General features: G+C 74.8%; 109 protein-coding genes, 1 pseudogene and 1 riboswitch (2 of these 111 cut by a window edge). Of the genes and pseudogenes, 55 read left to right on the top strand and 55 right to left on the bottom strand.

What is annotated here, in order from left to right; genetic code table 11:
• A protein-coding gene (locus ABD644_RS06685) for a CaiB/BaiF CoA transferase family protein (RefSeq protein WP_344687913.1) crosses the window boundary here: on the bottom strand, positions 1 to 1199 show its 5' portion. 16 nt of this gene lie to the left of the window's left edge; only the first 1199 of its 1215 coding nucleotides appear in the window; it begins with the start codon at positions 1197 to 1199; its stop codon lies beyond the left edge, outside the window.
• 233 nt (positions 1200 to 1432) lie between these two features.
• Between ABD644_RS06685 and ABD644_RS06680 the strand changes: the two genes are divergently transcribed.
• Genes ABD644_RS06680 through pdxY form a run of 3 tightly spaced genes read left to right on the top strand, consistent with a single transcriptional unit; the run spans position 1433 to position 4651 of the window.
• Entirely contained in the window at positions 1433 to 2917 is a 1485-nt protein-coding gene (locus ABD644_RS06680; protein ID WP_344687912.1) for an amidohydrolase family protein, read from the top strand.
• A 32-nt stretch (positions 2918 to 2949) separates the two neighbouring features.
• The gene (locus ABD644_RS06675; protein WP_344687911.1) at positions 2950 to 3777 is read left to right on the top strand and encodes an IclR family transcriptional regulator domain-containing protein; all 828 of its coding nucleotides are present in this window, start codon (positions 2950 to 2952) and stop codon (positions 3775 to 3777) included.
• 22 nt (positions 3778 to 3799) lie between these two features.
• Positions 3800 to 4651: a pyridoxal kinase PdxY gene (pdxY, locus tag ABD644_RS06670; RefSeq protein ID WP_344687909.1), complete on the top strand. Its 852-nt coding sequence runs from the start codon at positions 3800 to 3802 to the stop codon at positions 4649 to 4651.
• Positions 4652 to 4703: 52 nt separating this feature from the next.
• On the opposite strand, the gene ABD644_RS06665 is transcribed toward pdxY, so the two are convergent.
• Both ABD644_RS06665 and ABD644_RS06660 read right to left on the bottom strand, forming a co-directional pair.
• The gene (locus ABD644_RS06665) at positions 4704 to 6050 is read right to left on the bottom strand and encodes an MFS transporter (protein WP_344687907.1); all 1347 of its coding nucleotides are present in this window, start codon (positions 6048 to 6050) and stop codon (positions 4704 to 4706) included.
• Positions 6051 to 6326: 276 nt separating this feature from the next.
• Entirely contained in the window at positions 6327 to 6974 is a 648-nt protein-coding gene (locus ABD644_RS06660) for a TetR/AcrR family transcriptional regulator (protein ID WP_344687906.1), read from the bottom strand.
• An 86-nt stretch (positions 6975 to 7060) separates the two neighbouring features.
• Between ABD644_RS06660 and ABD644_RS06655 the strand changes: the two genes are divergently transcribed.
• Together ABD644_RS06655 and ABD644_RS06650 are read left to right on the top strand one after the other, a co-directional pair.
• Positions 7061 to 7954: a shikimate dehydrogenase gene (locus tag ABD644_RS06655; RefSeq protein WP_344687905.1), complete on the top strand. Its 894-nt coding sequence runs from the start codon at positions 7061 to 7063 to the stop codon at positions 7952 to 7954.
• A complete protein-coding gene (locus ABD644_RS06650; protein WP_344687904.1) occupies positions 7951 to 9789 on the top strand; it encodes a bifunctional sugar phosphate isomerase/epimerase/4-hydroxyphenylpyruvate dioxygenase family protein in 1839 nt (612 codons plus the stop codon). Before ABD644_RS06655 ends, ABD644_RS06650 begins: the two co-directional genes overlap by 4 nt.
• Positions 9790 to 9796: 7 nt before the next feature.
• On the opposite strand, the gene ABD644_RS06645 is transcribed toward ABD644_RS06650, so the two are convergent.
• Both ABD644_RS06645 and ABD644_RS06640 read right to left on the bottom strand, forming a co-directional pair.
• Positions 9797 to 10444: a class I SAM-dependent methyltransferase gene (locus tag ABD644_RS06645; RefSeq protein WP_344687903.1), complete on the bottom strand. Its 648-nt coding sequence runs from the start codon at positions 10442 to 10444 to the stop codon at positions 9797 to 9799.
• 6 nt (positions 10445 to 10450) lie between these two features.
• Entirely contained in the window at positions 10451 to 10897 is a 447-nt protein-coding gene (locus ABD644_RS06640; protein ID WP_344687902.1) for a DUF5709 domain-containing protein, read from the bottom strand.
• A gap of 215 nt (positions 10898 to 11112) precedes the next feature.
• Here ABD644_RS06640 and ABD644_RS06635 point away from each other — a divergent pair, with 215 nt between their 5' ends.
• Positions 11113 to 11880 (top strand): CoA transferase subunit A, encoded by a 768-nt coding sequence (locus tag ABD644_RS06635; RefSeq protein WP_344687900.1) that lies wholly within the window; start codon positions 11113 to 11115, stop codon positions 11878 to 11880.
• Positions 11880 to 12548: a 3-oxoacid CoA-transferase subunit B gene (locus tag ABD644_RS06630; protein ID WP_344687899.1), complete on the top strand. Its 669-nt coding sequence runs from the start codon at positions 11880 to 11882 to the stop codon at positions 12546 to 12548. The genes ABD644_RS06635 and ABD644_RS06630 overlap by 1 nt, the downstream gene beginning before the upstream one ends.
• Positions 12549 to 12622: 74 nt before the next feature.
• On the opposite strand, the gene ABD644_RS06625 is transcribed toward ABD644_RS06630, so the two are convergent.
• From ABD644_RS06625 to ABD644_RS06590, 8 genes and pseudogenes are all read right to left on the bottom strand, one after another.
• Positions 12623 to 14083: a benzaldehyde dehydrogenase gene (locus tag ABD644_RS06625; RefSeq protein WP_344687897.1), complete on the bottom strand. Its 1461-nt coding sequence runs from the start codon at positions 14081 to 14083 to the stop codon at positions 12623 to 12625.
• Positions 14084 to 14133: 50 nt separating this feature from the next.
• On the bottom strand, positions 14134 to 15033 hold the full coding sequence (locus ABD644_RS06620) for an IclR family transcriptional regulator (protein ID WP_344687896.1): 900 nt from the start codon (positions 15031 to 15033) through the stop codon (positions 14134 to 14136).
• Positions 15006 to 15980: pseudogene (locus ABD644_RS06615) on the bottom strand (PDR/VanB family oxidoreductase); the annotation flags it as partial. The gene ABD644_RS06620 and the pseudogene ABD644_RS06615, both read right to left, overlap by 28 nt.
• 59 nt (positions 15981 to 16039) lie before the next feature.
• Positions 16040 to 16297, bottom strand: coding sequence for a hypothetical protein (locus ABD644_RS06610; RefSeq protein ID WP_344687894.1), 258 nt, complete (start codon positions 16295 to 16297; stop codon positions 16040 to 16042).
• A complete protein-coding gene (locus tag ABD644_RS06605; RefSeq protein WP_344687893.1) occupies positions 16294 to 17355 on the bottom strand; it encodes an aromatic ring-hydroxylating dioxygenase subunit alpha in 1062 nt (353 codons plus the stop codon). Before ABD644_RS06605 ends, ABD644_RS06610 begins: the two co-directional genes overlap by 4 nt.
• A 49-nt stretch (positions 17356 to 17404) precedes the next feature.
• Positions 17405 to 18625: an MFS transporter gene (locus ABD644_RS06600; RefSeq protein WP_344687890.1), complete on the bottom strand. Its 1221-nt coding sequence runs from the start codon at positions 18623 to 18625 to the stop codon at positions 17405 to 17407.
• A 10-nt stretch (positions 18626 to 18635) separates the two neighbouring features.
• Complete coding sequence (locus ABD644_RS06595) at positions 18636 to 19613, bottom strand: ABC transporter substrate-binding protein (protein ID WP_344687888.1); 978 nt, start codon at positions 19611 to 19613, stop codon at positions 18636 to 18638.
• Between the two features lie 112 nt (positions 19614 to 19725).
• A complete protein-coding gene (locus tag ABD644_RS06590) occupies positions 19726 to 20178 on the bottom strand; it encodes a MarR family winged helix-turn-helix transcriptional regulator (protein ID WP_344687885.1) in 453 nt (150 codons plus the stop codon).
• 76 nt (positions 20179 to 20254) lie between these two features.
• On the opposite strand from ABD644_RS06590, the gene ABD644_RS06585 reads away from it, so the two are divergent.
• Genes ABD644_RS06585 through ABD644_RS06565 form a run of 5 tightly spaced genes read left to right on the top strand, consistent with a single transcriptional unit; the run spans position 20255 to position 24802 of the window.
• A complete protein-coding gene (locus ABD644_RS06585; RefSeq protein WP_344687883.1) occupies positions 20255 to 21163 on the top strand; it encodes an SDR family NAD(P)-dependent oxidoreductase in 909 nt (302 codons plus the stop codon).
• Complete coding sequence (locus ABD644_RS06580) at positions 21160 to 22029, top strand: amidohydrolase family protein (RefSeq protein ID WP_344687882.1); 870 nt, start codon at positions 21160 to 21162, stop codon at positions 22027 to 22029. Before ABD644_RS06585 ends, ABD644_RS06580 begins: the two co-directional genes overlap by 4 nt.
• On the top strand, positions 22022 to 23560 hold the full coding sequence (locus tag ABD644_RS06575) for an acyl-CoA synthetase (RefSeq protein ID WP_344687881.1): 1539 nt from the start codon (positions 22022 to 22024) through the stop codon (positions 23558 to 23560). Before ABD644_RS06580 ends, ABD644_RS06575 begins: the two co-directional genes overlap by 8 nt.
• Positions 23557 to 24012, top strand: coding sequence for a MaoC family dehydratase (locus tag ABD644_RS06570; protein WP_344687880.1), 456 nt, complete (start codon positions 23557 to 23559; stop codon positions 24010 to 24012). Before ABD644_RS06575 ends, ABD644_RS06570 begins: the two co-directional genes overlap by 4 nt.
• A gap of 10 nt (positions 24013 to 24022) precedes the next feature.
• Positions 24023 to 24802 (top strand): alpha/beta hydrolase family protein, encoded by a 780-nt coding sequence (locus ABD644_RS06565; protein WP_344687878.1) that lies wholly within the window; start codon positions 24023 to 24025, stop codon positions 24800 to 24802.
• Here ABD644_RS06565 and pcaC read toward each other — a convergent pair.
• From pcaC to pcaH, 5 genes are all read right to left on the bottom strand, one after another.
• Positions 24788 to 25189, bottom strand: coding sequence for a 4-carboxymuconolactone decarboxylase (pcaC, locus tag ABD644_RS06560; protein ID WP_344687877.1), 402 nt, complete (start codon positions 25187 to 25189; stop codon positions 24788 to 24790). The two genes, ABD644_RS06565 and pcaC, sit on opposite strands and share 15 nt — an antisense overlap.
• Positions 25186 to 25959 (bottom strand): 3-oxoadipate enol-lactonase, encoded by a 774-nt coding sequence (gene pcaD / locus ABD644_RS06555; RefSeq protein WP_344687876.1) that lies wholly within the window; start codon positions 25957 to 25959, stop codon positions 25186 to 25188. Before pcaD ends, pcaC begins: the two co-directional genes overlap by 4 nt.
• Complete coding sequence (pcaB, locus tag ABD644_RS06550) at positions 25956 to 27287, bottom strand: 3-carboxy-cis,cis-muconate cycloisomerase (protein ID WP_344687875.1); 1332 nt, start codon at positions 27285 to 27287, stop codon at positions 25956 to 25958. Before pcaB ends, pcaD begins: the two co-directional genes overlap by 4 nt.
• Positions 27288 to 27321: 34 nt before the next feature.
• Positions 27322 to 27972 (bottom strand): protocatechuate 3,4-dioxygenase subunit alpha, encoded by a 651-nt coding sequence (gene pcaG / locus ABD644_RS06545; RefSeq protein WP_344687874.1) that lies wholly within the window; start codon positions 27970 to 27972, stop codon positions 27322 to 27324.
• 79 nt (positions 27973 to 28051) lie between these two features.
• Complete coding sequence (gene pcaH / locus ABD644_RS06540; protein ID WP_344687873.1) at positions 28052 to 28798, bottom strand: protocatechuate 3,4-dioxygenase subunit beta; 747 nt, start codon at positions 28796 to 28798, stop codon at positions 28052 to 28054.
• A gap of 52 nt (positions 28799 to 28850) precedes the next feature.
• On the opposite strand from pcaH, the gene ABD644_RS06535 reads away from it, so the two are divergent.
• Together ABD644_RS06535 and ABD644_RS06530 are read left to right on the top strand one after the other, a co-directional pair.
• Positions 28851 to 29645, top strand: coding sequence for an IclR family transcriptional regulator (locus ABD644_RS06535; RefSeq protein ID WP_344687872.1), 795 nt, complete (start codon positions 28851 to 28853; stop codon positions 29643 to 29645).
• Between the two features lie 50 nt (positions 29646 to 29695).
• The gene (locus ABD644_RS06530; RefSeq protein WP_344687871.1) at positions 29696 to 30868 is read left to right on the top strand and encodes a 4-hydroxybenzoate 3-monooxygenase; all 1173 of its coding nucleotides are present in this window, start codon (positions 29696 to 29698) and stop codon (positions 30866 to 30868) included.
• Positions 30869 to 30882: 14 nt separating this feature from the next.
• On the opposite strand, the gene ABD644_RS06525 is transcribed toward ABD644_RS06530, so the two are convergent.
• Together ABD644_RS06525 and ABD644_RS06520 are read right to left on the bottom strand one after the other, a co-directional pair.
• Positions 30883 to 31554 (bottom strand): response regulator transcription factor, encoded by a 672-nt coding sequence (locus ABD644_RS06525; protein ID WP_344687870.1) that lies wholly within the window; start codon positions 31552 to 31554, stop codon positions 30883 to 30885.
• Positions 31547 to 32974: a sensor histidine kinase gene (locus tag ABD644_RS06520; protein ID WP_344687869.1), complete on the bottom strand. Its 1428-nt coding sequence runs from the start codon at positions 32972 to 32974 to the stop codon at positions 31547 to 31549. Before ABD644_RS06520 ends, ABD644_RS06525 begins: the two co-directional genes overlap by 8 nt.
• 155 nt (positions 32975 to 33129) lie before the next feature.
• Between ABD644_RS06520 and ABD644_RS06515 the strand changes: the two genes are divergently transcribed.
• Positions 33130 to 33825 (top strand): hypothetical protein, encoded by a 696-nt coding sequence (locus tag ABD644_RS06515; RefSeq protein ID WP_344687867.1) that lies wholly within the window; start codon positions 33130 to 33132, stop codon positions 33823 to 33825.
• Here the strand turns inward: ABD644_RS06515 and ABD644_RS06510 are convergent.
• Positions 33762 to 34535, bottom strand: a complete 774-nt coding sequence (locus ABD644_RS06510; RefSeq protein WP_344687866.1) for a CPBP family glutamic-type intramembrane protease — start codon at positions 34533 to 34535, stop codon at positions 33762 to 33764. The genes ABD644_RS06515 and ABD644_RS06510 overlap by 64 nt on opposite strands.
• A 29-nt stretch (positions 34536 to 34564) precedes the next feature.
• On the opposite strand from ABD644_RS06510, the gene ABD644_RS06505 reads away from it, so the two are divergent.
• The 3 genes from ABD644_RS06505 to ABD644_RS06495 all read left to right on the top strand — a co-directional run bounded on the left by ABD644_RS06505 (position 34565) and on the right by ABD644_RS06495 (position 37562).
• Positions 34565 to 35083, top strand: a complete 519-nt coding sequence (locus tag ABD644_RS06505) for a DUF6186 family protein (RefSeq protein WP_344687865.1) — start codon at positions 34565 to 34567, stop codon at positions 35081 to 35083.
• 135 nt (positions 35084 to 35218) lie between these two features.
• Positions 35219 to 36394, top strand: a complete 1176-nt coding sequence (locus ABD644_RS06500) for an acyl-CoA dehydrogenase family protein (RefSeq protein ID WP_344687863.1) — start codon at positions 35219 to 35221, stop codon at positions 36392 to 36394.
• A 7-nt stretch (positions 36395 to 36401) separates the two neighbouring features.
• On the top strand, positions 36402 to 37562 hold the full coding sequence (locus ABD644_RS06495) for an acyl-CoA dehydrogenase family protein (RefSeq protein ID WP_344687861.1): 1161 nt from the start codon (positions 36402 to 36404) through the stop codon (positions 37560 to 37562).
• Between the two features lie 84 nt (positions 37563 to 37646).
• Here the strand turns inward: ABD644_RS06495 and ABD644_RS06490 are convergent, their stop codons facing one another.
• The 4 genes from ABD644_RS06490 to ABD644_RS06475 form a co-directional block, all read right to left on the bottom strand.
• Entirely contained in the window at positions 37647 to 38432 is a 786-nt protein-coding gene (locus ABD644_RS06490; protein ID WP_344687860.1) for an SDR family oxidoreductase, read from the bottom strand.
• Positions 38433 to 38516: 84 nt separating this feature from the next.
• Positions 38517 to 39359 carry an HDOD domain-containing protein gene (locus ABD644_RS06485; RefSeq protein ID WP_344687859.1) on the bottom strand — a complete coding sequence of 281 codons (843 nt, stop codon included), beginning with the start codon at positions 39357 to 39359 and terminating at the stop codon, positions 38517 to 38519.
• A complete protein-coding gene (locus ABD644_RS06480; RefSeq protein WP_344687858.1) occupies positions 39356 to 41431 on the bottom strand; it encodes a putative bifunctional diguanylate cyclase/phosphodiesterase in 2076 nt (691 codons plus the stop codon). Before ABD644_RS06480 ends, ABD644_RS06485 begins: the two co-directional genes overlap by 4 nt.
• Before the next feature lie 183 nt (positions 41432 to 41614).
• Entirely contained in the window at positions 41615 to 42397 is a 783-nt protein-coding gene (locus ABD644_RS06475) for an alpha/beta hydrolase (protein WP_344687857.1), read from the bottom strand.
• Positions 42398 to 42525: 128 nt separating this feature from the next.
• Here ABD644_RS06475 and ABD644_RS06470 point away from each other — a divergent pair, with 128 nt between their 5' ends.
• From ABD644_RS06470 to ABD644_RS06455, 4 genes are all read left to right on the top strand, one after another.
• Positions 42526 to 44088: a Re/Si-specific NAD(P)(+) transhydrogenase subunit alpha gene (locus ABD644_RS06470; protein WP_425547392.1), complete on the top strand. Its 1563-nt coding sequence runs from the start codon at positions 42526 to 42528 to the stop codon at positions 44086 to 44088.
• On the top strand, positions 44085 to 45491 hold the full coding sequence (gene pntB, locus ABD644_RS06465; RefSeq protein ID WP_344687855.1) for a Re/Si-specific NAD(P)(+) transhydrogenase subunit beta: 1407 nt from the start codon (positions 44085 to 44087) through the stop codon (positions 45489 to 45491). The genes ABD644_RS06470 and pntB overlap by 4 nt, the downstream gene beginning before the upstream one ends.
• A 106-nt stretch (positions 45492 to 45597) precedes the next feature.
• Entirely contained in the window at positions 45598 to 46545 is a 948-nt protein-coding gene (locus tag ABD644_RS06460; protein WP_344687854.1) for an anti-sigma factor RsbA family regulatory protein, read from the top strand.
• 66 nt (positions 46546 to 46611) lie between these two features.
• Positions 46612 to 47055, top strand: coding sequence for a hypothetical protein (locus ABD644_RS06455; protein WP_344687853.1), 444 nt, complete (start codon positions 46612 to 46614; stop codon positions 47053 to 47055).
• Here ABD644_RS06455 and ABD644_RS06450 read toward each other — a convergent pair.
• Both ABD644_RS06450 and ABD644_RS06445 read right to left on the bottom strand, forming a co-directional pair.
• Positions 47040 to 47468 (bottom strand): hypothetical protein, encoded by a 429-nt coding sequence (locus ABD644_RS06450; RefSeq protein ID WP_344687852.1) that lies wholly within the window; start codon positions 47466 to 47468, stop codon positions 47040 to 47042. The genes ABD644_RS06455 and ABD644_RS06450 overlap by 16 nt on opposite strands.
• Positions 47469 to 47520: 52 nt before the next feature.
• Positions 47521 to 47823, bottom strand: a complete 303-nt coding sequence (locus ABD644_RS06445; RefSeq protein WP_344687850.1) for a DUF2218 domain-containing protein — start codon at positions 47821 to 47823, stop codon at positions 47521 to 47523.
• Positions 47824 to 47930: 107 nt separating this feature from the next.
• Here ABD644_RS06445 and ABD644_RS06440 point away from each other — a divergent pair, with 107 nt between their 5' ends.
• On the top strand, positions 47931 to 49127 hold the full coding sequence (locus ABD644_RS06440) for a glycoside hydrolase family 3 N-terminal domain-containing protein (RefSeq protein WP_344687848.1): 1197 nt from the start codon (positions 47931 to 47933) through the stop codon (positions 49125 to 49127).
• A gap of 56 nt (positions 49128 to 49183) precedes the next feature.
• Here ABD644_RS06440 and ABD644_RS06435 read toward each other — a convergent pair whose 3' ends face one another.
• The 6 genes from ABD644_RS06435 to ABD644_RS06410 all read right to left on the bottom strand — a co-directional run bounded on the left by ABD644_RS06435 (position 49184) and on the right by ABD644_RS06410 (position 55501).
• Positions 49184 to 50869 (bottom strand): SulP family inorganic anion transporter, encoded by a 1686-nt coding sequence (locus ABD644_RS06435; protein WP_344687845.1) that lies wholly within the window; start codon positions 50867 to 50869, stop codon positions 49184 to 49186.
• Entirely contained in the window at positions 50866 to 51240 is a 375-nt protein-coding gene (locus ABD644_RS06430; RefSeq protein ID WP_344687844.1) for an ArsR/SmtB family transcription factor, read from the bottom strand. Before ABD644_RS06430 ends, ABD644_RS06435 begins: the two co-directional genes overlap by 4 nt.
• A gap of 167 nt (positions 51241 to 51407) precedes the next feature.
• Positions 51408 to 52172 carry an aggregation-promoting factor C-terminal-like domain-containing protein gene (locus ABD644_RS06425; protein WP_344687843.1) on the bottom strand — a complete coding sequence of 255 codons (765 nt, stop codon included), beginning with the start codon at positions 52170 to 52172 and terminating at the stop codon, positions 51408 to 51410.
• Between the two features lie 86 nt (positions 52173 to 52258).
• A riboswitch (cyclic di-AMP (ydaO/yuaA leader) is annotated at positions 52259 to 52411 on the bottom strand.
• A gap of 126 nt (positions 52412 to 52537) precedes the next feature.
• The gene (locus ABD644_RS06420; protein WP_344687842.1) at positions 52538 to 53179 is read right to left on the bottom strand and encodes a class I SAM-dependent methyltransferase; all 642 of its coding nucleotides are present in this window, start codon (positions 53177 to 53179) and stop codon (positions 52538 to 52540) included.
• Positions 53180 to 53183: 4 nt separating this feature from the next.
• Complete coding sequence (locus tag ABD644_RS06415) at positions 53184 to 54032, bottom strand: SDR family NAD(P)-dependent oxidoreductase (protein ID WP_344687841.1); 849 nt, start codon at positions 54030 to 54032, stop codon at positions 53184 to 53186.
• Positions 54032 to 55501: a flavin-containing monooxygenase gene (locus ABD644_RS06410; protein WP_344687839.1), complete on the bottom strand. Its 1470-nt coding sequence runs from the start codon at positions 55499 to 55501 to the stop codon at positions 54032 to 54034. Before ABD644_RS06410 ends, ABD644_RS06415 begins: the two co-directional genes overlap by 1 nt.
• Positions 55502 to 55626: 125 nt before the next feature.
• Between ABD644_RS06410 and ABD644_RS06405 the strand changes: the two genes are divergently transcribed.
• The gene (locus ABD644_RS06405; RefSeq protein WP_344688021.1) at positions 55627 to 56280 is read left to right on the top strand and encodes a TetR/AcrR family transcriptional regulator; all 654 of its coding nucleotides are present in this window, start codon (positions 55627 to 55629) and stop codon (positions 56278 to 56280) included.
• Here the strand turns inward: ABD644_RS06405 and ABD644_RS06400 are convergent.
• From ABD644_RS06400 to ABD644_RS06385, 4 genes are all read right to left on the bottom strand, one after another.
• Positions 56277 to 57464: an HNH endonuclease signature motif containing protein gene (locus ABD644_RS06400; protein ID WP_344687837.1), complete on the bottom strand. Its 1188-nt coding sequence runs from the start codon at positions 57462 to 57464 to the stop codon at positions 56277 to 56279. The two genes, ABD644_RS06405 and ABD644_RS06400, sit on opposite strands and share 4 nt — an antisense overlap.
• A complete protein-coding gene (locus tag ABD644_RS06395) occupies positions 57461 to 57712 on the bottom strand; it encodes a hypothetical protein (RefSeq protein ID WP_344687836.1) in 252 nt (83 codons plus the stop codon). Before ABD644_RS06395 ends, ABD644_RS06400 begins: the two co-directional genes overlap by 4 nt.
• A gap of 195 nt (positions 57713 to 57907) precedes the next feature.
• Positions 57908 to 59611, bottom strand: a complete 1704-nt coding sequence (locus ABD644_RS06390) for an RIO1 family regulatory kinase/ATPase domain-containing protein (RefSeq protein WP_344687835.1) — start codon at positions 59609 to 59611, stop codon at positions 57908 to 57910.
• A gap of 44 nt (positions 59612 to 59655) precedes the next feature.
• Positions 59656 to 60171, bottom strand: a complete 516-nt coding sequence (locus ABD644_RS06385; protein WP_344687833.1) for a hypothetical protein — start codon at positions 60169 to 60171, stop codon at positions 59656 to 59658.
• A gap of 149 nt (positions 60172 to 60320) precedes the next feature.
• On the opposite strand from ABD644_RS06385, the gene ABD644_RS06380 reads away from it, so the two are divergent.
• From ABD644_RS06380 to ABD644_RS06365, 4 genes are all read left to right on the top strand, one after another.
• On the top strand, positions 60321 to 62759 hold the full coding sequence (locus ABD644_RS06380) for a phosphatase PAP2 family protein (protein WP_344687832.1): 2439 nt from the start codon (positions 60321 to 60323) through the stop codon (positions 62757 to 62759).
• Positions 62756 to 63814: a flippase-like domain-containing protein gene (locus ABD644_RS06375; RefSeq protein WP_344687831.1), complete on the top strand. Its 1059-nt coding sequence runs from the start codon at positions 62756 to 62758 to the stop codon at positions 63812 to 63814. Before ABD644_RS06380 ends, ABD644_RS06375 begins: the two co-directional genes overlap by 4 nt.
• 51 nt (positions 63815 to 63865) lie before the next feature.
• Entirely contained in the window at positions 63866 to 64420 is a 555-nt protein-coding gene (locus ABD644_RS06370) for a phosphatase PAP2 family protein (RefSeq protein WP_344687830.1), read from the top strand.
• Positions 64421 to 64493: 73 nt separating this feature from the next.
• Positions 64494 to 65384, top strand: coding sequence for a polysaccharide deacetylase family protein (locus ABD644_RS06365; RefSeq protein ID WP_344687829.1), 891 nt, complete (start codon positions 64494 to 64496; stop codon positions 65382 to 65384).
• 21 nt (positions 65385 to 65405) lie between these two features.
• Here the strand turns inward: ABD644_RS06365 and ABD644_RS06360 are convergent, their stop codons facing one another.
• The gene (locus tag ABD644_RS06360) at positions 65406 to 65954 is read right to left on the bottom strand and encodes a DUF6448 family protein (RefSeq protein ID WP_344687828.1); all 549 of its coding nucleotides are present in this window, start codon (positions 65952 to 65954) and stop codon (positions 65406 to 65408) included.
• Between the two features lie 177 nt (positions 65955 to 66131).
• On the opposite strand from ABD644_RS06360, the gene ABD644_RS06355 reads away from it, so the two are divergent.
• Both ABD644_RS06355 and ABD644_RS06350 read left to right on the top strand, forming a co-directional pair.
• Positions 66132 to 66404 (top strand): 2TM domain-containing protein, encoded by a 273-nt coding sequence (locus ABD644_RS06355; RefSeq protein ID WP_344687827.1) that lies wholly within the window; start codon positions 66132 to 66134, stop codon positions 66402 to 66404.
• Positions 66401 to 68968 (top strand): cation-translocating P-type ATPase, encoded by a 2568-nt coding sequence (locus ABD644_RS06350; RefSeq protein ID WP_344687826.1) that lies wholly within the window; start codon positions 66401 to 66403, stop codon positions 68966 to 68968. Before ABD644_RS06355 ends, ABD644_RS06350 begins: the two co-directional genes overlap by 4 nt.
• Here ABD644_RS06350 and ABD644_RS06345 read toward each other — a convergent pair.
• Positions 68940 to 69971, bottom strand: coding sequence for a zinc-dependent alcohol dehydrogenase family protein (locus ABD644_RS06345; protein ID WP_344687825.1), 1032 nt, complete (start codon positions 69969 to 69971; stop codon positions 68940 to 68942). The genes ABD644_RS06350 and ABD644_RS06345 overlap by 29 nt on opposite strands.
• A gap of 15 nt (positions 69972 to 69986) precedes the next feature.
• On the bottom strand, positions 69987 to 71555 hold the full coding sequence (locus ABD644_RS06340; RefSeq protein WP_344687824.1) for a DUF4389 domain-containing protein: 1569 nt from the start codon (positions 71553 to 71555) through the stop codon (positions 69987 to 69989).
• A gap of 282 nt (positions 71556 to 71837) precedes the next feature.
• Between ABD644_RS06340 and ABD644_RS06335 the strand changes: the two genes are divergently transcribed.
• On the top strand, positions 71838 to 72911 hold the full coding sequence (locus tag ABD644_RS06335; protein ID WP_344687823.1) for an Acg family FMN-binding oxidoreductase: 1074 nt from the start codon (positions 71838 to 71840) through the stop codon (positions 72909 to 72911).
• Positions 72912 to 72915: 4 nt separating this feature from the next.
• Here ABD644_RS06335 and ABD644_RS06330 read toward each other — a convergent pair whose 3' ends face one another.
• Together ABD644_RS06330 and ABD644_RS06325 are read right to left on the bottom strand one after the other, a co-directional pair.
• Complete coding sequence (locus tag ABD644_RS06330; protein WP_344687821.1) at positions 72916 to 73596, bottom strand: hypothetical protein; 681 nt, start codon at positions 73594 to 73596, stop codon at positions 72916 to 72918.
• 11 nt (positions 73597 to 73607) lie between these two features.
• On the bottom strand, positions 73608 to 74603 hold the full coding sequence (locus ABD644_RS06325) for a universal stress protein (RefSeq protein WP_344687820.1): 996 nt from the start codon (positions 74601 to 74603) through the stop codon (positions 73608 to 73610).
• A gap of 170 nt (positions 74604 to 74773) precedes the next feature.
• On the opposite strand from ABD644_RS06325, the gene ABD644_RS06320 reads away from it, so the two are divergent.
• The 3 genes from ABD644_RS06320 to ABD644_RS06310 are packed head-to-tail and all read left to right on the top strand — an operon-like array spanning position 74774 to position 76826.
• Positions 74774 to 75430, top strand: coding sequence for a CBS domain-containing protein (locus ABD644_RS06320; RefSeq protein WP_344687819.1), 657 nt, complete (start codon positions 74774 to 74776; stop codon positions 75428 to 75430).
• Positions 75427 to 76308: a universal stress protein gene (locus tag ABD644_RS06315; RefSeq protein WP_344687818.1), complete on the top strand. Its 882-nt coding sequence runs from the start codon at positions 75427 to 75429 to the stop codon at positions 76306 to 76308. The genes ABD644_RS06320 and ABD644_RS06315 overlap by 4 nt, the downstream gene beginning before the upstream one ends.
• Complete coding sequence (locus tag ABD644_RS06310) at positions 76305 to 76826, top strand: flavodoxin domain-containing protein (protein ID WP_344687817.1); 522 nt, start codon at positions 76305 to 76307, stop codon at positions 76824 to 76826. The genes ABD644_RS06315 and ABD644_RS06310 overlap by 4 nt, the downstream gene beginning before the upstream one ends.
• Positions 76827 to 76833: 7 nt before the next feature.
• On the opposite strand, the gene ABD644_RS06305 is transcribed toward ABD644_RS06310, so the two are convergent.
• Positions 76834 to 77346: a universal stress protein gene (locus ABD644_RS06305; RefSeq protein WP_344687815.1), complete on the bottom strand. Its 513-nt coding sequence runs from the start codon at positions 77344 to 77346 to the stop codon at positions 76834 to 76836.
• Positions 77347 to 77580: 234 nt separating this feature from the next.
• On the opposite strand from ABD644_RS06305, the gene ABD644_RS06300 reads away from it, so the two are divergent.
• Positions 77581 to 78042: a pyridoxamine 5'-phosphate oxidase family protein gene (locus ABD644_RS06300; RefSeq protein WP_344687814.1), complete on the top strand. Its 462-nt coding sequence runs from the start codon at positions 77581 to 77583 to the stop codon at positions 78040 to 78042.
• Between the two features lie 111 nt (positions 78043 to 78153).
• A complete protein-coding gene (locus tag ABD644_RS06295; RefSeq protein ID WP_344687813.1) occupies positions 78154 to 79884 on the top strand; it encodes a GAF domain-containing sensor histidine kinase in 1731 nt (576 codons plus the stop codon).
• Positions 79885 to 79910: 26 nt separating this feature from the next.
• Here the strand turns inward: ABD644_RS06295 and ABD644_RS06290 are convergent, their stop codons facing one another.
• Entirely contained in the window at positions 79911 to 80579 is a 669-nt protein-coding gene (locus tag ABD644_RS06290) for a response regulator (RefSeq protein WP_344687812.1), read from the bottom strand.
• Positions 80580 to 80715: 136 nt separating this feature from the next.
• Between ABD644_RS06290 and ABD644_RS06285 the strand changes: the two genes are divergently transcribed.
• The 4 genes from ABD644_RS06285 (at position 80716) to ABD644_RS06270 (ending at position 84321) form a co-directional block, all read left to right on the top strand.
• Positions 80716 to 81255: a flavodoxin domain-containing protein gene (locus ABD644_RS06285; protein ID WP_344687811.1), complete on the top strand. Its 540-nt coding sequence runs from the start codon at positions 80716 to 80718 to the stop codon at positions 81253 to 81255.
• A gap of 16 nt (positions 81256 to 81271) precedes the next feature.
• Positions 81272 to 82270, top strand: a complete 999-nt coding sequence (locus ABD644_RS06280) for an Acg family FMN-binding oxidoreductase (RefSeq protein WP_344687810.1) — start codon at positions 81272 to 81274, stop codon at positions 82268 to 82270.
• A gap of 61 nt (positions 82271 to 82331) precedes the next feature.
• A complete protein-coding gene (locus ABD644_RS06275) occupies positions 82332 to 83381 on the top strand; it encodes an NAD(P)-dependent alcohol dehydrogenase (protein WP_344687809.1) in 1050 nt (349 codons plus the stop codon).
• A 16-nt stretch (positions 83382 to 83397) separates the two neighbouring features.
• On the top strand, positions 83398 to 84321 hold the full coding sequence (locus ABD644_RS06270; protein WP_344687808.1) for a universal stress protein: 924 nt from the start codon (positions 83398 to 83400) through the stop codon (positions 84319 to 84321).
• Here the strand turns inward: ABD644_RS06270 and ABD644_RS06265 are convergent.
• Positions 84296 to 86947, bottom strand: a complete 2652-nt coding sequence (locus ABD644_RS06265) for a GNAT family N-acetyltransferase (protein ID WP_344687807.1) — start codon at positions 86945 to 86947, stop codon at positions 84296 to 84298. The genes ABD644_RS06270 and ABD644_RS06265 overlap by 26 nt on opposite strands.
• Positions 86948 to 87078: 131 nt before the next feature.
• Here ABD644_RS06265 and ABD644_RS06260 point away from each other — a divergent pair, with 131 nt between their 5' ends.
• The 6 genes from ABD644_RS06260 (at position 87079) to ABD644_RS06235 (ending at position 91993) form a co-directional block, all read left to right on the top strand.
• Complete coding sequence (locus tag ABD644_RS06260) at positions 87079 to 87348, top strand: DUF1876 domain-containing protein (protein ID WP_344687806.1); 270 nt, start codon at positions 87079 to 87081, stop codon at positions 87346 to 87348.
• A gap of 88 nt (positions 87349 to 87436) precedes the next feature.
• Entirely contained in the window at positions 87437 to 88954 is a 1518-nt protein-coding gene (locus ABD644_RS06255; RefSeq protein ID WP_344687805.1) for a long-chain-fatty-acid--CoA ligase, read from the top strand.
• A gap of 5 nt (positions 88955 to 88959) precedes the next feature.
• Entirely contained in the window at positions 88960 to 90354 is a 1395-nt protein-coding gene (locus ABD644_RS06250) for a WS/DGAT/MGAT family O-acyltransferase (protein ID WP_344687803.1), read from the top strand.
• A gap of 114 nt (positions 90355 to 90468) precedes the next feature.
• Positions 90469 to 90660 carry a hypothetical protein gene (locus ABD644_RS06245; protein WP_344687802.1) on the top strand — a complete coding sequence of 64 codons (192 nt, stop codon included), beginning with the start codon at positions 90469 to 90471 and terminating at the stop codon, positions 90658 to 90660.
• Positions 90657 to 91607 carry a hypothetical protein gene (locus ABD644_RS06240; protein ID WP_344687801.1) on the top strand — a complete coding sequence of 317 codons (951 nt, stop codon included), beginning with the start codon at positions 90657 to 90659 and terminating at the stop codon, positions 91605 to 91607. Before ABD644_RS06245 ends, ABD644_RS06240 begins: the two co-directional genes overlap by 4 nt.
• Positions 91604 to 91993 (top strand): DUF5655 domain-containing protein, encoded by a 390-nt coding sequence (locus tag ABD644_RS06235; RefSeq protein WP_344687800.1) that lies wholly within the window; start codon positions 91604 to 91606, stop codon positions 91991 to 91993. Before ABD644_RS06240 ends, ABD644_RS06235 begins: the two co-directional genes overlap by 4 nt.
• A 36-nt stretch (positions 91994 to 92029) precedes the next feature.
• On the opposite strand, the gene ABD644_RS06230 is transcribed toward ABD644_RS06235, so the two are convergent.
• On the bottom strand, positions 92030 to 93070 hold the full coding sequence (locus ABD644_RS06230; RefSeq protein WP_344687799.1) for an alcohol dehydrogenase catalytic domain-containing protein: 1041 nt from the start codon (positions 93068 to 93070) through the stop codon (positions 92030 to 92032).
• 155 nt (positions 93071 to 93225) lie between these two features.
• On the opposite strand from ABD644_RS06230, the gene ABD644_RS06225 reads away from it, so the two are divergent.
• On the top strand, positions 93226 to 95634 hold the full coding sequence (locus ABD644_RS06225) for a glycoside hydrolase family 65 protein (protein ID WP_344687798.1): 2409 nt from the start codon (positions 93226 to 93228) through the stop codon (positions 95632 to 95634).
• A 17-nt stretch (positions 95635 to 95651) separates the two neighbouring features.
• Here ABD644_RS06225 and ABD644_RS06220 read toward each other — a convergent pair whose 3' ends face one another.
• Genes ABD644_RS06220 through trxA form a run of 3 tightly spaced genes read right to left on the bottom strand, consistent with a single transcriptional unit; the run spans position 95652 to position 97758 of the window.
• On the bottom strand, positions 95652 to 97121 hold the full coding sequence (locus tag ABD644_RS06220) for a multicopper oxidase family protein (protein WP_344687797.1): 1470 nt from the start codon (positions 97119 to 97121) through the stop codon (positions 95652 to 95654).
• On the bottom strand, positions 97121 to 97378 hold the full coding sequence (locus ABD644_RS06215) for an SHOCT domain-containing protein (RefSeq protein WP_344687796.1): 258 nt from the start codon (positions 97376 to 97378) through the stop codon (positions 97121 to 97123). The genes ABD644_RS06220 and ABD644_RS06215 overlap by 1 nt, the downstream gene beginning before the upstream one ends.
• Before the next feature lie 17 nt (positions 97379 to 97395).
• Positions 97396 to 97758, bottom strand: a complete 363-nt coding sequence (gene trxA / locus ABD644_RS06210; RefSeq protein WP_344687795.1) for a thioredoxin — start codon at positions 97756 to 97758, stop codon at positions 97396 to 97398.
• 206 nt (positions 97759 to 97964) lie between these two features.
• Here trxA and ppsA point away from each other — a divergent pair, with 206 nt between their 5' ends.
• The 3 genes from ppsA to ABD644_RS06195 are packed head-to-tail and all read left to right on the top strand — an operon-like array spanning position 97965 to position 102012.
• Positions 97965 to 100340, top strand: coding sequence for a phosphoenolpyruvate synthase (gene ppsA / locus ABD644_RS06205; RefSeq protein WP_344687794.1), 2376 nt, complete (start codon positions 97965 to 97967; stop codon positions 100338 to 100340).
• Positions 100333 to 101544 carry a site-2 protease family protein gene (locus tag ABD644_RS06200; protein WP_344687793.1) on the top strand — a complete coding sequence of 404 codons (1212 nt, stop codon included), beginning with the start codon at positions 100333 to 100335 and terminating at the stop codon, positions 101542 to 101544. The genes ppsA and ABD644_RS06200 overlap by 8 nt, the downstream gene beginning before the upstream one ends.
• A gap of 12 nt (positions 101545 to 101556) precedes the next feature.
• Positions 101557 to 102012, top strand: a complete 456-nt coding sequence (locus tag ABD644_RS06195; protein ID WP_344687792.1) for a GyrI-like domain-containing protein — start codon at positions 101557 to 101559, stop codon at positions 102010 to 102012.
• Positions 102013 to 102021: 9 nt separating this feature from the next.
• On the opposite strand, the gene ABD644_RS06190 is transcribed toward ABD644_RS06195, so the two are convergent.
• Positions 102022 to 102891, bottom strand: a complete 870-nt coding sequence (locus tag ABD644_RS06190; protein WP_344687791.1) for a coiled-coil domain-containing protein — start codon at positions 102889 to 102891, stop codon at positions 102022 to 102024.
• 223 nt (positions 102892 to 103114) lie between these two features.
• Between ABD644_RS06190 and ABD644_RS06185 the strand changes: the two genes are divergently transcribed.
• The 3 genes from ABD644_RS06185 (at position 103115) to ABD644_RS06175 (ending at position 105204) form a co-directional block, all read left to right on the top strand.
• Positions 103115 to 103333 (top strand): PLDc N-terminal domain-containing protein, encoded by a 219-nt coding sequence (locus tag ABD644_RS06185; protein ID WP_344687790.1) that lies wholly within the window; start codon positions 103115 to 103117, stop codon positions 103331 to 103333.
• 84 nt (positions 103334 to 103417) lie between these two features.
• Positions 103418 to 104566, top strand: coding sequence for an LLM class flavin-dependent oxidoreductase (locus ABD644_RS06180; RefSeq protein WP_344687789.1), 1149 nt, complete (start codon positions 103418 to 103420; stop codon positions 104564 to 104566).
• Entirely contained in the window at positions 104563 to 105204 is a 642-nt protein-coding gene (locus ABD644_RS06175; RefSeq protein ID WP_344687788.1) for an FMN reductase, read from the top strand. The genes ABD644_RS06180 and ABD644_RS06175 overlap by 4 nt, the downstream gene beginning before the upstream one ends.
• Here the strand turns inward: ABD644_RS06175 and ABD644_RS06170 are convergent.
• From ABD644_RS06170 to ABD644_RS06155, 4 genes are all read right to left on the bottom strand, one after another.
• Entirely contained in the window at positions 105198 to 106853 is a 1656-nt protein-coding gene (locus tag ABD644_RS06170) for an ABC transporter permease (protein WP_344687787.1), read from the bottom strand. The two genes, ABD644_RS06175 and ABD644_RS06170, sit on opposite strands and share 7 nt — an antisense overlap.
• Positions 106850 to 107788, bottom strand: a complete 939-nt coding sequence (locus tag ABD644_RS06165) for an ABC transporter ATP-binding protein (RefSeq protein ID WP_344687785.1) — start codon at positions 107786 to 107788, stop codon at positions 106850 to 106852. The genes ABD644_RS06170 and ABD644_RS06165 overlap by 4 nt, the downstream gene beginning before the upstream one ends.
• Positions 107789 to 107917: 129 nt before the next feature.
• Positions 107918 to 108988 (bottom strand): alpha/beta hydrolase, encoded by a 1071-nt coding sequence (locus tag ABD644_RS06160; protein WP_344687784.1) that lies wholly within the window; start codon positions 108986 to 108988, stop codon positions 107918 to 107920.
• Positions 108989 to 108990: 2 nt separating this feature from the next.
• Positions 108991 to 109767 (bottom strand): CPBP family intramembrane glutamic endopeptidase, encoded by a 777-nt coding sequence (locus ABD644_RS06155; RefSeq protein WP_344687783.1) that lies wholly within the window; start codon positions 109765 to 109767, stop codon positions 108991 to 108993.
• Between the two features lie 170 nt (positions 109768 to 109937).
• On the opposite strand from ABD644_RS06155, the gene ABD644_RS06150 reads away from it, so the two are divergent.
• A complete protein-coding gene (locus tag ABD644_RS06150; RefSeq protein WP_344687782.1) occupies positions 109938 to 110678 on the top strand; it encodes a class I SAM-dependent methyltransferase in 741 nt (246 codons plus the stop codon).
• A gap of 19 nt (positions 110679 to 110697) precedes the next feature.
• Here the strand turns inward: ABD644_RS06150 and ABD644_RS06145 are convergent, their stop codons facing one another.
• On the bottom strand, positions 110698 to 112056 hold the full coding sequence (locus ABD644_RS06145; RefSeq protein WP_344687781.1) for an MFS transporter: 1359 nt from the start codon (positions 112054 to 112056) through the stop codon (positions 110698 to 110700).
• A gap of 91 nt (positions 112057 to 112147) precedes the next feature.
• Here ABD644_RS06145 and ABD644_RS06140 point away from each other — a divergent pair, with 91 nt between their 5' ends.
• Positions 112148 to 112590: the 5' portion of a TetR/AcrR family transcriptional regulator gene (locus tag ABD644_RS06140; RefSeq protein WP_344687780.1), read on the top strand. Its footprint extends 181 nt past the window's final position; only the first 443 of its 624 coding nucleotides appear in the window; it begins with the start codon at positions 112148 to 112150; its stop codon lies off the right edge, out of view.

The following is a 112590-nucleotide window of genomic DNA, read 5'->3' as shown; positions in this document are numbered from 1 at the left end:
TCGGTCAGCCACTGACGGATCTCCTGGCCGTGCTGGTCCAGCGACGGCGGCGGCAGCCGGTACGCCGGAGGGGTGGTGGAGAACGTGATCGGGTTGCGCACCGACGGCACCGCCGACGTCCCCTCCCCCACCACGACGACCGGGTCCAGGCCGATCTCCTCGGCGAACGCGACGCCCTGGTCGACGGTGTTGATCGGGCCGCACGGCACCCCGGCGCCGATGATCTCGCGGAACCACTCCATCTTGGTGCGGGTGCGCAGCCGCTCGACCAGCAGCGGCCGCAGGGCGTCGCGGTGGGCGGTGCGGTCCTCGTTGTGCCGGAACCGTGGGTCCTCGACCAGCTCGGGAACGCCCAGCACCTCGCACAGCCGGCGGAACTGCCCGTCGTTGCCGGCGGTGATGATCAGGTCCCCGTCGGAGCAGGGCAGCGGCTCGTAGGGGAAGAGGCTGGGGTGGCTGTTGCCCATCCGGAACGGGACGACGCCGCCGGCCACGAAGGCGCTGGTCTGGTTGACCAGCCCGGACAGCGCCGAGGAGAGCAGGTTGACCTCGACGTGCTGCCCCTCCCCGGTGTCGCGCCGGTGGTTGAGCGCGGCGAGGACCCCGATGGTCGCGTGCAGGCCGGCCATGACGTCGAACAGCGCCACCCCCGCCCGGTACGGCTCGCCGTCGGGGTCGCCGGTCAGGCTCATCAACCCCGAGATCGCCTGCACGATCAGGTCGTAGCCGGGCAGCTTCTCGCCACCCGGGCCGCTGCCGAACCCGCTGATCGAGGCGTAGACGACCCCCGGGTTGCCGGCGGCCACGGATGCGTAGTCCAGGCCGAAGCGGGCCAGCCCGCCGGGCTTGAAGTTCTCGACGACGATGTCGGCGCGGCGGGCGAGCTCCTGGGCCAGCTGCCGGTCGCCGTCGTCCTTCAGGTCGAGGGCCACCGAGCGCTTGTTGCGGTTCACGCCGAGGTAGTACGTGGCGACGCCCTCGCGGACGGGCGGCTGCCAGGTGCGGGTGTCGTCGCCGGTCGGGCCCTCCACCTTTACGACCTCCGCGCCCAGGTCGGCCAGCAGCATCGTGGCGTAGGGACCGGCCAGGATGCGGGAGAAGTCGGCGACGAGCAGGCCGGCCAGCGGCCCCCGGGGAGCGCCACCATCGGGGCCACCGCCCGCTCCGGCGTTCCCGGGCGCGGTCTCGGGTGGGGTCATCGGGGCGCACGGTCCTCTCGTCGCAGGCGATCGGTGAGCGGACAGCTGTCCGTTCCCGAGTCTCGTGGGGCGCGGGGACGCCTGTCAACAGGAACGAGGCGCGTCCTCGGTGTCTGCGGATCGACCTCTTGACACGTGGTGCGCGCCACACCACTGTGACAGGTGCGACATGCTGACCGCTGTGCGGACGCATGTCCGACGACCGTGACGACGCTGTCCAGGAGGAGACGACGATGAGCCTTCCCGATGCCGGTGCGGCTGCCCCGCAGCCCGGTCGGCCGCTGGTGTTCCGGAGCGGCACCGTCCTGACCATGGACGACGCGTCGACGGTCCTGACCGACGGCGACGTGCTCGTCGTCGACGACCGGATCGCGGCGGTCGGTCCGCGGCTGGACGTGCCGGAGGGCACCCAGGAGATCGACGCCTCCGGCGGCATCGTGATGCCGGGGATGATCGACACCCACCGGCACATGTGGCAGACCGCGATGCGCGGCTACGGCGCCGACTGGACGCTGACCCAGTACTTCGTCTGGAACTACCTCGAGCACGGCCGCAAGTTCCGGCCGCAGGACATCGCCGCGGGCAACCGGCTCTCGGCGATCGAGTCGCTCGACGCGGGCGTCACCACGACCGTGGACTGGTCGCACAACCTGCACACCGTCGAGCACGCCGAGGCCGCGCTGGATGCGCTGCGCTCGGTGCCCGGCCGGTTCGTGCTCGCCTACGGCAACATCCAGGCCGGCCCGTGGGAGTGGTCGGCCGACCCGGCGGTCCGGGCGATCCTGGAGCGCCTGCGCGACGCCCGCGACGACATGATGGGCGTGCAGATGGCGTTCGACGTCACCGGCGACCCGGCGTTCCCCGAGAAGGCGGCGTTCGAGGTCGCCCGCGACCTCGGGCTCCCGGTGACCACGCACGCCGGCGTCTGGGGCGCCACGAACGACGACGGCATCAAGCTCATGCACGAGCACGGCTTCATGCAGCCCGACACGATCTACGTGCACGCCTCCACCCTGACCCGCGACAGCTACCAGCGCATCGCGGCCACCGGCGGCTCGATCTCGGTGTCCACGGAATCGGAGTGCAGCGCCGGGCAGGGGCACGCCCCCACCGAGCAGGTCCTGCAGTACGGCATCCCGATGTCGCTGTCGATGGACACCAGCGTCTGGTGGAGCGCCGACGTCTTCTCCGCGATGCGCGCGACGCTCAACGCCGACCGGATGGCCGAGCACATGGACGCGCACCTCAAGGGCGAGACCATCACCCACCTGCGGCTGCGCGCGCAGAAGGTGGTCGAGTGGGCCACCCGGGGCGGCGCACGGGCGCTCGGACGCGACGACCTCGGCAGCCTGGAGGCGGGCAAGAAGGCCGACGTGGTGCTGATCAAGAACGACGCGTCGCCGGTGATGTTCCCGATGCTCAACCCGTACGGCCACGTCGTCTTCCAGGCCCAGCGCGGCGACGTGCACACCGTCGTCGTCGACGGCCGGGTGGTGAAGTCCGAGGGCAGGCTGGTCGGCACCGATCTCGCACCGGTGCGCCGGGAGATCGAGGACACCGTCGGCTACCTGCGGTCCGAGCTCGGCGAGGAGGCCTGGGCGCAGGGCATGTTCCCCGACCTGCCCACGACCGAGGTGCTGGACAACCCGTACCAGTACACCGACTACAAGTCCGAGGCGACGCACGCCGGCGGCGAGGAGCGCGTGCTCGGCCGCTGAACCCGGTCGGACGGACGACGGGAGGAGGGGACATGGCCGGACGCGGGGCGGGGCCGGACTTCGTGGAGGCGCTGGCGCGCGGGCTCGACGTGCTCGCGTGCTTCGACGCCGACCACCCGAGCATGTCCCTGACCGAGGTGGCGACGGCCGCGGGCCTGGCCCGGCCGACCGCGCGCCGGCTGCTGCTCACCCTCGAGGAGCTCGGCTTCGTGCGGTCCACGGGCGGCACGTTCGCCCTGACGCCGAAGGTGCTCACCCTCGGCATGGCCTACGTGGGTGCGCTCGGCCTCTGGGACATCGCCCGGCCGCACCTCGAGGCCCTGGTCGCGCGCACCGGCGAGTCCTCGTCGATGGCCCAGCTCGACGGCTCGGACATCGTCTACGTCGCGCGGGTGTCGGTGCCCAAGATCATCGCCCTGCGGGTCGACATCGGCACGCGGTTCCCCGCCGCGCAGACCTCGCAGGGCAAGGTGCTGCTCGCCGCCCTCTCCCCCGACGAGCTCGCCGCCACCCTCGAGCTGCCCAGCCGCGCCGGGCTGCCCGCCTACATCGGCCGCTCCCGCGAGCAACTGCTCGCCGAGCTGACCGAGGTGCGCGCCCGCGGCTGGGCGCTGGCCGACGAGGAGCTCGCGCCCGGCGTCAGGTCGGTCGCCGTCCCGGTGCGCGACGGCACCGGCGCCGTGCGGGCGGCGATGAACGTCACCGTGCACGCGGCCGAGACCTCCACCGAGGTGCTCCTCGGCGAGCACCTCCCGCACCTGCTGCGCGCGGCCGGCGACATCAGCGCCGAGTGGGCGCTGTGGCAGTCCCGGCCGCACGTCGAGGTCACCCGCGACACCGGCGGCGCGCGCCCGGCCTGACCGGTGTGCGACCGTCGTCGGCATGGTCGCGGTGCTCTCCATCCAGTCCCACGTCGCCTACGGGCACGTCGGCAACTCCTCGGCGGTGTTCCCCCTCCAGCGGCTGGGCATCGAGGTCTGGCCGGTGCACACGGTGCAGTTCTCCAACCACACCGGCTACGGGGAATGGACCGGGCGGGTGTTCGACGGTCCGGCGATCGAGGAGATCGTGCAGGGCATCGCCGACCGCGGCGTCCTGGGCCGCTGCGACGCGGTGCTCTCCGGGTACCTGGGCTCGGCCGACATCGGCCACGCGGTCGTCGACACGGTCACCAGGGTGCGGGCGGCCAACCCCGAGGCGGTCTACTGCTGCGACCCGGTGATCGGCGACGTCGGGCGCGGGGTGTTCGTGCGCCCGGGCATCGAGGAGTTCATGCGCGACGTCGCCGTCCCGGCCGCGGACGTCGTGACGCCGAACCACTTCGAGCTCGACCTGCTGTCGGGGACGACGACCGGGTCGATCGCGTCGGTGACCGACGCGGTCGCCGCCGTGCACGACCTCGGCCCGCGGGTGGTGCTGACGACGTCGCTGGTCGCCGAGGACACGCCCGCGGACGCCGTGGACCTGCTGGCCTCGGAGGGCGGCCGGCACTACCGCGTGCGCACGCCGCGGCTCGACGTGTCGGTCAACGGGGCGGGCGACGCGATCGCCGCGCTCTTCCTCGCCCACTGGCTCGACACGCGGTCGGCCGGCGAGGCGCTGGGCCGGGCCGCCGCGTCGGTCTTCGGCCTGCTCGCCCGCACCGAGGCCGCCGGGTCGCGGGAGATCCTGCTGGTCGACGCGCAGGAGGAGTTCGTGTCGCCGAGCCGCTCGTTCGAGGTCGTCGAGGTCTGACGGACGCACTGCGGGCCCCGGTCGGCGACCGGGGCCTGCAGTGACCGAGGGATCAGGCGGCGACGCGCTCCCGCTGGACGCGCTCGGCACCGGACTGCCCCAGGTCGGCGAGCGGCACGTGCGCGGTCTCCCGCGCGGTGAGGGCGCAGACCCCGGCCACGCCGGCGGCCGCCGCGGTCAGGAAGGCCACCGGTAGCCAGCCGTTGGGCCCGTCACCGACGATGCCCGCGGCGATCGCCGGGGAGAACCCGCCGAGCGCGAAGCCGATCTGCGTGCCGATCGCCATGCCGGAGTAGCGCACCTTCGTGCTGAACATCTCGCCGTACAGCGACGGCCAGATGCCGTTGGCGGCGGAGTACACGACGCCCGAGAGCAGGATCCCGAACAGGAAGATCAGCGCGAAGTCGCCCCGGCCCACGGCCCAGAGGAACGGGAAGATCAGGACGGCGGAGCCGAGCGCACCGAAGGCGAACACCGGCCGGCGGCCGATCCGGTCGGACAGCCGCGCCCACAGCGGGATGGCGCCCAGCGCCACGATGTTGGCGGCGACGACGACCCACAGGTAGGTCGCCTTGTCCAGCCCCACGGTGTCGGTGGCGTAGGCCAGCGACCAGGTGGCCACGATCGTGCTCACGACGGACACCAGGGCGCAGAGGATCACGCGGAGGACGCTCTGCCAGTGGTCGCGGAACAGGACGGCGACGGGGAGCTTGGCCACCTCGTGCGCCTGTTCGACCTTCTCGAACTCCGGCGTCTCGGGCAGGGTGCGCCGCACCCAGTAGCCGACCGCGACCACGACCGCGGAGAGGAAGAACGGGATCCGCCAACCCCAGCTGTAGAGCTGCTCGTCCGGCAGTGCGGCGACCGGGATGAAGACGAACGTCGCGAGGATCAGGCCGGCCTGGGTGCCGCTCAGCGTGAAGCTGGTGAAGAAGCCGCGACGCCCGTCCGGGGCGTGCTCGAGGGTCAGCGAGTTCGCACCGCTCTGCTCCCCCGCGGCCGACAGTCCCTGCAGGACGCGGAGCACGACCAGCAGGACCGGCGCGGTCACGCCGATGGCGGCGTAGGACGGCAGGAGGCCGATCAGGAACGTCGAGACACCCATGAGCAGCAGGGTCATGACCAGCATCTTCTTGCGGCCCAGCCGGTCACCGAAGTGACCGATGATGACCGCGCCGATCGGACGGGCCACGTACGCGACGCCGAAGGTGGCCAGCGAGAGCAGGGTCGCGGTGGCCGGGTCGCTGTCGGCGAAGAACACCTGGGGGAAGACCAGGCCGGCTGCCGAGCCGTAGATGAAGAAGTCGTAGTACTCGAGCATGCTGCCGACGAAGCTGGCGAGAGCGGCCTTGCGCGGGACGCGCTCGGCGACGGGGCCACCGGGGGCGGTGGTGGTCATGGTGATCTCCTGGGAGTACCGGCGGCAGCGAAGGATTCGTGCCGGGTGGCGGCCGGGCTGCGCCCGGTGCGGTCAGCGGTGCGGTGCTGCGCGCGGCGTCCGGGGTGTCCGGCTGCCTGCTCTCCCGTCCCCGTGTGCTCAGGGCCGGTCATCCAGCGGCTTATGTACCAACTGGTTACGTACCAGATGGTGAGGTGATGGCCGTCACCTTGTCAAGCCGGCGCCCGGAATCCGGCGCGCCGCCGGGGAAAGGTGCTGGTGGGGCGGGCGGACGCCTCAGCGAGCGGTCAGCCAGGCCACGACGAGGTCGCCCAGCATCTGCCGCTGGTGCTCGCGGAGGCTCGGGTCGAGGAGGTCGCGGGCGAAGATGGCGCCGAACGTGTGGCGGTTCGCCGTCCGGAAGACGCAGTAGGCGCTGATCACCTGGTGCACGTCCAGCGCGTCGACGTCCTCGCGGAACACCCCCGCCGCCCAGCCGCGCGCCAGGATGGTGCCCAGCACGTCCAGCGCCGGGTTGGCCAGGCCGGAGAGGATGGTCGAGCGGGCGATGTGCTCGGCCCGGTGGATGTTCTCGATGCTGACCAGCCGGATGAAGTCCGGGTGCGACTCGTGGTGGTCGAACGTCAGCGCGGCGAGCTCGCGGATCGCCTCGACCGGATCGAGGTGCTCGACGTCGAGCTGCTGCTCCAGGCCGCGGATGAAGCTGTAGGCCTGCTCCAGGACGGCGACGTAGAGCTGCTCCTTGCCGCCGAAGTAGTAGTAGATCATCCGCTTGGTGGTGCTGGTCTTGTCGGCGATCAGGTTGATCCGCGCACCGGCGTAGCCCTGGTCGGCGAACTCGCGGGTGGCGACGGCGAGGATGTCGGCACGGGTCCGCTCGGCGTCCCGGATGCGCTCGACGGCCTCCGAAGGCTGGGCGGTCACGCAGTCAGCCTAGGGGCTGGCGCCTGAGTCGCGAATGTGGTCCCCTGGGCTAACTCACCAACTGGTACACAACGCGGAGGCCGCTCGTGAGCCACGGATCGCCCAGCTACCTCGCCGGCCTGATCGGCACCGGCATCGGCCCGTCGCTGACGCCGCCCCTCCACGAGCGCGAGGGCGACGAGCTCGGCCTCCGCTACGTCTACCGGCGCTTCGACCTCGACGAGCTCGGCCTCCCGGCCGAGTCCGTCGGCGACCTCCTGGCGGCGGCCCGGCTCGCCGGCTTCGACGGCGTGAACGTGACCCACCCCTGCAAGCAGCTGGTCCTCCCCCACCTCGACGAGCTCTCCCCCGACGCCGCCGCGCTCGGCGCGGTGAACACCGTCGTCTTCCGGGACGGCCGGACGATCGGCCACAACACCGACTGGTCCGGCTTCGCGCGGGCCTTCGACCGCGGGCTGCCCGACGCGGCGCTCGGCCGGGTCGTGCTGCTCGGTGCCGGTGGCGCGGGCGCGGCCGTCGCGCACGCCCTGCTGACCCTCGGCACCGGCCGGTTGACCGTGCTCGACGTGGACGCCGGCAGGGCTCGCGCGCTCGCTGCGTCCCTCGCCGACCGGTTCGGCGCCGACCGCGCCGCGGGCGGGGCCGTCGCCGGTGTCGCCGACGCGCTCGCCGGCGCCGACGGGCTGGTGCACGCGACGCCGACCGGCATGGCGGCGCACCCGGGACTCCCGCTGCCGGCGGACCTGCTGCGCCCGGACCTGTGGGTGGCCGACATCGTCTACCGGCCGCTGGAGACCGAGCTGGTGCGCACTTCCCGCGCGGCCGGCTGCCGGGTGCTCGACGGCGGCGGGATGGCGGTCTTCCAGGCCGTCGACGCCTTCCGGCTGATCACCGGCGTGGAGCCCGACGCGGAGCGGATGCTCGCGCACTTCAGCACGCTGATCGCGGCGCCGGACCCGGGTGTCCGGATCGCCCGGTGACCCGCCGGGCCATCGCCACGGTCTGCCTGTCGGGCACGCTCGAGGACAAGCTGGCCGCCGCGGCGGCCGCCGGCTTCGACGGCATCGAGGTGTTCGAGCCGGACCTGATCGGCTCGCCCTGGTCGCCCGCGGAGCTGGCTGCCCGCTGCGCCGACGCGGGGCTGACGATCGACCTCTACCAGCCGTTCCGCGACCTCGACTCGACCGATCCGGAGCGCTTCGCCCGCAACCTGCGGCGCGCGGAGCGGAAGTTCGACGTCATGACCGCGCTCGGCACCGACACGATGCTGGTCTGCTCGTCGGTCGCCCCCGACGCCGTCGCCGACCTGGACCGGCTGGCCGAGCAGCTCGCGGGCGCGGCGGACCGGGCCGCGCAGCGCGGCCTGCGCCTGGCCTACGAGGCCCTGGCATGGGGGGCCGAGGTCTCCACGTGGGACGCCGCCTGGGAGGCCGTGCGCCGGGCGGACCACCCGGCGCTGGGCCTCTGCCTGGACAGCTTCCACGTGCTCTCCCGCGGCGGGGACCCCGCCGGGTTCGGCGCCGTCCCCGCGGACAAGCTGTTCTTCCTCCAGCTGGCCGACGCGCCGCGCCTGGAGATGGACGTGCTGCAGTGGAGCCGGCACCACCGGCTCTTCCCCGGCCAGGGCGCGTTCGACCTGCCCGGCTTCCTCGGCGCCGTCCTCGCCGCGGGTTACACCGGCCCGCTGTCGCTCGAGGTGTTCAACGACGTCTTCCGCCAGTCCGACCCGCGCCGCGCCGCCGTCGACGCGATGCGCTCGCTGCTGTGGCTCGAGGAATCCCTGGCCCACCGCTCCCCCGGCGCTGCGCCCGGCGCGATCCCGCCGCCCCCCGCGCTCACCGGCCACTCGTTCGCCGAGCTGGCCGTCGACGGGGTGTCCGGCCCCCAGCTGGCCGGCGCCCTGACCGCCCTCGGCTTCACGCACACCGGCCAGCACCGCTCCAAGCCCGTGCAACTGTGGGAGCAGGGCCGGGCCCGGGTGCTGCTCAACGCCTCCGTCGTCCGCCCGGAGGGTCCCGGGCTCGCCGCCGTCGCGGCGCTGGGACTGGAGAGCACCGATCCCACCGCCTCCGCGCTGCGGGCCGAGGCCCTGCTGGCACCGGTGCTCCCGCGGACCCGCGGCGCGGCGGAGGCCGAGCTCTCGGCGGTGGCGGCCCCCGACGGCACCGAGGTGTTCTTCACCCGCACCGGCCCGGACGGCTGGCCGGCCGACTTCCTCGACACCGGGGCGCCCGCCTCCCCCGGTGCGGGCCTGACCGCCATCGACCACGTCGGCCTGACCCAGCCCTTCGACTCCTTCGACGAGGCCGGGCTGTTCTACCGCGCGGTGCTCGGCCTCGAACCCGAGGGCGTGGTCGAGGTGGCCGCCCCCTTCGGCCTGGTCCGGACGCGGGCGGTGGCCAACCCCGACCGCACGCTCCGGCTCGCGCTGACGGCGTCGCTGCTCCGGCGGGGCGGCTGGGCGCCGGGGGTGCCCGCACCGCAGCACGTCGCCTTCACCACCGGCGACGTCGTGGCGACCGCCCGCCGGCTGCGGGCCGCCGGCGCGCCGCTGCTGGCCGTGCCGGCCAACTACCACGACGACCTGGAGGCGCGGGTCGACCTCGACCCCGGCCTGGTCGCCGGGATGCGCGAGTGCGGCCTGCTCTACGACGAGGACGCCGGCGGGAGCTACCTGCACCTCTACACCGAGGTGCTCGGCTCGCGTGTGTTCTTCGAGGTCGTCCAGCGCATCGGCGGCTACGACGGCTACGGGTCGGTCAACGCCCCGGTCCGGATGGCCGCGCACCGGCGGCTGCGGCTGGCCACCGCCTGAGCGACGGTCACGATCGGACGGCGACACCCAGGACGTGCGGCGAGGCGGGCATCGGCAGCCGCGTGTCGGGGAAGGCGAACGTCTCGACGCGCTCCACGACGAAGCCGGCATCGGCGATCGCCGCCATGGTGTCCCGCGCGGTGTGGCAGCCCCCGCCGACGCGCGGCCACACCGTGGCGTCCAGCAGCCGCTGCACCCGGGCGAGACCCCGCCGCTCGGCGCGGACGTGCTCCCAGAAGTACAGCCGCCCACCGGGCCGCACGACCCGGCGCAGCTCGGCCAGGGCGGCCGCCTGGTCCGGGACGCTGCACAGCACCAGCGTGACGACGGCGGCGTCGAAGGAACCGTCGTCGGCGGGCAACCGGTCGGCGACGCCGTCGACGACGGTCACCGGCACGGCGGCGTCCCGCGCGGCCTCCGCCGCCAGAGCGCGCAGCCGCGGCTCGGGCTCCACCGCCACGACCTCGGTCACGCCGGCCGGGTAGTGGCCGAAGTTGCTGCCGGTGCCGGCGCCGACCTCGACCACGCGTCCGCTGATGCCGTGCAGGAGCCGCTGCCGGTGCTCACCGGCGCCCTGCCGCTCGATCGACGGCGCCATGCGCACCCACAACCGCGCGAAGAAGGGATGCTCGACCGCCGTTCCGGGCTTGGCCACGATCGATCAGTCGCGCTCGCGGACGACGTGCACCGCGGCCTCCTCGGCCGAGGCCCCCGCGCCGTCGATGCCGGCGTCGCGGGCGTACAGCTCGTCGTCGGTGTCGGAGCTCCCGCCGTCGTCGGCGTCGACCAGCCGGCCGGCCCGCACGTCGCCGACCTCCTCGTCGATGAGCTCGCCGTCGGTGTCGGAGGTGTCGCCGAGCCCGTCGCCCTCGTCGTCGACGCCCTCCGGCACCTCCCGGGCCAGCCGGCCGTCGAGGCTCTCCCCCGCCGACTCCTCGGCCTCCGTGGTGCCCCAGTCGTCGACCGCCCACGGCTTCTCCGGCGGCGACCACCCGGTGTCGAGGACGTCGCGGACCCCGTGCGTGTCCTCCAGGGTGTCCTCGGGCTCCAGCACCCCCGAGTCCTCCTCGGGGTCGGTGCCGTCGGTGCCGTAGATGCCCGGCTCCATGTCGTCTCCTCCGATGTCGCGTCGTCGGCCGTTCCGACGAGTCTGGCGGCTCGGGCGCCCCGGGGACAGGCCCACCGGAACGGACCCGGACCGCGGACGGCGATACTGGACCCGAGCAGTCGCGGACGATGGGAGCACGTGGGTGGAACGCAGACGCCGGAACCAGCCGCGGGACGCCGTCCTGCCCCCACGGACGCACGACGGGAAGGCCTGACATGGACAAGGTCGTCGCCAGCCCCCAGGACGCCGTTGCCGACATCGCCGACGGCGTCACCCTCTCGGTCGGCGGGTTCGGGCTCTGCGGTGTGCCGATCGCCCTGATCGACGCGCTCCTGGCCCAGGGCACCAAGGACCTGGTCACCATCTCCAACAACTGCGGGGTCGACGACCAGGCGCTGGGCGTGCTGCTCTACGCCGGCCGGATCCGCAAGACGATCAGCTCGTTCGTCGGCGGCAACAAGGAGCTCGCCCGGCTCTACCTCACCGGCGAGCTCGAGGTCGAGCTGACGCCGCAGGGCACGCTGGCCGAGCGGCTGCGCGCCGGCGGCACCGGCATCCCCGCCTTCTACACGCCCACCGGGGTCGGCACGATGGTCGCCGAAGGCGGCATCCCGGTGCGCTACGACGCCGAGGGCAACGTCGTGAAGACCAGCGAGCCCAAGGAGGTCCGGGTCTTCGACGGCGAGCAGTACGTGCTCGAGACGGCGCTGACCGCCGATTTCGGGCTCGTCCGCGCGGCCGTCGGCGACCGGCACGGCAACCTCGTCTTCCACGAGTCGGCCCGCAACTTCAACCCGCTCGCCGGCATGGCCGGGCGGATCACGATCGCCGAGGTCGAGGAGCTCGTCGAGCCCGGCGACATCAAGCCCGAGGACGTGCACCTGCCCGGGGTGTTCGTCGACCGCGTCGTCGTCGTCGGCCCCGAGGGCAAGAAGATCGAGAAGCGCACCACCCGCCCACGCCCCGAGGGAGCGTCCGCCTGATGGCCCTGTCCCGCGAGCAGCTCGCCGCCCGCGTCGCCCTCGAGCTGGAGGACGGCCACTACGTCAACCTCGGGATCGGCATGCCGACCCTCGTCCCGAACTACGTGCCCGACGACATCCACGTCGTCCTGCACTCGGAGAACGGGATCCTCGGCGTCGGGCCCTACCCGTTCGACGGCGAGGAGGACCCGGACCTCATCAACGCCGGCAAGGAGACCGTCACGATCCTGCCCGGGTCGAGCTTCTTCGACTCGTCGCTCTCCTTCGGGATGATCCGCGGCAAGCACCTCGACGTCGCCGTCCTCGGGGCGATGCAGGTCAACGTCCGCGGCGACCTGGCCAACTGGCTGATCCCCGGGAAGATGGTCAACGGCATGGGCGGCGCGATGGACCTCGTCCATGGCGCCCGCCGGGTGATCATCATGATGGAGCACGTCGCCCGTGACGGGTCGGCCAAGATCGTCGAGGAGTGCACCCTGCCGCTGACCGGCAAGGCGTGCGTCGACCGGATCATCACCGACCTCGCCGTCATCGACGTCACCGACGACGGGCTGGTCCTGCGCGAGGTCGCCCCCGGCGTCACCGCCGACGACGTCCTCGCCGCCACCGGCGCACCCCTCGCCGTCATCGACGACGTGCCGACGATGCGGCTGCCCGCCACCGTCTGAGCACGACGTCCCTCAGGCGGACATTCCGACGTCGGAATGTCCGCCTGAGGGTCAGCGATCGCCCGGCGACGGCCTCAGAACGGGTACGCCGGCAGGTCCCCGCGCACCGTGACCCACTGGGTCTCGGTGAACGCCTCGATGTTGGCCTGGGGCCCGCCGTGCCGGGAGCCGGTGCCCGACGCGCCGACGCCGCCGAACGGGGCCACGGCCTCGTCGTTGACCGTCTGGTCGTTGATGTGCACCAGGCCCGACGGGATGCGCTCGGCGAGCTCGAGGCCCGCGTAGACGTCCTTGGTGAGGATGCCCAGGGACAGGCCGTACTCGGTGCCCGCGGCGAGCTTCACGACCTCGTCGATCGAGGAGAACGGCGTCACCGGTGCGACCGGGCCGAAGATCTCCTCCTGGTAGGCCGGGGCGTCGACCGGCACGTTGCCGAGCACGGTCGGCCGGTAGAACAGCCCCTCGAAGGTGCCGCCGGTGCGCACCTGCGCGCCGCCGTCGACGCTGGCGGTGACCAGGCCGTGCACGCGGTCGCGCTGGCCGGCGTCGATCAGCGGGCCGAGCGCGACGTGGTCGCGGAACGGGTCGCCGACCGGCAGCTTCTCCACCTTCTCGGTGAGGATCTGCGTGTACTCCTCGGCGATCGACTCGTGCACCAGGTGCCGGGAGGTCGCCATGCAGATCTGCCCCGAGTGGGCGAAGGTGCCCCACGCGCCGACCGAGGCGGCCGCCCGCACGTCGACGTCGGGCATCACGATCAGCGCCGAGTTGCCGCCGAGCTCCAGGTGGGCCCGCTTGAGGTGCTGACCGGCCAGCGAGCCGACCGCGCGGCCGGCGCGGGTGGAGCCGGTGAACGCGATGATCCGGACGGCGGGCTCCACCACGAGCGCCTCGCCGACATCGGCGCCGCCGGGCAGCACCTGCAGCACGCCGGCCGGCAGCCCCGCCTCCTCGAAGACGCGGGCGAACATGGCGCCGCCGCTGATGGCGGTGCGCGGGTCGGGCTTGAGGATCACCGCGTTGCCCAGGGCCAGCGCCGGGGCGACCGCGCGGATCGCGAGGATCGTCGGCACGTTGAACGGCGCGATGACGCCGACGACGCCGGCCGGCACGCGGCGGGCGAAGCTCAGGCGCGGCGATCCGCTGCGCAGCAGCTCGCCGTAGGGGTGGCTCGGCAGCGCGGAGGCCTCGTAGCACTCCTGGGCGCTCGTGTGCACCTGGAAGTCGCCGAAGGGCTGGATCGCCCCGGACTCGCGGGCCAGCCAGCCCTTGATCTCGTCGGCGTGCGCGGAGAGGACGTCACCGGCCTTGCGCAGGACCGCCGCCCGCTCCTCGAACGGCAGCGCCGCCCAGCCCCGCTGCGCCTCGACCGCGCGGGCCGCGGCGGTGCTGACGTCGGCGGGGGTCGCCTTGCCGACGGCGCCGATCGTCTCGCCGGTGGCGGGCTCGACGGCGTCGTAGCTGCCGCCGCTGCCGTCGGTCCAGGCTCCGGTCCAGACCTTGCCCTGCCAGGCGCCGTTGTCGAGCAATGCCATGTTCACTCCTCGTGTTCACTTCGTCGTCTGCGACCGCGTCGGTGCGGTCGTCAGGTGGGGCTGGACGTGCGCGCCGGTTCCCCGCCGTGGCCGGGCGGGAGCGGGGCACCGTACGTAGCTGTTCCGCCGCCGGACAAGGCCTCTTTCCGTTGGGCGGAAGCCGGGTCGGCCGACACGTCGAGGGTGCGCGAGATGCCGCGGGCGGCCGCCCGCACGCCCGGGGTGAGGGTGCGGACGGCGGCGGGCGAACTCCCCCGGACGACGATCGACAGCGCCGCCACGACGGCCCCGCGCACCTCGATGGGCGCGGCGACCGACACCGCGTCGGTCGTGACCTGCCGGTCGCTGATCGCCACCCCGCTCCGGCGCACCTCGGCCAGGACGCGCCGCAGCTGCCGCGGCTCGGTGATCGTGTGCGGCGTGTACCGCTGCAGGGGGCCGGCCAGCACCCGCTCCTGCACCTCCACCGGGGCGTGCGCCAGCAGCACGAGGCCGACACCGGTCGGGGCGAGGGCGAACCGGCCACCCACCTGGGTGTAGACCGAGACCGCGTCGCGCCCGGCGAAGCGCTCGACGAACACCACCTCGGTGTCGTCGCGCACCGCCAGCTGCACGTTCTCGTGGGTCACCTCGTAGAGGTCCTCCATGAACGGCAGCGCCGCCTCGCGCAGTCCCAGCCCGCGGGGCGCCAGCGCGCCGAGCTCCCAGATGCGCAGGCCGATCCGGTACCGGCCGTCGTCGTCCCGTTCCAGGGCGCCCCAGCCGCACAGCTCGGCCACCAGCCGGTGCGCCGTCGACAACGGCACGTCCACGGCGCGGGCGATGTCGGAGAGCGTCAGCGCCGGGCGCTCGCGGGTGAACGCGCCGAGGACGGCCAGGACCTTGCCCGCGGCGGTGCGCTGCTCCCGACCCGGCCGGCCGCTCAGAGCTCGAGCACCAGCTTCGGGCACGCCGCCCGGGACACGCAGATGAACATCGTGTCGTTGGCCGCCTGCTCCGCGGGGGTCAGCAGCGAGTCCCGGTGGTCGACCTCGCCCGACAGGACCGTCGTCTCGCACGTTCCGCACGTCCCTTCCGTGCACGAGGACAGCACGCTGATGCCCGCCTCCTCGACGACCTGGAGGACAGACTTCTCCGGTGGCACCGTGAGCGACAGGCCGCTGACCGCGAGCTCCACCTCGAAGGCACCGGTCAGCACGGGTTCCCCGACGTCCTTGGGGGCGAAGCGCTCCACGTGCAGTGTCCCGGCCGGCCACGCAGCGCAGCGCTGCTCGACGGCGAGCAGCAGCGGCTCGGGTCCGCAGCAGTACACCAGCGTGTCCGGCTGCGGGGTGCCGATCAGCCGGTCGAGGTCGATCAGGCCCACCTCGTCCTGCGGGTGGAGCGTGACCCGCGACCCGGTCGCCTCCTCCAGCGCCTCCAGGAACGCCATCGACCGCAGGCTCCGGCCGCCGTAGTGCAGCTCCCAGTCGGCGCCCGCGGCCTGCGCCGCGTCGATCATCGGCAGGATCGGCGTGATCCCGATGCCGCCGGCGATGAACACGTAGCGCTTCGAGGGCTCGAGCGCGAAGTGGTTGCGCGGCCCGCGGACGGCGATCTCGTCGCCCTCGCCGAGACCCTCGTGCACGTGCGCCGACCCGCCCCGGCTCTCGGGCTCGCGGAGGACCGCGATCCGCCAGACGGAGCGGTCGGCCGGGTCGCCGCACAGGGAGTACTGCCGGGTCAGCCCGCCGGGCAGGTGCAGGTCGACGTGCGCCCCGGCCGACCACTCCGGCAGGTCGGCGGCGGACGGGTCGCGGAGGTCGAGGACGACGACGCCCTCGGCACCCGTCGTCCGGCGGGCGACCCGCAGCCGCAGGTCCACTTCGTCGGTGGTGCTGTGCACGGAGACTGCCTCCTTCCAGCTTTCGGTACAGAAAGCTGAGCGGGGGTGTTCGGCTTTCTGTACCGAAAGCTTCAGACGAGTACGGGGACCCGGGCGCGGATCGTCGCGGGGTCGGTGACGACGTGGGCGGGCGGCGGCGGCAGGTCGGCCGGCGGTTGCGCGGCCGCGCCTCCCGACGGGTGGTCCGGGTGCGCGAGCAGCCACTCCCACATCTCGACCGGGTCCTCCACCTCGGTCTCGGCGCCGCAGTGGCAGCGGCCTCGGAGCCGGTCGGATCCCGGCAGCCAGTTCACCCGCATCACCCGCTCGCCGGGGAGCATGTCGTTCATCGGGCGGCCGGCACCGCGGTCGCGTCCGCCGACTCGGCCAGCTTCGCGATCAGCCGACGCGCGGCGAGCCCGCCGGTGTCGATGTTGATCGAGAGCTCCTGGTACCCGTCGGCCTCCCCCGCGATGACCTGCTCGAGCACGTTCAGCGCGACGACGTCCTGCAGGACGACGGTGCGGTTGTTCTCGCGCAGGAAGTCGGACACCTCCTCGTCGTCGAGGGCGAAGTCCCGCGCGACCGCCCAGAAGTCGTGCGTGGAGTTCTCGGTCTCGGGGGTGATGGCGTAGACGACCTCGACGTGGAAGGCGTCGGGGTCGCTGCCGTCGTCGTTCGGGAGGACGCCGACCGGCGCGATCCGGCTGTGCAGCTTGTACAGGCACGGCGGGGTGAACTCGATGTCCTGCCAGCGCGTGATGCGGCCCTCGATGCCGGTGCTCTTCGAGTAGAACGGCGGGCACGCGGCGTCGGCCATGTGCCGGCTGACGTAGACGATGCCCGCCTCGTCGTCGACCTCGGTGGTGATCGGGGTCTCGGCCACCTCCGGGGTGCCGATGTAGCCGCCGTGCAGGTAGGTCTCGTGCGAGAGGTCCATCAGGTTGTCGACCAGCAGGCTGGCGCGCGCGGCCAGCGGCTCCATCCCCGAGACGGTGGTCCAGCCCTCCTGGTCGAGCCAGGGTGCGCGCGGGATGCGGGTCGACGCGGCCCGGTCGGGGTCACCGATGAACACCCACACGAAGCTGTCCTGCTCGACCACGGGGTAGCTCTTGAGCCGGGCCGTGCGCGGGATGCGGGTCTGCCCGGGGACGGCGACGCAGACGCCGTCCGAGCCGTAGGTGAAGCCGTGGTAGCCGCAGACGACGGTGTCGCCGACCAGGTGGCTGGGCTTCTCCGACAGCGGGAAGCGGCGGTGCACGCAGCGGTCGCTCATCGCGGTGACCTCGCCGGACTCGGTGCGCCAGAAGAGGATCGACTCCCCGCAGATCGTGCGGCTGAACAGCTCGCGCCCGACCTCGCTCCCGTAGGCGGCGACGTACCACTGGTTGCGGACGATCGACGTCATCTGCCCCTGCCTTCCCCGGTCCGGACTGTCCTCCCGAGGGTGACCGCCGTCACGGGGAGTCGACACCGGACTTCCGCCCCACGGAAGGATTCCGTCCCACCGCAGCGGGGCGGCCGGCCACCACGCCCGCCGCGCCGAGGGCAGCGCAGACCCCCAGCAGCACGATCAACGGCACCGTCCAGCCGCCGGTGGCCGCGTAGAGCGCGCCGACGACCAGGGGCGAGACCGCGCCCACCGAGTACCCGACGAGCTGGGACATGCTCGACATCCGGGGGACGACGGAGTCGTCGGCCGAGCGCAGCACGACGAGGGCGAACGCGAGGGAGATGCCCGCGCCCTGCACCAGACCGCCCACGACCGCCCAGACCAGCCAGGCCTCCGGCCACAGCAGCAGCCCGGCGGGGACGACGGCCCACGCCAGCGCCACCACCACGGCGAGACCTCTCTGCCCGCGCCACCGCCCCAGCAGCGGCGCGACGAGCAGCGCGCCGGGGATGCCGAGGACCTGGAAGACCGTCGCGGCGGCCGCGGCCGCCCCGAGATCGAGGCCGAGCTCGTCGCCGAGCAGGCTGGGCAGCCAGGCGGTGACCGCGTAGTAGAGCACCGACTGCATGGCGAGCACGGCGCTCACCGCCCACGCCACCGGCTCCCGCCACACCCGCACGGCCGGGCCGCTCGGGACGTCCCGCGGCTGCTCGACCGGCACCGCACGCGGCCGCACCGCGAGCACCCACACCACCCCGGCGCCCGCGGCGAGCACCGCCCACACCGACAGCCCCCACCGCCAGCCCCACGCGGCGGCCACCGGGGCGGTCAGCGCGACGGTCAGGGCCGCACCCCCGGCCAGGGCCCCGGTGTACATGCCGGTGACCGTCCCCGCCCGTGCCGGGAACTCCCGCTTCACCACCGCGGGCAGCAGCACGTTGCCGACCGTCATGCCGGCCCCGACGACGAACGTGCCGACCAGCAGCACCGCGCTGCCGTCCACCGCGCGCAGCGCCGTCCCGACGGCGACCGTGACGAGCCCGGCGAGGACCGCCGTCCCCGACCCCAGCCGCCGGCCGAGCCAGGCGGCGGCCGGAGCCAGGCCCGCGAAGCAGAGCACCGGCAGGGTGGTCAGCAGGCCCGCCGACGTGGGCGAGAGGTCCAGTTCGGCGCGGATCTGCGGCAGCACCGGGGCGACCGCGGCGATGGCACCGCGCAGGTTCAGCCCGGCCAGCAGGACCGCGACGAGGACCAGCCGGTCCGATCGTCCTGGCGTGGTGGTCACCGAGTCGTGCTCACTCCTCCGGCAGCAGGCCCTCCAGGTCGGCCTCTTCCTCGAGCAGGCCGTCCTCGACCATCAGCTCGCCCAGCCGCTCGAGCTGCTCGCGCCGGAGGTCGGTGCCGAACTCTTCCAGGGTCAGTCCCTCGACCGCCTCGGCGGGCAGCTGCGGGAGCACCTGGGCGACCTGGGCCTTCACCGCGTCGGGGTTCTCCTCGGCGAACGCGAGGGTCTCCTCCAGCGCCGCGGTGAAGTCCTCGACCAGCTCCGGGTCGGACTCGACCAGCGTGCCGGAGGTGAAGAACAGCTGCGTCGGGTGGCCCTCGACGGACTCCTTGCTCGAGTAGCTGACCACCTGGTTGCCGGCGGAGACCAGCGTCGAGAGGAACGGCTCGGGCACCCAGACGGCGTCGACGTTGCCGGCGTCCAGCGCCGCGGGCATGTCGGGGAAGGGCAGCTCGACGAACTCGACGGCGTCGGGGTCGCCGCCGTCCTGCCGGACGGCCTCGCGGATGGTCAGGCCGCCCATGCCGTTGAGGGTGTTGACGGCGACCCGCTTCCCCTCCAGGTCGGCAGCCGACGCGATGCCCGAGTCGCCGGCCGCGAACACGCCGTTGATGTCGGTGTCGCCCTCGGACAGGGCCGACGTCCAGTGCCCGATCACGCGGACGTCGAGGTCCTCGCCGCGTGCCTGCAGCAGCGAGACGGGGTTGCTGGTGGCGAAGTCGATCTGGCCGGACATGACCGCCGGCAGGAGCGCCGCCCCACCCTGACCGGTCTCGACCGAGATCTCGATGTCGCGGTCGGCGAAGAAGCCCTCCTCGATGCCCGCGTACAGCGCCGCGGTGGGGAGGATCGGCAGCATGCCGACGGTCACCTCGCGCACCTCGCCGTCGCTTCCCGAGCCGCTCGACCCGCCGTCGTCACCCCCTCCGCCGCAGGCGGCGAGGGCGAGCACGGAGGCGGCGAGGGCAGGGATCCAGGAGCGACGCATCACTTTCTCCAGTCCGACACATCGATGATGAAGTCAACGATTGACGTTCAGCATGATGCACGTCACAGACGCGAGCCGCCAGCCCTTCCACGGCACGGAAGGGCGCGGGCCGTCAGAGGGTGCCGGTGGAACCGGTGACCAGGCGGGTCAGCAGGTCGCGCAGGATCAGCCGCTCGGTGCCCGAGAACCCGGCCAGCTGCGCGGTGACGGCGGCGTCGACCCGGCGGACGGCCTCGTCGCGCAACGCACGGCCCGCGGCGGTGCCGACGACGAGCTTCGTCCGCCGGTCGGACTCCGAGGGCTGGCGCTCCACCAGGCCGGACTGGGCCAGCTCGTCGACGAGGGAGACCACCTGACTGGGGTCCAGGCCGAGCGCGCCGGCCAGGTCGCGCTGGGAGACCCCGCCGGGTGCCGCGCACGCCATCAGCAGGACGGAGTAGGGCCGCACGCGCAGGCCGGTCGGCGCCAGCGCCACGTTGCAGGCGCGGACGAACAGGCCGCTCGCGCGCGTCAGCAGGAAGCCGACGTCGTCGGTCAGCACGCCGGTCGCGGCGGTGGGCTCCATCGGACCTCCATCGTTGACACTGTCCACGATACCGGCCTAGCGTCGGGGCACCGCCACCCGCGAACGAGGGAGTTCCGTGGACCTGTCAGGCAAGGTAGCCATCGTCACCGGCAGCGGCCGCGGGCTCGGCCTCGCGTACGCCCAGGAACTGGCTCGGGCCGGTGCCGCCGTGGTCGTCAACGACGTCGACAGCGACGTCGCGCAGGCCGCCGTCGCGAGCATCACCGAGGCCGGCGGCACCGCCGTCGCCGAGGTCGTGCCCGTGGGCTCCAGCGAGGCCGCGCAGGCGCTCGTCGACCGCGCGGTCGAGGAGTTCGGCCGGCTCGACATCCTGGTCAACAACGCCGGCATCCTGCGCGACACGACGCTCTGGAAGATGAGCGACGACGACTTCGACGCCGTGATCACCACCCACCTGCGGGGCACGTTCACCTGCACCCGGGCCGCGGCGGTGCGCATGCGCGAGCAGGGCGAGGGCGGCCGGATCATCTGCGTCGGCTCCCCCACCGGTCAGGTCGGCAACTTCGGGCAGACCAACTACGCCGCCGCCAAGGCCGGCATCGTCGGCATGGTCCGCACCTGGGCGATGGAGCTCGCCCGCGCCGGGATCACGGTCAACGCGATCGTGCCGGTCGCCGCGACGTCGATGACCGAGACCGTGCCCTTCCTCAAGCCCTACATCGACGCGTTGCAGGCCGGCGAGCCGCTGCCGCCGTTCGCGCGCCAGCAGCTCGGCTTCGGCACCCCGCAGGACGCGGCCGGGCTGGTCGCCTTCCTCGCGTCGGACGCCGCGGCCGGCATCAGCGGTCAGGCCGTGGGCATCGGCGGGGACCGGCTCGCCCTCTGGAGCCACCCGGCCGAGGTCGTCGTCGAGTTCGCCGACGGCACTGGCTGGTCGGCCGACGCGATTGCGCAGATCTGGCCGGACCGCTTCGCTGGCTCGCAGCAGACCGTCGGCCAGCAGCTCCCGGAGGCACCCCAGTGAATCTCGACGACCTGGTCGCCATCGACGTGCACGTGCACGTCGAGCAGGACCTGCACGGGCACATGTCGATGGACGACGAGCTGCTGACCGCGGCGTCGAAGTACTTCAAGGGCGACCCGTACCACCCGACCGTGCCGCAGATCGCCGACGACTACCGGGCGCAGAACATGGCCGCGGTGATCTTCACGGTCGACTCGGAGATCGCCACCGGGCACCCGACGCTGTCCAACGAGGAGATCGCCCAGGCCGCCGCCGAGCACCCCGACGTGCTCATCCCGTTCGGGTCGATCGACCCCGCGCGCGGCGCGGCCGGCATCCGGGCCGCCCGCCGGCTGGTCGAGGAGCACGGCGTGCGCGGGTTCAAGTTCCACCCGTCGATCCAGGCGTTCGAGCCCAACGACCAGCAGCACTACCCGCTGTGGGCGGAGCTGGAGAGCCTCGGCGTGCCGGCGCTGTTCCACACCGGGCAGACCGGCATCGGCTCGGGCCTGCCGGGTGGCCGCGGCATCAAGCTGCGCTACTCCGACCCGATGCTGCTCGACGACGTCGCCGCCGACTTCCCCGGCCTCACCGTGATCATGGCCCACCCCTCGGTGCCGTGGCAGGACGCGGCGATCTCGGTCGCGACCCACAAGGCCAACGTCTACATCGACCTGTCGGGCTGGTCGCCGAAGTACTTCCCGCCGCAGCTGGTCCGCGCCGCCAACACCATGCTCAAGCACAAGGTGCTGTTCGGCTCCGACTACCCGCTGCTGCGCCCCGACCGCTGGATCCGCGACTTCGAGGGGCTGGAGATCAAGGACGAGGTCCGCCCGCTGATCATGAAGGAGAACGCGATCCGCGCACTCGGCCTGCGCAATGCGTAACGCCGGCCTCGGCTCCTGGCCCGAGCGCCGGCTGCGCATCTCCCCCGGCCGCGACGCGATCTGGTTCGAGGGGACGACGACCTCGCACGCCCAGTTCGCGCTCCGGGTCCGGCGCGCCGCCGCGGCGCTGGCCGGCCTCGGCGTCGCCGCCGGGGACCGGGTGGCGTGGACCGGGGGCAACCACCCCTCGGCGCTGGAGACGCTCTACGCCTGCGGCCAGCTCGGCGCGATCTGGGTGCCGGTCAACGCACGGCTCGCCGTGCCGGAGGCCGAGTACGTGCTGGCGCACTCGGGCGCGTCGGTCGTCGTCCACGGGCGCGAGCACGGCCCGCTGGCCGACGCGCTGCGCCACGTCGTCGCCACCTGGATCGCGGCCGAGCCCCCGGCCGACGGCGGCGCGGACTCCCTGCCCTACGAGGACCTGCTGGCCGCGGCCGACCCGGAGCAGCGGGACGAGCCGGTCGCGCTCGACGACCCGTGCCTGATCATGTACACCTCCGGCACGACCGGGCGCCCCAAGGGCGCGGTCCTCACCCACGGGAACATGACCTGGAACGCGGTCAACCAGTTCATGGGCATGGACTTCACGCCGAGCGAGCGGACGCTGGCCCTGGCGCCGCTGTTCCACATCGGCGGCCTCAACGGCACCGTCAACCCGGCGCTGCTGCGCGGCGGCTGCGCGGTGATCGTGCGCCGGTTCGACCCGGCGGAGACCCTCGCCGTCATCGAGGAGCAGCGGGTCACGTCGTTCTTCGCCGTCCCCACGATGCTCGACGCGATGTCGCGGGAGCCCGGCTTCCGCACCCGCGACCTGTCGGCGCTGCGCACCATCGGCGCGGCAGGCGCGCCGCTCCCCCTGCCGACGCTGCGCACCTGGCTCGACCGGGGCGTCACGATGCAGCAGTCCTACGGGATGACCGAGGCCGCGCCCGGCTGCACCGTGCTCGACTCGGCCGACGCCGAGCGAAAGGTGGGGTCGGCCGGCAAGCCGGTGTTCTTCACCGACGTGCGGGTGGTGCGCCCCGACGGCAGCGCGGCCGACGTCGACGAGATCGGCGAGATCGTCGTCCAGGGGCCGAACGTGATGGCCGGCTACTGGAACGAGCCGGAGCGCACCGCCGAGGTCCTCTCCGACGGGTGGTACCGCACCGGGGACGCCGGGTCGCTCGACGACGAGGGCTACCTCTACATCCGCGACCGGTACAAGGACATGATCATCTCGGGCGGGGAGAACATCTACCCCGCCGAGGTCGAGTCGGCGCTGCTCGAGCTCCCCGAGGTGGTCGAGGTCGCCGTGATCGGCGTGCCCGACCCGCGGTGGGGCGAGGTCGGGCTGGCCGTCGTCGTCCCCGCCCCCGGCACCGCCCCCGACCCCGAGGCCCTGCGCACGGAGCTGCGGGCCCGCCTGGCAGCCTTCAAGGTGCCCAAGTACGTGGAGTTCGTCGACGATCTGCCCAAGACCGCGACCGGCAAGGTCCGCAAGCCCGACCTCCGGTCCCAGTACGCCCACACCGAGGAGAAGCCCGCATGACCACGACCACCACCCTCGCCGAGCTGCCCTCGCTCAAGGGCCAGGAGCTCGGCACCAGCGACTGGATCGAGGTCACCCAGGAGCGCGTGAACCTCTTCGCCGACGCGACGGGCGACCACCAGTGGATCCACATCGACGTCGAGCGCGCCAAGGCCGAGAGCCCCTTCGGCGGGCCGATCGCGCACGGCTACCTGACCCTCTCGTTGTTGGTGCCGCTGGTGTCCCAGACCTACACGATCAGCGACGCGAAGATGGGCGTGAACTACGGCCTGAACAAGGTGCGCTTCCCCGCCCCGGTGCCCGTCGGGTCGAAGGTCCGGGCCCGCGTGACTCTCAAGGACGTGGAGGAGGTCGCCGGCGGGCTGCAGAACACCTTCGCCGTCACCATCGAGCGCGAGGGCGGCGACAAGCCGGTCTGCATCGCCGAGTGGGTCACCCGCGTCTACGGCTGATCGGCGTTCCGTGCGCGATCCCGCCGGGCCGGCGCTGGCTGCGTGGCTGGACGACCTGCACGCCTGGGACGCGGCGCGCGGCGGGGACGGCCCGGCGACCATCGCCTACGGCGACCACCCCGAGCAGGTGGCCGACCTCTGGTTGCCCGACGGCGTCGCCGCCCCTCCGGTCGTCGTCAGCCTGCACGGCGGGTACTTCGCGGCCGCGTTCGGCCGGGACCTGCACGACCCGATGGCGCGGGAGCTCGCGCGGCGCGGGTTCGCCGTCTGGAACGTCGAGTACCGGCGCACCGGCACCGGGGGGCTCCGCGAGACGACCGGTGACGTCTGGGCCGCGGTCGACGCGCTGCCGGAGGTCGGTGCCGGTCCGGTGGCGGTGGTCGGGCACTCGGCCGGCGGGTTCCTGGCCGAGTGGCTCGCCTCCCACCCCCGGGTCGGGCTCGTGGTGCCTCTGGCCGGCGCGCTCGACCTCGCGGCCGTCGTCCGGGCCGGGTGGGACTCCGGGGCCGTCAGCGCGTGGCTGGGAGCGGGCCCGGACGACGACCCGGCGCTGTACGCGGCGGCCGACCTGCGCCGCCGGCTGCCGGGTTCGGCCGACCGGGTGCTCGTCCACGGCACGGCCGACACGAGGGTCGGCGTCGAGCTGTCCCGGGCCTACGCCGCGCTGACCGGGGCCGAGCTCGTGGAGCTCCCGGACGAGGGGCACTTCGGCTTCCTCGATCCGCGGGAGCCCGCCTTCGAGACGGTGGTCGCCGTCCTCGACCGGTGGCGTGGATCAGGACCCGGCTGAGCGGAGTTCCTCGAGGATCGGCGCGGCGACCTTGAACGCGTGGTTGGCGGCCGGGACGCCGGCGTAGATCGCCGCGTGCTGGATGACCTCGGCGATCTCCTCGTCGGTGAGGCCGTTGTTCTTCGCCGCGCGCACGTGCAGGGCGAATTCGTCCCAGTGCCGCAGCGCGATGGTGATCGCCAGCGTCAGCAGGCTGCGGTCGCGGCGGGCCAGGCCCGGCCGCTGCCACAGGTCGCCCCAGGCGGTGCGGGTGATGAAGTCCTGGAAGTCGGCGGTGAACGGCGTCGTGTTCGCCACCGCGCGGTCGACCCACGCATCGCCGAGCACCTGCCGGCGGGTGGCCATGCCGGCGTCGCGGCGCTGGTCGTCGGTGTTCGGCGCGCTCATCGGGAGGCTCCCTCGAGGTGGGCGAGCAGGGCGGCGGTGACCTCGGCCGGCTGCTCCAGGTTGGCCAGGTGGGCGCCGGGGCTGACCGTCAGGAGCTGTGCCCCCGCGATGCCGTCGGCGATCGCCCGCTGGTGGTCGGGCGGCAGCGCGAGGTCGTCAGCGCCGGAGATCACCAGCGTGGGGGCGGTGATCGTTCCCAGGTCCGCGCGCAGGTCCATGCGCGCGACCACCTCGCAGCAGGCGGCGTAGCCCTCGTCGTCCGCCCCGGCGATCATCGCCTCCAGCCGGGCGACCAGGTCGGGGTGCTCGGCGGCGTACGGCGGGGTGAGCCAGCGGCCGACCACGGCCGGCGCGAGCGGCGCCGTCCCTCCGCTGCGGACGGTGGCCGCGCGGTCGAGGAAGGGCTGCGGGTCGGTCTTCGCCGACGTGCACAGCAGCGCCAGCCGGTCGAGGCGGTGCGGCTCGCGGGCGGCCAGCCGCATCCCGGTCATGCCGCCCAGCGACAGCCCCACGACGTGCGCGCGCTCGGCGCCGACCTCGTCCAGCAGCGCCACCACATCGTCGACCAGGTCGTCGAGCGCGTAGGGACCGGCCGGCGCCGGCGACTGCCCGTGCCCGCGGGTGTCGTAGGTGACGACCCGGAAGCGCTCGGCCAGGGCCGGCACCTGCGGGTCCCACATCGCCCGGGTGGCGCCGAGGGAGTTGGAGAGGACGACGACGGGGGCGTCGTCGGCCCCCGCCACGCTGTACGAGACGGCTGTCGCGGTCACTCGGTCCCCTCGGTCAGTCGGCGGTGCTCGGCGAGGACGGCGTCGACCTGGGCACCGGCCTCGCCGACGTCGGGTGCGGCGGCCTCGAGCAGCGCCTCGACGTCGACCCCCGGGATGCCGGCCACGACGTCGGGCAGCGGCCGGCCGCTGGTGCCGGCCCGGTGGACGGCGTCGGCCGCGGCGTCGTGCGCGGCGCCGCGGCCCATCGTCGGCTCGAGCGCCTCCGCGAGCGCCGCGGCCAGCGCGCCCTCGACGGAGGCAGCCACGGTGGCGGCCATCCGTCGGGTGTCGGGCCGCAGCCCGCCGAGGCCGTCGGCCAGCCAGGCGGCCGCCGAGCCCACCGTCGTGAGCAGGTCGGTGAGCGTCGGCCACTCGCTGTGCCAGGCGCCGGCCGCGCGCTCGTGCTCCTGCTCCATCGCGGCGAGGAGGGTGGCGACCAGACCGGGCGCCCGGCGCGCGCACGCCCGGGCGGAGATCGCGGCGACCGGGTTGCGCTTGTGCGGCATGGCCGAGGACCCGCCGCGGTGGTCGCCGCTCTCGGAGACCTCGGCGATCTCGCTCTGCGCCATCAGCACGAGGTCGACGGCGACGGTGGCCAGCACGCCCGCGGCGGCCCCGAGCGCGCCGGCGAGGTCGGCGATCGGCAGCCGCACGGTGTGCCACGGCACCGGGGTGTCGGCGAGGCCGAGCTCGGCGGCCAGCGCCGTCCGCAGGGCGACGCCGGACCCGCCGCTGGCCACCAGCGTGCCGGCGGCCCCGCCGTACTGCACCGGAAGCGAGGCCCGCACCTCGGCCAGGCGCAGCCGCGCCCCGTCGAGACCGGACAGCCAGCCGGCGGCCTTGAGCCCGAAGGTCGTGGGCAGCGCCTGCTGCATCAGCGTGCGGCCCATGACGACGTCGTCGCGGTGGGTCTGCGCGAGCCGGGCGGCCGCCGCGGCGGCGGCCTCCAGGTCGGCGTCGATCGCGGTGATCGCGTTGCGGGCCAGCAGGACCAGCGCGGTGTCCAGGATGTCCTGGCTCGTCGCGCCGACGTGGACCGCGCGGGCCGCCTCGGGCCCGACCGCGTCCTGCAGCACCCGGACCAGCGGCGGCACCGGGTTGCCGGCGTCGGCGGCCTTCGCGACCACGCGGGCCAGGTCGAGGCGCGAGGGGTCGGCGCAGGCCGCACCCACGGCGTCGGCCGCGGTCGCGGGCACCAGCCCGGTCCGCGCGGCCGCCCGCGCGAGCGCGGCCTCGACCTCCAGCAGGGCGCGGAACCACGCATCGTCGGAGACGGCCGCGGCCGCTCCCCCGCGGGCGAAGGTGCCGTCGAAGAGGGTCCCGGTCACGGGTGCTTTCTACCGTGCGCGCGCTCGGCAGGGCTCATACGTCGAAGAACACCGTCTCGCGGTCGCCCTGCAGGTTGACGTCGAACCGGTAGCCGTCGTCGGTCCGCTCGGCGATCAGCGTCTGCCGGCGGTCGTCCGGGAGACCACGCAGGACGGCGTCCTCGGCATTGGCCTCGGCCTCGTCGGCGAAGTAGATCCGGGTGACGACGCGGTCGAGCAGGCCGCGGGCGAAGATCGAGACGTCGACGTGCGGAGCCTGCAGGCCACCCTCGCCGTCGGGCACGCGCCCCGGCTTGAGGGTGAAGACGGCGAACTCCCCGGTGAGCGTCTGCGCGCGGGCGTAGCCGCGGAAGCCGGGGTAGGTCGCCGCCCCGCGCGGGTCCTCGGGCGAGGCGAAGCCGCCGTCGGGGTCGGCCTGCCAGGTCTCCACCATCGCGTCGGGGACCACGTCACCGTTGCCGTCGAGCACCCGGCCGCGGATCCAGAAGCCGCCCTCGCTGCCCTCGCTCGCGGCCCAGACGCCGTCGGCCCAGGTGAGCCCGATGGCGAGGTAGGGGCCCACGGTCGCGCTGGGCGTGGGGCCCAGCCGCAGCGGGTCGGCCAGGAAGCCCGTGCCGCGCCGCCCGGAGCGGGGCTGGAAGGGGACGGCGGGGTCCGGCGGGACGTCCAGCGGGTTCACGGTCACGCGATGCCTCCCGCGCGATTCCGCGCCTCGATCCGCTCCTCGGTCGCTGGCGCTCCCTGCGATGCTCCCTCGGCTGTCATCACGCGACATCTCCGTCGTCGTCGGTCTCGAACGGGGTCTGGTCGCTGCCGCGCAGCACGATGTCCCACTCGAAGGCCAGCGCCCAGTTGTCCTGGGTGCGCTCGAGGGAGTACCGGCTGACCGCGCGGTGCCGCGCCGCGTCGGGGATGGCGTTGTAGATCGGGTCCTGGCCGAACAGCGGGTCGCCCGGGAAGTACATCTGGGTGACCAGCCGCTGGGTGAAGGCCCGCCCGAACAGGCTGAAGTGGATGTGCGCCGGCCGCCACGCGTTGTGGTGGTTGCCCCAGGGGTAGGCGCCGGGCTTGATCGTCATGAACTCGTAGCGGCCGAGGCTGTCGGTGACCACCCGGCCGAGCCCGTCGAAGTGCGGGTCGAGCGGCGCCGGCCAGTTGTCGACGACGTGCCGGTAGCGGCCGGCCGCGTTGGCCTGCCACACCTCGACCAGGGCGTCGGGCACGGGGCGCCCGTCGCTGTCGAGCACGCGGCCGTACACGAGGATCCGCTGCCCCACGGCCTCGCCGCCGTTGCGCCAGGTCAGGTCGCCGTCCTGCGCCGTGACGCGCTCCTCGCCGAGCACCGGACCGGTGACCTCGGTGAGCCGCTGCGGCAGGTCGACCGGCGTCCGCAGCGGCGCGCGCAGGCCCGTGCTGCGGTAGTCGGGGAACGCCACGGGGGTGCGCAGCGAGACGTCCTCGCGCAGGTACCGCGGCAGGTGCAGGCCGCTGGGAGATGTGGTCCCGGTCATGCCGGGACCGTACGGCGGCGGGCTACTCTGCCCAAGCCAGATCTTCCACTGGATGAAAGGCGAGCCCGACATGGCCGGCCGCAGCGCGTCCCCCGGACGCTCGGTGACCTCGCGCGCCCTGGGCATCCTCGACGCGTTCGACACCGCGAGCCCGCGGCTGTCCCTCTCGGAGATCGCCGAGCGCTCGGGCACCCCGCTCACCACGACCCACCGGCTGCTCGCCGAGCTCACCGAGTGGGGGGCGCTGATCCGCCGCTCCGACGGGCGCTACGAGATCGGCCGCAAGCTGTGGGACCTCGGCCTGCTCGCCCCGGTCTCGCTCGAGCTGCGCCAGGTCGCCGCCCCCTTCCTGCTCGACGTGCACACCGCCATCCGCGACACCGTGCACCTCGCCGTCCGCGAGGGCCTCTCCGCCCTCTACGTGGAGCGGATCTCCGGGCGGGAGTCGGTGCCGGTGGTCAGCCAGGTCGGCAGCCGGCTGCCGCTGCACGCGACCGGGGTCGGGAAGGTGCTGCTCGCCGCCGCCCCGCCCGACGTCGCCGAGCAGGCGCTGCGCTCGCTCACCCGGCTGACCCGGCACACCGTCGTCGACCCCGGGCGGCTGCGCCGCGAGCTGGCCGAGGTGCGGCGCCGCCGGTACGCCCGCACGTCGGAGGAGATGTCGCCGGGCGCCGCGTCGCTGGCCGTGCCGGTCCAGGTCGAGCGGCGCGCCGGACCGGTCGTCGTCGCCGCGCTCGGCATCGTCGTGCCCCCGCACCGGCGGGACCTGCCCCGGCTCGTGCCGGTGCTGGAGGTGGCGGCGCGCGGCATCGGCCGCGAGCTGGCGCGCACGCGCGAATTCCGCTGAACGGAAGATCGAGGTATCCATCCGACGGGCCTCCCGGTCACACTCGCACCGTGCGCACCCAGGTAGCCATCATCGGGGCCGGCCCGGCCGGTCTGCTCCTCTCGCGACTGCTCACCCTGCAGGGCATCGACTCGGTCGTGCTGGAGAACCGCTCCCGCGAGTACGTCGAGGCCCGGATCCGGGCAGGCATCCTCGAGCAGCACACCGTCGACACGCTCATCGAAGCCGGCGTCGGCGACCGGCTGCGCCGCGAGGGCCTCGAGCACCGCGGCATCTACCTGCAGTACCCGGGCACGCGGCACAAGCTGGACTTCCCGGAGCTGTGCGGCCGGACCGTGTGGGTGTACGGCCAGACCGAGGTCACCAAGGACCTCATCAAGGCCCAGCTCGACGGCGGCCCGCCGCTGATCTTCGACGTCTCCGGGGTGGTGCTCAAGGACGTCGCGACCCACCACCCGCGGGTCCACTTCACCGACGCCGAGGGCACCCCGCAGGTGCTGGAGTGCGACGTCATCGCCGGCACCGACGGCTTCCACGGCGTCTCGCGGCCCGTGGTGCAGCACGGCACGAACGGGCGGGTGTGGGAGCGCACGTACCCCTACGCCTGGCTCGGGATCCTGGCCGACGCCGCACCCGCCACCGACGAGCTGATCTACGCCTGGCACCCCGAGGGCTTCGCGCTGTACTCGATGCGCTCGCCGACGGTCTCCCGGCTCTACCTCCAGGTCGACCCCACCGAGAAGATCGAGAACTGGTCCGACGACCGGATCTGGGACAACCTCGCCACCCGGTTCGCCCTCGAGGGCTGGGAGCTGAGCACCGGCACCATCACCGAGAAGTCGGTGCTGCCGATGCGCTCGTTCGTCAGCGCGCCGATGCGGCACGGCCGGCTGTTCCTCGCCGGCGACGCAGCCCACATCGTGCCCCCGACCGGCGCCAAGGGGCTGAACCTGGCCGTCGCCGACGTGACGATCCTGGCCTCGGCGCTGGTGCGGCTGCTCCAGGAGAACAAGACCGACCTGGTCGACAGCTACTCCGACCGGGCGCTGGCCCGCGTCTGGCGCTGCACGCACTTCTCCTGGTTCATGACCTCGATGCTGCACCGCTCCGGCGACGACTTCGACGCCGAGCTGCAGCTGTCGCAGCTGCGCCGGATCGCCGCGTCCGAGCCCGCCGCGCGGGAGCTCGCCGAGAACTACACCGGCCTGCCGCTCGACCTCTGAGCGCACGGCCGGGTTCAGGCCCCGGCGGCCCTCAGGTAGGTGACCACGGCCGCGACCCGGCGGTGCAGTTCGGGCCCGTCACCGAGGCGGAGCTTCCCGAAGATCGCCCCGATGTGCTTCTCGATCGAGGACTCCGACAGGTACAGCCGCGCGGCGATGGCCGCGTTGGACCGGCCCTGGGCCATCTCGCGCAGCACGTCGAGCTCCCGGCCGGTCAGCTCGTCGAGAGCCGACGACGGGTCACGGCGACGGCGGCCGACCAGCGCGTCGAGCAGCACGGGGTCGACCACCGACCCACCCCGGCACGTCTCGGCGAGCGCGTGGACCAGCTGCGCGCGGTCGCCGATCCGCTCCTTCAGCAGGTAGGCCAGCCCGTCGGCGCCGTCCCGGAACAGCTCCAGCGCGTACCCCTCGTCGGCGTGCTGCGAGAGCACCACGACACCCACGCCCGGGTGGCCCGCGCGGATGGCGTGCGCGGCCCGGATGCCCTCGGTGCCGTGACCGGGCGGCATGCGGATGTCGGTGAGCACGGCATCGGGACGGAGCCGCTCCACCGCGTCCAACAGCTCGTCCGCCGTCCCGACCGCGGCCACGACCGTCACCTCCTCCGTCGACTCGAGCAGCTGCCGGGTGCCCTCACGGACCAGGTAGCTGTCCTCGGCGAGGACCACCCGCAGCTCAGACATGCCCGGCCACCGGGAGGACCCCACGCAGCGTCGTGCCGTACCCCGGCCGGCTGGTCACCTCCAGGACCCCTCCGGCAGCGGCCAGCCGGTCGCGCAGCCCGGTGAGGCCGCCGCGGGGCTCACGGGGATCGGCGAAACCCCGGCCGGGATCACGGACGGTGACCGTCAGGAGGCCGCCCGCCGCCGTGATGGAGACGTGCGCGTCCGCGGTGTCCGCGTGCTTGAGCACGTTGGTGACCCCCTCCAGCACGAGAAAGTAGGCCGCAGCCTCCACGGGCTCGCCGAACCGGCTGCGTTCCACGTCGGGCGACACGTCCAACCGGGTGTCCAGCGGCAACCGGGCCAGCGCCGAGCGCACCGCCTCGACCAGCCCGCAATCGGTGAGGACGGCGGGGTGGATGCCCCGGGCCAGCTCCCGCAGGTCCCGGTGCACGGAGCCGATCGCCTCTCCGATGGCGCCCAGTTCCCGTTCGACGGCCTCGTCCCCCTCCCCGAGGCGCGCCCGTGCCAGCTCGACCCGCGCCAGCAGCGCCAGGAGCTGCTGCTGCGCGCCGTCGTGCAGGTCGCGCTCGATCCGGCGGCGTTCGGAGACCGCGACCTGCGCGATCCGGGCCCGCGACTCCTCCACCGCCGCGAGCCGGTCGGCCTCCTCGGTCCGTCGCAGCAGCCCGATCAGGAACGACGCCGGCACGGCGGTGGCCGCGCCGACGAACAGGGCGGTCTGCACCTCGGGGCCCAGGACGCGCTCGGCCAGACCCGTGCTGACCAGGCCCGCGACCAGGACGGCGGTGGTGACGATCGGCCACCGCATCTGCCCCCGGTCGAGCACCGAGGCGCCCCGGTAGCGGGCCAGCAGCAACCCCAGGCCGAGCAGCGGCGCAGCGAGGGCGACCAGGAAGGCCCCGGAGGCGGACGCGAGCGCGGCCAGATGCGCCGGGTTGGGCCCGGTCGGCAACTCCAGCACCGACACGATCCGCGGGCTGCCGAGGACGGCGACCGTGGTGACGATGGCGGTGGCCACGGCCGCGACCCGCACCGGTCCAGCCACCCAGGCCCACGCGTACTGGCCGGTGGGATAGCGCGCCAGCAGGTCGAGCAGCGCGACGAAGCCGGATGCGAACAGCACCGCCGACACCCAGCCGACCGTCGCCGCCGGCCAGCTCCCGCCGGGCAGCCGCGCCCCCGCCACCGCCCCGGCGATCCCCGCCAGGTGCAGGACCCCGACCGCCAGCAACCGGTCGGCCACGGGGTGCCCCGGTCGCAGGGCACGGGCCGTCGCACCGGCGGCGTAGAAGCCGAACGGCAGGGCGGCGGCGGTGAGCACCCTGCCCGCCTGGTCCGGCAGGACGGCCGGGGAGAGCAGCACGGCGAACGCGCAGGCAGCGCCGGGCAGCATCCACGGCCCGCCAGGGAAGCTCACGCCGCCATTGTCGCGGCGGGACCGGCGTGGTCGAGGGGGGTGGCCTCCGGAAGAGGTGCGGCCGTCCGCAATCGGCCGGGCGGGGAGCCTCGTTCCGCCGATGCTCCACGGCGGCCGAGCCTGGACGGACCCGATCCCCCCGCCCGGAGGTCCCGATGCCCACCCGACCGTCCACGCCCGCGCACCCCGCCGCCGACCCCGCTCGTCCGATCGCCAGCCGTCCCCACCGCACGCCCGCCCGGCTGGTCGCCCTCGGCGGCCTCGGGGTGGCCGTCACCACCGCGCTCGAGGTACTCACCGCTCCGTACAGCCCGGCTGTCCGCGCGTATCCGGTCAACGGCGCCGTGCACACGGCCAAGGTCATCGCCGTCGTTGCCTTCGTGGCCGGCGTGCTGATGCTCGCCGCACGGCTGCGCGAGCCGCTGGGCCGGCTTGGCTCGGCCGCGATGGCGGTGGTGGGGCTCGCGACAGTGGGGGGTGCCGTGCCCTACAGTCTCGTCGAGGCCTTCCTGGACCCGAGCCTTCCGCCGGCCGAGGCGGACCAGCGGCTCGAGGCGATCTATGCCGAGCAGACGTGGATCGCCGGAGTCTCGACGGTCGCCCTGCCGCTGGTGCTGGTCGGGCTGGTCACGCTCGCCGTCGTCGCCCTGCGCCGCCGCCTGGTGCCCGCCTGGGCGCCGATCGCCTCCCTGGTGGCGCTGCCGGTCGCCGTGCTGGCCGGGATCGCCGGCGAGGCGGGGCTGCCGATCCCGCACCCGCCGGCGTGGCTCTTCCTCGGCCTGTCCGCCTACGGCATCGCGCTGCTCCGGACGCCCACGGCGATCGGAGCCCGCTCACCGGTGCCCGCCTGACCATCCAGCCGAGCCGCGGCCGCCGCGGCCAGCAGTCCGCCGACGTTGGCCGTCAGGTGCAGCAGGGCCGGCGCGACGAGGCTGCCGCTGCGGCGCCGGAGCTCGGCGAAGAGGACGTCGGCCGCCGCGGTCCCGGCGCAGGCGGCGAGCACCGCGCCGGCCCGCCGGCCCGGCGTCGCCCGCGGGCTGTTGGTCGTGACCGCGTCGAGGGCGGGCCGGACGTGCCACACCGCGAACAGCGCCGGCGCGGCCACCGCGGCCTGCCGGGGAGACAGCGTCCGGGCGAGTGCCGCCCGCAGCACGCCACGGAAGGCGACCTCCTCCCAGAGGACGGTGCCGACCGGGATGCCGACCAGCGCCCGCCGCACCACCGCCCGGCGGTCGAGCTCCGCCACGCGCGCGTCGCGCAGCAGCGGGCGCAGCGCCGGGACGGCGAGCGCGGTCGCGTACCCGGCGGCCAGCACGAGCGACGGTCCGGCACCCCGGCGCAACCCCGCCCGCGCTCGTGCGCCGTCGAGCTCGGCGGCGGACAGGCCCGACGCCCGGGCGGCCGCGAGCAGCACGGCGGTCGCTGCCCCGTTGACCGCCGCGTACCGCCCCGGCCGATCCCCCAGCCGCGGCACGAGCAGGTTGTTCCAGGTGGCCAGCACGGCGACGAGCAGGCCGGTCAGCGAGCCGGCCGTCCGGCGCGTCGGGGGGCGACCATGCACGGGTGCCATCCTCGCGCCGGAGCCGCGCTGTGGCCGCGTCCGCGGCGCCCGCCTGGGCCCGCGCCGTTGCCGTCGGCTGCGCCGTCCTCTGCGGCGTCGTCGTCGGCATCGCCGGCGAGCTGTCGGCCGGGGCGCTGGTCGCGGTCGGGATCGCCGCCGCCGTCGTCGTCACCATCGGCCTGCGGCGGCGGGCCGGGGCGGCGGCCCGGCCGGTCGGCCGCGCGGGACTCCCGTGGCTGGCCTGGCTGGCGGCACCGGCGGCCTGGGAGGCCGTCGCCCTCGCCGACGACCGCACACCGACCCTCAGCGATCTGCTCGACCCCGTGCTCGCCCAGCCGGCCGTCCGGGCGGCGGCCACCCTCTGCTGGCTGGCCGCCGGCGCCTGGCTGGTCCGCCGACCCGCGCTGACCCTGCGGGTCGTCCCGGCGCCGCGGCGACGGATCGCGCCCCTTCCCGAGGCCGTGGCCGCCGCCATGCGCACGGCATCCGGCCGGGTCGCCGTCCTGCTGGCCTGGTCCTGGATCGGCGTCCACTTCCTCGCCCGCTGAGCCCCCCGGCGGACAGTCCGGGGCGGATCTCGCCGTCCGCCCCGGGCCCGGGCTACCGGCGGGTAGGAAGTGTGGGATCGTCGCAAGCGACCACGATGAACGTGACGGCGGCGCCGCCGTCAGGAATGAGGACCGATGCGGTTGCAGCTGTCCCCGGAGCTCCAGGCCTTCCGGGAGGAGATGCGGACCTTCTTCACCACGCAGGTCCCGCAGGAGATCCGCGATACGGTCGCGGCCCACCGGCCCCTGTCCAAGGAGCAGTACGTCGGTGCCATGCGCGCGCTCAACGCCGCCGGGCTCGCCGTGCCGCACTGGCCGGTGGAGTGGGGCGGGAAGGACTGGACGCCGCTGCAGCGCCACATCTGGCGCGAGGAGATGCAGCTGGCCGACGTCCCGGAGCCGCTGCCGTTCAACGCCAGCATGATCGGCCCGGTCCTCGCCGCGTTCGGCAACCAGGAGCAGAAGGAGCGCTTCCTGCCGAAGACGGCGAACCTCGACATCTGGTGGTGCCAGGGCTTCTCCGAGCCCGACGCCGGCTCCGACCTGGCCTCGCTGCGCACCACCGCCGTCCGCGACGGCGACGACTGGGTGGTCAACGGGCAGAAGACCTGGACGACGCTGGGCCAGCACGCCGACTGGATCTTCTGCCTGGTCCGCACCGACCCGGGCGCGGAGAAGAAGCAGCGCGGCATCTCGATGCTCGTCTTCCCCATGGACACCCCCGGTGTCACGTTGCGGCCCATCCAGCTCATCGACGGCGGGCACGAGGTCAACGAGGTCTTCTTCGAGGACGTGCGCGTGCCGGCCGAGAACCTGATCGGCGAGGAGAACGGCGGCTGGACGATCGCCAAGTTCCTGCTGGGCAACGAGCGGGTCGGCATCGCGCGCATCGGGTCGACCAAGCGGATGCTGGCCCAGGCCAAGGAGCACGCTCGGGACATCACCGTCGACGGCCGGCCCCTGCTGGACGACCCGTTCATGGCGGCGCGGATCGCCGAGCTGGAGAACGACCTGGTGGCGCTGGAGCTCACCGCGCTGCGCGTGGTCGCCGACTCCTCCGGCGGCAAGCAGAACCCCGCGTCGTCGGTGCTGAAGCTGCGCGGCTCGGAGCTGCAGCAGCGGGCCACCGAGCTGATGGTCGACATCGCCGGCCCGCTGTCGCTGGCCTCGTTCGCCGGCGAGGGGTCCGACGTGCCCGACTGGGCCCGGGTGACGACGCCGCACTACCTGAACTACCGCAAGGTCTCCATCTACGGAGGCTCCAACGAGGTGCAGCGCACCATCATCGCCGGCTCGATCCTGGGGTTGTGAGATAGCCGTGAACTTCACCTACGACAGCGAGCAGAACGACCTCCGGGAGGCCGTCCGCGGCCTGCTGGCCCGTGCCTACGGCGACAGCGAGGCGCGCCGGAAGATCGCCGAGACCGACCCGGGCTTCGACGAGAAGACCTGGTCGCGGCTGGCCGAGATGGGCATCCTCGGGCTGCCCTTCGCCGAGGACGACGGCGGCATGGGCGCCGGCCCGGTCGAGGTCGCCATCGTGGCCGAGGAGATCGGCCGGGTCATCGCGCCCGAGCCCTTCGTCGAGGCCGTGGTGCTGGCCGGCGGGCTCGTCGCCGCCGTCGGCAGCGCCGAGCAGCGCAGCGAGGTGCTCGGCGGGCTGGCCGAGGGCGGCCTGCTGCCCGCGTTCGCCCACGCCGAGCCGCGCACCCGGTGGAGCGCGTCGGCATCCGCCGTCACCGCCACGAAGGCCGGCGAGGGCTGGACGCTGACCGGCGTCAAGGAGCCGGTCCCCCACGGCGCGCGGGCCGACGTGCTCGTCGTCAGCGCGGTGCTGGCCGGGGACGATCCGACGGCTCGCACGGGGCTCTTCCTCGTCCAGGGGGACGCCGAGGGCCTGACCCGCACCGGGTACCGCACCCACGACGGCGGCCGCGCCGCGCACGTCGAGTTCGCCGGCACGCCCGCCGTCGCGCTCGGGGAGGGCGGCGACGCGACCGCGGCGATCGAGACGGCGCTGGCCACCGCCCGCATCGCCTACAGCCACGAGGCGATCGGCGCGATGGACACGGCGCTGCGGATCACGTCCGAGTACCTGAAGACCCGCAAGCAGTTCGGCGTCACGCTCAACAAGTTCCAGGCGCTCACCTTCCGCGCCGCGGACATGTACGTGTCGATCGAGCTGGCCCGCAGCGTCGCGCTGTGGGCGTCGATGGTGCAGGACGCCGGTGGCGACGTCGCCGCCGCCGCCGACCGCGCCCGGCTGGTCACCAGCCGCGCCGGCCGGCACATCGGCGAGGAGGCCATCCAGCTGCACGGCGGCATCGGGGTCACCGCCGAGTACAGCGTCGGCCACTACACCAGTCGGCTGACCGCGATCGACCACGTGCTGGGCGACGGCGACTGGGCGCTGGCCCGCCTGGCGAGGACGGTCGGCGACTCCCCCACGGTCGACCCCCTCGGCGCCCCGTACGCCTGACCCGAGGGCACACCGAGGCCCCGTCCCGCTTTCTGTACCGAAAGCGGGACGGGGCCTCGCGCTTTCCGTACCGAAAGCTGGGCCTCAGCGGGCGAGGCGGGCGTTGACCAGTCGGTTGGCCCAGTCGGGGGTGACGGCGGCCGCCGCGGTGAGCACCTTGGTCTGCCGGCCGACCGCCCGGTGCGGCCCGCGCAGCGGCACCCGCCGCTCGTGCACGACGCGCCAGGCCGCGGCCGCGACGTCCTGCGGGGTCAGCCGGACGCCGAGGCGGCCCACGCTCGCCGCACCCTGGGCGACGACGGCGGCCATGTCGGTGGCGACGAACAGCGGGATCAGGCTGCGCACGCGCACGCCGTCTGCGCGCCACTCGAGCTCGAGCGCCTCGGTGAGCGACTTGACGGCGGCCTTCGTGGCGCCGTAGGTGGCCAGCGCGGGCTGGCCGTAGAGCGCCGACGCCGAGCACAGGTTGAGCAGCAGACCCCGGTCGGCGCGCCGGAGGTAGGGGAAGCCGAGTGCGGCGCCGTGCACCACGCCCGTCAGGTTGATGTCGACCATCCGCCGGTGCGCCTCGACGTCGGTGTCCGCGAAGGGGCCGGAGGCCAGGACGCCGGCGTTGTTGACCAGGACGTCGAGGCGCCCGTCCCCGCAGAAGCGCGAGAGGGTCGCCCGCCACTGGTCGGCGTCGCGGACGTCGAGGACGCCGGGCTCCGCGCCCGCCCGACCGCGGGCCGCCTCCGTCACCGCGGCCCCGTCGACGTCGACCATGCCGACCCGCCAGCCCCCGGCCAGGAAGCGGTCGGCGATCGCCAGGCCGATCCCCCGGGCGGCGCCGGTGACGAGGACGCTGCCGGTCGAGCTACCCGTGTGCACGGGTAACTCCTACCGCACGGCGGTGGCCTCCCTGCAGGGGCCCGCCGCGAGCCTGCGAGCGGTGGGGGGCAGGGAGGTCCTCTTTCAGTCGTCGCCGAGCATCGCGCGGCGGAGCTCGTCGGCGTCGGCGCGGACCTGGTCGAGCACCGGCACGACGTCGTCCTCGCGGAGCTGGCCGCAGGTCAGCCGGACGATCGGCACCGTGTCGTAGTCCTCGGTGGTGAGCCGGGACGCGATCTCGAACGCGGCCCGCAGCAGGCCGCCCTCGATCGAGTGGTAGTCGTCGACGTGGTTGAGCCGGGCGGTCATCGAGGCCGGGAAGCCCCACTGCTCGAGGGCGACCGCGGTCAGTCGCAGGCTGTTGAGCCCGTACCGGCGGGACTCCGCCGCGCGGCGGCCGGTGTAGGTCGGCTCGGCCGCGACGATCTCCGCGTAGCCGTCGGGGTCGTTGTGGTGCAGCAGCGCCGCGCCCATCTGGGCGAGCAGCCCGATGCACAGCGCGTCCTGGGGACGTTCGCCGAACCGGGGGGCCAGGGTCGAGGCGGCCAGTGCCAGGCTGGTCGTGACCAGCCAGAAGTCCTCCGGCAGCCGCGACTCGTCGTCGAGGTCGGTCAGCGCGACCGTCGCCATGGTGCGCACGGTGGTGAACCCGACGACGGTGACGGCGAACTGCAGCGAGGACACCCGGCCGCGCATGCCGAAGTAGGCCGAGTTGGCCAGCTTCATGACCCGGCTGGCCAGCGCCACGTCGGAGGCCAGGATGCGGGAGAGCTCCTTGGCGCTGGTGTCCTCGCCGTTGGCCACGGAGACGATCTGGGCGGCGACCGGCCGCTGGGCGGCCATCGTGTCGATGCTGGCGAGGATCGACTCGATGTCGAACATCGGCACCGCCGGGCCGCTGTAGCCCGGGAACGGCGTGACGGTCATCGGTCCGCCTCTGCCCGGGCGGCGAACCAGGCAGCCGCGTGGCCGCCGGTCATCGGCTTGGCCAGGCCGAACCCCTGCAGGAAGTTGGCTCCCAGCCTGGTCAGTTCAACCGCCTGGTCCACGGTCTCGACTCCTTCTGCGACGGTGCTCAGGTTCAGGGTGTGCGCGAGCGCGATGACGGCGGAGGCGATCTCCGGGTGCCCGTCGGCCATCTCGGCGACGAACGACCGGTCGACCTTCAGGCAGTCCACGGGCAGGTGCCGCAGGTAGGCCAGCGACGAGTAACCGGTGCCGAAGTCGTCGATGGCCAGCTCCACGCCGACCTCCCGCAGCTGCTCGAGCACCTCGCGGGCCGACTCCGGGTCCTTCATCAGGGCCGACTCGGTGATCTCCACCGAGATCCGTGCCGGCGTGAGGCCGTGCCGGCGCAGCGCCGCGGCGACCTGCGCGGGCAGGTTGTCGTCGAGCTGCAGCGCCGAGACGTTGACGTTGGCCCGTGGCGGCGCCGCGTCGCCCAGCAGCTGGTCCCACTCCGCGATCTGGCGGCAGGTCTCGTCCAGCACGAGCAGGCCGAGCCCGGCGATCAGGCCGCTCTCCTCCGCCAGCGGCACGAACGTCGTGGGGCTGATCGCCCCGCGCTCGGCGTGCTGCCACCGGGCCAGCGACTCGACGGCCACGGCCGTGCGGTCGCGGGTGTCGAAGATCGGCTGGTAGAGCAGCGTGATCTCGCGACGCTCGATGGCGTCGCGGAGCTCGGCGACCAGGCGCAGCTTGTCGCGGGCCTCGGCGCGCGCCTGCTGGTCGAGCACGGTGATGCGGCCCTTGCCGCCGGCCTTGGCCTGGTACATCGCGATGTCGCAGTCGCGGATCAGGTCCTCGGCCACGTGGTGCTCGTCGGTCTGGACGGTGACGCCGACGCTGGCGTAGGGGCGGATGTCGACCCCGCCCAGGCGCATCGGCCGGGCGAGGGCGACCGAGACGCGCTCGGCGAGCGCGACCGCGTCGGCCTCGCCCACGTTCTCGCAGACGACGACGAACTCGTCGCCACCGAAGCGCGCGACCAGGTCACCGGGCCGCACCGTGGCGCGCAGCCGCTCGGCCACCTCGACCAGCAGCTCGTCACCGGCGGTGTGGCCGAGAGAGTCGTTGACGACCTTGAAGTTGTCCAGGTCGAGGAACAGGCAGGCGAGGTCGCCGCTGCCGGCCACGAACCGTCCGCTCACGTACTGGGAGAGCAGGGTCCGGTTGGGCAGCCCGGTCAGCGGGTCGTGGTTGGCCTGGTGGGCCAGCTTCGCCTCGAACGCCAGGCGGTCGGTGATGTCCTCGATGGTGCCGACGAAGCCGGCGCCCACGCCGGGGGTGAACAGGTGGGAGAAGCGGATGACCGTGGTGCGGATCGTGCCATCGTCGCGCACCAGCCGCGCCTGGGTCTCCACCTCGCCGCCGTCGAGGGCCGCCGAGACCTGCTCGATCACCGGGTCGAGGTCGTCGGGGTGGATCGCGTCGATCCAGCCGGTACCGAGCAGCTGCTCGGCGCGGAGGCCGACGAGGCTGCAGAACGCGTCGTTGACGTGCGCGAGGCGCATGCCCTGCTCGGAGAGCAGCGTCGGGATCGGCGAACGCTCGGTCAGCGCGGAGAAGCGGCGCTCGTGGGCGTCGGCGGTCGCGCGCAGCGCCCGGTCCTGCTCGGTGGCGGTGGCCGAGATCCGGATGGTCCACATGCGGCCGCCCGGCGAGGGGGTGGCGAGGACCGTGGAGTCGAGCGAGGCCCCGCTGGCGGTACGGACGGGGAGCGTCATGCGGGCCGAGCGCTCGCGGCGCAGCAGCAGCTTCAGCTCACCCGCACCGAGGGTCGGGAAGAGGTGCTTCACCGGCAGCGACCGCAGGTCGGCGAGGCCGTAGCCGAGCAGGTGCAGGGCGCCGGCGTTGCCCCAGGTGAGCCGCTGGTCGCTGCCGACGGTCTCGGCGACGAGGATGGCCAGGGCATCGCTGACCGAGGCGCTGTAGAAGATCGTGGAGACGATCTCCGGTGCCACGAGGTCGTCGTCGGGCACGCTGACGGTGACGGACACGATCCTCCCTCCGTGGTGCCGTGCTCCAGGCGGTGCCGCATCCGTGCGGCGCGCCGTTCACTGCTTCACGGCCTACTTCGGCGTGCGGAGGGGGCTGACTTCACCTGAACGTGCGTCTCCCCCCTCGTTGGGGGGAGGGACCGGTACCGAGCCGTATCCCGCCCGCGGCGGGCGTGGACGCCGTCAGAGGGCGGTGCGCAGCCAGCCGAGCATCACGTCGAGCGGCTCGCGCCAGCGGGCGTCGAGCATCAGGTCGTGCCCCATCCCGGGGAATTCCTCGAGGGTGGCGCCGTACCGGTTCGCGGTCGCGCGGATGCCCCGGAGCGGGATGAGGGCGTCGTCGGGCGTGGCCAGGACGAGGACGGGCGGGTCGCCCAGGGGCGGCCCGGCCGGCCGGTGGAACAGCAACTGGTACTGCACGATCGCCGACTCCCCGTGGCACCGGTCGGTGTGCCGCCGCGCGTCGTCGTCGCCGAGCTCCCGGAACAGGTACTCCGCGCGCAGCGGCAACGAGCCGCCGCCGACGATCCGCAGGGCGTCCAGCGGGTGCCGGCGGGCGATCTCCAGCAGCGACGGCACCGCGGGCGTCGCCGGGATCGGGGCGACGAGGACGGCGGCACGCGCGGCGTAGCGGGCTAGCGCCTGCTGCACCACGAGGCCACCCATCGAGTGCCCGACGAGCACCGGCGGCCGCGGCAGCGACTCCGCCGTCGCGACGACGTCGTCGACGTACTGCCCCAGGCGCGCCGTGCGCAGGCGCCCCGGGCTGCCGCCGTGCCCCCGGAGCGACACGGCGTACGCCGGGTGACCGGCCTCGGCGGCCGCGGCCAGCCAGTGCTCCCAGCACCAGGCGCCGTGCCCCAGCCCGTGCACGAACAGCAACGGCGGACGGCCCTCGTCGACGGCCGGCTGCCGTGCCTGCAGTTCCAGAGAGGCGCCGAGAGAATTCTCTGTGTGACCGGTCACATCTGCGGAGCCTATCCATGGCCCGATCGGTTACCAGGCATGATCCGCAGGGATCAGCCCGCACCGCGAACGACCCGGCCACCCGGGCAGGCGACGAGGCCTGCCCGGCGACCCTTTGGAGCGCACCGTTGCGTATCGGAGTTCCGCGCGAGTCCCGCCCCCGTGAGACCCGGGTGGCCGCCACCCCGGCGACGGTGACCCAGCTGGTCGCCCTCGGCTACGAGGTCGTCGTCGAGGCGGGGGCCGGCGCCGGCGCCAGCTTCCCCGACGAGGCCTTCGCCGCGGCCGGCGCGCGCGTCGCCCCGGCCGGGGAGGCGTGGGCCTCCGACGTCGTCCTGAAGGTCGATGCCCCGTCGCGGGAGGAGATCGGGCTGCTCCGCGAGGGCGCCACGCTGATCGGCTTGATCAGCCCCGGGCTGGACCCCGACCTGGTCGAGGCGCTGGCGCGACGTCCCATCACCGTCCTCGCGATGGACGCCGTCCCGCGCATCTCGCGCGCGCAGTCGATGGACGTGCTGTCGTCGATGGCCAACATCGCCGGGTACCGGGCCGTGATCGAGGCCGCGCACACGTTCGGCCGGTTCTTCACCGGCCAGGTCACCGCGGCGGGCAAGGTGCCCCCGGCGAAGGTGCTCGTCGCCGGTGCCGGGGTGGCCGGCCTGGCCGCGATCGGCGCGGCCAGCAGCCTGGGCGCGATCGTCCGCGCCACCGACGTCCGGCCCGAGGTCGCCGAGCAGGTGCGCTCCCTGGGTGGTGAGTACGTCGCGGTGCCCGCCGGGGAGACCGAGGTGAGTTCCGACGGCTACGCGCGGGAGATGGGCGAGGACTTCAACCGCCGCGCCGCGGAGATGTACGCCGGGCAGGTGCCCGACGTCGACATCGTGATCACCACCGCGCTCATTCCCGGCCGGCCCGCCCCCCGGCTGATCACCGAAGAGATGGTGGCGAGCATGCGGTCGGGCAGCGTCATCGTCGACATGGCCGCCGGCCAGGGCGGCAACGTCGCCGGTTCGGTCGCCGACGAGCTCGTCGTCACCGACAACGGCGTCTCGATCATCGGCTACACCGACCTCGCCGCACGGCTGCCGACTCAGGCCTCCCAGCTCTACGGCACGAACCTGGTCAACCTGCTCAAGCTGCTCACCCCGGGCAAGGACGGCCGGCTCGTCCTCGACTTCGACGACGTCGTGCAGCGGACGATCACCGTCGTCCGCGACGGGGAGAAGACCTGGCCGCCGCCGCCGGTGCAGGTGTCGGCCGCGCCGGTCACCGCAGCGGCCGCGGCACCGGCCCCGAAACGACCCGCTCCCCCACCGGAGCCGGCGTCGGCCGGCCGGCGCTTCGCGCTGGTGGGACTGGCCGCCGCGGTGCTCTTCCTGATCACGGCGTTCTCGCCGAACGAGCTGATCCAGCACGTGACGGTGTTCGCGCTCGCGGTCGTGGTCGGCTTCTACGTGATCGGGCACGTGCACCACGCGCTGCACACCCCGCTGATGTCGGTCACGAACGCGATCTCCGGGATCATCGTGGTCGGCGCCTTGCTGCAGATCGGGCACGACTCGACCGCGGTCACCGTGCTCGCGTTCGTCGCGATCCTGCTGGCCAGCATCAACGTGTTCGGCGGCTTCGCCGTGACACGGCGGATGCTGGGCATGTTCACCCGCGGGCCCGCACCCAAGGCCTCCCGATGAGCGCCGTGGCTGCCGCGTCCGCGGCCTACATCGTCGCCGGCCTGCTGTTCATCCTCAGCCTGGCCGGGCTGTCCAAGCACGAGACGGCGAAGGCCGGCAACGCCTACGGCATGGCCGGCATGGCGATCGCGCTGGCCGCCACCGTCGGGCTGGCCTCCCGCAGCATCACCGCCACGGGGCTGACCCTGATGGCGACCGCCGTGGTCATCGGCGCCGTCATCGGCCTGTGGCGGGCCCGGCGGGTCGAGATGACCGGCATGCCCGAGCTGATCGCGATGCTGCACAGCTTCGTCGGTCTCGCCGCCGTGCTCGTGGGCTGGAACGGCTACCTGTCGGTCGAGGGCAACGCCGGCGAGCAGACCGAGGTCGCCGACAACCTGCTCGGCATCCACTCGGCCGAGGTCGTCATCGGCGTCTTCATCGGCGCGGTCACCTTCACCGGGTCGATCGTGGCCTTCCTCAAGCTGTCGGCGCGGATCAAGAGCAACCCGCTGATGCTGCCCGGCCGCAACTGGCTCAACCTCGGTGCGCTGGTCGCCTTCGCCGTCCTCACCGTGCTCTTCGTGATCGAGCCGAGCCTGCTCCTGCTGGCCGTCGTCACCGCCATCGCCCTGGCGCTGGGCTGGCACCTGGTCGCCTCCATCGGCGGCGGCGACATGCCGGTCGTGGTGTCGATGCTCAACAGCTACTCGGGCTGGGCCGCCGCCGCATCCGGCTTCCTGCTGGGCAACGACCTGCTGATCATCACCGGCGCCCTCGTGGGCTCCTCCGGTGCCTACCTGTCCTACATCATGTGCCGGGCCATGAACCGGTCGTTCCTGTCGGTCATCGCCGGCGGTTTCGGCAACGAGGGCGCCGCCGCCGTCGACAAGGACTACGGCGAGCACCGCGAGATCACCGCCGCCGGCGTGGCCGAACTGCTGGGGTCGGCGAGCTCCGTCGTCATCACCCCCGGCTACGGCATGGCCGTGGCGCAGGCGCAGAGCGCCGTCGCCGAGCTCACCCGGCACCTGCGCGACAAGGGCGTCGACGTGCGGTTCGGCATCCACCCGGTGGCCGGTCGGCTGCCCGGTCACATGAACGTGCTGCTGGCCGAGGCCAAGGTGCCCTACGACATCGTCCTGGAGATGGACGAGATCAACGACGACCTCGCCGACACCGACGTCGTCCTGGTCATCGGGGCCAACGACACGGTCAACCCGGCCGCGACCGAGGACCCGGGCAGTCCCATCGCCGGCATGCCGGTGCTCAAGGTGTGGGAGGCCGGGCACGTCGTGGTGTTCAAGCGGTCGATGAACACCGGGTACGCCGGCGTGCAGAACCCGCTGTTCTTCCGGGAGAACAGCCAGATGCTGTTCGGCGACGCCCGGGAACGGGTGGAGGACATCCTGCGCGCGCTGTGACCCGTCGGCCCGCGGTCCTGTCCTCCGCCGGTGAACCGGCCTACCGTGGGTGCGTGCACGAACACCGACCAGCGCAGCCGGAGGTCTCGTCCCGGGAGTCCGTGGCGTGACCGTGCTGCCCGACGAGCGGGCCCCCGGCGGCTTCGAGCACGAGGCCCTGTTCTACCGGGGCGACGAGGACTTCCTCGCCGGCGTCGTGCCGTTCGTCCGCGCCGGCCTGGACCGCGACGAGGCGGTGCTGGTGGCCGAGCCCCGAACCCGGCTGGCCCTGCTGCGCGACGCCCTCGGCGACGACGCCGAAGCCGTGAGTTTCCTCGAGATGGAGGAGATCGGCGGCAACCCGGCCCGGATCATCGGGGCCTGGGCGGCCGCGCTCGAGGAGCAGACCGCCGCCGGCCGGACGCTGCGCGGCGTGGGCGAGCCCGCCTGGCACGGCCGGCGCGCCGCCGAGCTGGTCGAGTGCCAGCTGCACGAGCTGCTGCTCAACCGCGCCTTCGACGACGGCCCGGCCTGGCGGCTGCTCTGCCCCTACGACGAGCAGCGCCTCCCCCGGTCGGTGTGCCACGGCGCCCTGGAGGCGCATCCGGTCCGGTCCACGTCGGCCGACCGCCGGCCGAGCGGCCACTACCTGCCGGACGGTGACGCCGCCGCCTTCGCCGCACCGCTCCCCCGGCCGCGGGACGCGGTCCTGCGCGGCGTCTACCGCGCCAGGGACATCCCGGCGACCCGCCGCACCGTCGCCCAGTACGCGCGGACGTGCGGGCTCGACGAGGAGCAGGTGGAGATCCTCGAACTGGCCGCGTCGGAGCTGGCGACCAACAGCATCCGGTACGGCGGCGGCAGCGGCACCGTGGCCATGTGGGTGGAGAACGGCGCCGCCGTCGTCGAGTTCAGCGACGACGGCCGCCTCACCGACCCGCTGACCGGCCGCCTCACCCCGACGCTCGAGCAGGAGGGCGGGCGCGGCCTGTTCCTCGTGCACCAGCTGTGCGACCTGGTGCAGGTCCGGTCCTCCGAGCAGGGCACGACCGTGCGCATCTTCACCTGGCTGTAGGCGGCTGTCCGCGGCGCTGGGCGCCCCCGGTTGCGCGGGGAACCGCCGACACCGACGGTTGCGGACGTGGATCCCTTCCGTGGGCTCGGGATGCCCCGCATCCCCGGTCTCTCCGAGCTGCTGTCGCTGCTGCAGACGCAGACCGAGGCCTTGGCCCAGCTCCCCCGCACCCTGAGCGACCTCAACGGGACGGTTCGCGAGCTCACCCAGGCGACGACGATGGCGCGGGAGACCATCGAGTCGGCCCAGCGGATCGCCGAGCGCCTCGAGGACCTCGTCGAGGAGCTCGAGGAACCCGTGCGGGCCCTGCGGCCCGGGCTCGAGCGGGTCGGCAAGGTCCTCGACGACCCGGCCGTCGACACGGTGCCCGACACCCTGCGGCGCATCCACGAGGACCTCATGCCGCTCATCCACGGTCTCCGGCAGGCCCAGACGCGGGTCGGGTCGGTCACCGGGCTGCTGCGCCGCCGTCCCCGGGACGAGACGGACGACGGTTACGGCCCCGTCTGACCGCCGTGCTCCCCCGCCGACCGGTCGCCACCGTCGCGGCGCACGAAGTCACCGACGGCCTCCTCCAGGCGGGCCCAGGTGGAGCTCCACTCGACCAGCGGGTCGAGGATCCGCTCGAACACGCCGAGCTGCTGGTCGAAGGCGTCGAGCTGGCCCCGCATCGCCGCGATCGACTGGCGCTGGGCGCGCACGGTCTGCGCCACGGCGCGCAGCTGGGCGGCCGACAACGCCCCCGGGGGGCTCGGGAGGGCGGGCAGGGACAGCCGGGACGGGACCGCTCCGGCCACCGACCGCGCGCGGTCGGTGAAGCCCCGCAGCTGGTGGACGAACTCCTCGATGGACCGCCCGACCATGCTCGTGGCCCCGGGCTCGGGTTCCTGGTCGGGTCCGGGCCGCTCCTGCTCGCTCGCCATGCTCCGACCGTAGAGCCGCCGGCCGCCGGAGGCGACTCCCCGGACCCGCGCGTCAGCCCGCGGCTGCGGGCGCCCAGACCACGTCGAGCTCGGCACGCCGGCCGAACCGCACGAGGTGGCGGCCCAGCACGTCCTGCACCCGGTCCAGCGTCTCCTGGTCGCCGGCCTCGGCCCGCAGGACCAGCACGCCCTCCCCCACCTCGACCGAGCCGATGCCGCCGGCGATCTCGGCGGTCGAGGTCGCCCCCTCGGTGGTGAACGACACCCGGTGCCCCAGGTGCTCGACGAGCTGCTTCGCGTAGCGCTCCGGCGTCTCGGTGCGGACGTCGGCCCGCGCGGTCAGTGCAGCAGGCACGGCGGTGGACTCCCTCGGTCGTCGGATCGGCCGGAACGCTACGCCTTGTCGATCCTTGCGAAGTGCCTGCGCGGGAGCGGCGCGCCCCGATGCGTCAGGATGCGGGCATGGCGGTCCCGCGCGTCCCGGTCCGGCGGAGTGCCCTCCTTCCGGCCGCCGTGCTGTGCGTGCTGCTGACCGCCTGCGCCGCCGGTGCCGGGAACCGGGCGGACGGCACGTCCGCTTCGGTCACCACGACGGGCCCGACGTCGTCGCAGGCCGCCCCGCCCTCGACGGAGGAGCAGCGGGTGGACGCTGCGCTCGCGGGCCTCGACCGGCGCGAGCAGGTGGCCCAGCTGTTCGTGATCGGGGTACGGCTCGACGACCTCGGCAGCGGCGACGCCCTGGTCGACGCGGGCGTCGGTGGACTGTTCCTGGCCGGCCGCTCGCAGACCCCGGCGGAGGACCTCCGCGCCGTCACCGAGGGCTGGCAGTCGGCGGCACCCGGCCCGGCGTTGTGGGTGGCCGTGGACCAGGAGGGCGGTGCCGTGCAGACGCTCTCGGGTGAGGGCTTCGAGCGGTTGCCGACCGCGCAGGAGCAGGGCCGGCTGCCGGCCGGCGAGCTGACCGCGCTCGCCGCGGATCTCGGGACGTCGCTGGACGCGGCCGGGATCAACCTCGACCTGGCCCCCGTCGCCGACGTCGTCCCGGCCGGCACGGAGGCGGGCAACGCGCCGATCGGCGCCTACGGCCGGCAGTACGGCAGCACCCCCGAGGAGGTGGTCGCGGCCGCCGGGACGATCGTGGCGGGCCTGGCCGACGCCGGCGTGACGGCCACGCTCAAGCACTTCCCGGGGCTGGGCCGGGTCACCGGCAACACCGACGACACCGCCGTCGTCCACGACGGGGTGACGACGGCCGACGACCCGCAGCTGGCGGTCTTCACCACCCTCGCCGACTCCCCCGCCGCGCCCTTCGTGATGGCGTCGTCGGCGATCTACGACCGCATCGACCCGTCGACGCAGGCCATGTTCTCCCCCGTCGTGCTCACCGACGTGCTGCGGGAGCAGCTCGGGTTCGACGGCGTCGTCATCTCCGACGACCTGGGCAACGCCGAGGCCGTGTCGAACGTGGCCGTGGGCGACCGCGCGGTCCGCTTCCTCGCGGCCGGGGGCACGCTCGTCCTCAGCCTGCAGCCGTCGGACCTGGAGCCGATGGTCGAGGCGGTCCTCGCGCGGGCCAACGCCGACCCGGAGTTCGCGGCGGTGGTCGACGACGCCGTCCGGACGGCGCTGCTCGCCAAGGCCCGCGCCGGCCTCCTGTGAGCTTTCTGTACCGAAAGCTCAGCGGGCGCGCTCAGCTTTCGGTACAGAAAGCGGCTTCAGCGGACCGCGGTCGTCGACACGTGGTGCAGTGCGTGGGCGACGGCGGCCGGCAGGTCGGCGAACACGTGCCCGCGGTCGACCAGCGGCTGCAGTGTGCCGACGGCGTCCAGCAGCCGCAGGTGCTCGGGGCTGGCGCCCTTCACCAGCACCGTGATGCCGCGCTCGGCCAGGTCCTCCACCACCTCGCCCAGCGCCCGCGCGCCGCTGGCGTCGAGCAGGGCGACGGCGCTCAGCCGCAGGATGACGACCCGGACGTCGGCGGTCGCGGTGACCTCGGCGAGGAACCGGGACACCGTCGCGAAGAACAGCGGGCCGTCGATCCGGTAGGCCAGCACGTGCCGGGTCAGCAGGTCGTGCTCGACGTCGCCGTCGACCTCCGGACTGCTGACCTCCACCGGCACCGTCCGGGTGGTCGCCGCCATCCGTGCCACGGCGACGACGACGGCCAGCGCCATGCCGACCGCGACGGCGATGACCAGGTCGAGGGCGACGGTGGCGACCGCGGTGAGGGCGAAGACCAGGGCGTCGCCGCGCGTGGAGGTGAGCACGGCGCGCACGGTGTGCCGCTCGACCATGCGCCAGGCGGTGACGAGCAGGACACCGGCCAGGGCCACCAGCGGGATGTGGCCCACCAGGCCCGCGGCGCCGTAGACGACACCGGCCAGCAGCACCGCGTGCGTCAGGGCGGCGACGCGGGTGCGGGCCCCGGCGCGGGCGTTGACGGCCGTGCGCGCGATGGCCCCGGTGGCGGGCATCCCCCCGCAGATCCCCGACGCCAGGTTCGCCAGCCCCTGCCCGAGCAGCTCCCGGTCGGCGTCGCTGCGCGGGGCGTCGGTCATCCCGTCGGCCACCCTGGCCGACAGCAGGCTCTCCAGCGCGGCCAGGAAGGCGACCGCGAGGGCCGGCCCGATCAGCCCGCCGAGCCCGCCGAGGTCGGGCAGGGCCGGGACCGGGAGCCCGGAGGGCAACGACCCGATCGTCGCGACGTCGGCGCCGGTGACCCCGGCGACGACGGTCACGACCGCGACGGCCACGAGGCTGCCGGGCAGCGACCGGTGCAGCCGCGGCAGCCCGGCGGTCAGGACGACGGCGAGCAGGAGCAGCCCGACGACGATCCAGTGCGGGGCCGTCACGAACCGGCCGAGGGCGAGGGCAGCCCCGGCGGCGGCGTTCTCGACCTCCGGCCGGTCCACGCCCAGCGCAGCGGGTACCTGCTGGGCGGCGATGACGACGGCGATGCCGACCGTGAAGCCCTCGATCAGCGGCCACGGGACGTAGCCGAGCAGCCGCCCCGCCCGCAGCAGCGCCGCCGCGATCACGATTCCCCCGGCCAGGACGGCGACCGGGTAGACGACGGCCGGCCCGCGCTCGGCCACCAGCGGGACGAGCACGACGGTCATGGCGCCGGTCGGCCCCGACACCTGCAGCGAGGAGCCGCCGAACACTGCCGCGACCGCGCCGGCGATCACGGCGGTCACCAGCCCGACCGCCGCCCCGACACCGGTGGCGACGCCGAAGGCGAGCGCGAGGGGCAGGGCGACGATGGCGACTGTGACCCCCGCGGCCAGGTCACGCGGCCACGAGCGGCGCAGGCCGGTGTAGTCGGCCCGGCGCGGCAGCAGCCGGCGGAGGGAACCGGCGGCGACCGGCGGGACGGTCACCGGAACCGCGGCCGCGCTCACGCTCGGGCCGATCCGGCCGACGCGACGGCGTCGTCGGCGTCGTCGAGGGCGGCGAGCAGCGCCTGGCCGTCGCGCAGGTTCCGGCTCAGCAGGCGGCGGGCGACCCCGAGCAGCTCGGCGGTCTGCTGGTCGCGCAGCGCGCAGATCACGTTGCTGCGCACCCGGCGGCTGTCGACGATCCCGGCGCGGCGGAGCACCGAGACCTGCTGGGAGAGGTGCGAGAGCTCGAGGCCGGTCGCCTCGGCCAGCTCGCCGACCGTGTGCTCGCGCTCGGCCAGCAGCTCGAGCACGCGGACCCGGGCCGGATGGGCGAGCGCCTTGAACAGATCGGCCTTGGCCTCCGCGATGGGCCGGCCGGGGGTGAAGGGCACACTCCGACTCTAATGGCTTGATGAACCCGTCAACTCGTCAATCCGCTGTGACTCCGCTCGCAGACGCGACGACCCCGCTCGCAGACGCGACGACCCCGCTCGCAGACGCGACGACCCCCCCGGTCCGCGGACCGGGGGCGTCGTCGTGCGTGGTTCTGGGGGGCGGCTCAGTACCAGTTGTTGGCCTGCGAGTGCCCCCAGGCACTGCAGGGCGAGCCGTACCGCTGCTCGATGTAGATCAGCCCGGCGTCGATCTGCCGGTAGCCGTCGGAGGTTTTGGCGATCCCCGTGCCGGCCCAGGTGGAGTCGAGGAACTGCGGGATCCCGTACGCGGTGCTCGTCGGGTTCTGCGCGTTCGGGTTCCAGCCGCTCTCCTTGCCCCACAGGCTCTCCAGGCAGGAGAACTGGTTGGCGTCGCCACCGAGCTGCGCGAGCGCGTAGTCCTGGAAGGAGCCGGCCGGAGCGGTCGCGGCCGGCGCGGCCTCCGCCGCCGCGGCCTCCTCGGCCGCGGCCCGGGCGGCTTCCTCGGCGGCCACGCGCGCGGCCTCCTCGGCGGCGGCCTGCTCGGCCGCGAGCCGCTGCTGCTCGGCCAGGTCGGCGGCGGCCTGGGCCTGCGCGGCCGCGGTCTGCTCGGCACTGCGCTCGGCCCGGCTGGCCGCGAGCTGCCCGAGCGAGTGGGCGGCGTCCTCGCCGATGACGGCCGAGCCGGCGTCGGTGCCGCCCCCGCCCTGGATGCCGAGCTGCTCGGCGATGCTGACCGACTCCAGCTGCGCGCCGTCGGCCTGGGCGGCGGGCTCGCCGGAGGCGAGCACGTTGACCATCAGCGCGCCGGCGGCGGCGACGCTGAGGTAGAGCGCGGGACGACGGGCGGTGTTCGGCGGGCGACGGTGCGCTCCGGTACCGCGCTCACTGCGGGCATGCGGACGGATCATGGTGCGGAGGTTCATGGGGTGGGACGACTCCGAGGGCGTCAGGGCGCGACAGGACGGCATGCCAGGCAGGCAGTGCCCCTGCGACGCGTTCTTCCGTGTAGCCGCCTACCGAGTTAGCTGACGGGTTCGGGCGGGAAGCAGCCCTACCGGCCCCGAGCTGACGCTCGCGGGCTGGATTCACCCCAGTACTGCGGTGGGTCCCCGGCTCGCCTTCCCCGGAGGGTCGGCGACTCAGCGGCGTCCAGCGCGGATCTCCCCGGGTGGGGACACGACGACCGGCCGGACCGCCCCAACGTAACCGCCGTTACCGCACCGTGACAATCGAAACGTCGAATTCCCGGCGTGACGAGGATCGCGTCGGTGCGTCAGGGCAGCCGCCACACCGTCGTCCGGCGCACGAGCGGGCCTTCGGTGTCGGGGACGTCGTACGTGGCCGCGGCGACCAGCCCCTCGCGCGGGACGTAGGGCCGCCCCGGGTCCCCGAGGAGGACCACGGCCCCGCCGAGCCAGGCGCGCCCCAGGAACGGCAGCACGCGCTCGGTCATCGCCCGGTCGTAGCAGACGTCACCGGCCAGGATGACGTCCACGTCCGGCGGTTCCGCGTCGAGGACGTCGCCCACGACGGCGATCGGGGCGACCCCGTTGGCCTCTGCGTTCACCGCGACCGCGGTGGCGCTGTAGGGGTCGGGATCGCTGGCGAGCACCGCGCGGGCGCCGGCCAGCGCCGCGGCCACGGCGACGAGGCCGCTGCCCGCCCCGAGGTCGAGCACGCTGCGCCCGGCCACCACCTCGGGGTGGTCGAGGACGTAGCGGGCCAGCGCCTGGCCGCCGGGCCAGGCGGCGGCCCAGAAGGGGGGTTCCTCGGCCGGCCCCACCTGCTCGCTCTCCATCGCCTCCCACAGCGCGACGACGTCGGCGGCGACGTGCAGCCGGACCTCCGGCACGAGAGCGGACCGCTCGAGCCGGGTGTACCGGCGGACGAAGTCGGCGGGAACGTGGCTCGACACCTGCTCAGTCTCGCGCGGGAGGGCCGACCTGCCGGCCGGCACGTCGCGCGATCAGCCGCCAGTAGGAGCCGGGCAGCAGCCGGACCAGCACGTCGGGGACCTTGGCGCTCCATCCGATCAGCAGCCGCGGGCGGCGCCGCTCGATCGCCGCCACGATCTGGGCCGCCGCCTTCTCCGGGGGCATCGTCAGCAGCTTGGCGAACTGCGCGCGCCCCTGCTCGTACTCCTCGGCCGACACCCCCGAGCCGACGCGGACGGTCTCGGCGATCCGCGTCTTGATGCCGCCGGGGTGGACGACGGTGACGCCGACGCCGTTCTCGGCGAGCTCGTGCCGCAGCGCCTCGCTGAATCCCCGGACGGCGAACTTGCTCGCCGCGTACGCCGCCTGCCCGGGCGGGGCGAAGATCCCGAAGATGCTCGACACGTTCACCAGGTGCGACCCGGGACGGGCCTTCAGCGCCGGCAGGAACGCGCGGGTCAGCGTGACGACGGCGCGGAAGTTGATCGACATCAGCCAGTCGAACTCGTCGGCGGTCACCTGGTCGAACCGGCCGCCGAGCGCCACGCCCGCGTTGTTGACCAGCAGGGTCACGTCGGGGTGCGCCGCAGCGAGGTCGGCCGCCACCCGGACCGTGGCGTCGTCGTCGGCCAGGTCGACGACGGTGGTGGCGACGGCGAGCGACGGGTGCGCCGCCCGGATCCGGCCGGCAACGGCGGCCAGCCGCTCGGCGTCCCGGTCGAGCAGCACCAGGTCGCTGCCGCGCGTCGCCAGCTGCTCGGCCAGCGCCTCGCCGATGCCGCTGGCCGCGCCGGTGACCACGGCCGTGCCGCCCCCGAAGCGGTAGGGGCCCATCAGGCGGCCCGCCGGGCCGGCGCCGCCGCGCGCTGGAAGGTCATGCCCTCGTCGTCGAGCGGGCCACGGCGCATGAGGGCGACGTCGCGCAGGTAGTTCTGGTGCAGCTTCCAGGGCTTGCGCGAGCCCTGCTTGGGCAGGGCGCCGAGGCTGCGCTGCACGTACCCGGACGCGAGGTCGAGGAAGGGCTCGTCGCCACCCTCGGGCGGGGCCACCGGCGTGGCCGAGACGTAGCCGTGCTCGTCGAGGTGTCGCAGCAGGCGGCAGACGTAGCGGTTGACCAGGTCGGCCTTGAGCGTCCAGGAGGCGTTCGTGTAGCCGATCACCATCGCCAGGTTCGGGACCCCGGACAGCATCATGCCCTTGTAGGAGACCCGCCCGGAGACGTCGACCGGCTTGCCGTCGACGGTCAGCGACATCCCGCCCATCGGGAGCAGGTTGAGCCCGGTCGCGGTGATGACGACGTCGGCGTCGAGGTGCGCTCCGGACTCCAGCTCGATGCCCTTCTCGGTGAACGTCGCGATCCGGTCGGTCGCGATGGACGCCGTCCCCCGGCGGAGAGCGCGGAACAGGTCGCCGTCGGGCACCAGGCACAGCCGCTGGTCCCAGGGGTCGTAGGGCGGGTTGAAGTGCGTGTCGACGTCGATGTTCGGCAGCTGCTTCTGGGTGAGGCGGCGGATGACCTTCCGGGCGGCCGTGGGCCACCGCCGGCTGAACTGGAAGAACGCGGTCGAGAGCAGCACGTTCTTCCACCGCACGATGGGATAGGCAAGGCGCGCGGGGAGCCGGCTGCGCAGGGCCTGCGCCAGCGGGTCGCGGCCGGGCAGCGACAGGATGTAGCTCGGCGTGCGCTGCAGCATGGTGACGTGCTCGGCTCGGTCGGCGAGGGTGGGCACCAGCGTCACCGCGGTCGCGCCGCTGCCGATGACGACGACCTTCTTGCCGGTGACGTCGAGGTCCTCCGGCCAGTGCTGCGGGTGCACGAACTGCCCGGCGAAGCGCTCCTCGCCCGGGAAGCTCGGCCGGAAGCCCTCGTCGTAGCGGTAGTAGCCGGAGCACAGGGACAGCCACGAGCAGGTGAACCGCACCGTCTCACCGGTGTCGGAGCGGGCGGCGGTGACCGTCCAGCGGGCCTCGTCGCTGGACCACTCGGCCGACTGCACCCGGTGGTGGAACCGGATCCTGTCGGTCACCCCGTACTCGGCCGCGGTCTCCTCGATGTAGCGGCGGATCGCCGGGCCGTCGGCGATCGCCTTGCTGTCCTTCCAGGGCCGGAAGGCGTAGCCGAGGGTGAACATGTCGGAGTCCGATCGGACGCCGGGGTAGCGGAAGAGGTCCCAGGTGCCGCCGACCGCGCCGCGCGACTCGAGGATCGCGTAGCTCTTGTCGGGGCACTCCTCCTGCAGGTGGCAGGCGGCGCCGATGCCGGACAACCCGGCGCCGACGATCAGCACGTCGACATGCTCCACGGTGCACTCCAAGAAGTAGCGGGGGCTGCGGAAGCGTCCCCCGGCGACGGTATCGACGTCCTGTCGAACGAGTCAACGTGGTGTTGAGAGACGGGCACGACGACGGTAATCTCGGTCACGTGCCGATGCCCGCCGGCCGGTCCCCAGCTGCCGCTCGTGGGCGCCGAGCCGCCCGTCCCTCCGGTGACGACCGCGAGCTCGCGATCCTCGCCACCGCCGAGCGGCTGCTCGCGGCCCGGCCGCTGTCCGCGGTGTCGGTGGACGACCTGGCGCGCGGTGCGGGCATCTCGCGGCCGACCTTCTACTTCTACTTCGCGTCCAAGGACGCTGTCCTGCTGACGCTGCTGGACCGCGTGGTCGCCGAGGCCGACGCCGCCACCCGCGCGGCGTTCGACTCCCCGGCGGGCGATGCCCGCGAGGGGTGGCGGCGGGCGATCACCGCGTACTACGAGACGTTCCGCGCCCACCGGGGCCTGACGCTGGCCTGGGCCGAGGCCCGGTCGACGAACGCCGAGGTGCGGGAGCTGTGGGCGCGCGTCTTCGACGGCTGGGTGGACCGGTGCGCGGCCGCCATCGAGAGCGAGCGTGCCCGGGGCGCCGCCCGTGCCGGCGTGCCCGCCCGGGACCTCGCCGTCGCGCTGAACTCCATGAACGAGCGGGTGCTGTACGCGACCTTCAGCGGCGACGGACCCGCGGTCGCGGAGTCCGACGTCGTGACCGTCCTCCTCGACGTCTGGCTCGGTGCCATCTACGGGAGCTCCGCTCCGAGCGGCAGCTAGAACGGCGGTGGGTCGTCGTCGGGTTGGTCCGGTGGTGGTTCGGGTGGGGGTCTGCGCAGGCCCGGTGGCCGGGTGGTGCGGGTGATGCCCGTCGGGGTGGTGACGTGCAGGGTGCCGTCGGGCTCCATGACGAAGTGCCAGCCGGGGGCGAAGGTCTTGAGCCGGTGGTGGGAGCGGCACAGGCAGCACAGGTTGGTGCAGGTGGTCGGCCCGCCGCAGGAGTGCGCGACGACGTGGTCCAGGTCGGCCCAGCCGACCCGCTGCCCGCAGTTGGGCATCCGGCAGGTGCGGTCCCGGGTGCGGGTGAAGGTCTGCTGCCGGTCGGTGGGCTGGTAGCCGTGGGTGGCGGCGGGCGCGCCCAGCACCGGGCAGCCGCAGTCCGCCCCGGGGTGTTCGGCGCAGCCCGTCGTGGCCACCCGTAGCAGCTCGGCCACGGTGGTGGTGGCCAGCAGCCGGCCGTCGGCGTCGGTGACCGCGAAGGTGAGGCTGCCGCCGTCGGGGGCGTGCAGGCCGAGGGCGCCGATGCGGGTGAGCAGCTCGCGGGCGTGTGCGGCGGTGATCGCCAGCCCGTTCACGGTGCCGGCGGTCGTGGCGGCGCCGGCCAGGGAATCGAGGGTGGCGGTGATGGTCAGCTGCGCGGCCACGCCGGGCTGGCCGGGCCCGCCGGGGCGGCGCAGCAGCAGCGAGAACAGCTCGGTGCGGACCTGGGCGATCGGCCGGGGGTCGCCGTCGGCCTTCGCCAGCCGGGCGAGCTGATCGATGACCGCGTAGGCCTCCGCGGCCTCGTCGGCCGACAGTTCCGCGCCCAGGGTGGCCATGCCGTCGGCCCCGGGCTGCAGAAACACGTCCGCGCGGCGCTCGGCCTGCTCGCGCCGCTGGTCGGCGGCCGCGGCGTCCAGCTCGGCCAGCAGCTCCAGGGCGCGGGCCCGCAGCCGGGCCACCGACAGGTCCACCGCCTCGGGCAGCAGCCGGGCCTCGACCGCCCGGGCCAGCTCGGGGCGGGTGGAGCCGAGCACGTCGGCCAGCGCGCCCGCACGCGCCACGTCCAGGTCGCCGGCGGCCAGCGCCGCGTAGGTGGCGGGCAGGTTCTCCCGCCACGCCAACGCCCGGTGATGCAGATGCCTCGCGGTACCGCGGCCGCGGTTGAGCACCAGCGCCAGCTCCCCGGCGAAGAACTCACTCACCCCGGAAGCCTCGTCGTCGCGCCGGGCTGCGGGTCGTCATCGTCGGGGGTCAGCTCGGCCAGCCGCAGGATCAGCTCCGCCTCGTAGGCGGCGTCCATCGCCTGCCGCCGCTGCCGCCGGGCCAGCTCCGCGGCCGCCTGCCGCTTCGACAGCAACTCCACCGGCAGCTGCGGCGGCTCGACCGGCTGGCCCAGCGACCAGTCGATCAGCACGCCCTCGAAAGTCGAGGAGCCCGAGATCCGAGACACACCGACACGGTATGGCGGGGGTACGACAGTTTCACCGCGTCGACCAGGGGGTTCAGCAACACCTCACTCCTGGGGTGTTCCTCCTGCTCCAGCAGTTCTGCAGGACCCCCGGAGCACGAAGAACACGCCAGAAGCATCAGGCGAGAACGGCGATCCGGCCCGAACGGCAGCCGGCTCCGGGACGCGGACCCGGAGCTACAGCAACCCGCCGGCGCGCAGGTTGAGCACGACGACGGCTGCGGCGAGCAGCAGGCCGCCGGCGGTGGCCAGCGCCAGGAGCACCCGGCGGGTGCTCCACCGCTGGATCCGGACCGGCCGCACCGGAGGGAGCAGCGCGCGGAACTCCTCGACGAGGTCGCGATCCCCGGTGTCGACGAGCCGGCGCAGCTGGCGGGGCAGGGTGACCGACCCCGTGGCCGCGAAGGCCTCGGCCACCTCCTCGGGGTCGAACAGCTCCGCGGACCGCTGCACCACCCGCTCCGGCGTCGCGCCCAGGGCGAGGATGAGCAGCATGTTGGCGAGGTCGACCGACTGCCGCCAGCGCGAGGGCCGGGTCTCGCCGAACGAGACGTCCACGAGGTACACGCGGTTCCCCTGTACGAGCACGTTCGAGGGCTTGATGTCGCGGTGCGCGACGCCGGCCGCCCACATCAGCCGGATCTGGACGAGGGCGTCGTCGATCACCACGTCCGTCAGCTGTCCGTCGGGACCACGGCCGTCGAGGATCTCGACCGCGTCGGGCACGAGCTCGCACACGAGCAGGTACTCCTGACCCGGCACGACCTCGACCACCCCGACCGGGTCGGGCACCCGCACCCCGCCGTCGCGGAGCAGTCGCAGGAAGTAGTCCTCGCGCTCGACCAGCCGGCGGACGGAGGAGAACGGCGCCTCGTCCTCGAGCCGGCCGTACCGCAGCACGCGGACGTACTTGTACCAACGGTCCGACCGGAGGTGGTTGCTCGCGTAGAGCTTCCCGAACAGGAACTCGGGCGGACCGGTGGCCAACCGGAGCCGGCACGGGGTGGAGCCCGCGGACCCGTCGAGCCGGTACGGCTCCAGGGCGGCGAGATCCAGGCCGAGCTGGTCGAGGACGGCTGCGCGGACGCGTTCGGTGCGCTCGCCCTCCAGCCGCAGGTGGGCCTTGACCTCCCGGTGGTAGACCACCGGGAAGTCCCGCTCCGGGGCCAGGAGCAGGAAGGCGAGCGCGACCAGGCTGGTGCCGGCGAGCGCGCTCAGCCCGCCGACGGCCACCGGGTCCAGGTCGACCGCCCCGCGCAGCACGATGTACAGGACGAGCAGCACGGAGACCACGGCCCACCCCCATCGGCGGGCCCGGCCGGCCGGGGACAGCGCGAGCACGCTGCCGGCCGCGACGGAGGCGAGGACCAGCACCGGCCACGCGGGTAGGTACAGCTGCTCCTCCGAGCCGGTGACGCCGGAGCGCACGACGCGAGCCAGGGCGCTCTCCCCCGCGCCCACCTGGGCGACGGCCGCGATCAGGGAGATCGTGCCCCCGTAGACCAGCAGGTGCCGCCACCGGGCGAACCAGGCGAGCACGATCACCGTCGGAACCCAGATGACCCGGTAGCCGGTGTCCACGGCGGCCGTCTGCACGTCCTCCAGCTGCTCCCGCGCGCCCACCGACCGGATGAGGTCGTCGAGGTGGTGGTCGAGTTCGGTCAGCCCGCGGCCACGGGTCAGCAGGGTCACCAGGACCAGGCCGAGGAGGGAGGCGACCAGAGCACCCGCCCACCACCACGCCCGTCGCGGCACACGGGCCCGCAGCGAGCGGTCCCGGCCCGACGGCCGCCGGAACTCCGAGGCCGGCGACGGCCGGCGCAGGCGGCCGATCCGGGCGGGCCGGCCGGGCCCGCCCTCCCCCGTCCCGGATGCGGCCATGACCGGAGCCTGCCCGACCGGAGCCTGCCCGACCCCGCGGGAACTCATGCGATCGAGGGCCGGGAGCGCGCGAACGCCGCCCGGTCCCACTCCCGGCGAGCGAGGTGCAGGGCTCCCGCCGCCAGCACCGGGTTGGCCGCGGTGGCGGCGCCCAGCGGCGTGATCCCGACCGCGAACGCGGCCGCACCGAGCAATCCCACCCGCGCCGCCGGATCCGGGCTCAGGATCGCGGCGGCCAGTGCGGACTCGCCGGCGGCCATGACCGCACCGAAGACCCGCGGCGCCGGCACGGTCAGCCCACGGCCCACCGCCCGGTACCAGCCCCACGGCGCCCCGTCGGCCAGCGCGGCGAACTGCGCGGGGGGCCGCAGCGTGAGGACGCCGTTGACCCCGAGACCCATGAGCGCGAAGAACAGGCCCAGCGCGCGCCGCCCCGCTGCCGGTCGCGCGAACGCCAGACCGGTGAGGCCCGCGTAGACCGTCGCCGCGACGGCGAGCTGCGTGGCCTGGTCACGGGTGAGCCGCGCCCCCGACATGGCGAACCCTCTCCTGGGCGGCATGGACGCTGCCACCGTCGCGGGCGGCCGCGCCGGCGGGCAGGGGCGAACGGCCCGGCCGGACCGGCGGAGGACCCGAGGGGACGGCGGGCCCGCCCGCCCGGGCCCGAAGACCCTGACGCGGGGCTTGCGCCCCCGAGTGAACTGGTCGCATGACGACACGGGTCGCGGCGAGCCAGGCTGCCGTCGAGCCGGGGCAGCCGGCCCGCGGGCGGCGATCGGTCGTCCACCGCTACCCGGTGGACCTCGTGCGGGTGGGCCTGGGCCTGGCGATCGTCGGCATCGGCCTGCTCATCGCGCAGCGCGGCCAGCTGTCGGTGTTCGAGCGCGACGTGTTCCAGATCATCAACGACCTGCCGCCGTTGTTCTTCCCGGTCGTCTGGGCGGTGATGCAGCTCGGGAACGTCGTGGCCGTCCCGATCCTGGCCGCCGTCGCGGCGCTCGCCCGGCGGTTCCGCATGGCCCGTGACCTGCTGGTCTCCGGGCTGCTCGCCTACGTCGCCGCCGACCTGATCAAGAGCCTGGTCCGGCGAGAGCGGCCGGGCGGTTTCGCGGTCGACCCGTTCTTCCCCGAGGGACCGATCGAGGGCCTCGGCTTCATCTCCGGGCACGCCGCGGTGGCCGCGGCGCTGGCCACCGCCGCCGCGCCCTACCTCACCCGGCGCACCCGCCGCGTCGCGTGGGGAGTGGCCGCGGCGGTCGCGATCAGCCGGATCTACGTGGGCGCCCACCTGCCGCTGGACATCATCGGCGGCGCCGCGGCGGGGTGGGCGATCGGCTCGCTCGTGCACTGGGCCTTCGGCCTGCCCCGCTGGGAACCGTCGGCCCGGCGAGTGGGCGCGCTGCTGGCGCGGTACGGCCTGCCCGTGCGGGATCTCCGCCGGTCCACGGTGGTCGCACGGAGCTCGCACCCGTTCGAGGCCGTGGACGAGACCGGACGCCGGGTCTACGTGAAGGTCCTCGACCCCGACCGGTTCGAGCGGGACTGGCTCTACCGCCTCTACCGGGTCGTCGCGGTCCGGGACATCAAGGACGCCGACGCCGTGGCCCCGCTCGGCCAGCAGGCCGAGCACGAGGCGGTCGCGGCCATGACCGCCCGGGAGCGCGGCGTCCGGGTGCCGCCGGTGCTGCTCGCCCGCGGCAACCAGAAGGGCGCCGTCCTCGTCCAGGAGTACCGGGTGGGGACGCCGCTCGACGAGTTCCTCCCCGACGACGTGACCCCCGGGCTGCTCGCGGAGGTGTGGCACCAGCTGGCCCTGATGCGCGGTGCGCGGATCGCCCACCACGACCTCGTGGCCTCCAGCGTCCTCGTCGACGCCGACGGCAAGCCGTGGCTCGTCGACTTCGGCAACGCCGTGACCGGCGCCGACGACGACGACCTGGCCGGCGACGTCGCCGAGCTCATGGCCTCGCTGGCCATGCGGCTGGACCCCGTCGTCGTGGCCGACTCCGCCGTCGACGCGCTCGGCCCCGATGTCGTCGCCGAGGCCCTGACCGGGCTGATGCCCCTGACCCTGTCCGCGGCGACCCGCCACGAGGAGCGGGAGCAGCCCGGGCGGCTGAGCGCGCTCCGTCGCGCGGTGCGCGCGCGGCTCGACCTCCCCGACCCCGACCGGTACGAGTTCGCCCCCGCGGGACGGGTGGCCGTCGCCGCCGTGACCGTCGGCGCCGCGCTGGTGCTCGTGGGTGTGCCCCTGCTCGCCGACTCGGCCTCCCTCCTCGAGACCGTGGAGCACAACGGGTGGCGGTGGCTCGGTGCGGCGTTCGCGCTCGCCGTCGTCGCCCGGGCGGCCACCGCGGCCGCCGGGCTCTTCACCGTCGAGCGGCGCCTCGCCCTGGGCCGGACCTACGGCGCCTCGATGGTCGCCGACGGCGCCTCCCTGCTGCACGGCCACACCGGCTGGCGCCGTGCGGCGGTTCGGTACCTGGAGCGGGCCGGCGTCCTGCCCGACGCCGCCCGGCGGGCCATGGACCGGTTCTCCGCGGGCGCCATCCTGGCCGCTGTCTTCGTCGCCCTGGTCACGCTCGTCCTCGCCGTCGTCGAGGGGGAGATCAGCCAGTGGGGGGCGCCGGAGGCCGCGGTGCCCGCCGTCCTGCTGGGCGCCGGTGCCTGGGTGCTGGTGCTCACCGGGCAGTGGCTGGCCGCCCGGCACGCCGCGGCCACGCAGCCGGGGTCGCCGGCGCCGGCCCGGCTGGTCACCCAGGCGGTGCGCCGGGCCCTGGCCCGCACCCCCGACGCCGGGCACGGCTCGGACCCGTGGCGGCGCGGGGCCCAGTTCGCGTGGGCGGCGACGGCCGTCGTCCTGGAGGGGGCCACCCTCGCGGCGGCCCTGCACGGTGTCGGCGGGCAGGTGCCGGTGCTGGCCACGGCCACGGTGTACGCCGCCCTGCACCTGCTCTGGTCGGCGGTGCCGGTGACCGGCGCGCCCGGGGCAGCCGACGTGGCCCTGCTGCTCGCCCTCACCGCCCTGGGTGCGCCGCTGGCGGCCGCCGTCGCCGGGGTCGTCACCTTCCGGCTGCTGACCTTCTGGATCCCCGCCGCGCTCGGTGCGCTGCTCTCGGGCCGGTTCGAGCACCGCTTCGTGACGTGAGCCCCCGGCTGCGCCGTGCCCTCACCGGTCCGGTCGGCCGGACCGTCCTGTCCGTGGCCGTCGTCGTGGCCGTCTTCGCCGGCGTGCTGCCGCAGATCGCCGACTACTCGGAGGCGTGGCAGCTGGTCCGGTCGCTGACCTGGCCGGAAGCGGTGCTGGTCGGGGTCGTCGCCGCCGCGAACATCGTCTCCTACGCCCCGCTCTGGACCGCTGCCCTGCCGGGACTGCGCCTGCGGCAGGCCCTGCTGAGCGACCTGGCCTCGACGACGATCTCCAACACGGTGCCGGTCGGTTTCGCGTTCGGCGTCGGCACCACCGTGGCGATGTACCACTCGTTCGGCTTCCCGGCGGGGGCGATCACCCGGGCGATCGGGCTGGCCGGGGTCTGGAACAACCTGGTCAAGCTGGCGATGCCCGCCCTCGCGTTGGTCGGCGTCCTGTTGGTCGCCGACGTGACCGCCGCGCTGGCCGTGGCCGCGGTGCTCGGCAGCGCCGTCCTGCTGCTCGCGGTCGTCGCACTCGTCCTGGTGCTCACGCACCGGGCAGCCGCGGTCGCCCTGGCCGCCGCGGCGGAGCGCGCCGTCCGCGCCGTGGCCGGCGGGCTCGGGCGGCCCCGTCCCACGGGCTGGGTGGCGCGCACCGACCGTTTCCGGGCCGACTCGCTGGAGGTCCTCCGGCACCGCTGGCCGCACCTGAGCGCCGCCGCGGTCGCCAGCCACCTCGCGCTGTTCCTCGTCCTGCTGGTCTGCCTGCGTACCGTCGACGGCGACGGCTCCGACGCCCCGTGGCTGCTGGTGCTGGCCGTCTTCTCCGTCACCCGCCTGGTGACGATCGTGCCGATCACCCCCGGCGCCCTGGGCGTGGCCGAGCTCAGCTACGTCGCCGGGCTGACCGCCGTCGGCGTCGGGGCCGACGCGGCCGCCGGCGCCGTCCTGCTGTTCCGGTTCCTGACCTGGTTCGTGCCCATCCCGCTGGGGGTGGCCGCCTGGCTGGCGTGGCGGCGGGGCGCCGGGCAGGCGCCCCCGGTCGCCGGCACCGTGCCCGCGGTGGGCTGAACCGTGCGCCGGCGCTGGGCGGATGTATGGACGGCGGCCGTCGCGAGCGCGGTGACCGTGGTATCGGCCTGGGTGGTCTCCGACGGCACGGTCGACGGTCCGGAACGGGCGGTGTTCCGGTTCGTCAACGGCTGGCCCGACGCGTGGCGCTGGCCGCTGTGGATCTTCCAGACCCTCGGGGTGCTCGGCATGCCCCTGGTCGTGGCGGGAGCGGCGCTCCTGCTGCGGCGGTGGCGCCTGGCCGCTGCCCTGGTCGCGCTGGTCCCGCTGAAGCTCGGCATCGAGCACGAGGTGCTCAAGGCCTCGGTCCAGCGGGAGCGCCCGGGCACCACGATCCCGGGCGCGATGCTGCGCGACGTCCCGTCGGCGGGCGAGTCGTTCCCGTCGGGCCACGCGATCATCGCCTTCGGGATCGTCGCGCTGCTCCTCCCCTACCTGCGGCGGCGCTGGCAGGTGCTGGTGGTCGTGCTGGCGGTGCTGAACTCCGTGGCGCGGGTGTACCTCGGGGGCCACGCGCCGCTCGACGTCGTCGGCGGTGCGGCCGCGGGCCTTCTCGTCGGCGCCCTGCTCAACCTCGCCGTCGGCGTTCCGGAGCGGCCCGGCTGACCGGCTGCCGCGCGCCACTGCCTCGCGCGGTGACGGTCGGCTGTGCTGTGCTGCCGGAGCGGAAGGAGGAGGAGTGATCAGGACGACGACACGGCGGGCCCGGTGGCTGCTGGCCGCCGCGGCCCTGCTGCTCGTGGCCGCCGTGGTGGTCATCGTGGTGGTCACCCGGGGCGACGACCGGCCGGAGGGCCCGGCGGCCACACCCACCGCGACGTCGACGACACCGACGTCGGCTCCCGAGTCCTCGGCGCCGTCGAGCACAGCACCCTCGAGCGCCGCGCCCTCGAGCACCTCCACGCCTGCGCCCACCGTGCCGCCCGCCGTGCCGGCGGGGCTCCTCGGCGTCGACGTCGAGACGATCCCGACCGACCAGCCGGTGGTCGCGCTGACGTTCGACGCCGGTGCCAGCAGCGCCGGGCTGCCGAGCATCCTGGCCACCCTCGCCGAAGAGGACGTCGAAGCGACCTTCTTCCTGACCGGCGACTGGGCTGCGGCCAACCCGGACGGGGTCGCCGCCATCAGGGCCGGCGGCCACCGGGTGGGCAACCACTCGATGACCCACCCGCACCTGCCGGCGCTGTCCGACGCGGCGCTGCGGGACGAGGTGGTCGGCGCGCAGGAGGCGATCCGGGCCGCCGGCGCCGACCCCCGGCCGCTGTTCCGGTTCCCGTTCGGGGACCGGGACGACCGCACCATCGCCGCGGTGAACGACCTCGGCTACGTCGCGGTGCGGTGGACGGTCGACACGCTCGGCTGGCAGGGCACCGCCGGCGGGCGGAGCGCCCAGTCCGTCGCCGACCGGGTGCTCGCGGCACTGCAACCCGGCGAGATCGTGCTCATGCACGTCGGGTCCAACCCCGACGACGGCACGACCTTCGACGCCGACGCGCTCCCGCAGATGATCGACCGCATCCGCGCGGCCGGCTACGGCTTCGTCACCCTCGACGCCCTCCTCGGCTCCTGAGCCCAGCCGGGCCGCCCGCGCTCACTCCTCGGCGGCGGAGCCGTGCGCCGCGCCGTGGCCGTGCGCCGGACCGGTCACCTGCCGGTAGACACCGTGCGCCCACACCTGCAGGCCCAGCGCCGCCTCCACGGACTCCCGGGCGGCGGCCACGCCGTCGTCGCCGGCCTTCGCGCGGAGCGCGCGGGCAGCCGCCAGACGGGAGACCGCCTGCTCGCGGACCAGCGCACAGAGGACATCGGCCAGCCGGTCGGCCGACCCGGTCTCCAGCGCCCGTTCCGCCTCGGGGATCGCCGGTCCGACGTCGAGGCCCGCCGGCTTGAGGCCGGTGAACGGAGCCCCCTCGCCGGCCCGGTGGAGGCGGACGACGGTCTCGAAGAACCACCGATCGGCGACCTCGGCGGCCTCCGGTCCGTGATCGCGGGCGCGCGCGGCCATCTCGAAGGTCCGTCGGACCTCGTCCTCGGCGACCACGGAAACGTAGGGCAGCACGACACCGGGATCGTTGTCGGCGAGCGCACGCCGGGCAGCGGTGACGACCGGACCGTCGAGGGAGTCGCAGTGCGGAGGCATGACGCCATGCTCTCCGCCGTCGCCGGGCGCACCAGGGCCGGAGGTCGTGGCGTCGGGGGGCCGGAGGCCGTCGGGATCGGCGCCGTCCGGACGGGACGGCGTCGACCCTCGGGCGGCATGCTGGACGGCGACCGGCGGCCGTGCCGGTGCTCGGACACGCACGCGCCGGGAGAAGCGATGAGGAGATGGCACCCGCCGGCGGCCACGGTCCTGGCCCGCCGGCGGTGGTTCGCCCGCCACCTGCTCGCCTACGCCGTCGGGAACGCGCTCGCCGTCGTCGTCTGGTCCGCGGTCGGGCTGGTGACCGGCGCCTGGTTCCCCTGGCCGCTGCTGTCCCTCGCCGGCTGGGGCCTGCTGGTGCACCTGCATTCCTGGTGGGCCTACGGGCCGGCCAGCCGGATGGTCACCGAGACGACGATCCCCGGGCGGACACCGCCCGGCCCGTCGTGACCCGCGGCGCCGAACGCCTCCGGCCCCCCGCCGGGCTGACCACCGAGGAGGCGCGCGCACGGCGCCCGCCCGGCGGCAACCGGCTGCCGGCGGAGAAGCCGCCCTCACCGCTGCGGCTGCTGGTCGCGCAACTGGTCCACTTCTTCGCCGTCCTGCTGTGGGCCGCGGCCGCGCTCGCGTTTCTCGGGGGTCTCCCCCAGCTCGGGGTCGCGATCGCGATTGTCGTGGTCCTCAACGGCGTGTTCGCCTTCGTCCAGGAGTACCGCGCCGACCGGGCCGCCGAGGCGCTGCGCGACCTCGTGCCGCACCGTGTCACCGTCGTGCGCGACGGGATCCGCCAGGAGATCGACGCCGTCGACGTCGTCGTCGGCGACCTGGTTCTGCTGGAGGCCGGCGACCGGATCGCCGCGGACCTCGCCGTCGTCGACGTGCACGGCCTGCGGGTGGACGAGGCGACGCTCACCGGCGAGAGCGAACCCGTCGGGAAGGCACCCGGCGACCCGGTGCACGCCGGCTGCTTCGTCGTGGAGGGCGAGGCATCGGCGTCGGTCACCGCGATCGGCGGCGACACGCGGCTGGCGTCGATCGCCACGATGACCCGGGCGGTCGTGCGGGCCAGGACGCCGCTGGCCCGCGAGCTGCACCGGGTGGTGCGCACGGTCACCGTGCTGGCCGTCGGGCTCGGGGTGGTCAGCTTCGGCCTCGGCCTGCTCCTGGGCCTGCCCGCGGGCGAGGGCTTCCTGTTCGCCGTCGGCGTGACCGTCGCGCTCGTCCCCGAGGGCCTGCTCCCCACGGTCACCCTCTCGCTGGCGCGCAGCGCGCAGCTGCTGGCCCGGCGCAACGGGCTGGTCCGCCGCCTGGAGTCGGTCGAGACGCTGGGCTCGACGACGTTCATCTGCACGGACAAGACCGGGACGCTCACGCAGAACCGGATGGCGGCGGTCGAGGTCTGGACGCCGCGGGGCACGGTCACCCTCACCGGGGAGGGGTACGAGCCCGTCGCCGAGATCCACGGTTCCGCCGTGGCGGTGGAGGGCACCCGTGAGCTGGCCGGCGCGGCGGTGCTGTGCTCCACCGGGCGGATCCGGCGCGACGGCGACACGTGGACCGCCCTGGGCGACCCGATGGAGGCGGCCCTCGACGCCCTGGCGCAGCGCACGGGCGCCGGGGCGGTGCACGCGGGGACTCTGCGGGGCGAGCGGCGCTTCCCCTTCGACCCGCGCCGCCGGCGCATGTCGGTCTGGGAGAACGGCGTGCTGTCGGTCAAGGGCGCCCCCGACACCGTGCTCCCCCGCTGCCTCGACACGACCGGCGCGCACGAGGCCGCGACGGCGATGTCGGCACGGGGGCTGCGCGTGCTGGCGGTCGCCCGCCGGCGCGGCCCGCTGCCCGAGGGCGGGAGCGCCGACGACGCCGAGCGGGAGCTGGAGCTGCTCGGCCTGGTCGGCCTCGAGGACCCGCCCCGGGCCGGGGTCGGCGACGCGCTGGCCGAGTGCCGCCGGGCGGGCATCCGGGTCGCGATGGTCACCGGCGACTCCGGCCCGACCGCCGCGGCGATCGGCCGGGAGGTCGGCCTGCTGCGCAATGGCGGTCTCGTCGTGGCGGGCCGTGACCTGCCCGCGGACGAGGCCGAGCTCGGCGAGCTGCTCGACCGGGACGGCGTCGTGGTGTGCCGGGTGGCGCCGGAGGACAAGCTCCGGATCGCCCAGGCGCTGCGCGCCCGCGGCCACGTCGTCGCCATGACCGGTGACGGCGTCAACGACGGGCCGGCGCTGCGGGCGGCCGACATCGGCGTGGCCATGGGCGCCGGCGGCACCGACGTCGCCCGGCAGGCCGCCGACCTGGTGCTCCTCGACGACGACTTCGCCACGATCGTCGCGGCCGTGCGCCAGGGGCGGACGACGTTCGCCAACATCCGCCGGTTCCTCACCTACCACCTGACCGACAACGTCGCCGAGCTCACCCCGTTCGTCGTCTTCTCGGTGACCGGCGGCTCGGTGCCGCTCGCGATCGGCGTGCTCCAGGTTCTCAGCCTCGACATCGCCACCGATCTGCTGCCCGCGCTCGCCCTGGGCGCGGAGCCCTCCTCCCCACGGGTGCTCGACGGCCCGCCCCCGCGCCGCAGGCTCATCGACGGCCCGCTGCTGCGCCGCGCGTTCGCCGTCCTCGGGCCGGTGGAGGCGACGCTGGCGATGGCCGCGTTCCTCGCGGTGCTCGTCGCCTCCGGCTGGTCGTACGGCGACGAGCCGCCGGCGCGGGTCCTGGCCACGGCGTCCGGCGCGGCCTTCACCGCCGTGGTGCTGGGCCAGTTCGCGACCGCCTTCGCCTGCCGCAGCACGAGCCGGCCGGTGTGGCGGCTGGGCTGGCGCAGCAACCCGCTGCTGGTCGGCGCCGTGTCGGTCGAGCTGCTGATCCTGGTGGGAATGCTGACGATCCCCCCGCTGGCCCGGCTGCTGGGGCACCGCCCGCCGTCGCTGCTGGGGCTGGCCGTCGCGCTCGGGGCGATCCCCGCCGTCGTGCTCGCCGACGCCGCCGTCAAGCGGTGGGCGGCGCGGAGGCGCTGACCGGGTCGTTGTGCAGCACGGCCGCCCCGCCGAACCGGCCGGCGGCGAGGTCGGCCAACGCCGCCGGGGCCTCGGCCATCGGGTAGGCCACCGTCGTCGCGCGCACGCCGAGCCGCCCGGCCAGGCGGAGGAACTCCTCGCCGTCCTGGCGGGTGTTGGCGGTGACGCTGCGCAGCCGCCGCTCCTCGAACAGCTCGGCGGCGTAGTCGAGGGCGGGGATCTGCGACAGCCAGATGCCGGCAACGGCGAGGGTGGCGCCCCGGTCCAGGGCCCGCAGCGCGACCGGCACGAGATCCCCGGCCGGGGCGAAGAGGATGGCGCCGTCCAGTGGCTCGGGCGCGGGGTCGGCCGCTCCGCCGACCGAGTCGGCGCCGAGCTCGGCGGCCAGCGCCCGGTTGTGCTCGCCGCGGGTGAACACGTGCACCCGCATCCCCTGGGCGAGGGCGACCTGCGCCGCGAGGTGCGCGCTGCCGCCGAAGCCGTAGATGCCCAGCCGGCCACCGGGCGGGACGGCGGCGCAGCGCAGCGCGCGGTAGCCGATGATCCCCGCGCACAGCAGCGGGGCCGCCTGCTCGTCGGGGAGGCCCTCGGGCAGGCGGTAGGCGTACCGCTCGTCGACGACGCAGGCGTCGGCGTACCCGCCGTCGGTGTCCCAGCCGGTGAACGCAGGACCGGTGCACAGGTTCTCGTCGCCCCGCCGGCAGTAGCGGCACGAGCCGTCGGTGCGCCCCAGCCACGCGACGCCGACCCGCTCGCCGACGGCGAACCGCGCCGCCCCGGGGCCGGTCGCCTCGACGGTGCCCACGACCTCGTGCCCCGGCGTGACCGACGGGCGGCGCGGCGGCAGATCGCCCTCGGCCAGGTGCAGATCGGTCCGGCAGACCCCGCAGCAGGACACCCGCACCCGGACCTCGCCCGGTCCCGGCTCCGGCAGCGGCCGGTCCAGACGGCGGAGCGGCCCGGAGCCGATCGGCCCCGGGCGCTCCACCACCCACGCCTGCATCGATGCTGCTTGCCGTCAGCGCTCGGGTGCGGGTCCGGTGACGAGCACCGGATCGGGTGCCCCGGTCCCCTGCGGGCCCGGCGGCGGCAGGTGCTCCGCCGGGGTGCCCGGGGCCGGCGGGCCGTGCTGCGCCCGGTGGACGGCGACGGCGACGAGGACGGCGCCGACCAGGGCCAGCACACCGCCGGTCACGAGGAGGCCGACGGAGATCCAGGTCAGACCGGGCACCGTGGCGCCGGCCCGTGCCTCGACGTCCACACCGGCGGAGCCGTCGGCGCGCATGACCACGATCGTCCAGTTGCCGTCCTGCGGCCTCCAGTCGAGCACCTGGGTGCCGGTGCCGCTGGCCTCGGCGACCCAGATGTCGATCTCGGTCGGCGGCACGTCGGGGGCGCCGCCGCTGAAGCCGCGCATCATGCCGGGGCCGAACCGCCGGTTGTCCCACCGCGGGCCGAGGTCACCGATCTCGTGGTGGCCGACGTCGCCGAGGTAGGCGTTCACGTCGCGGGTCGGGGCGATCCCGACGAACACCTCGGTGCCCCCGTCGAGCGGGGTCACCTCCAGCTGCGCGGTGCCGAGGAAGTCGTCGATCACCCACTCCGCGCCCTGGGTGTCGAGCGCGAACCCGTCGCTGGTGAGGGCGTACCGGTCGGTCGAGAGCTCCGCGTCCGGGCTCCACAGGTAGCCGTCGGCGTCCCGCTGCGTCTGGTCGGCCCACAGCAGGCCACCGCCGGCCGCGAGCAGCCCCGTGGACAGGAACAGCAGCACCGCGCCGATCACGACGGTCACGATCCGGCCGGTCGACCAGCGCGACGCAGGCGGGCTGCCCGCCCCGACCGGTCCGGCCGGGGCCGCGACGGTGGGGGCAAGCGGCGGGGGCGCCGTCGGGCCCGCGGGCACCGAGCCCGGGTCGGTGCCGCCCATGTCCAGCCGGAACGGCGGGTAGGCGTCGGTCATCAGCCCGACGTAGGCGGCGACGCGCAGGGACCAGCGGTCCATGCCGAGGACGAAGTCGTAGATCGAGCGGGGGTACCGGCCGGTGAAGAGCAGGACGATCGCGGCGACGAGGACGAGCAGGCCGACCAGCCCGCCCGCACCCCAGCTGGAGTCCCAGGCACCGTCGTCGTCCCAGCCGCCGGTGCCGAGCCAGATGCCGCCGCCGACGAACACCGCGAGGACCAGGTAGTGCGGGATGGCGAGCAGCCACCACTTCACCAGCACCAGGCCCCGGGAGAGCTTCTCGGGATAGGGGACGTCGAGGCGCGCGGGGTAGTCCGGCACGTCGGCGAGCGTGAACGGCGGGTAGCGGTCGGTGCCCAGCGCGCCGTAGGCGTAGTACTGCACCCGCCAGGTCCACCGCAGCACGCCGAGGTTGAAGTCGAACAGGGGGCGGGGGTACCGGCCGGTGAACAGGATGGCGAAGAAGGCCACCACGCTCAGCACGGTGAACGCCACCCACAGGAAGACGAGCACCACGATGTGCGGGACGATCAGCAGCCACTTCACCAGCCACAACCCGCGCGACAGCGGCGCATCGAGCGCGGCGTCCACCCGCACGGGATAGGGACTGCGGTTCTCGGTCACCAGGACCTCCTCGTGGCGGGGGCGGCCACGACCGTCGTGACGCCGTCCACCGGGGCTCGTGCCAGCCTCGCGGCCCGGCGGGGGCGGCGACACGGACCTAGGTCGGCAGTCCGGCACGGACCTTCGGCGGACCCCGCCGGTCCGAAGCCCCGCCGGCACCGGCTGCTCCGGGCCCGCACCGTTCCCGTGACGAAGGTCTGCCGGGGTGAGGACCGGAGGCACCGGCGCCCCCGGGAGGGGTGGCGCAGGCTCGGCCCGAACCGCCGATCGAGGGAGCCCGCCATGCCCGACACCGTGTCGCACGATCTCGCGCGCGCCCTGGAGCAGGCGGCCGACCGGGCCGCTCGCGCTCCCTCGGTGCACAACACCCAGCCGTGGCGGATCGAGTTGCAGCCCGACCACCTGGTCCTGCGCGACGACCCGAGCCGGCAGCTGAAGGTGCTCGACCCGCAGGGCCGCGAACTCGTCCAGAGCGTGGGGGCCGCCCTGTTCAACATCCGGGTGTCCCTGGCCGCGTCGGGCTGGGCGGTGGAGGTCGACCGCCTCCCGGATCCCGGCGACCCCGACCTGCTCGCCGTCGTCCGCCCGGTCGCGGGGCCGCCCGACGCCGTCCTCGCCGCGCTCGCCCCGGCCATCGACCGGCGGCGGACCAACCGACGGGCCTTCCTCTCGGCGCCGGTGCCCGACGCGGTCATCCAGGGGCTGGCGTCGTCCTCCGAGGCGGAGGGCGCGCTGCTGGTACCCGTCCTCACCGCCGCGCACCGGCAGCTGATCGCCCGCGCGACCCAGCAGGCCGACAGGATCCAGAACGCCGATCCCGCCTACCGGGCGGAGCTGCGGACGTGGACGAACCGTCCGCCGGAGGCCGGCGACGGGGTGCCGCCGGTGGCCGTTCCGCACGTCGACGGCCTGCAGCAGGACGACGTCCCGATCCGCGACTTCGACACCGCCGGCGCCGGGGCGCTCTCGCCCGAGACGCACTCCTCGGCGGATCAGACCATGGTGCTGCTCTCGACCCGCACCGACGACCGGCTGGCCTGGCTGCGGGCCGGGGAGGCCCTCGAGCGGGTGCTCCTGGAGCTCACCGCGTCCGACTGGGTGGCCGGGCCGCTGACCCAGCCCATCGAGGTCCCGCTGACCCGCACGCAGCTGCGCGCCGCCCTCACCTGGGACGCCCACCCGCAGATGCTGCTGCGGATCGGCAAGGCGGCGCCCACGGCCCGCACGCCGCGCCGGCCGCGCAGCGACGTCGTCGTCAACAGCCGGCGGCCCGAGCAGGTCCCTGCGGTCCCCCCGCAGGAGCCGACCGCGCGCCGCCCCGTGCCCGACGGGCGGGGCGGCACCACCTGGGTGTGACGGTCTACCGGCGGCCGCTCCGCTCGGCCCGCCGGCGCAGGCCGTGCAGCATGCGCCGCTCCATGACGAACCCGATCGGCTCGACGACCCGCCACAGCAGGCGCTGCGGGCGGGGGCACGCCAGCCGCTGCCGCACGACCAGCCGGGTCCGCCGGCCGCCGTCGACAGGGCGCAGCTGCCACTGCCAGGTCGCCATCGGCGCCTGCTCGCCCGTCCCCGAGCCGGCGGCGTGCGGCGGTCGCGGGTCCGCGCCCAGCAGCACGAGCGTCGTCGGGGGCTCCACCTGGTGCACCCGGAAGCACGGATAGCCCTCGGGCCCCAGCCGGATCAGGTCCCCGGGCCGGACGTCCTGGTGCTCGGGCAGGACGACGGCGGCGCTGGAGATCCGGCAGCCGACCAGGTTCTCCAGGCCGTCGTAGCTGTAGAGCCCTCCCCTGCCCTGCCCGATCTGCGCCAGCCACGGCCACACCGCGTCCGGCGCGGCGTCGACGGTGACCGCCCGCGTGTAGCCCAGCCGCGGCCCGGCGACGAGGTCGTCGCCGGGGAGCGCGGCGGCCACCTCGGCATCGGTCGCCCCCCACCGGTTGTAGCGCCGCCGGAGCAGCGGGGAGAGCAGCAGCACGACGGCGACCTGCGCACCGCCCAGGACGACGTCGGCGGCGGCCCGGCCCCACCGAGCCGCCACCGGGACCCGGCTCAGCGCGCGGTGGGCGGGCCGATCGGCCGCGCACCGTCGGGATGCACCACGAGGACCGGGCAGGGCGCGTGCATGGCGCAGTGCAGGGCCACCGAGCCGAGCAGCAGCCCGCGCAGGGCACCGCGCCCCCGGCTGCCGACGACGAGCAGGTCGGCCCCGCGGGCCGCGGTCACCAGCACGTTCGCGGCCGGGCCCTCGATCACCTCGGTGCGCACCTTCGGCGTCGGGCCGGCATCCGCGGGACGCGCGGCGAGGACCTCGGCCACCGCCTGCTCCGTGCGCGCCCGGAGCTCGTCGCGGACGCGCTCGGCGGTCGGCTGGATCATGCTGCCCATATCGGTCCAGGTGTCGGCGATGGCGTAGCTCGCGACGGCCTCCACCTCGGCGCCGGTCCGGCCCGCCTCGGCGACGGCGGCGGCCAGGGCCTCGCGGGAGGCCGGGGAGCCGTCGACCCCCACCACGACGCGTCCCGACGGGGTGCTGCCGGCCGGCACGGGGTGGACCACCAGCACGGGGCAGGGGGCATGGGTGGCGCAGTGCAGGGCGACCGACCCGAGCAGCGCGCTGCGCATCGCACCGCGGCCGCGGCTGCCGATCACCAGCAGCTCGGCGCCCTCGGCCCGGTCGACCAGCGCCTGGACCGCCGGGCCCTCCGACACGACCAGCCGGACGGTGACGTCGGCGATGCCGGGGACCGACGCCACGGCCGACTCGGCGCGCACCTCCTCGACCAGGTCGGTGACCCGGTCGTGGGTGTCGTCGCGGACGCCGGTGAGGTCGGGCACGTCGAGGGGCGCGCCGCCGAGGTAGTACAGCTCGATCGCGTAGCTGGAGACGACGTCGAGATCGGCGCCGCGCCGGGCGGCGGTGATCAGCGCGTGCACCAGTGCTGCCCGGGAGCCGGGCGACCCGTCGACACCGACGACGACCCGCGGGCGCGACCCGCCGCCGTCCGGTACGGCTGCGCTGCCGGCCTGCTCGGGGGTGGTGTCCATCTGGAGCTCCTGGGTGACTGCCCGGCCGGACGCCGGGCGCTGGTGCGACTGTCTGCCCCGAGGGCCGCCACCCAGCAGGGACCGAAGTCCCGGGCCGGTCCGTCCGGAGACCCTGGGGAGGCGCGGACCTCGCCCCTAGCGTCGGCCTCCCGACCCCTGGAGGAGCGACCGTGCAGGCCAGAGACGTCATGACCCGCGAGGTGGTCACCGTCGGCCCCGACACCTCGGCCAAGTACGCCGCCGAGATCATGGCCGAGCGCGGGTTCGCCGCCGTGCCCGTGGTGGACGACGACCAGCGGCTGGTGGGGATCGTGGCCGAGGCCGACGTCCTCGCCGACCGCATGCCCCCCGACCCGCGGCTGCACCTGCGCCGGGACGGCGGGGCCACCGAGGGTGTCGACCATCCCCCGCCGCTGCTCGTGCGCGGCGTGATGACCGCCGAGGTCCGATCGGTCGAGGCCGGCGCCGACGTCTCCGACGTCGCGCGGCTGTTCGTCGACGACCGCCTGCGCAGCGTCCCGGTGCTCGAGCACGACCGGCTCGTCGGCATCGTGAGCCGGCGCGACCTGCTGCGCGTCCTGGTGCGCTCCGACGACGTGCTGCGCACCGACCTGCTGCGGCTCGTGGAGGACTACACCGGGGAGGAGGGGGTCTGGGAGGTCGAGGTCACCGAGGGGATGGCGACCATCCGCCGGCTCTCGGGAACCCCCGACGGCCCGCCCGGGGTGGAGGAGCGTGCCCTGCGCGCCCTGGCGCACACCGTGGCCGGGGTGGTCGGGGTCCGCCTGCTGCCCGCCGCCCCGCTGGACGCCGGATCCTCGGCGTGACCGGGCGCCCCGTCGTCGTCGGCGTGGACGCGTCCGACGCCGCGATGCACGCCGTGCGGTTCGCGGCCGAGGAGGCGCGCCTGCGCTCGGCCCCGCTGCGGATCGTGCACGCCGTCCGGTGGCCGTTCGACCGGACGACCGAGCCGTGGCCGGACGTCGAGGGCACCGGGCTGCTGCGGTCGGGGGCCGACGCCGTGGTCCAGGCCGCCGCCGAGTCCGTCGCCGACCTGCTGCCGGCCGACCGGATCACCGCCGAGGTGGCCGACGGCGGCGCGACCGCGGTGCTGCTCACCGCCGCTGCCGACGCCCAGCTGCTGGTCGTGGGCAGCCGCGGGTCCGGCGGCGTCGCCGGGCTGCTGCTGGGCTCGACCGCGTCCGGCGTGGTCGCCCACGCCGACTGCCCCGTCGTCGTCCTCCCCGACGAGACCGCCGCGCTCGTGCGGGACCGCCGGTCGGTCGTCGTCGGCGTGGAGGGCCACCCGGAGGACGAGGAGGTGCTCGCCTTCGCCGTCGCCGAGGCGATCGCGCGCGAGACGGACGTGCTGGCGGTGCACGCCTGGCAGGACGTCGTCCTGGGCGCGGCCTTCCAGTCCGTCGGCCCCCTCGTGGACTGGGCCGGGGTCCTCGCCGACGAGGAACGGCTGCTCAGCGAGGCCGTGGCCGGCTGGCGGGAGAAGGAACCCGACGTCACCGTGCGCGAGGCCGTCGTCCGCGACCGGCCCGCTCGGGCGCTGGTCGCCGCCGCCCTCACCGCCCAGCTGCTGGTCGTCGGGCGGCACGCCCACCGGACGCTCGGCTCGGCCACGCACGGCGTCGTCCACCGGGCCACTTGCCCGGTCGCGGTCGTGCCGGTGGGCCAGGGAGGTGGTCCGCGGTGAGCACGGCGGTGAGGCGCGTGCTGGTGGCGGTCGCGAGCCGGCACGGCGGCACGGCCGGCATCGCCGCCGACCTGGCCGCGGCCCTCGGCGGGGCCCCGGGGGTGAGCGCGGTCGTGGTGCCCGTCGCGCAGCAGCCCGACCCGGCGTCCTTCGACGCGGTCGTGCTCGGCAGCGCCATCTACGCCGGACGCTGGCTCGAGCCGGCCCGCGAGTACGCGGCCACGCACGCGGCCCAGCTGCGGTTGCGGCCGGTGTGGCTGTTCTCCAGCGGCCCGATCGGCGAGCCCCCGTACCCGCCCGACGAGCCGCACGACGTCGCGCCGCTGACCGCGCTGACCGGTGCCCGCGGGCACCGCACGTTCCCCGGCCGGCTCGACCCCACCCGGCTCTCGTTCGGGGAGCGCGCGATGGCGACCGCGATGCGGGCACCGGTCGGCGACTTCCGGGACCCGGCCGCGGCGCGGGCCTGGGCCGCGGCCCTCGCCGTCGAGATCGGCGCGGCCAGCCCGGTCGCCTGAGGCGCGCTCAGGGAGCGGTGGCCGCCGGCTCCTCGTCCAGCTCGGCCGGCAGCGGGGTGGCGGCGCCGGTGCGGACAACGGTCACCGGGCAGGGCGCGTGGTGCACGCACTGGTCGCTGACCGAGCCCAGCAGCAGGCCCCGGAAACCTCCCCGGCCGCGAGCCCCGACGACGAGCAGCTGCGCGTGGGCCGCCGCCTCGATCAGGCCCCGGGCCGGCGGGCGGTGCACCACGTGGCAGGTGACGTCGACCGACGGGTCGATGCCGATCTTCGCGACGTGCCGGGACAGCTCGTCGTGGACCGCCTGCTCGAAGTCGGTCAGCGGGGGCACGTAGCCCGGCTCCTGCGTGGCCGGGCGCGGCGCCGTCGTCATGCTCCAGGCGCGCAGGACGTGCAGGTCGAGCCCCGCCCGGCGGGCCAGCGCGGCCGCCCACCGGACCGCCTCCTGGGCGCACTCCGAGCCGTCGTGCCCGACCAGGATCCCCCCGTCGAACTCCACGGTCTCCCGGACGTCGTCCACCCTGTGCCCTCCTCGCCTCGTTCCCGGCCGGTCACGCTCTCAACGGCCGGGACTCCCGATCTGCTCCCGCCGCGCCGACGGCGTGACGAGAGGGACAACGATCGTCGCATCCGGGACCAACGTCTCTGCGGGCGCCCGCCCGTGCCCGCCGAGACTCGGGGGGCGCCGGCGCGCCCCGCCGGCCGCCGGAACGGAGCACAGCCGCCGCCGGCCCACCGATCACGGGGAGTTCGCGTGGCCACCCTCGACGAGGACCGCACCCTGCTGGTCCTGGACGACGCCGACTGCCGGCGCCTGCTGGCCGGCCAGGGTGTGGGACGCCTCGGCTTCAGCGACGGTGCGCTCCCGGCGATCATCCCCGTCTCGTACTTCCTGCGGGGCGACGACGTGCTGATCCCGGCCGACCAGCGCAACCCCGTGGTCGCCGCCGTGCGCCGGGCCGTCGTCGTCTTCGAGGTCGGCGTCCTGGACCCGGTCAGCCGCTCCGGCTGGAGCGTCTCGGCCGTCGGGCCGTCTCGGGTCATCACCGACCCCCGCGCCATCGCGGCGATCGACGCGGGCGGGCTGGCCCTGGGCCCGCCGGCTCCCAGCCGCTGCTACATCTCGGTCCAGCCAGGGCTCCTGCGGGGCTGGCGCATGGGCCCGCCGTGGGACGGCCACGACAGCACCTGGGCGGCACACTCCGCCGCCGGGTGACAGCCGCCGGGTGACGAGCGCCACCGGAGTTCACCACCCCGTCCCGCATCGACCCCTATCGCATCGTCGGCATGCGTGCGAGATTCGTGACGGCGAGGGGGTGGTACCGCGATGAGCTCCGCACCGGCGGAGGGAGCAGGCGCCCAGCAACCGGCGCCCTCGGCGCTCTCCGGAATGCGCCTGACCGAACTTCTCGACGAGGTCCAGGACCGGCTCGCCGCGGTGGCCCGCACGCAGACCCGCGTGCAGCATCTGCTCGACGCCTTCCTCAGCGTCTCCACCGGCCTCGACCTCGACACGACCCTGCGTCGCATCGTCGAGGCGGCGGTGGGGCTCGTCGACGCCCGGTACGGCGCGCTCGGCGTCCTCGGCGAGGACGGCGGAGGCCTGGTCGCGTTCATCCACGTGGGCATCGACGAGGAGCTCGCCGCGAAGATGGGGCACCTGCCCGAGGGCAAGGGCGTGCTCGGCCAGCTGATCACCGAGCCCTACCCGCTGCGGATCGCCGACCTCAGCCAGCACCCGTCGTCGGTCGGGTTCCCGCCGCACCACCCGACGATGCACAGCTTCCTCGGCGTCCCCGTGCTCGTCCGCGGCGAGGTCTTCGGCAACCTCTACCTGACCGAGAAGGCCAACGGCGCGGAGTTCACCACCGAGGACGAGGCGGTGCTGACCGCGCTGGCCGGGGCCGCCGGCATCGCGATCGACAACGCCCGCCTCTACGAGGAGGGCGAGATCCGCCGGCGCTGGGTGGCGGCGGTGTCCGACGTGCGGGCGGCGCTGCTCGACGCCGTGTCCTCCGACGAGGCGCTGCTGCTGATCGCCGAGCGGGTCGCCTCGCTCACCGAGGCGGACGCCACCTGGCTCATGACCGGCCCCGAGCCGGCCGACGGCGGCTACGTGGTGACCGCGCAGAGCGGCGAGGGCCTGGCCGACATCGTCGGCACCCGCCAGTTCCCCTCGGACAGCCCGGTGCTCGAGGCCGTCGAGAAGGAGGGCCAGGACGGGGTCGTCACGCTGGACCTGAGCTCGGTGACCTACGAGACGCCGTCCGGCATCCCCTGGGGGCCGTGCCTGGGCATCGCGCTGCGCGGCGCGCACGCGCCCGACTCGGTCGTCGTCGTCGCCCGCCGCGCCGGGGGGACCCCGTTCTCCGACTCGGTGGCACCGCTGGTCGCCGCCTTCGCCGACCAGGCGACCGCGGCGCTGGACAAGGCCGCGCGCCAGCGGCTGGCGCGCCAGCTCGACGTCTACGAGGACCGCGACCGCATCGCCCGCGACCTGCACGACCTGGTCATCCAGCGGGTGTTCGCGGCCGGGCTGGCGCTGCAGGCGGTGCTCCCCCGCGTGGCCGACGCCGACGCCCGGCGCCGCGTCCAGGGCGTGATCGGCCAGCTCGACGACACCGTCCGCGACATCCGGACGACGATCTTCGACCTGCACACCACCGACACGGCAGGGCAAGGTGACAGCGTCCGGCGCCGGGTCCTCGACGTGGTCACCGAGACCGCCGGCGAGACCGTCGCGCCCACGGTGCGCATGTCCGGAGCCGTCGACAGCCTGCTCACCGGTGAGCTCGCCGCCGACGTGGAGGCCGTCGTCCGCGAGGCGGTGAGCAACGTGGCCCGGCACGCGAGGGCGCGCCACGTCACGGTGACCCTCGACGTCGGCGACGAGGTGGTCGTCGAGGTCATCGACGACGGGATCGGCATCGACGAGCGGGTCGCCCGCAGCGGCCTGCACAACGTCCAGGAGCGGGCCCGCCGGCGCGGCGGGGACGCCGAGGTCGAGCGGCTGCCCGACGGCGGCACGCGGCTGCGCTGGTTCGCCCCCCTCCGCTGAGGCGCGGGCGCCTCAGCCGGACGGACTCAGCGGGAGGACGGCGGTGTCGCGCGCAGCTCGGTGGCGAGCACGGCCGCCTGGGTGCGCCGCTCCATGCCGAGCTTGGCCAGCAGGTGCGAGACGTAGTTCTTCACGGTCTTCTCGGCGAGGAACATGCGCTCGCCGATCTGCCGGTTGGTCAGCCCCTCGCCGATGAGCTCCAGCACCGTGCGCTCCTGGTCGCTGAGCTTGGCCAGCGGGCCCGCAGGCTCGGCGGCCCGGCGCATGCGCTCGAGGACGGCGGTGGTGGCGGCCGGGTCGAGCAGCGACCCGCCCGCGGCCACGGTCTTGACCGCGCTGACCAGGTCCTGGCCGAGGATCTGCTTGAGCAGGTAGCCCGACGCACCCGCCATGATCGCCTCGAAGAGGGCCTCGTCGTCGCTGTAGCTGGTCAGCATGACGACCTTGAGCTCCGGCATCTTCGAGCGCAGCTCGCGGCAGACGCTCACGCCGTCGCCGTCGGGGAGCCGCACGTCGAGCACGGCGACGGCGGGCCGCAGCGCCGGCACCCGGGCCAGGGCCTCGGAGGCGTTCTTCGCCTCCCCGATCACGCTGATGCCCGGGTCGCTCTCGAGGACGTCGGCGACCCCGCGCCGGACGACCTCGTGGTCGTCGAGGAGGAAGACCGTGATCGGTGTCTGCACGTCGCTGCTCACGCGCAGGAGGTTATGTCCTCGGATCGGCACGGTGGTCAGGGTCTTTCGTCCCGATGACGACCGGTGCGACGTCGGTCCCTCGACCAGGGGCCGTCCGACCCTCATCGGCGCTCCCGCCGCCCGGCACGGTGAGTCCATGGACGACACCCCGCGGGTACTGGTCGCGTATGCCACGGCAGCCGGATCGACCGCCGGCATCGCCGAGCGGATCGCCGAGGTGCTCCGCTCGGACGGGGCACAGGTGACCTGCCGCCCGGTGGGGCCCGACCTCGACCCGGACGGCTTCGACGCCGTCGTCGTCGGCAGCGCGGTGCACTCCATGGCGTGGCTGCCCCCGGCCCTGGACTTCCTCCGCCGGGTGCCCACCGACGGCGCCCCGGTCTGGGTGTTCAGCGTCGGCGGCACGAACCCGTCCGGCCGCATCGCGCACAGCGTGGTCGGCATGGAGGCCGAGAAGGTGGCCCGCGGGTTCCCCGCCGACCTCGACGTCCGCGACCACCGGGTGTTCGCGGGCGTCGTCGTCACCGCGGGCCTGCCCCTGTGGGGCCGCATCCTGGCCCGGGCCGTCGGCGGGCGCCCCGGCGACCGCCGCGACTGGCCGGCGATCGAGGCCTGGGCCCGGCAGATCGCCGGCGTGCTCCGCGCCCGCGCCACCACGCCCCCCGACCCGGCCTGACTGCCGAGGAGATGCCGTGCTCACCACCGATCTGGACGTGACGACCGCGCGCGCCGCGGTCGCGCTGGCCAACCGGGCTCCCTCGGTGCACAACTCCCAGCCGTGGCGATGGCGGATCGGCGCGTCGTCGATCCACCTGTTCGCCGACCCCGCACGGGCCCTCCCCCGCACCGACCCGGAGGGGCGCGACCTGCTGCTCAGCTGCGGCGCCGCCCTGCACCACCTCCGGGTCGCGCTGCTGGCGGCCGGCCTGCGGGCCGACGTGCACCGCCTGCCCGACCCCGCCCACCCCGCGCACCTGGCCGCGGTGGAGCTGACGCCGGCCCGGCCCATGCCCGACGACCTGGCGCTCGCCGTCGCCGTGGAGGCCCGGCGCAGCGACCGGCGGATGTTCTCCGCCTGGCCCGTGCCGCCGGAGCTGCTGGCCGTCGTCGCCGCGGCCGCCGCCGCGGAGGGCGCCCGCCTGCAGTTCCTGACCCGCGACTCCGAGCGGATGTCGGTGGCCGGGCTGGTCGAGCACGCCGCCGTCGAGCAGGCGCTCACCCCCGACCTCGCCCAGGAGGTCGCCGCGTGGACCGGACGGACGCGCGGCTCGGCCGAGGGCGTGCCCGCCGGCAACGTGCCGGCCGCCCCGGACGGCGCCGTGCCCGTTCGGCACTTCGCCGCGGCCGAGCAGCCCCAGATCGACCTGGGCCGCGACGAGACCGACGGCACCGTGCTGGCCCTGCTGAGCACCGAGCACGACGGACCGGTCGACCGGCTGCGCGCCGGAGAGGCCCTGAGCGCCGCCCTGCTCACCGCGACCCGCATCGGGCTGGCCACCGACCCCATCAGCCAGCCGCTCGAGGTGCCGACCACCCGGGCCGGGCTGCGCGCCGCGGTGCTCGGGGGCGACGGCGAGCCGCAGGTCCTGCTGCGCCTGGGCTGGGCACCGATCAGCGCGGACCCGGTGCCACCCACCGGTCGGCGGCCGGTCGACGACACCATCGATCCGTTCGAGACCCCGTGGCCGTGACAGCGAGGCGCGCGGCCGCGAGGCAACTCCCGCTCGACACCCGGAACCCCGAGGAGAACCCGTGCACGCCCTCCAGATGACCGCCTGGCAGTCCGACCCCGAGCTGCGCGAGGTGCCCGATCCGCGACCCGGACCCGGCGAGGTGCTCGTGCGCACCGGAGCCGCGGGGGTCTGCCACTCCGACATGCACGTGCTGCACGAGTTCCCGGCCGGGATCTTCCCGTGGGAGCTGCCCTTCACCCTCGGCCACGAGAACGCCGGCTGGGTCGCCGAGCTCGGCGCCGGGGTCACCGGCCTCGAGGTCGGGCAACCCGTGGCCCTGTACGGGCCGTGGGGCTGCGGCAGCTGCGCCGCCTGCGCCGCCGGGGCGGAGAACTACTGCCGCCGGATGCCCCCGGGCGCCGCGTATCCGGGGCTGGGTCGCGACGGCGGGATGGCCGAGCACTTCCTGGTCCCCTCGGCGCGTCACCTGGTCCCGCTGCCGGGCTCGCTGACGCCGTTGCAGGCCGCGCCGCTCACCGACGCGGGGCTGACCCCCTTCCACGCCGTCGAGCGGGTGCGCGAACTCCTCGTCCCCGGCTCGACCACGGTCGTGGTCGGCGTCGGCGGCCTGGGCCACCTCGCGGTGCAGATCCTGCGCGCGACGACGGCCACGCGCGTCGTCGCCGTCGACCAGAAGCCCGAGGCCCGGAAGCTGGCCGAGCAGGTCGGCGCGGACGTGGTCCTCGACGGCGGCGAGGACACCGCCGCGGCGATCCGCGACCTGACCGACGGGCAGGGCGCCGACGCGGTGCTCGACATCGTGGGGATCGACTCCACGCTGTCGCTAGCGGCCTCGGTGGTCGCCCGCGACGGGCACGTCGTCGTCGTCGGAGTCGGCGGGGGCTCGCTGCCGGTGTCCTTCCTGGGGGTGCCCTACGGGGCGCGGGTGTCGACCAGCTTCTGGGGCACCCGGCCCGAGCTGCACCGCGTGCTCGCGCTGGCCGCGCGGGGCGACCTCGTCACCGAGACCACCACGTGGCCGCTGAGCCGCGCGACCGAGGCCTACGCCGCGGTGCGGGCGGGCACGGTCAGCGGCCGGGCGGTCGTCGTGCCCGACGCCGTCGGGTAGGACGGGGGAACCGGACGTGGACGGTGCCGACGCGCCGGTCGTGGCGGGCGTCGACGGCTCGCCGGAGGCGCTGGCCGCGGCCCGCCTCGGTGCGGTCGAGGCGCGGGACCGGGGTGTACCGCTGGACCTCGTGCTGGCCCTGCCGTGGCGCGAGCTGCCGCCGGCCGAGGACGCGGGCGGCGTGGACCTGGCCGGGGTCGTGCGGAGCATGGGTTCCCTCCTGCTGGAGTCGACGGCGCACGCCGCCCGGGAGGCGGCGCCGGGCCTGACGGTGCGCACCCGCCTCGTCGAGGGCCGCGCCACCGACGTGCTGCTCGCCGAGTCCGGGGGCGCCGCGCTGCTCTGCCTGGGCTCGCGCAGCGGCGGGCTGGTCGGCGACCTCCTGCTGGGAGCGGTGGCCGCCGGCGTCGCCCGCTCCGCCCGGTGCCCGGTCCTCGTGGTGCGGGCCGATGCGCGGGCCTCGGTCCGTGGGCGGAGCGGGGTCGTCGTCGGGGTCGACGGGGAGCCGGGTGACGAGTCGGTGCTGGAGGCCGCGTTCGCGGCGGCGGCGCGCCGGTCGACGGAGGTCGTGGCCGTGCACTGCTGGCAGCACACGGTGCCGGGACCGGCCCACCTCCTGTTCGACCCGTTCGTCGACGAGGACAGCGCGCGAACCCGCGAGGAGGCGGTGCTCGACGACGCCCTGGCCGCACCGATGGAGCACCGTCCCGAGGTCCCGGTGCGCCGCGTCGTCGAGCGGGGCCGGGCGGCGCCCGCGCTGATCGCGGCCGGTCTCGCCGCGGAGCTGCTGGTGGTCGGGCACCGACCGCGGGGCGGTCACGGGCTGGGCTCGGTGGCCACCGCGGTGCTGCACACCGCGACCTGCCCGGTCCTGGTCGTGCCGATCCCCTCGGGCGACCGCGCCGGATCCGCCCTCAGGGCCGAGGAGGCCCGATCCTGATCCTCACGTCGAGGGCCAGCGCACCGGCCTCGGTCACCACCAGCGGGTTGACGTCGATCTCGGCGACCTCGGGCAGCACGTCGGCCAGCCAGCCCACCCGCAGCGCGCAGTCCCCGATGCCGGTCCGGTCCAGCGCCGCCCCGTGCCCGGTGACGAACAGGCCCGTGCCGTCGAGCAGGTCCTCGACGTCGGCGGCACTGAGCGGCGCGAGCCGGTGCACCCGATGGCCGAGGGCGTCGGTGGCGCGCCCCCCGGGCCCGACGGCGACGACGGGTCCGGCGGAGGAGTCGCGCACGGCCCCGACGAGCAGCTCGTCGCCGGGCGTCACCATCGGCTGGACGACCACACCCAGCCAGGAGGTGCCGGCCCGCTCCGCCCACTCGTCGACCGTCCGCCCCACCTCGGCGGGGTCGGCCACCGGCAGCCGCAGCAGTCCGGCGTCCCCCTTGTGCACGACCCCGCTGACGTAGCCCTTCACCGCCACCGCGCCCCCGATCCCCGCCGCGGCGGCCGCGGCCTCCGCGGCGGTCGTCGCCCACGCGCTCGGGACGAGGCGCAGCCCCCCGGCGCTGCACAACGCCTCCACCTCCGGCGGCAGCAACCATCCGCCGGCCGGCTGCCGGGCCAGGGCAGCGGTGACGGCGGCGCGGGCGGCGCGCACGTCGACGCCCGGGGGGACGACCGGCGGACCGGGGGTCCGGGACAGCCAGGCCCGCCGGCGGGCGGCCACGGCGAGCGCGCGGGCGGCGGTCCCGGGCTCGTTGACCGAGACGAGGAACCGGCCAGGCGGCGCGCCGGGCAGCACCACCCGTTCGACGCTCGTCGGCCGGACGAGCGCGACGTCGATCACCGGCGTCGGGCAGCCACGGGCGGCGGCCGCCGCGGCAGCCACCACCACGCCCGTCGCCGGGTCGCTCACGGCGGTCGGGGCGGTGACGGTGAGGACGGCGCCGACGGCCGGGTGCTCGAGCAGGCAGGTGAGCGCCGCGGCGAAGTCCTCCGCGCTCACCGCCGCCCCGCCGTCGACGGGGTTGACCGTGGTCGCCAGCGGTGGCAGCAGCTCGCGGAGCCGGTCGCGCAGGTCGTCGGGGAACGGGTCGACGGCGAGCCCCTCGGCCACGCAGGCGTCGGCGGCCAGCACCCCGCCCCCGCCGACGTTGGTCAGGACGGCGACCGACGACGACGGCGGCAGCGGCTGCCCCCGGAGCAGCCCGATGGTGGCGCCCATGCCGGTGAGGTCGGCGACCGACTGGATGCCGCCGGAGGCGTAGGCCGCCTGGCGGAGCGCCTGCGGCGTGGCCGCGCGGGCGGTGTGGGAGGCCGCCGCCCGCCGGCCGGCGGTGGAGCTGCCCGGTTCGAGGGCGAGCACCGGCACCCGGGACGACAGGTGCGCCGCGGTGCGGACCAGGCCGCGCAGGTCCGGCTCGGACTCGGCGTAGAGGACGACGAGGGCCGTGCCGGGGTCCTCGTCGAACCAGGCGAACACGTCCCGGGCACCCACGTCGAGGGCGTCGCCGATCGCGACCATCGCCGACAGCCCCAGGCCCAGCCGGCGCCAGGCGCTGACGGTGGCGATCGCGATGCCGCCGGACTGGGCGACCAGGCCGATGTCGCCCGCCGGCGCCACCTCCGCGGTGAACGTGGTGTCGAGGCGTCCGCGATCCCCCGGGCCCACGACGCCGACGGTGTTGGGGCCGACCACGCGCATCCCGTACCGGTCGGCCAGTTCCCGCACCCGGGCGGGCAGGTCGGGTACCCGGCCGAGGCCGGCGGTGATGAGCAGAACGGCGCGCACCCCGTGCTTCCCGCACTCCTCGACGACGGCGGAGACCGACTCGGCCGGCACGGTCACGACGGCGAGGTCGATCGTGCTGGGCAGGTCGGCGACCGACGGCCAGCACGGCACGCCCTCGATCTGCTGCGCGTTCGGGTTGACGGCCATGACCGCGCCGTCGAAGCCCGCCGTCGCCAGGCTGCGCAGCACCGCCCGGCCGATCGAGGTCTCGGCCCGGCCGGCGCCGATGACGACGACGGTCTCCGGCCGCAGCACCGGCCGGAGGCTGGCGGCCGCGGCCCGGCGGCGGCGGTCCTCCGCCGAGGCGGCGTAGCGCTCGTCGCCGTGCAGGGTCACCTCGATCCGCACGCTCGACGAGTCGCGGTGCAACTGGACCGGCAGCCCCAGGTCCGAGAGCACCCGCACCATGGCGCGGTTCTCGGCCAGCATCTCGGCGACCAGCCGCAGGACGCCGGCGCGGACGGCGAGCAGGGCGAGCTCCTCGAGCAGCACCGTGCCCACCCCGTGGTGGTGCCAGTCCGAGTCGACGGCCGCCGACACCTCCCCGACGTCGCCCCCCAGCGGCACGAGGGTCACCGCCCCGACCAGCTCCCCGCGGACACGGGCGCCGAGCGTGACCTCGCCGTGCTCACCCGCCAGGGTCCGGGCGACGTACTCCCGGAGCCGCGACGGGTGCATCGACTGGAAGCGGAAGTACCGGTCGCGGTCGGACAGGCGCTCGAACAGGCCGGTGAGCTCGTCGACGTCGTCGGGCCCGAGCGCCGCGACCAGGGCCGGCTGCCCGTCGGAGAGGAGGACGCGGGTCGCCCGCCCGGCGGCGCTGTCGCTCATCCGCACACCCTCGCCGTCCCCCCGGCCCGTCGAGCAGGGACCGAGGTCCCGCGCCGGTGCGGCCTTCGACGGGTGCGCGCCACCGTCCCGGCGCGCCATGGTCGGTCGTCCGACCGACCGAGGGGGTTCCCATGGACGCGACATCGCAGTGGACCGTGACCATCGACATCGGCGAGCACGACGGGCACACGCGCGCCGTCGCCCGGCTGCACGCCCGCGACACCGATTCGCTCGTCGGCACCGGCTTCGCCCGCCTCAATCCCGCCGACCGCGACGTCCCCGAGATCGGCGACGAGATCGCGGTCGCCCGCGCCCTGGCCGACCTGAGCCGGCGGCTGCTCGGCGTGGCCACCGACGACGTCGAGCAGGCCAGCGGCGAGCCGGCGCACCTCGTCCTCTGAGCCGGTCCTCCGAGCCGGTCCTCCGAGCCGGCGCCCCGCTGCGCTCACCCGCCCGTTCGTCCCTGCCCGCCCCGCCGTTGGAGTTCCTGTGTCCCTGAACCTGGCCGTCATCCTGCGCGAGTCCGCCCGCAGCCATCCGCAGAAGCCTGCCGTGATGATCGGCGGCACGAGCGTCTCCTACGCCGAGCTGGACGTGCTCTCCGACCGCTTCGCGACCGGCCTGCTCGCCCGCGGGATGCAGCCCGGTGACGCGGTCGGCCTGCAGCTGCCGAACGTGCCGCAGTTCGTCATCGCCTACTTCGGCATCCTCAAGGCCGGCTGCGTCGTCGTGCCGATGAACGTGCTCTTCAAGGCCGGCGAGGCAGGCTACGTCCTCGCCGACGCCGGCGCCCGGCTGCTCGTCACCTGGGCCGGCGCCGCCGAGGAGGCGGCGAAGGGCGCCGCCGACGCGGGCATCACCGAGCTGTTCGTGCTGGACACCCCCGGCGTCCCGCACGTCGGCGTGGGCCGGCCGTTCGAGCAGCTGCTGGCGGCCGCCCCGTCCGGCCCCCCGCCGCTGCACCAGGCCGACCCGGGCGACACCGCCGTCATCGTCTACACCGCCGGCACGACGGGCCGCCCCAAGGGCGCCGAGCTCAGCCACTTCCAGCTGTTCATGAACGCCGACACCCCCGGGCGGCTCTTCGGCATCCGCGACGACGACGTCGTCCTCACCGTGCTGCCGCTGTTCCACGTCTTCGGGCTCTCCAGCATCCTGAACCTCTGCGTGCGCTTCGCCGCGACCATGACCCTGGTGCCGCGCTTCGAGGCGGGAACGGTGCTCGAGACGATCGCGCGCGACCGGGTGACGGTGTTCGAGGGCGTGCCGACGATGTTCATCGCCCTGCTCAACCACCCCGATCTCGACCGCTTCGACGTCTCGTCGATGCGGGTCGGCGTGTCGGGCGGGGCCCCGATCCCCGGCGAGGTGATCGACGAGTTCGAGCGCCGCTTCGGCATCGTGATCCTCGAGGGGTACGGCCTGTCGGAGACCGCCTCGACGACGACGTTCAACGTCAGCGCCGAGGAGCGGCGGATCTACAGCGTCGGCAAGCCGATCTACGGCGTCGAGGTGCAGATCCGGGACGTGCAGGGCCAGGTCCTGCCGCCCGGGCGGGAGCACGTCGGGGAACTGGTGGTGCGCGGCGTCAACGTGATGCGCGGCTACCACGGGCACCCGGAGGCGACCGCGGAGGCGATGGCCGGCGGCTGGTTCCACACCGGCGACCTCGGCTACGTCGACGAGGACGGCTTCTTCTTCGTCGTGGACCGCCAGAAGGACCTCATCATCCGCGGCGGCTACAACGTCTACCCGCGGGAGGTCGAGGACGTGCTCTACACGCACCCGGCCGTGGCCGAGGCCGCCGTGGTCGGCGTGCCCGACGACCGGCTGGGCCAGGAGGTGAAGGCCGTGGTGGCGCTGCGGCCCGGCAAGCAGGCGACCGAGGCCGAGCTGGTCGAGTACGTGCGCGAGCGGGTCGCCTCCTACAAGTACCCGCGCTCGGTCGAGTTCCGGGACCACCTCCCGATGAACGCCACCGGGAAGATTCTCAAGCGGGAGCTGTGACCGGCATGGACCGCATGACCCCGCTGGACGCCGCCTTCCTCCAGGCCGAGGACGAGGAGCCGGGGATCTCCCTGGCCATCGCCTCGATCGCGGTGTTCGAGGGCCCCCCGCCGACGCCGGAGGAGTTCACCACGCTGATCGCCGGCCGGCTGGCGCTCATCCCGCGGTACCGGCAGAAGGCCCGCGAGGTGCCGCTGGACCTCGGCCCACCGGTCTGGGTGGACGACCCCGAGTTCGACCTGGAGTACCACCTGCGCCGGACCGCGCTCCCGGCGCCGGGCGGTGACGAGGAGCTCGCGGCGCTGATGGGCCGGGTCATGTCCACGCGTCTGGACCGCAGCCGCCCGCTGTGGGAGTACTACGTGGTCGAGGGGCTCGCGAACGGCCGGTGGGCGTGGATCTCCAAGGTCCACCACTGCATGGTCGACGGGATCTCCGGGACCGACCTCTACAACGTCGTCCTCGACCCGACGCCCGAGCAGCGACCGCCCGTCGACGACGACTGGCGCGCCGCCCGGGAGCCCTCGAACCTCGGGCTCGCGGCCGCGTCGGCGACCGACCTCGTCCGCCTCCCCCTGGCGCAGGCCCGGGCGCTGGCCGGCCTGGTGCGCGACCCTGCGGCGCTCGCGCGCCGCGCCGGCGCGACGGTGCGCGGCCTCGGCGCCCTCGCCGGCGCGCTGTGGCCGGCCGCCCGGTCGTCGCTGTCGGGACCCATCACGGGGCAGCGTCGCTTCGCCTTCTCGCGGGGCACCGTCGCCGACATCGGCACCGTCCGGGCGGCGCTCGGCGGCACGTTCAACGACGTCGTCCTCGCCGCCGTCACCGCAGGCTTCCGGCGCCTGCTCCAGGAGCGCGGGGAGACCCCGGGCGCGCACGTGGTCCGCACGCTGATCCCGGTGTCTGTGCGGCCGCCGGGCACCGAGAGCGTGCGGGGCAACGAGGTGTCGCTGCTGCTGGGGGACCTGCCGGTGCACCTGGCCGACCCCGTCGAGCGGCTGGCCGCCGTCCGGCGCGAGGTCGAACTGCGCAAGGGCGAGCACGAGGCCGAGGCGGGCGCCACGGTCGTGGAGGCGGCCGGCTACGGCTGGTTCCCCGCGGTGGCCTCCCCCGTGCGCGCCGGCTGGCACCTGCCGCAGCGCACGATCGTCACCGTCACCACCAACGTGCCCGGTCCGCGGGAGCCGCTGTACGCCTTCGGCCGGAAGCTGGAGGAGGTGATCCCGTTCGTGCCGATCGCCTCCCGGCTGCGCACCGGGGTCTCGATCTTCAGCTACTGCGGGCAGGTGACCTTCGGCGTCACCGGCGACTGGTCGGGCGCCGCCGACGTGGCGACCCTGGCGGAGGGAATCCAGGACGGGCTGGCCGAACTCGTCCGCGCGGCCCAGCGCGCGCACGTCTGAGGCCGCGGTTGCCACAGGCGACCGGCGGCCCTGCTCGGCGGAGCCCTTCTCCCCCTGTCCAGCGGGGCGCCGGAGCGCGAGGATCGCGGCATCCGGAGACCCCTGGAGCCGATCATGAGCGCCGCCGACACCATCAGCGAATCCCTCCATCTCGACTTCGAGGTGGCCTGCCGCGACCTCCTGGAGGCCGAGCGGGCGCTGCTGAGGAGGGACGACGCGGCGGGCCGCGCGCGGCTGCGGGCCTGCTGGGACCGCGTCGACGTCGTCCTGGACATGTGGAACGACCTGAGCAGCAGCCGGGCATGACGTCGACGGCGGACCGGGCACGGCAGCAGGAGGCGGTTCTGCCGGCGCTCCTGGGCCCGTCCGCCGACCCGGCCGTGCGCGCGCTGGCGCACCGCGACCTCCTGCACGAGGCCGTCCCCCCTGAGGCCGCACTGGCCAGTCCGGTCGTCCGGGCACTGCTCGACGGCCTCCTGGAACCGGCCTCCACGCGGTCCCCCTACGCCAAGTGGCGCGGCGCCCACTGGCGGCTGGTCTCGTTGGTGGAGCTCGGCCTGCCGCCCGGGCACCCGGTCGGCGTCGCCGCCTGCGACCAGTTGCTCGACCACTGGGCCCAGCCACGCCGGCTGGCCGCCGTGCCGGTCGTCGACGGTCGAGCCCGCCGCTGCGCGTCGCAGGAGGGCAACGCGCTCGCCGTCGCCTGCCGGCTGGGCCTCGCCGGCGACGACCGCGCCGCGGCGCTGGCCGCGCACCTCGCCGGTTGGCAGTGGCCCGACGGCGGCTGGAACTGCGATCCCCGTCCCGTGGCGGAGCACTCGTCGGTCCACGAGACGCTGCCGGCCCTGTGGGGCCTCCACGAGTACGCGGCGGCCACCGGCGACCCCCGGGCGCGCGCGGCGGCCGGTCGCGCGGCGGAGGTGCTGCTGGGTCGTGAGGTGCTGTTCTCCCGTCGCACCGGCCGGCCGATCGACCCCTCGATGGCGGTGCCCCACTACCCGCCGTACTGGCACTACGACCTCCTGCAGGCCCTGCTCGTCCTGCACCGGGCCGGGCACGGTCACGACCCCCGCACCGCCCGGGCGCGGGACCTGCTGCGCGGGCGCCGCCGCGCCGACGGCGGCTGGCGGGCGGCGCGGCGCTGGTGGCATCCCCCGGGGCCGTCGGTCTCCGGCGGTGAGGTCCTGGACTGGGGCACCGTCCCCGACCAGATGGTGACGCTCAACGCGCTGCGGGTCGGGGCCGGCGGGTGAGCGCTCCGCCGGGCGGCCGCGTCGATCGAGGCCTGGTCGCGGAGTTCTTCGCCGGCCATCCGCTCGGCGAGCAGGTCTTCGACCGTGTCTGGCCGGTGCTCGCCACGTGGCCGGACAGCGCGGTGCGGGTGTCGAGGAGCCAGGTGGCGTTCCGGCGCCGCCGCGGGCTGGCCTGGTTGTGGCTCCCGGGCCGGTACCTGGCCCGTCCGACCGCCGAGGTGGTGCTGTCGGTCGCGCTCGGCCGACGCGATCGCTCGCCCCGGTGGAAGGAGGTCGCGCACCCCGCGTCGGCGCACTGGATCCACCACCTGGAGATCCGGCGGGTGGCCGAGGTCGACGACGAGGTCGACGGCTGGCTGCGCGAGGCCGCCGAACGGGCGGGCTGAGCAACCACCCACCCCGCGCCGGCCGCCCCGTCCGCGTCAGCGGCGGAGGACGGCGACCTTGAGCGCCCCGGACCCCTTCGGGTCGTCGAACACCTCGTAGGCCTCGGGCACCTGGTCGAAGCCGAAACGGTGCGTCACCAGCCGGCTGACGTCGATCCGTCCGGCGGCGAGCATGCGCAGCAGCATCGGCGTCGAGGTCGTGTCGACCAGGCCGGTGGTGATGGTGACGTCCTTGATCCACAGCTCCTCGAGGTGCAGCGTCGTCGGCTTCCCGTGGACGCCGACGTTGGCCACGCGGCCGCCGGGGCGGACCAGGGAGACCGCCAGGTCGAAGCTGTCCGGGACGCCGACGGCCTCGATCGTCACGTCGGCGCCGAGCCCGCCGGTCCGCTCGCGCACGGCAGCCGCCACGTCGTCGTCCGGGGAGAGCACGAGGTCGGCCCCGAGGGCCGCGGCTGCGTCCCGTCGGCCCGGCACGGGGTCGACCACGACGGTCGTCAGCGGGCTGTACAGGCCGGCGCTCAGGATCGCGGCCAGTCCGATGGGCCCGGCACCGATGATGACCACGGTGTCGCCGGGGCGGACGGCGCCGTTCAGCGCCCCGACCTCGTAGGACGTGGGCAGGATGTCGGCGAGCATCAACGCCGCCTCGTCCGGCACCTCGGCCGGCAACCGGTGCACCGACCCGTCTGCGAAGGGGATGCGGACCGCCTCGGCCTGGACGCCGTCGATGGTGTGACCGAGCACCCAGCCGCCCCCGCCCTGGCACTGGCCGTAGCGGCCCTCGCGGCAGAACCGGCAGCGTCCGCAGGAGCTGATGCACGACATCAGCACCCGGTCCCCCGGCCGCACCGTGCGCACCCCCGGCCCGACCTCGAGCACGGTGCCGACGGCTTCGTGCCCGAGCACCGTCCCGACGGGGACCTCCGGTACGTCGCCGCGCAGGATGTGCAGGTCGGTGCCACAGATCGTGAAGGCATCCACCTGCACGACGGCGTCCTCCGGATCGGCGACCCGGGGATCGGGGACCTCGTCCCAGGACCGCTTGCCGGGACCGTGGAACACCAGTGCCTTCATCGCTCGCCTCCATGTCGGAAGCCCGAGTCCACCTGCCCCGCGCGCTCCCGGACACCACCCATCGGCCGGGTCGTGCGGGTCCAAGGTCCGTTCCCGCCCCGCGGGCCCGGCGCCACGATCGAGCAGCCGACCAGGGCTGCTGAACGGGAGGGCCGATGACGCGGTGGCTGCTGCGCTACGACGGGTTCGACCCGGCGCAGGAGCAGCTCCGGGAGGCGCTCTGCGCCCTCGGCAACGGGCGCTTCGTCACCCGGGCCGCGGCGCCCGAGTCCCGCGCCGACGGCGTCCACTACCCCGGCACTTACGTCGCCGGCGTGGTGAACCGCCTCGTCGACGAGATCGACGGGCACCGGATCGAGAACGAGAGCATCGTCAACCTGCCCGACTGGCAGTCCCTGACGTTCCGCCTCGACGGCGGCGACTGGCTGGACCTCTCGGCGCTCACCGTCTGCGATTACGTCCAGGAGCTCGACCTGCGGCGCGGCGTGCTCACCCGCCGGTTCGTCGTGGAGGACGGGCAGGGACGCCGGACCAAGGTCGGCCAGCGGCGGCTGGTGTCGATGGCCGCCCCGTGCCTGGCCGCGCTGGACTGCACGATCGAGGCGGTCAACTGGTCCGGCCCGGTCACCGTCCGGTCCGGACTCGACGGCCGGGTGACCAACTGCGGGGTCGCCCGCTACCGCGGGCTCAGCGGCCGGCACCTCCTGCCGGCGGAGACCGGCCTGGGCGACGACGGCGTCCTGACGCTGGTCACCGAGACCAGCCAGTCGAGGATGCGGATCGCCCTGGCCGCCCGGCAGCGGGTGCTGGTCGACGGCGCGCCGGTGGACGTCCCGGCCGCCCGCGTGGACGAGCCCGGCTTCGTCGCGGTCGACCTCACCGTCGATCTCGCTGCGGGCCAGGTGGCGACCGTGCAGAAACTGATCGGCCTGTGCACCTCGCGCGACCGCGGGATCGGCGAGCCCGGGGAGGCGGCCGTCGACGAGATCGCCCGCGCCGGGGACTTCGACACCGTGCTGGCCCGGCACGAGCTGACCTGGAGCTATCTCTGGCGCCGGTGCGACGTCCAGATGGACCCTCAGGGCCGCGCCTCGGTCACGCTGCGGCTGCACGTGTTCCACCTGCTGCAGACGATCTCCCACCACAGCATCGACCTCGACGTCGGCATCCCGGCCCGGGGGCTGCACGGCGAGGCCTACCGCGGGCACGTGTTCTGGGACGAGATGTTCGTGCTGCCGTTCTACAACCTCCGTCTGCCCGAGGTCGCGCGGGCGATGCTGCTGTACCGCTGGCGGCGGTTGCCCCAGGCGCGGGCGGCCGCCCGGGCCATCGGGCGCCGCGGCGCGATGTTCCCCTGGCAGAGCGGGGCCAGCGGCCGGGAGGAGTCGCAGACCCGGCACCTCAACCCGAAGTCCGGGCGCTGGCTGCCGGACAACTCGGCGCGGCAGCGGCACATCGGGCTCGCGGTCGCCTACAACACCTGGCGGTACTACGAGGCCACCGGCGACGTCGGGTTCCTCGCCCAGTACGGGGCCGAGGTCATCCTCGACGTCGCCACCTTCTTCGCCGACCTGGCCACCTACGACCCGGCCGACGACCGCTACGACATCTGCGGGGTCATGGGGCCCGACGAGTACCACGACGCGCTGCCCGGCCGGGAGGAGCCCGGGCTCGACGACAACGCCTACACCAACGTGCTGGCCGCGTGGACGCTCGGCCGGGCCCTGGACTGCCTCGACATCCTGACCGAGCAGCGCCGGCACGAGCTGATGGATCTCCTGGACCTCGGCCAGCTCGACCTGGAGCGCTGGGGGCACGTCAGCCGGAAGCTGCGGCTGTGCTGGCACGGCGACGGCATCCTCAGCCAGTTCCGCGGCTACGAGGACCTCGAGGAGTTCGACTGGGCGGGCTACCGCGACCGGTACGGCGACATCAGCCGGCTCGACCGCATCCTCGAGGCCGAGGGCGACAGCACCAACCGGTACAAGGTCTCCAAGCAGGCCGACGTGCTCATGCTGTTCCAGCTCCTCACGGCCGACGAGCTCTACGCCGTCCTCGACCGGCTCGACTACCGGCACGACCCGGAGTCGATCCCGCGCACGATCGGCTACTACCTCGACCGGACCTGCCACGGGTCGACGCTGTCGAAGGTCGTGCACTCCTGGGTGCTGGCCCGCAGCAACCGGGACAAGGCGTGGGGCTACTTCCTCGACGCGCTCGACAGCGACATCGCCGACGTGCAGGGCGGCACGACCGGCGAGGGCATCCACCTGGGCGCCATGGCCGGCACGATCGACCTGCTGCAGCGGGGGTTCACCGGCCTGGAGACGCGCAAGGACGCGCTGTGGCTCGACCCGTACCTGCCCGACCTCCTGGCGAGCATGCGGTTCCGCATCCGCTACCGGCACCACCCGGAGGTGGAGGTGACGATCAACCACGATCGGCTGACGGTCGGCGGGAGCCGGCAGCGCGCCGCGGTCCTGCCGGTGCGGATCCGGGAGGCCGAGTACCGGCTCGACCCGCGGGGCAGCCTGGAGATCCCCCTGCAGCGCAGGCACGGATAGCACGCTGGCGGGCCCGGTCAGGCGACCTCGATCACGCCCATCATGCCGAGGTCCTCGTGGTCGAGGATGTGGCAGTGGTAGACCGTCCGGCCGGTGTGCCGGTCGAACGCGATCCGGACGGTCACCTCGCCCCGGGCGGGGACGTCGACGACGTCCTGCCACTCCACGCCGTCGACCGGTCTCCCGTCGCGGGCGACCACCTGCATCGGCCAGACGTGCAGGTGCAGGGGGTGGTTCATCGGCGTCGCGTTGGTGATGGTCCACTCCTCCACCGCGCCCGCTGCCACGACCTGGTCGGTGCGCGCCGGGTCGAACGTGCGGCCGTCGATGACGAAGCTCATCCCGCCCATGCCGCCACCCATCCCGCCGCCCATGCCCATCCCGAAGGCGACCCGGCGTGCCCGGTCGGGAGTGGCCGTCCGGAGGTCCCGCGGGCTCGGCTGCGCCGGCAGGGCCGGCAGCTCGAGAACGGGCGATCCGCTGACGTCGAACGTCAGCAGCGTGCCGGCGGCTGCGCCGGTGCCGGGCGCCCCCATGCCGCCCATGCCGGCCATGCCGCCGCGGTCGACGGCGCCGGCCTCGAGGGTGCTCGTCCCTTCCGCCGCCGTCACCAGGAGGTCGGCGCGGTTGCCGGGGGCGAGGACGAACTCCTCGATCTCGCGCGGCGACGCGAACCGGCCCGAGTCGACGCCGAGGAGGTCCAGGCGCTGGCCGTCGAGGCGCAGCCGGAGGTAGCGGGACGTGCAGGCGTTGACGATCCGCCACCGCTCCCGCTCCCCGGGCCGGGCGGTGAGCGCGGGCCGCAGCGCGCCGTCGACCAGCACGAGTTCCCCCTCGCGCCCGGCCATCCGGTCGGCCGCCGACACGCCGGCCACCCGGCCGGCGGCGTCGAGCGTGATGTCGGAGACCACGAGCACCCGCTCGCGGCTGACCGGCAGCGGCTCGGGCTCCTCGACGAGGATCGCGCCGTACAGCCCGCCGAACACCTGGTCGGCGACGGCGTGGTGGACGTGCGGGTGGTACCAGTACACGCCCGGGGGGTGGTCGTCGGGCAGGTGGTACTCGTAGTCGTAGGTCTCGCCGGGGCCGACGGAGACGAAGACGTCGTCCCCGGGCGCGCGCGGCGAGACCACCAGTCCGTGGACGTGCAGGTTGGTGGGCTCGGCGAGCTCGTTGACGAGCCGGACGCGCAGCACGTCACCGGGCCGGAGCCGGAGCGTCGGGCCGGGCAGCCCTCCCGAGTACGCCAGCACGGTCGCCTGCCGGCCGGCGACCGGCACGCTCCCCCGGGCCGCGGTGAGCTCGACCTCGAGCAGGCCGTCCGCGCTGCGCAGCGTGGCGGGCTCCGCGAGCCGCTCTCCCCCGCCGGCGATCGACGCCCCCGGGCCGGAGGTCAGCTGCCACGTGAGGCCGGCGCCGCCGACCAGGACGCTGAGCAGGCCCGCGCCTCCCAGTTGCAGCGCCGCCCGCCGGGAGAGCGGGCGCACTAGCTGCCCTCGTCCAGCGCCTGACGGCGCTCGCGGTACTCGTCGGTGTCGATCTCGCCGCGGGCATACCGCTCGTCGAGCAGGGCTCGGGCCCGCGCTCGGGGATCCTCCCGCGGGGCGGGGCCGGGGGCCCCACCGCCGGCTACACCGCCGGCTCCACCGCCGCTCCCGCCGCCGAGGAGCCGCACGGCCACGACGACGAGCAGTACGACGCCGACGAGGACCAGCGCACCGAAGAGCCAGCCCCAGCCCCCCATGCCCCCGCCGTAGTCCATCACCGCGGAGCGGCTTCCAGCTCGGCGCGGACGGCGTCCATGTCCAGCCCCCGCACGGCCGCGATCACCTGGTCGAGCGCGTCGTCGGGCACCGCGCCGGGCTGCGAGAACACCAGCACGCCGTCGCGGAAGACCATGAGCGTCGGGATGGAGCGGATGCCCGCCGCGGCGGACAGCTCGGGCTGCGCCTCGGTGTCGACCTTGCCGAAGACGACGTCGGGGTGCCGCTCCGACGCGGCCTCGAACACCGGCGCGAACATCCGGCAGGGGCCGCACCAGGCGGCCCAGAAGTCCACGAGGACGATGCCCTCGCCGGTGACGACGTCCTGGAAGTCGTCCTTGGTCAGTGCCCTGGTGCTCATCGCGCTCTCCTCCTCGACAGGCACACCGAGTGTATGCCCCCGGGGGTATCTAATGTCGCCAGGGCGCCGCATGTTCCCGAGCGTGCCCCCGCCCGGAGGCTGGACCGCAGGGCCGTTGGTCCGCACAGGCGGGGACCGGTGGCCCCGGCGCGGGCCCCACCTGGTGTTCGAGGCTCGGGGAAGTCCCCGAGCCGAGGAGCACTCCCATGCCGCACCCGACCGATCAGCTGGACGCTCCGGCGGCCGCTCCCGGCGCTGCAGCCGGCCCCGCACCCGACCTGGTGGCGGACCTGGCGCACCTGGGCGCCGACGACGTGGACCGGGCCGGCGGCAAGGGCGCGAACCTCGGCGAGATGGTGCGCGCGGGGTTCCCGGTGCCCGGCGGCTTCGTGGTGCTCGCCGAGTCCTTCCGGACGGCGATCGCCGCCACCCGGACCGAGGTGGCCGAGCTGAACGACGCAGCCCTGGGCGCGGCGCGGGAGAGGGCGTCCGGGGCCACGGAGGACGTCCTCGCCGTCGCCTGCCGGCGGCTCCAGGACGCCGTCCGGCGGGCCGGGATGCCCGGCACCGTCGCCGCCGACGTGCGGGCGGCGTACGACCTCCTCGGCCCCGACACCCCGGTGGCGGTCCGGTCCTCCGCGGTGGGCGAGGACAGCAGCGACACCTCCTACGCGGGGATGAACGCCACCTTCACCAACGTGCGCGGGGGCGACGCGCTGCTCGCCGCCGTCGTCGAGTGCTGGGCGTCGGCGTTCACCCCCCGCGTGCTGGCCTACCGCGCCGAGCACGGCAAGGACGACCTCCCCGACATCGCCGTCGTCGTGCAGCGCATGGCACCGGCGGAGAAGGCCGGGGTGGCGTTCACCGCCGACCCGGTCAGCGGCCGGCGGGACCGCGTCGTCGTCGAGGCCGCCTGGGGCCAGGGCGAGGTGGTCGTCAGCGGCCGCACCGAACCCGACACCTACGTGCTCGACGCCGACGGTCCCCGGCTGCTCGAGGCGCACCGGGGCGCCCAGACGCAGAAGATCGTCGCCGCACCAGGCGGCGGGGACCGTGTCCTGCCGGTCGACGCGGCGGAGGCCGGCCCGGTGCTCAGCCGGGAGGAGGCCGAGCGGATCGCCGAAATGGTCCTGCGGGTGCAGGCCCACTACGGGACGCCGCAGGACACCGAGTGGGTGCTCACCGACGGCGAGCTCTCCCTGGTCCAGACCCGGCCGATCACGACCCTGTCCGCCGGCCCGTCGGCGACCGAGTCCCCCGCGACCGGCCCGGCGACCGTCCTCCTGAAGGGGCTGGGCGCCTCCCCCGGCCGCGCCACCGGCCGGGTCCGGGTGCTGCACTCCCCCGCCGAGGGCGTCCGGATGCGCGACGGCGAGGTCCTGGTGGCCCCACTGACCAACCCCGACTGGATGCCCGCGGTCCGACGGGCCGCCGCCCTTGTCACCGACACCGGCGGGATCACCTGCCACGCGGCGATCGTCGCCCGGGAGCTCGGCGTCCCGGCCGTCGTCGGCACCCGCAGCGGCACGCGCACCCTGGTCGACGGCGACGAGGTGACCGTCGACGGGGCCACCGGCCAGGTCCTCGCCGGCCACCCGGCGGCGCCGGCGTCCGCGCCGGCGCCGCGTGCGACCGCCGAGGGCGGGGCGCCGGCAGCGACCCCGGAGGTCCTGGGCACGACGCTCTACGTCAACCTCGCCGACCCCGCCCAGGCAGCCGGCGTCGCGGCGATGGCGGTCGACGGGGTCGGCCTGCTGCGGGCCGAGCTGCTGCTGACCCGGGCGCTGTCCGGGCGGCACCCCTCCGCGCTCATCGCGGCCGGGGAGTCCGAGCGGGTGGTGGCCGACCTGGCCGAGGGCATCGGGACGATCGCCGGCGCCTTCCACCCCCGGCCCGTGGTCTACCGCACGGCCGACCTGCGCAGCAACGAGTTCCGCGGGCTGGCCGGCGGCGAGGAGCACGAGCCGGTCGAGGACAACCCGATGATCGGCTACCGCGGCTGCTACCGGTACGTGCACGACCCGTCGTTCTTCCGGCTCGAGCTGGACGCGCTCGCGCGGGTGCGGGAGCAGTTCCCGGGCCTGGCGGTGATGATCCCGTTCGTCCGCACCAAGTGGGAACTCGAGGCCTGCCTCGCGCTGATCGACGACTCCCCGCTGGGCCGCCAGCGCGGGCTGAAGCGGTGGGTGATGGCCGAGGTCCCCTCGGTCGCCCACTGGCTGCCGGAGTACATCGGCCTGGGCGTCGACGGCGTCTCCATCGGCAGCAACGACCTCACCCAGCTCGTGCTGGGCGTCGACCGGGACTCCGCGGACCTCGCCGAGCTGTTCGACGAGGCCGACCCCGCGGTGCTGGCGGTGATCGACTCGGTGATCGGGACGGCGCGGCGCATGGGCATCCCCTCGTCGTTGTGCGGCCAGGCGCCCTCGAACCGGCCGGCCTTCGTCGAGCACCTGGTCCGCGCCGGGATCACCTCGGTGTCGGTGGAGCCCACCGCCGTGCCCGCGACCCGGCGTGCGCTGGCCGCCGCCGAGCGCCGCGTGCTGCTCGAGGCGGCACGGAGGGGCGGCCCCGTTGGCTGATCGCGCAGGGGCCGGCCGGCCGGCCGGAGCAGACACCGCCGGGCGGGGGACCTTCCCCGTCGGGCGGATCGCCGGGGTCCGCGTCGCGGTGCACTGGAGCGTCCTGGCCATCGTCGGCCTCATCGCGTGGGCCCTGTCGGCCGAGGTGCTGCCCGCCGCCGATCCCGGCGAGCCGGCGTGGGTCTACGTGGTCACCGGCGCGTGCACCGCGATCGCTTTCGTGCTGGGCCTGCTGGCGCACGAGGTGTCGCACGCCGTCGTCGCCCGGCACCACGGCGTCGCCGTCGAGGGCATCACGCTGTGGCTGTTCGGCGGCGTGGCCCGCCTGCGCGGCGAGGCCCCGACCGCCCGCGCCGATCTGCGCATCGCCGGCGTCGGGCCGCTGGTCAGCCTGCTCCTCGGCGTGGCCTGCTACCTGGTCGCCGTCGGCGCCGCCGCCCTGGGGCTCTCGGGCCCCCCGCTCGCCGCCCTGGGCTGGCTCGCCGCGATGAACGTCCTGCTGGCCGTCTTCAACGTGCTGCCCGGCGCCCCCCTCGACGGCGGCCGGCTGCTCCGGGCCGCGCTGTGGATGTGGCGCGGCGACCGCGTCTGGGCGGCGGTCACGGCGGCGCGGGCCGGCCGGGTGCTCGGCCTGGTCCTCGTGGCGCTCGGGGTCGCCCAGTTCCTCGCGACCGGCCTGTTCTCCGGCCTCTGGCTGGCCATGATCGGCTGGTTCGTGATGGGTGCCGCCGGCGCGGAGGAGATGCAGGCACAGGTGGGCGGGCTGCTCGCCGACCTCCGCGTGGCCGCGGTCATGACCCCGCGCCCCGACGTCGTCCCGGCCGGCCTGACCGTCGCCGCGTTCGTCGACGAGTACCTGTTCAGCCGCCGGCACAGCTCGTTCCCGGTCGTCGACGATGGGCGGCCCGTCGGGCTGCTGACCCTGGCGCGGGTCAAGGCCGTGCCCGCCGCCGACCGCGCGACCACACCGCTCCGCGACATCGCCTGGCCGCTCGCCGAGATCGCCGTGGCCGCGCCCGACGACCGCGTGCCCGACCTGGTGGCCCGGCTGGGACCGGCCGGCGACGGCCGGGCCCTGGTGCTGGCCGACGGCGAGCTGGTCGGGATCGTCACCCCCACCGACATCAGCCGGGCCGTGCAGCACGCCGCCCTCCGCGGTCCGGACCGCCGGACCGAGCACCCGACGAGCACCGGACCGACCTGAGGAGCACCCCGGATGAGCACCTCCGAGATCACCGTCCAGGACCACCCGGCCCAGCCCGCCGCCGTGGTGCGCACCGAACTCCCCGTCGAGGAGATCCCGGCGTTCCTCGGCGGGGCGTTCGGCGAGGTCATCGGGGCGCTCTCGGCCGGCGGGCTGAGTCCCGCCGGGCCGCCCTTCGCGCGCTACCGCCCCGTCGACGGCGGGTTCGCGGTCGAGGCCGGCTTCCCGAGCTCGGGCGAGGTCGCGCCGTCGGGCCGGGTGGTGGCCACGACGCTGCCCGGCGGCCCGGTCGCCACGACGCTGTACCGCGGGGAGTACGGCGGGGTCGGGGCGGCCTACGACGCCGTCACGGTCTGGATGGGCGAGCACGGCTGGACGCCCACGGGAGCGCCGTGGGAGGCCTACCTCGACGGCCCCGAGGTGCCCGAGCCGCGCACCGTCGTCTCGTTCCCGGTCCAGCGGGCGTGACCGGGCCGCTCAGGTCGCGACCGGCTCCCGCGCGTCGTCGCGGACGATGTTCGGCTCGTCGATCTCCACACCGACCGCCAGCAGCGCCTCCCCGATCTGGTCGGTGAGCCGCCGCAGCGCCTGCTGCGCCTGGTCGCGCTGCCGGCGCAGGTCGTCGACCTGCTCCTGGACGGCGAGCAGCCGACCGGCGGCGACCGCGGCCGCGGCGTCCTGGTCCTGACGCGCCCGCTCGTCGTCCCGCACCCGCTGCTCCGCGGCCTCGGCGGCCAGCCGGTCCCGCTCCTCGGCGGCCGCCCGCAGCAGCTCCTCGGCCTCGCGGCGCGCCCGCTCGAGCACCGTGGCCGCCTCCCGACGGTCGTGCTGGGCCCGTTCCTGCAGCCGGTCGACGGCCCCGATCGCCGCCTCCTTGATCTGCTGGGTCTTCTGCAGTCGCGCCTCGGCCTCGGTCTCGGCGTCGGCGACGATCCGGTCGGCCTCCTCGGCGGCGGCGTCGAGGATGTCGTCGGCCTCCGCGGACGCGAGCTGCAGGATCTCCCGCACCCGCTCGGAGACCGCGGCGAGGTCGAGGTTGTGCGGCGCCGGCGCCGGTGGAGGCGGCGGCTGCCGGCGGTACTCGGCGAGCTCGGCCGCGCACGCGGCGAGCCGGCGGAGCAGCTGGTCGGCAGCGCGCCGGGCCGCGGCGAGCTCGTCCTCGGCCCAGCTCACGTAGTTGTCGACCTGCAGCTGGTCGTAGCCGTGCAGCCGGGGGCGGAAGACCGGCCGGGTGTCCAGGAGCTCGTCGAGGTCGCCGGAGAGGTTCAGCGACCGCAGCGACGACCCGACGTCGTCGTTCCTCTCCTGCTCGGAGCTGCCCGTTCCGACGTCGACTCGCTGGAGCATGCGCGACCACCTCTCCCTGGGAAGCGTGCGGAGGATCCGGACGCTGCCAGACCCGCGGCCCCCGAGGCGACCGGACCCGCGGGGCCGACAGTGCCCCCCGGCGTAGTGCGCCTCCCTGTGCGGGTCCTGTCACCGGGTGTAGGCGCTCGACCCTGGCCCGTGACCGTTCCGTGATGCGAGGCTGTGCCCGGACCGGATCGAGGGGGAACACGGAGGAGGAGCCATGGCCACCAAGCACTGGTCGGACCTGACGCCGGCGCAGCGGGCCGCCGTCGTGGCGCTCGGCGCGGCGCAGTTCACCCTCGCCGTCAGCGCGTGGGTCGACCTCCTGCGCACCCCGGCCGGCCAGGTGAACGGGCGCAAGGACGTGTGGGCGGCGGTGATCGCGGTCAACTGGGTCGGGCCGATCTCCTGGTACCGCTGGGGTCGCCGTTCTCCCTGATCCCGCGGCCGGCCCCGGGAATCGACGGCGGGGGTGCTGCGTTGGGGCGATTAGTTGCACTTTCAACTAGCTAGGATGGTCGTCATGCAGTTCGGGATCTTCACCGTCAGCGACGTCACGCAGGACCCGACGACCGGCCGCACACCCACCGAGGGCGAGCGGATCAAGGCCGTGCAGGCCATCGCGCTGAAGGCCGAGGAGGTCGGCCTCGACGTCTTCGCCCTGGGCGAGCACCACAACCCGCCGTTCTTCTCCTCCTCCCCCACCACCACGCTGGGGTGGATCGCCGCGAAGACGTCGACGATCCAGCTCTCGACGTCCACCACGCTGATCACCACCAACGACCCGGTGAAGATCGCCGAGGACTACGCGATGCTGCAGCACCTGGCCGACGGCCGGGTCGACCTGATGATGGGCCGCGGCAACACCGGGCCGGTCTATCCGTGGTTCGGGCAGGACATCCGCAACGGCATCGAGCTCGCCGTCGAGAACTACGCCCTGCTCCGCCGGCTGTGGCGCGAGGACGTCGTCGACTGGGAGGGCAAGCACCGCACCCCGCTGCAGGGCTTCACCTCGACGCCCCGCCCGCTGGACGGCGTCCCGCCGTTCGTGTGGCACGGCTCGATCCGCAGCCCGCAGATCGCCGAGCAGGCGGCCTACTACGGCGACGGGTTCTTCTCCAACCACATCTTCTGGCCGCCCGAGCACACCCAGCGGATGGTCGAGTTCTACCGGCGTCGGTTCGAGCACTACGGCCACGGCGCCGCCGACCAGGCCATCGTGGGGCTCGGCGGGCAGGTGTTCATGCGCAAGAACAGCCAGGACGCCGTGAACGAGTTCCGCCCCTACTTCGACGTCGCCCCGGTGTACGGCCACGGCCCGTCGCTGGAGGAGTTCTCTTCTCAGACGCCCCTGACCGTGGGCAGCCCGCAGCAGGTCATCGAGGCGACGCTGGGCTTCCGCGACTACGTGGGTGACTACCAGCGGCAGCTGTTCCTGATCGACCACGCCGGGCTGCCGCTGAAGACGGTGCTCGAGCAGCTCGACCTGCTCGGCGAGGAGGTCGTGCCGGTGCTGCGCCGCGAGTTCGCCGCGCTCAAGCCCGCGCACGTGCCCGAGGCGCCCACCCACGCGTCGCTGGTCGCGGCCGCCGGCGGCACGAAGGACGCCACCGTGTACGCGCCCGCCGACGACGTGACGGGCCAGTCCCGCGAGGAGGTGGAGGCCCGATGAGCGCCGGCGCCACCCGCACGCTCGCCGTCGTCAGCGCGGGCCTGTCCAACCCGTCGTCGACCCGGCTGCTGGCCGACCGGCTCACCGCGGCCACCGTCGCGGCGCTGGCCGACCGCGGGATCACCGCGACCGTCGAGATCGTCGAGCTGCGCGAGCACGCCCGCGACCTGGCCGACAACCTGCTGACCGGCTTCGCGAACGAGCCGCTGCGGGCAGCGGTCGACACCGTCGTCGGCGCCGACGCGCTGATCGCCGTCACGCCGATCTTCTCCGCGTCCTACAGCGGGCTGTTCAAGACGTTCTTCGACGTCCTGGACACCGACGCGCTGACCGGCACGCCGGTCCTGCTCGGGGCGACGGCGGGCACGGCCCGCCACTCGCTCGTGCTCGAGCACGCGATGCGGCCGCTGTTCGCCTACCTCCGGGCGGTGACGGTGCCGACGGCGGTGTTCGCGGCGTCGGAGGACTGGGCCGGCGGCGACGGCACGACCGGCGGCCTCGCCGAGCGCATCGTGCGGGCCGCCGGGGAGCTCGCCGACGTGGTCGCCGGCCGCCCGCCCGCCGCCCCGGCCGACCCGTACGAGGGCCCGTTCGGCGGCACGCCGTCCTTCGAGGAGCTGCTCCGCGGCGGTCACTGACCCGCGCGGGTCTCCCAGCGGAAGAACCGGACGGCCACCGCACCGGCGACGACCAGCCAGAGCAGCAGGACACCCAGCGAGGCCCACGCGATCTCGGCCCCGCCGGGGTCCCAGGCGGCCTTGAGCACCCGCTGGACGTGCAGCAGCGGGAAGAACGAGCCCACCGTCCGCATCCACTCCGGCCCGCCGACGACGAACACGTCGGAGAAGAACGACAGCGGCAGCAGGATGACCAGCCCCACCGCCCCGACCGACTTCGCGTTGGGGACGCGCGAGGCCACCGCGAAGCCGCAGGCCGTCATGGTCAGCGCGCCGACCTGGAGGACGACCAGCCCGACCAGCAGCCCGGCCGCGGTGACCGTCACGTCGTAGAAGGCCACCCCCACGGCCAGCACCGCCGCGGCGATGACCACCGTGAGCGCGAGCCCGGCCAGCGTGCGACCGGCCAGGTACTGCCAGGTCTGCAGGGGCGTGCCGCGCAGCCGCTTGAGCACACCGCGGTCGCGGGCCACCATCACCGCCTCCGGCAGGTTCAGGAACACCGCCACGCCGGCGCCGTAGGCGACCATGCTCGCCGCGTAGAAGACCGGGAAGGGCACGCCGCTCACGTCGCCGGCGTCCTGCCCCTGGGTGGCCAGGATCAGCGCGTACAGGCCGACCGGCATCACGAGGGCGAAGAAGATCGAGCCGGGGTCGCGCCAGGCCGCGCGGAGGGCGAACCGGGCCTGGGCGAGCACCATCGCCGCCGCCGACGGGGGGCGCCGCGTCTGCGCGCGCGGGGCCGCCACCGGTGTGGGCGCCGGCGGGGGTGGCACCGCCGGCGCAGGACCGCCCCCGCCCCGCAGCCCGGCGTCCCAGCGGAAGAACCGGACGGCGACCAGCGCGGCGGCCACGGCCCAGGCCGCGACGACGGCGAGCTTGCCCCAGTCCCAGCCCGCCCCGGGATGGAACGGGTTGAACTGGCTCTGCAGCAGCTCGTTGAACGGCTTGAGCGGGAAGACGTCGCCGATGGTCGACAACCATGCGGGCACCGACCCCCCGAAGCTGAACAGGCCGGAGACGAAGGTCAGCCCTACGGCGGTGCCGATCGAGGCCCCCTGGGCGAAGGACTGGGAGGGGGCCAGCGCGGCGACGGCCAGCCCGAGCGCGGCGAAGCAGGCGATCCCGACCACCAGGGTGACCACGGTGGCCAGCAGGGTGCGCCAGACGATCTGGACGCCGAAACCGAGCACGCCGACCGCGAGGCTGGCCGCCACCGAGCCCAGCGCGAAGACCAGCGCACCCCCGATGCGCCCCGCCAGGTAGGTCCAGGCCGGCAGCGGCGTGCCGCGCAGCCGCTTGAGGATGCCGAGCTCGCGGGCCTCGGCCAGCGAGATCGCCACCGTCGGGTACGCCGCGTAGAGCACCCCCATGGAGAGCGCGACGGGCGTCACGAACTGCATCACGCGCACGCCGCTGGCCGAGTCGATCGTCTCGTTGCCCGCGATCGCCCCCACGACCAGCAGCCACACCAGGGGCAGCACGAACGTGAAGATCAGCACGACCCGCACCCGCCAGAGCCCCACCACCGAGTAGCGCAGCTGCGCCAGCAGGAGCGACCCGGCGCCCGGGCGGTGCGCGACCGGAGCCGTCGTCCCGGCTCGGGTCACGGGGCGCTCCGGACCGGTTCGTCGATGCCCTCCGCCGCGGTCTGGTCCCCGACCAGGGCCAGGTAGACGTCCTCCAGCGAGGGCCGGCGCACCGAGAGGGCCGGGACGTCGACACCGCGCTCGAGGGCCCACCCGGTCAGCGTGTGCAGCGCGGCGGTGGGGTGGGCGGTGGTCAGCTCCCACTCCAGGCCCTGGGCGACCGGGCGCCCGTCGAGCGGGGGCAGGTCGGCGACGTCGACCCCCGCGGGCAACCGGAAGCTCACGACCGCCTCGTGCTGCCCGGCGCCGAGCTCGGCCGGGGTGCCCAGCGCGACCAGCCGGCCGCGGACCACGACCCCCACCCGGTCGGCCAGGTGCTCGGCCTCGTCCATGTAGTGCGTCGTGAGCAGGATCGTCTTCCCGAGCGCCTTCAGGCCGTCGACGAGCTCCCACGCCCGCCGGCGCGCGGAGGGGTCGAACCCGGTGGTCGGCTCGTCGAGGAACAGCAGGTCGGGGTCCCCCACCAGGCCCAGCGCCAGGTCCAGCCGCCGCCGCTGGCCGCCCGAGAGGGTCTTCACCCGCGCGTCCCGCTTGTCGGCCAGCCCCACCTGGTCGATGACCGCGTCGGCGTCGAGGCTGCGGGGGTAGAGCCCGCGGTAGAGCCCGACCAGCTCGGCGACGGTGAAATCCTCGTCGAAGCCGGCGTCCTGCAGCACGATGCCGATCCGCTCCCGGAAGTCGCGCCCGCCGTGCTCGGGGTCGAAGCCGAGGACCCGCACCTCGCCGCCTGACCGGTGCCGGTGACCCTCCAGGATCTCCACGGTCGTGGTCTTGCCGGCGCCGTTGGGGCCGACCAGCGCGAAGACCTCGCCCTCCTCGATGGTGAAGGACAGCCCGTCGACCGCGGTCAGCTCCCCGTACTGCTTGCGCAGCCCTTCGACTTCGACGGCGGCCATGAACACGCTCCTGTACGCAGGCGACGGGGGGACGCAGGCCAGCTTCGCGGGCCCGTGGCCACTCCACCAGGGGTCGCGGGGCCCTGCCGCGGCGGGCCGAACAGCCCGAGGGTTTCAGAACGCCCTGGATCAGAGCGCCCCGTCGAGGAAGCTCGTGACCCGCTCCTCCCACTCGTCGGGCTCGGCGGACAGGGCGTGCGTGTGCGTGGCGCCGTCGACCGTCCAGACCTGGACCCGCTGCGGCGCCGCGTCGCGGAGCACCTCGGCGGCGCGCTCCTCGTCGGGCACCGTGCCGGCGGTGATCAGCAGGAACGGGGCCCCCGAGTCGGTGACGGCCTCGCGCAGCGACCGCGGCGGGGAGCCCGCCGTGAGCAGGTCCACGACGGCGTAGCTGAGCCGGTCCAGGACCCGCTGCACGGCGCCGCTCACCCCGCCGGGGAGCCAGGTGTCCTTGTCCGCGGCGGTGCGCCCGGTCGCCCCCTCGGCGACGACGGCCCGGATGCGCGGGTCGGCGGCGGCCGCACCGATCGCCTCCTCACCGCCCATCGACAGGCCGAGCACCCCGATCCGGTCGGGGTCGACGTCGTCGCGGCCCTCGAGGAAGTCCACCGCTGCCCCGACGTCGGCGTCCCCGTGCCAGCCGAGATCCATGCCCCGGCCGTCGCTGTCCCCGTGCCCGCGGGCGTCGACCAGGAGCACGCCGTACCCGTGCGCCGCCAGCACGTCGGCCTGCGGCACCGTGGCCGCGCGCGTCTCCCCCGCCCCGTGCAGGAGCACCACGGCGGCGCCGTTCTCCGACGCGACCCACCAGGCCGAGAGCCGCACGTCGTCGGCGGTGGTGAACTCGACCTCCTCGGCGTCCAGGCCACGCGCCGCCGGCGTGCTCCCCGCCGGGTGCGCGGTCGGCGGGACGACGGTCACCGCCACCGGGACGGCGACGACGTACAGGCCGACGAGCGCGAGGAGCGCGGCCGGCAGCAGCCACAGCCGGCGCAGCCCGTGCACCCGCTGCCAGAACCCGGCGACCGCCGCGCCCAGCAGCAGGACGCCCGTGACCAGCAGGGCCAGCCCGACGACGGTCGGCACGGACAGCCCGACCTTCTGCGCGTGCCGGATGCCGACTCCCACGCCGACCCCGGTGGCGAGCACGCCGAGGACCGCGACGGCCAGGCCCGTGGCCGCCCGGCGCGGAGCGGGCACCCTCACCGCAGGCCGGCCGGGCGGTGGTCGTACCCCAGCCGGCCGCGCGTGAGGAGGACGAGCACGGCGGCAGCGGCGAGCAGTCCGCCCAGGATGACCAGGTCGACGGTCAGGTTGTCGTCGACGAGCAGCAGGTGCTCCAGCGACGGCGTGAACGCGGCGTGCAGCAGCACGCACAGGAGGATGCTGCCGGTGCGGTTCCAGAGCCAGGTGTAGAAGACCACGAAGAGCATCGGACCGACGAAGCCGATCCCGTAGAGGGGCAGGTGCCAGAGCCCCCACACCACCCCGAGCAGCGCCGTCGCGGCCAGCGGCGAGTGCCGCTCCTGGAACCGGTCGAGGGCGAACCCGCGCCAGCCCGGCTCCTCCTGCCCGCCCCCGATCAGGCCGACGACGACGAACGTGCCGAGGAACGACAGCGCCGCGTCGCCGGCCCGGTCGAGGTGGACCGACTCGCCCAGTGCGGCCAGCACGAGGTTCAGCGAGCCGAAGAGGAGGACCGGGAGGCCGATCGCGTAGGCGTAGAAGCGCAGCGGGACCCGGACGCGCCAGAGCGAGCGGAACCAGCCGCGCACCGAGCCCCCGGTCCACCGGATCACCAGCGCCGCCGCCAGCGCGGGACCGAACGCACCCGCCACGAGCAACGCGTAGCCCGGGGCGCCCCCGACGCCGAGCACGCCCGGCAACCACAGCGTCCACGAGATCGCGTACGCGAGGACGACGAACGCCAGGAGCGGCCGGCGCCCGGCCCACCGCGCCATGGCCGAGCCGGACCTCACCGGTGCCAGATCAGTACCCATCGGGCGAGTCGACCAGCCGGCGGATGCGCCGCGGAGGGGCGGACGTCCGCGTTCCGCAGGTCGGAGGCCCCGCCGCCGTCCGCCCCGTGCAGGTGATCTTCCGCGCCGGGCCGGGACGCCGCCCCAGGCCCGACCTAGACTCCCCCGCCGTGCCCGTCTCGACGATCGCCCGCCGCGTGCAGGACCACACGCGCGCCCGCGGCGTGCTGCCCGTGCTCGCCGACTGCGCCTCCTGGGGCCTGCGGTGGGCGGCCGGGCGGCCGGGTGCCGGCCGCCCTTCGCCCGCCACGTTCACCCACGAGGGCGTCGAGCGGCCCTACTTCCGGCACCCCTACCACTACACGTGGCTCAACGAGCGGGCCGTCGAGGTCCCGCTGGCCGAGACCGTGCTCGACGAGGTGGTGCTGGCGGGGCACGACCCGGCGCGGGTGCTCGAGGTGGGCAACGTGCTCGGTCACTACCGCCCGGTGACGCACACCGTCGTCGACAAGTACGAGCAGGCCCCGGGCGTGCGCAACGTCGACGTCGTCGATCTCGACCCCGCCACCACCGGCCCGTTCGACCTGGTGCTGGCGCTGAGCACCCTCGAGCACGTCGGCTTCGACGAGGAGCCGAAGGACCCGGGCAAGCCGGCCGCTGCGGTGGCCGTGCTGACCTCGCTGCTGGCGCCCGGCGGCCGGCTGTTCTGCACCTTCCCGGTCGGCTACAACCCGGCGCTGGACGAGGCGCTGCGCACCGACCGCCTCGGCTTCACCCGGCGCACGGCGCTGCGCCGGACCGGCCGCGACAACCGCTGGGAGCAGGTGCCGCTCGACGACGTGTGGGGCGTGGCCTACGACTGGCTGCTCTACACCGCGCACGCGGTCGTCGTCGCCGAGCTGCAGCGCTGACCCTCTCGGCGCCGACCGGTCAGCGGTAGGCGGAGGTGCCGCGGAGCCGGGCCCGCACCGCGTGGTACAGCGGGGCGAGGACGACGCCGTCGCGCGCCAGCCGGCTGCGCAGCTCGCGCCGGTGCCGGACCACGCCGACCAGCCCGAGCGCCCAGAACACGTACTGCACCGCGAACGCGGCCTTGAACGCGCCGAGGTCGTAGGCGGTCGAGGAGCCGGGCGTGAGGACGTCGAGGACGGCGCCGATCGCGAGGATGGTCAGCAGCGAGGCGAGGAACCCGCCCACGTTGACCACACCGCTGGCGCTGCCCATGCGCTCGGCCGGGTTCCACGTGCGCGCGAAGTCGAACCCGATCATCGAGCCCGGGCCGTTGGTGCCCAGGACGACGACCAGTCCGACCAGCACCGGCAGCGGCGCCCGCCCCGGCCACGCCAGCACGACGGTCCAGGCCACGGCGGTCGCGGCCAGGATCGTGAAGACCAGCGTCGAGCGCCGCAGCGGCCACCGCGCGCACAACCGGCCCAGCAGCGGCCCCACCGCCATGCCGACCACGACGAGCAGGGTGAGCAGCCCCGCCGCCGTCCCCGGGGCCAGCCCCTGGCCGACGACCAGGAACGGGTAGCCCCACAGCAGCGCGAACACCGTGCCGGAGAACTGGGTGACCAGGTGCGTGTAGAGACCGATGCGCGTGCCCGGCTCGCGCCAGGTGTCGACCAGGCGCCGGCGCACCTCGGCGAGGTCCGCGGCCGGTGGTGGGGCGGTGCCGCGGGGCGCGTCCCGCAGGGCCACCGCCACCAGCACGACGACGAGCACGCCGACGCCGGCCGCGCCGAGGAACGTCGTCCGCCACGAGGTCGCGTGCAGCAGCGTCACGAGCGGGTACGCGGCGGCGATCGACCCCACCTGGCCGAAGAGCCCGGTGAGCTGGGTGATCAGCGGGACCGCGGGGCCGGGGAACCAGAACGAGATGACCCGCAGCACGCTGATGAAGGTCATGGCGTCGCCGGCACCGACGAGGACGCGCGCGGCGATCGCGGTGGGGACGTCGGTGGCCAGGGCGAGCATCAGCTGCCCGGCGGCCATCGTGAGCGCCCCGGCGAGGATCATCCGGCGGGAGCCCAGCCGGTCGACCGCGACCCCGACCGGCACCTGCAGCGCGGCGTAGACGGCGAGCTGGAGCACGAGGAACAGCGAGATCGCCGACGCCCCCGCGGAGAACCGGTCCTGCGCCTCGACCGCCGCGACCCCCAGCGAGGCGCGGTGGAACACCGCCACCCCGTAGGCGAACAACGCGACGCCCCACACGGCGTAGGCGCGGCCCGAGGGGCGGACGCCGGACTCTCGGCTCCCGGACCGCTCGCTCCCCCGCTGCCTCACACGGAGGACGACACCGCAGCGGCGCCCGGGCTTCCCTCCGCGGCCGTGAGTTCTCTCACCGAGGGCGGTCGGGCGGCTACAGTCGCCGCTGATGCAGAACCTGGTCGACCCCGCCGCCGATCCAGCCGTGGACGACGGACCCCGTCGCGGCCGGATCCTCTGGGCGCTCGCCGGGTGCATGGCCGAGAAGGGCTACCAGGCCACCACGATCGCCGACATCGCCCGCGCCGCCCGGGTGTCGAAGACCGTCGTCTACACGCACTTCCGCGACAAGGAGCACTGCCTCCTCGAGCTGTACTCGCGCGCCACCGACCGCGTCCTGGAGACGGTGCACGCGGCCCAGGCCGACGCCGCGGAGCTGCCGTGGCGGGACCGGCTGCGGGTGGTGATCACCGCCTACCTGGACACCCTGGCCGGGGGGCCGGCCGTCGCGTGGGCGGCCCTCGTCGAGGTGCAGGCAGCCGGTCGCTCGGCGCTGACGCTGCGGCGCGAGGTCATCGACCGCTACGTCGACCTGCTCACCGAGGTCGCCGC

This window comes from Blastococcus jejuensis (genome assembly GCF_039534705.1).
Classification (GTDB): domain Bacteria; phylum Actinomycetota; class Actinomycetes; order Mycobacteriales; family Geodermatophilaceae; genus Blastococcus_B; species Blastococcus_B jejuensis.
The sequence above is the reverse complement of the archived record's forward strand: the minus strand, read 5'-3'. Positions and strand labels throughout refer to the sequence as shown.

What these genes read in the sequence shown, in the direction of transcription:
- ABD644_RS06680 (WP_344687912.1), top strand. Translation starts at nt 1,433, where the DNA reads ATGAGCCTTCCCGATGCCGGTGCGGCTGCCCCGCAGCCCGGTCGGCCG.
- ABD644_RS06675 (WP_344687911.1), top strand. Translation starts at nt 2,950, where the DNA reads ATGGCCGGACGCGGGGCGGGGCCGGACTTCGTGGAGGCGCTGGCGCGC.
- pdxY (WP_344687909.1), top strand. Translation starts at nt 3,800, where the DNA reads ATGGTCGCGGTGCTCTCCATCCAGTCCCACGTCGCCTACGGGCACGTC.
- ABD644_RS06665 (WP_344687907.1), bottom strand. Translation starts at nt 6,050, where the DNA reads ATGACCACCACCGCCCCCGGTGGCCCCGTCGCCGAGCGCGTCCCGCGC.
- ABD644_RS06640 (WP_344687902.1), bottom strand. Translation starts at nt 10,897, where the DNA reads ATGGAGCCGGGCATCTACGGCACCGACGGCACCGACCCCGAGGAGGAC.
- ABD644_RS06635 (WP_344687900.1), top strand. Translation starts at nt 11,113, where the DNA reads ATGGACAAGGTCGTCGCCAGCCCCCAGGACGCCGTTGCCGACATCGCC.
- ABD644_RS06630 (WP_344687899.1), top strand. Translation starts at nt 11,880, where the DNA reads ATGGCCCTGTCCCGCGAGCAGCTCGCCGCCCGCGTCGCCCTCGAGCTG.
- ABD644_RS06625 (WP_344687897.1), bottom strand. Translation starts at nt 14,083, where the DNA reads ATGGCATTGCTCGACAACGGCGCCTGGCAGGGCAAGGTCTGGACCGGA.
- ABD644_RS06610 (WP_344687894.1), bottom strand. Translation starts at nt 16,297, where the DNA reads ATGAACGACATGCTCCCCGGCGAGCGGGTGATGCGGGTGAACTGGCTG.
- ABD644_RS06605 (WP_344687893.1), bottom strand. Translation starts at nt 17,355, where the DNA reads ATGACGTCGATCGTCCGCAACCAGTGGTACGTCGCCGCCTACGGGAGC.
- ABD644_RS06595 (WP_344687888.1), bottom strand. Translation starts at nt 19,613, where the DNA reads ATGCGTCGCTCCTGGATCCCTGCCCTCGCCGCCTCCGTGCTCGCCCTC.
- ABD644_RS06590 (WP_344687885.1), bottom strand. Translation starts at nt 20,178, where the DNA reads ATGGAGCCCACCGCCGCGACCGGCGTGCTGACCGACGACGTCGGCTTC.
- ABD644_RS06575 (WP_344687881.1), top strand. Translation starts at nt 22,022, where the DNA reads ATGCGTAACGCCGGCCTCGGCTCCTGGCCCGAGCGCCGGCTGCGCATC.
- ABD644_RS06570 (WP_344687880.1), top strand. Translation starts at nt 23,557, where the DNA reads ATGACCACGACCACCACCCTCGCCGAGCTGCCCTCGCTCAAGGGCCAG.
- pcaC (WP_344687877.1), bottom strand. Translation starts at nt 25,189, where the DNA reads ATGAGCGCGCCGAACACCGACGACCAGCGCCGCGACGCCGGCATGGCC.
- pcaH (WP_344687873.1), bottom strand. Translation starts at nt 28,798, where the DNA reads ATGACCGGGACCACATCTCCCAGCGGCCTGCACCTGCCGCGGTACCTG.
- ABD644_RS06535 (WP_344687872.1), top strand. Translation starts at nt 28,851, where the DNA reads ATGAAAGGCGAGCCCGACATGGCCGGCCGCAGCGCGTCCCCCGGACGC.
- ABD644_RS06525 (WP_344687870.1), bottom strand. Translation starts at nt 31,554, where the DNA reads ATGTCTGAGCTGCGGGTGGTCCTCGCCGAGGACAGCTACCTGGTCCGT.
- ABD644_RS06515 (WP_344687867.1), top strand. Translation starts at nt 33,130, where the DNA reads ATGCCCACCCGACCGTCCACGCCCGCGCACCCCGCCGCCGACCCCGCT.
- ABD644_RS06500 (WP_344687863.1), top strand. Translation starts at nt 35,219, where the DNA reads ATGCGGTTGCAGCTGTCCCCGGAGCTCCAGGCCTTCCGGGAGGAGATG.
- ABD644_RS06485 (WP_344687859.1), bottom strand. Translation starts at nt 39,359, where the DNA reads ATGACCGTCACGCCGTTCCCGGGCTACAGCGGCCCGGCGGTGCCGATG.
- pntB (WP_344687855.1), top strand. Translation starts at nt 44,085, where the DNA reads ATGAGCGCCGTGGCTGCCGCGTCCGCGGCCTACATCGTCGCCGGCCTG.
- ABD644_RS06450 (WP_344687852.1), bottom strand. Translation starts at nt 47,468, where the DNA reads ATGGCGAGCGAGCAGGAGCGGCCCGGACCCGACCAGGAACCCGAGCCC.
- ABD644_RS06440 (WP_344687848.1), top strand. Translation starts at nt 47,931, where the DNA reads ATGGCGGTCCCGCGCGTCCCGGTCCGGCGGAGTGCCCTCCTTCCGGCC.
- ABD644_RS06425 (WP_344687843.1), bottom strand. Translation starts at nt 52,172, where the DNA reads ATGATCCGTCCGCATGCCCGCAGTGAGCGCGGTACCGGAGCGCACCGT.
- ABD644_RS06415 (WP_344687841.1), bottom strand. Translation starts at nt 54,032, where the DNA reads ATGGGCCCCTACCGCTTCGGGGGCGGCACGGCCGTGGTCACCGGCGCG.
- ABD644_RS06405 (WP_344688021.1), top strand. Translation starts at nt 55,627, where the DNA reads ATGCCCGCCGGCCGGTCCCCAGCTGCCGCTCGTGGGCGCCGAGCCGCC.
- ABD644_RS06390 (WP_344687835.1), bottom strand. Translation starts at nt 59,611, where the DNA reads ATGGCCGCATCCGGGACGGGGGAGGGCGGGCCCGGCCGGCCCGCCCGG.
- ABD644_RS06385 (WP_344687833.1), bottom strand. Translation starts at nt 60,171, where the DNA reads ATGCCGCCCAGGAGAGGGTTCGCCATGTCGGGGGCGCGGCTCACCCGT.
- ABD644_RS06380 (WP_344687832.1), top strand. Translation starts at nt 60,321, where the DNA reads ATGACGACACGGGTCGCGGCGAGCCAGGCTGCCGTCGAGCCGGGGCAG.
- ABD644_RS06360 (WP_344687828.1), bottom strand. Translation starts at nt 65,954, where the DNA reads ATGCCTCCGCACTGCGACTCCCTCGACGGTCCGGTCGTCACCGCTGCC.
- ABD644_RS06355 (WP_344687827.1), top strand. Translation starts at nt 66,132, where the DNA reads ATGAGGAGATGGCACCCGCCGGCGGCCACGGTCCTGGCCCGCCGGCGG.
- ABD644_RS06345 (WP_344687825.1), bottom strand. Translation starts at nt 69,971, where the DNA reads ATGCAGGCGTGGGTGGTGGAGCGCCCGGGGCCGATCGGCTCCGGGCCG.
- ABD644_RS06335 (WP_344687823.1), top strand. Translation starts at nt 71,838, where the DNA reads ATGCCCGACACCGTGTCGCACGATCTCGCGCGCGCCCTGGAGCAGGCG.
- ABD644_RS06325 (WP_344687820.1), bottom strand. Translation starts at nt 74,603, where the DNA reads ATGGACACCACCCCCGAGCAGGCCGGCAGCGCAGCCGTACCGGACGGC.
- ABD644_RS06295 (WP_344687813.1), top strand. Translation starts at nt 78,154, where the DNA reads ATGAGCTCCGCACCGGCGGAGGGAGCAGGCGCCCAGCAACCGGCGCCC.
- ABD644_RS06285 (WP_344687811.1), top strand. Translation starts at nt 80,716, where the DNA reads ATGGACGACACCCCGCGGGTACTGGTCGCGTATGCCACGGCAGCCGGA.
- ABD644_RS06265 (WP_344687807.1), bottom strand. Translation starts at nt 86,947, where the DNA reads ATGAGCGACAGCGCCGCCGGGCGGGCGACCCGCGTCCTCCTCTCCGAC.
- ABD644_RS06260 (WP_344687806.1), top strand. Translation starts at nt 87,079, where the DNA reads ATGGACGCGACATCGCAGTGGACCGTGACCATCGACATCGGCGAGCAC.
- ABD644_RS06250 (WP_344687803.1), top strand. Translation starts at nt 88,960, where the DNA reads ATGGACCGCATGACCCCGCTGGACGCCGCCTTCCTCCAGGCCGAGGAC.
- ABD644_RS06245 (WP_344687802.1), top strand. Translation starts at nt 90,469, where the DNA reads ATGAGCGCCGCCGACACCATCAGCGAATCCCTCCATCTCGACTTCGAG.
- ABD644_RS06240 (WP_344687801.1), top strand. Translation starts at nt 90,657, where the DNA reads ATGACGTCGACGGCGGACCGGGCACGGCAGCAGGAGGCGGTTCTGCCG.
- ABD644_RS06230 (WP_344687799.1), bottom strand. Translation starts at nt 93,070, where the DNA reads ATGAAGGCACTGGTGTTCCACGGTCCCGGCAAGCGGTCCTGGGACGAG.
- ABD644_RS06225 (WP_344687798.1), top strand. Translation starts at nt 93,226, where the DNA reads ATGACGCGGTGGCTGCTGCGCTACGACGGGTTCGACCCGGCGCAGGAG.
- ABD644_RS06215 (WP_344687796.1), bottom strand. Translation starts at nt 97,378, where the DNA reads ATGGGGGGCTGGGGCTGGCTCTTCGGTGCGCTGGTCCTCGTCGGCGTC.
- trxA (WP_344687795.1), bottom strand. Translation starts at nt 97,758, where the DNA reads ATGAGCACCAGGGCACTGACCAAGGACGACTTCCAGGACGTCGTCACC.
- ppsA (WP_344687794.1), top strand. Translation starts at nt 97,965, where the DNA reads ATGCCGCACCCGACCGATCAGCTGGACGCTCCGGCGGCCGCTCCCGGC.
- ABD644_RS06195 (WP_344687792.1), top strand. Translation starts at nt 101,557, where the DNA reads ATGAGCACCTCCGAGATCACCGTCCAGGACCACCCGGCCCAGCCCGCC.
- ABD644_RS06190 (WP_344687791.1), bottom strand. Translation starts at nt 102,891, where the DNA reads ATGCTCCAGCGAGTCGACGTCGGAACGGGCAGCTCCGAGCAGGAGAGG.
- ABD644_RS06185 (WP_344687790.1), top strand. Translation starts at nt 103,115, where the DNA reads ATGGCCACCAAGCACTGGTCGGACCTGACGCCGGCGCAGCGGGCCGCC.
- ABD644_RS06180 (WP_344687789.1), top strand. Translation starts at nt 103,418, where the DNA reads ATGCAGTTCGGGATCTTCACCGTCAGCGACGTCACGCAGGACCCGACG.
- ABD644_RS06175 (WP_344687788.1), top strand. Translation starts at nt 104,563, where the DNA reads ATGAGCGCCGGCGCCACCCGCACGCTCGCCGTCGTCAGCGCGGGCCTG.
- ABD644_RS06165 (WP_344687785.1), bottom strand. Translation starts at nt 107,788, where the DNA reads ATGGCCGCCGTCGAAGTCGAAGGGCTGCGCAAGCAGTACGGGGAGCTG.